Source organism: Nioella aestuarii (assembly GCF_050896395.1).
GTDB classification, from domain to species: Bacteria; Pseudomonadota; Alphaproteobacteria; order Rhodobacterales; family Rhodobacteraceae; genus Nioella; species Nioella aestuarii.
Genome location: NZ_JBPBBA010000010.1, coordinates 1 through 95,457, shown reverse-complemented (window position 1 = coordinate 95,457; position 95,457 = coordinate 1). Strand labels below are relative to the sequence as shown.

The window sequence follows — 95,457 nt, the reverse complement described above, 5'->3', positions numbered from 1 at the left end:
CTTGTGTCTCTTGTGCGCCATTCTCGGTCCTCCGTTTCCTAATCATAACGTCGGACCAGTTCAGAAGGGGCATTCCAAACTCCTCGCTCGGCTCGTCCGAGGGAACCATCGGCTCCAGTGCCATGCCGCAGATCGGGCAGGTGTACTGGACGTTGGCCGGAGCAGCCTTCTTCTGCCCGGCCGCCCGGCCCGAGGCGTAGAACCAGGGATCGGCATTGAACTTCGTCTGGCACTTCTCCGAGCAGAAATGGAAGGTCTCGCCTTGGAACTCCGCGTGTCGCCCATCCGGCTTCACCGCGACCGTCATCCCGCAGACCGGGTCCTTCGTCGTCTCTGTCCCCGCCGGAATGTCGGGCGCCGCGTGTTGGTGATCATGCTCCATGTTCTGCCAGCCTTTCAGTATTTCGTTTCAGCTTGCAGCCTCCAGCCGTTGGAAGCTCAAGCTCTTTCATTGGTGGTCGTGAGCATCTTCCGGGGCGGGATTGCGTGCGAGGAAGATCCCGACAAACAGGAACACCAGCGCCATGCCGATCGCGCCCAGGACGACGATGAGGGGGTCGGACTGCCATTTCATCGCGGCGAATGCGGCCAGCACCACGGCATCAAGCGCGATGGCCGTCAGCAACACCCAGCCCCGCGCGCCGATGTCCTCGCGCAGATGCCGGAACACGCCGAAATGGATGATCATGTCCATCACCAGATAGAAGAAGGCCCCGAGCGAGGCGATGCGGCTGAGGTCGAAGAAGACCGTGAGAAAGCCCGCGATCACGACCGTGTAGACGAGCGTGTGGTCCTTGATCGTGCCCGGCATCCCGAAATGGCTGTGCGGGATCATTTTCATGTCGGTCAGCATCGCCAGCATCCGCGAGACCGCGAACACGCTGGCGATCAGACCTGACGCCGTGGCCACCAGCGCCAGCGCCACCGTCAGGTAGAAGCCGGTCTGACCGAGGGAGGGCTGGGCCGCTTCGGCCAGCGCGTAGTCCTTCGCCGCCACGATACGGTCGAGCGGCAGGCTGGAGCCGACCGCGAAGGCCACCAGCAGATAGACGACGACGCAGATGGCAATCGACCAGATGATGGCCCGGCCCACATTGCGGTGCGGGTCGGTGACCTCTGCGCCGCTGTTGGTGATGGTCGTGAAGCCCTTGAAGGCCAGGATCGACAGCGCAACCGACGCCACGAAGCCGGTGGCGCCCATGTCTCCACCCGTCGCCTCGAACGAGATGCCGCTCGCCCAGAGGCCTGCTGCCCCGAAAAGCGCGATGCCGCCCACCTTGAGAACGGCCATGACGATGGAGAACAGCCCGACCGACCGGTTGCCCGATACGTTCACGAGCCAGGCGAAGACGATCAGCCCGACGCCGAGGATTGGCACCAGCACGCTGTCCGGATCGCCACCGAACGCCCGCAGCGTGTAGGTGCCGAAGGTGCGCGCGACGAGGCTTTCGTTGATCACCATCGACAGCGCCATCAGAAGGGCGGCGCCCGCCGCGACCGTTGTCGGGCCGTAGGCCTTCTTCAGGATCATCCCGATGCCGCCCGCAGACGGGTATGCGTTCGACATCTTGATGTAGGTGTAGGCGCTGAACGCGGTCACGATGGCGCCCACGATGAACGAGAGCGGGAAGAGCGGCCCGGCAAGCTCGGCGATCTGGCCGGTCAAGGCGAAGATGCCCGCGCCGATCATTACGCCGGTTCCCATGGCCACAGCACCCGGGAGAGTAATGCTGTTCTTCTCGTAATCGCTTTTCGTCATGGATTTTCCTTTTCAGGCTTTTGCCGCAGCGCCACCCAGAGCAGCGGCAGCCCCGTCACAAGCCCGAGTCCCAGCACCGCCCATGTCGCGCGGCCGAGGTCTCCGCTAACCGCCTCACCGCCGAAATGGGCCAGCAGGAAGCTTGCCGGTATGATCCCCGCCAGAGTTGCCAAGGCGAAACGCCAGGCGTGCAATCGGCTCAGTCCGGCCGCGTAGCTGATCATGTCGAATGACACGAAGGGCATCAGGCGGCTGGCAAGAACCGTCGCCGTCAACGCGGTCTGCGAGCCGAGAAGCCCGGCATCGACGCGATCACCGAACACCCGCCGCAAGACATCATGCCCCAGAACCCGTGCGAGACCGAAGGCGATCAGCGCCCCGAGCTCGGCGCCGATGACGACCTGCACGGTCCCCCAGAGATGTCCGTAGGCCGCTCCGGCCGCCAGTGCGATCGGCGCGCTCGGGATGGGGCTGGCCACGACCGCAAGGGTCATGAGCGTGACGATCAGGACCGGCCCCCAGAGACCGGCGCGCGCCACCAGCATTTCCAGACGCTTGGGCTCCAGAAGGCTGCGCGCCTCGGCGAATACCGAGGGCGCGACCAACCAGACGCCGAGCAGGACGATCCCGAGGATCGCGAGGCCCGCGAGAATAGCGGCACGCAGGGTCATCTCAGATTGCCGCGACGGCCTTCGCCAGAAGATCGCGCACCTTGCCCGCCACGGCCGTCAAATCGGCGTTCTCAATCGCCTGCATCGACGCCACCGGGTCGATGGCGCTGACTTCGACCCCACCCTCGACTTCGCGAAGGATGACGTTGCAGGGCAGCATCGCGCCCACACGCGGTTCGATCCCGATCGCCTGATGCGCCATCTTCGGGTTGCAGGCGCCAAGGATGCGATAGGCCGGCATCTCGACATCGAGCTTCTTCTTCATCGTCGCCTTGACGTCGATCTCGGTCAGAACGCCGAAGCCGTGATCGGCCAGCGTCTTTCGCGCCCGAGCGTCGACATCGTCGATCCCCGAGCCGGAGATCATTCGATTGATCGTGTAAGCCATTGAACTGCAATCCTTGTATTTTGGGGTTCGAAGCTGCTGACTTGGCAAATTGGCACGGAAATCGGCCTTGCGAAGCAAAATCAGAGCATTCGTTCTACCGTCAACTCGCGCGCAGCTTCGTTGCATGCTAGAATGTTTTTGCGCTGCCGTCTTGTCATGGATCATGGTCTGCGCACCGCTTTCCAGATTTATAGTTGTCCAGAGATGGCGGAATCCACTGCCATGCGAGAGGTGTGACGAGATGAAACTCCGGAATTGGGCAATTGCCCCGACTACGGCAAGTGCACTCTGCTTTGCCGCAACGTCAGTGATGGCACAGGTGGGAGAAATCCCCGGGCGCGACGGCCGCTTATATTATGGTCATGACATGATGTGGGGTGGCAGCCAATGGGGGGGCTTTGGAATGGTACTTGGACCGATCTTCATGATCCTGATCGTGGTCGGGATCGTTGCTGGGATCATCTATCTCCTGCGCCTGTTCGGCGCAGCCGGCCCCGCCGTCGGCGGCCATGCCACACATGATCGTGCCATGACGCTTTTGAAAGAGCGCTACGCCAAGGGCGAAATCGACTCGACCGAGTTCACTGAACGCAAAAAGCTGCTGGAAGAGTAATCTGAGGCGCGTCGAGCGCAGGCAATCACGGCCCACGGTCCTCGGCCTCCTGATGCAACTTGGCGCGCCAAGGAACCCTCGGCCGCCACAAATGGGTTTGCCAGCCAAGACCCCGAAAGAATAAAATGAAAAGACGCCACTTCCTGACTTCGACCTCCGCAGCGATCCTGACCGCTGGCGTCCTTTCCCAATCGTCCGTCCGGCATGCCCTCGCGCAGGGACAGACACCGCGAACGCGCCTTGCCATGCCACCGCTTCTCGATACGCGGGAGACGGGGCGAGTGGCGCTGACGGCAACGCCGGGGAGCACCGCCTTTGGCGGTGGCGCCAGCACACCCACCGCCGGATATAATCAGGGCTATCTGGGGCCGACCGTTGTGATGCAAAACGGCGATCTGGCCGCCGAAGTTCAGAATAACCTTGATGAAGCCATCACAACGCATTGGCATGGCCTTCTGGTGCCCGGAGAGCATGATGGCGGACCACAACAAGCGATAGAACCAGGTGCGTCATGGACCCCGGACCTGACCATCGCGCAGGACCCGGCAACCGTCTGGTATCATACGCACATGCACGGACGAATTCCCGAACAGGTCTATTTCGGGCTGGCCGGAGTCATCCATCTGACCGACGGGCAGGATGACGCCCGTGGCCTGCCTTCAACATATGGGATCGATGATCTGACGCTTGTTTTGCAGGATCGTCGGTTCGATCGCTCCGGACGCATGATCTATGACCCATCCATGATGGACATCATGCATGGGTTTGCCGGAAACCGGATGCTTATCAATGGTCAGGCCGGCGCGACTGCGGTCGTGCCTGAGGGGATTGTCCGCCTGCGCCTGCTCAACGGCTCGAATGCACGGATCTACACGCTGTTCATGGACGACACGCGGCCCATGCACCTGGTGGCGACGGACGGCGGCTTTCTGCCTGCTCCAGTTGCCCTGGATGCGCTGCGTCTTTCACCCGGAGAACGGGCCGAAGTGCTTGTCGATTTCTCGTCGGGTGGCGCGCCGGTGCTGATGAGCGATCCGGGCCAGGCCTATGGCGTCCTTCAGTTCGCCACCGACTCCACGCTGTCCGCACGGATAACCCACCTGCCAGACCAGTTGGACGGTGCGCCCGAGGACTTGTCCGGAGCCGAAGCCGTGACGCGGCAGGTCTCGCTCGACATGGGCATGGGGGGCATGATGATGGGCGGCGGTGGCTTTGCCATCAACGGGCGTCCCTTTGACATGCGGCGGATCGATTTCGAAGTCGCGCTCGGATCGGTCGAACGCTGGCAGATCCGCAGCACCATGGTCGCGCATCCGTTCCACGTCCACGGCGTCCGCTTTCGGGTGATTACCGAGAACGGCGGCCCCCCGCGGCCCGAGAACACCGGCTGGAAAGACACTGTGCTGGTACCTGGCGAGGCCGAGATCCTCGCCCGGTTCGACCAGCCCGCCAGCCGCGAGACACCGTTCATGTTTCACTGCCACATCCTCGAACATGAGGATGCGGGCATGATGGGGCAGTTCACTGTCACCTGACGCCTGCTCCGCATCAGCAGTCGTGGTCGACTGATGCAGTGGCTTTGTTCGGAAGATGAGTTGAGATTTATTATATTTCAATAGGTTAGTGTGGAGAAGGTTCGACGTCAGGCCCATCCCCTCCGCCACCATCACAGCAGCTGCTTCATGGCCGAAGACATCAAGACCCCGGACAGGGTCTTGGGAATGACGTTGATCTTCGCCTTGGGCGGACAGCCCCTGATCAACGACGTCAATGAGCGTGTCTTCCGAACCCTCAGATAGCAGATCGTCCACGGCCGCGTCTTCGAGATATTGATGACCCCCGCCACACTGTCCGTGCCGTCATTGCCCGACACAACGCCAAGTGGCCCGCCGAGAAAAACGGCAACCTCAGCCCAAATGCCCTGCACCGCATAGGCACGCTTGCGACTATGCCCATGACCGCCTTAGCTGGCCGTGTCCAAGGCACTGGATTCGGTGCCCAAAGCATTGAGGAAAACCATGAAGACCATCGCGGATTTGGCCCTGCAAACCCAAACTGTCTACGAACGCAACGCGGAATGCTTCGATCGGGAACGTCCGAAGGGTTTGCATGAACGACTTTGGCTGGATCGAATGGTCGAAGGGCTGAGCGAGGGCGACACGGTCCTCGACATTGGCTGTGGTGCCGGAGATCCGATCGCGGGATACTTCCTCTCGCGGGGCTTCGCAGTGACCGGGATCGACGCCTCTTCACCCATGATCGACCTGGCAAAGAGCCGCTTTCCAAGCGCTGATTGGCTGGTGCAGGACATGCGCGAAATTCGGCTTGAACGGGCCTTTCTCGCTGTGATCGCGTGGCACAGCTTCTTTCATCTCACGAAAGATGAACAGCGCGCCGTGCTCCCGAAGTTGGCTGAGCTGGTACTGCCCGGCGGCAAACTGATGCTGACAGTGGGACCAAATGAGGGCGAGGAAGTTGGACGCGTCGGTGACGATCAGGTCTACCACGCGAGCCTTTCGTTCAGCGAGTACGAGGCGATACTGAATACCAATGGATTGCGCGTCTGTGATTTCGTGGTCGAGGACCCCCGTTGCGACATGGCGACGATCCTTATGGCTGAGAGGAAGAGCTTAAAGCCGTAGTCTATGGGGACCAGTTCTTTGGCAAAGCCATGCTTGAGACAACTTCTCCTTTAATATCAAATCACTGAAATACAGAGAAGGTTGGATATCACCCTCTTCCCCTCCGCTGCAATCCCCGAAGAATGATCCGATCCCTTGCGTCCATCGTAGTCCCGATCAAAGGACTCTGGAGGGAGAGACGACATGCGTCTGTTCGCTTGTACACTTTTGGCTGCTGTCTGCGCGTCAACAGTTGCTGCGGCGGAGGAATTTCAGCCGATAAGGGACCGCGACACCTTTGTTGAGATCGTCAACGGGCGCGAGCTGAGTCTGGGGCTTTTCGGGGTGAGGCTCAGCGTCAGCGATGATGGCCGGATCGAGGGTGAAGCGATCGACTGGCCCCTGATCGGCCATTGGGAATGGAGGGACGGGTATTTCTGTCGCGAGATGGATTGGTCGGGCCGGGAAATTCCATTCAACTGCCAACTTGTCGAGATCCGCAACGCCCGCGAAATGCGTTTCACCGTCGACCGCGGAGAAGGCCGAAGCGCCACGTTTCGGATTCGCTGAGGCCCCATGCGCGGGTCCGGGCTTGGGCAGTGCTTGACACTTCCGTGTCAAAGCGGTCTTCCATAGCCTCATCCGGACATGACCCGACAGGACGCCCCAGATGATTCAGGACAACCCCGCCCTTCTCGACGCCATACGTGCGCGCTTTGCCCATGTGGACAGCTGCCCCTTTCAGGGCCCGCGCATATTCTTTGAAAATGCGGGCGGTGCGCTGACCCTGAATTCGGTGGTGCAGACCTCTGCCAAATTCGCGGCGCTTCCCGACAATCCCGGCCGCATCAATCCCGCCGGCCAGGGGCTGCAGAACGTGATCAACAAGGCCAAGGCCGACCTAGCCGTGTTCATGAATGCCCCGGGTGGTCAGTTCTTTGCGGGGGAAAGCGGCACCGAGTTGCTCTTTCGCCTGATCCGCACCGCTTGCGTGAATGCGCCTAAGGGCGCGAAGGTCATAGGCTCGTCGATTGAACACCCCGCGAGCCGCAGTGCCGCGCGCCGGTGGGCCGAGATCGCCGGGCTCGATTATCTGAACGTGCCCCATGACGACGCCACCGGCCGCGTCACGCCCGAGGACTACACCGCCCTGATGACCCCCGATGTTGCGGTGGCGACGATCCTTCATGGCTCTCCCGTTACGGGGATGGCAATGGATGTGGCAGGCATCGCGGCCGCGATCCGCGCCGTTGCGCCCGATTGCATGATCATCGTCGATGGCATCCAGCACGCTGCCCATGGGCAGCTCGACCTGACAGCCTACAACGTGGATGGCTATGCGATTTCGCCCTACAAGGTGTTTTCGCGCCATGGCTACGGCATTGCCTGGATATCGGACCGGCTGACTGCCCTGCCCCATGACATGCTGATCGACGCCCCCGCCTCCGGATGGGAGTTTGGCACCCGCGACGCGGGCAGCTTTGCCACCATGTCCGATGTCATCGACTATTTCGACTGGTTGGGCAGTGAGGTGTCCGACGCCACCGACCGACGCGACCGGATCGAAGCGGCGGGCCACGCCATCCATGACTACGAAACGCATCTTACGAACGCGATGATCAACGGCACCGGCAACCTGCCCGGTCTGCGCGACATGGATCACATCACCATTCTGGCCGGTGCTGACAACCCGGCGCGTGAGGGTCTGGTGTCGATCGTCGTCGCCGGCCATGCCTCGGAAGACGTGGTCGAGGCGCTGAACCAGCAGGGCATTCGCACCCATACACGCAAGGCCGATCACTACAGCGGCAATGTCCTGACCCCCTTGGGCCTGACCGATTGCATCCGCATTTCCCTTTGCCATTACAACACTGAAGGCGAGGTGGCCCAACTTCTGGCGGCGTTGAAGGAAATGGGGTCAGAGGCGTAGGCCTCAGCCCCTTAGCAGATCGTCCACCAATCCGGCCAGCAGCGTGTAATCGTCAAAGCCCGCGTGATGGGGCAGCTTTTCCGCGGGGGTTTTGCGATACCCTTCGGTGAACAGCAGAAACGGCACGCCGAGCCGTTCTGCGGTCTCAGCATCGACCTCGCTGTCGCCGACATAGATCCTCGGCCCGTCCCCAAGCGCATCAAAAGCGGCCTCCAACGGGGCGGGGTCGGGTTTCTTGACGATCAGGCTGTCGCCGCCAATTACGGTTTCGAAAAAGCCGTCGAGGTCCAGATGCGCCAGCACGGCGCGCGCGGGGCCAATCGGCTTGTTGGTGCACAGTCCCAGCCGGTGCCCTGCGGCGCGCAGCGCCTGCAAGGTCTCAGTGACATCAGGGTAACGGTGGGTGCGCCCCACGGCCCTGTCATAGCGCTCGATAAAAGCTGTATACATCCGCTCCTGCGCAGCTTCCGGCACATTGCGAGCCCCCCGCATCCGCGCCACGAAGACGACAGCCCCGTTGCCGACAAACCGGCGCGTATCCTGAAGGGTGATCGGGTCATATCCCTCCAACGCCAGCACCTCGTTTGCGATGGCATGAATATCAGGGGCGCTGTCGATCAGCGTTCCATCTAGATCGAAAACGATGCGGGCAGAAACCGGGGGCCTGGTCATGTCTCCGCATCTCAGACCTCGCATCGCTGGTCAATGGGGTGTGTCAGATCTCCGGCACGAAACGATAGGCTCCGTCCATCCGCTCGGCCCGGCCAATGCCGCCACCCGGCAGGTGGAAGCCAATCAGCGTCATGTCATCGGCCACGATCCGATCCAGCAGCGCCAGACGGGTTTCCGCTGCCAACGCCTGATCCTGATCCGAACCAGAGGGCAACCCCGGCGCCTCGAACCCCACGTGGTGATTGCCGATGGCGTCACCCAGGATCATCATATTGCCGACAGCAAAGGCCATATGACCCGGCGTGTGGCCGGGGGTCAGCACGGCCGTGACACCCGGTAGAACCTCGTCCCCGTGCTCGAAACGCTCCACCATATCCCCCAGGATCTCCAACCGGCGCGCCGCTCCGATGACAAAGGCCTGGCGGGCCGTGCCGATCGTGTTGACCGTCTCTGGATCACGCCAATAGTCGAGCTCTCCCGCCCCCATATAGTGACGCGCATTGTAGAACATCGCCTCGTCGAAATCGTCCAGCGCGCCCCAAAGATGATCCGGATGGGCATGGGTAAAGACCACGTCGGTCACGTCACCGGGATCGACCCCAAGCGCATCAAGCGCATCCGGCAATTCCCCGACCGATGGCTGAAAGGCCAAACCGGACCCTGCGTCGAACAACACGGTACGCCCTTGCCCGCGCAGAAGCGTCACGTTGCAGGGCGGCGTCAGCGGCTCGCCCGCGGCCAGCCCGTGCCGCGCAAGGATCGGCGCCACCTCCTCTGCCGGCATGGGGCCCAGGATGAAATCCGCCGGCAGTACCAGATTGCCGTCACTTAGCGTGTCGATCTGCCAATCCCCAAGCTGCACGGACGCATGAAGCCAGCGCGGCATCACCGCCGCCGCCCCAAGGCCCGCCACCCCCGTCATCAGCATCCGTCGCGTGATCCCGCTCATTGCACTCTCTCCCATCGACAAGGGGTCTCTGACCCTTCTTCTTTGTGAAAATATTCCAAGGGGTGCGGGGGGGGGGATCCCCACCCGCGGATCGGCGCCGTCAGGCGGCGAAATCGCTCTATGCAACCACCCGTGCCAATGCACATTGGCTCCACAAATCATGCAGCGCCTCGGCCAGCCGGTCCACTTCGGCATCGCTATGCAAGGGGGACGGCGTAAAGCGCAGGCGCTCTTCTCCCTTGGGAACCGTTGGATAGTTGATCGGCTGCACGTAGATCCCGTAGCGGTCCATAAGAATATCCGACAGCATCTTGCACTTAACCGGGTCCTTCACCATGACCGGCACAATATGGCTGGGATTGGTCTGATGCGGGATGCCCATAGCATCCAGGCGCGCCCTCAGCCGGGCCACTTGCCGCTGCTGCGCTGCCCGCAAACGCGCCCCTTCAAACCCCTTCAGCACCCGGATCGACTCCGTCGCGGCCGCCGCAATCGCGGGTGGCAGCGCGGTGGTGAAGATGAAGCCGCTGGCAAAGCTGCGGATGAAATCCACCAGTGGGGCCGATCCCGTCACATAGCCACCGACAACTCCGAATGCCTTGCCTAGCGTACCTTCGATCAGCGTGACGCGATCCATCAGCCCTTCGCGTTCGGCAATGCCGCCGCCGCGCGGGCCGTAGAGCCCGACCGCATGAACCTCATCAAGATAGGTCATCGCATTATGATTCTCCGCCACGTCGAGGATTTCGGCAATCGGTGCGATGTCGCCATCCATCGAGTAGACGCTTTCAAAGGCCACGATCTTGGGCGCATCCGGGTCCAGCGCCGACAGCCGCCGGTCCAGATCTTCTACATCATTGTGACGCCAGATCTGCTTGTCGCAGCGGGCATGACGGATGCCTTCGATCATTGAGGCATGGTTGAGACTGTCAGACAGGATCGTGCAGCCTGGCAACCGCGATCCGAGCGTTCCTAGAGACGCCCAGTTCGACACATAGCCAGAGGTGAACAGCAATGCCGACTCCTTGCCATGCAGGTCTGCCAGTTCGCGTTCCAGCTCCACATGGGCATGTGTTGTGCCCGAGATATTCCGCGTGCCCCCTGCCCCGGCGCCACAGGCTTCTATGGTCTCATGCATGGCCTGAAGCACGCGCGGATGCTGACCCATGCCCAAGTAGTCATTGCCACACCACACGGTGACCTCCTGGGCCCCCGCCCCGTGGTTCCTTGCCTGAGGAAAGTCACCGCAACGGCGTTCAAGCTCTGCGAAAATGCGATAGTTTCCATCACCCTTCAGGGCGTCAAGCTGCGCCCTGAAGAGCGTATCGTAGCGGTCAGATGTCATTGACCGGCTGCCTCTCGCGCCAGTTCATCCAGCAGGGCCATTACTGGCGCCATAGACTCTTCCGGCATCGACCGGTAGCCGATCATGACCTCGCCCTCCATGCTGGCTATGAAGATGCCATAGGGGCAATTTGCGATGTTCATCGGATCGGCTTCCATCACCTGACGCGAGATCACGGCCGAACAGAAAAGATAGATATCGGCTTCGTCGAACAGCACCACGTCGCTTCCGGTATCCTCACGCGTGCGTTCCAGCATTTCGCCCACATGGCTGGTGTAGTCGATCACAAGGCCGCGTCCGACGATGGCGCTTTCCACGCCGAAGGCCGCATCCTCAAAGCTGCCATCGAAAGGATAGGTCACGGCCTGCTGCGCGAACGCGCCGGTGGCGGTGGCCGCTGTCAGGGCGGCTGCAAGAGCAAACTGTTTCATCTTCTGATCCTTTCCGGGTTCATGAAATGGCCCCGCAGCATCCTGCCGCGAGGCCGGATAGTGCCCCCTCAGCCGAACATGTCTGAGGTGATGGAGTCGTACCAGCCAATCGATTCACGATAGGTCTCTTCCCGGACCTCCTCGCTTTCTCCGACTTGGCTGATGAATGTATCGACCGCTTCGATCCGGTCTTCGCCCGCCTGATAGGTCGCCCCCACCTTGATGCCGTCATCGGTGCCGATGAGCGACCAGCAGGTGTTCGAGAACCGCGCCGGGAACAGGCGGCTATCTGTCAGCGCATGGCGCACGGCCATCGCGGCAACCTTGGCCTGGCTGTTCGCGGCAAAGCCCGATTTCGGCATCGCCCCCTGACGGGCGGAGTCGCCCAGGACATGGATGTTTTCATCCATCACCGACTGCATCGTCGCGGGCATGACCGTGGCCCAATCGCTTTCCGTCAGGGCCGCGTTTTGCAGGATGCTGCCCGCCTGCATCGCCGGGATCACGTTGCAGACATCGACCGCCTCAACCTGTCCATCGACGACAACTTCCATGCTGTCGGGACGGACTTCCACGCTGTCGCCGCCGAAATCGGGGCCGATCCGCTCGATCATGCCAGGATAGTGCCGCGCCCACCCATCTTCGAACAGCGCCTGCTTCGAGAAGGTTTCCTTCGGATCAAGAACCAGAATCCGCGCAGTCGGATTGTTCTGGCTGAGATAATGCGCAACCATCGACACCCGCTCATACGGCCCCGGCGGGCAGCGATAGGGGTTGGGCGGCGCGACCATGGCGAAGGTGCCGCCTTCTCGCATGTTTTCCAGCTGCGCGCGCAGCAGTTCGGTCTGTGAACCGCCCTTGTATGCGTGCGGCATCCGGTTCTGCGCGGCGGTGGACCAGCCGGGCACCGCGCCATCCTTGAAGTCGATCCCGGGGCTGACAATGAGCCGGTCATAGGGAACCGACCCACCCCCCGCGAGCGCCACGGTTCGCGCGTCGCGATCAATTGCTGTGGCCCAGTCGTGGACGACATTGATCCCATAATCGGCGGCCAGCGTGCCGTAGCTGTGGCCAAGCGACTCTATGGTGCGGAAGCCGCCCAGATAGAGGTTCGAGAAGAAGCAAGTGTAGTAGTGGCGCGTTGGCTCGATCAACGTGACGTCGATCATCCCGTCGCTGTCATTGGCGATGTAGCGCGCGGCGGTTGCCCCGCCTGCCCCACCACCGATCACGACCGCACGCGGCCGGGCCTGGCCAAGAACGGCGGGGGCGGCCAATGACCCGGCCACTGCTGCTGTTGTTCCTAGAAATGAGCGTCTGTTCATAAACATGTCGAAGCCTCCCAACTTCTGCTGTCGTATCACTCACCCATTCAAGCGGGTGTTGGCCCTATTCCTCCAACAGGGCGAAATAGGCCGCCAACGAGGCGATCTCCTCGTCGGTTAGTCTTGCGGTCACCGTGGTCATCACCTGATGGTCCCGATGGCCGTCGCGGTAATCATGCAAGGCGAGAATGAATGCTTCGGGCTCCAGCCCGGTGATCACCGGGATACCCTCATCGCTGCCGCTTGCGCTGTGGCAGGCCACGCATTCGGAGGACAGGTATTCGCCGTATTCCACGTCGCCCTCGATGGCGAACACTTCGGGCGACAGCCGCCCTAGTTCCGAGGAATGAACAACCGGCGCATCACCAGTCAGATAGGCGATCACATCCATCCGGTCCTGGAGGTCCGGCACTCCACGAAAGCTCATCCTTGATCCGGGGATGTAGCCGCGCGGATCCTGCAAAAACCCGTCCAGGGTTTCCACCGTCCAGATCAACCCGCCCTCCCCCGCTTCGCGGATAGCGGGGGAATAGCGCACGCCCTCCAACGAGCCTGCAACGCGTCCCACGACGCCGAACAGATTGGGGCCGGTGCGGGACGGACCATCCGGCTCTGCCACGTGGCAGGAATTGCATTGCCGGAACAGAACCGCGCCGCGTTCCGCGTCACCCTCCTGCGCCAGGGCCACGGGGGCCCCGGCAAGGGTTGCAAGGATCGGAAGCAGGACCCTGCGCACCATCTGGCTTACTCCACCGAGCGGAGGTATTCGATGATGGCGGCACGATCCGCCTCATCTCCGACCCCACGGAAGGCCATCCGCGTGCCGCGCATATAGGCGCGCGGGTTTTCAAGGAAGGCGTGCAGCTCCTCCGGCGTCCAGATCAGCCCTTCATCGGCAGCCGCCTGCATCGGGTTGGAGTAGCGGAAGCCTTCCACCTGGCCGGCTGCGGCACCAACGATGCCCGTCAGCAATGGCCCGGTCCGGTTCTGCGCCCCCTCACCGACCTGGTGACAGCTGGAGCATTGACGGAACAGGCGTTCACCAGCTTCGGCCAATTCCATGTCGATCGCATTGGGATCTTCGGCTGGTTCCTCTGCCGCAGCTTCTTCACCCGCTTCCGCCCCACCAGCTTCGCGCGCTTCACGCGCAGCGGCGTCATCCGGGGTCACATCAAGGATGTTGGCCCGCATGGTGATTTCCACGCTTTCAGCACAATCCGTCATGCAGACCTCTCGCGCGCCCCAGAGCGGGCTTTCTTCGCGGTCATCCATGTAGAACCCGTCCACATTCGGCATTTCGATGTCGCCGAAATTCTCGTTGGACAAGACGAACTCATCATCCGTCACCACATCGTTCATGTAGAGAAGGAAGGCGGTGATCGCGTAAACCTCGTCATCACTCAGCGACTGTGCGTCGCCAAAGGGCATGGCGCGGTGCACATAGTCCCACACGGTCGAGAGATACGGCCAGTAGGAGCCGATGGTTTTCAGCGGATCTTCCGAAGCCAAAGATCCTTGCCCGCCCGCCAAAGGCGGCCAACGGCCAGCACCTTCAGCAAAGTCACCATGACAGGACGCGCAAAGCTCGAGGAACACTTCCTCTCCGTCCAGAACCGACCCCGATCCTTCTGGCAGGCCAAGCCCGTCGGGGCGAATGTCGATATCCCAGGCGGCGACCTCTTCGGGCAGCGCCTCTCGGCCCAGGCCATAGGTCTGTGCGCTTGCCGCTGCCCCAAGGGCCGTCAGCGTGGCGGCGGTCAGCAGAAACTTAAGCGATTTCGACATTTTCAACGCTCCCGTCGGCTGCCACGGCGTAGGTCTGAATGCCGTTATTGTGGTAGATGGAGTTCTCGCCCCGCACTTCGCGCAGCTCGTCCTTGGTCGGCTGCACATAGCCGGTGCTGTCATGCGCCCGGCTCTGGATGATCATCGGCGAGCCGTCCCATTCGAAATCGTAGTAGAAGCGGTGCAGCGACTTGTCCCAGCTGGGACCGTCCATGCGGGCCTCGTGCCAGTTGATGCCGCCATCCAGCGTCACATCCACGCGCGGGATGGTCCCGCGACCGGACCACGCCAGACCGGTCAGCACCATCTGGCCGGGGCCATGAGTGATGGGCTTTTGCGGGCTGGGGCTGGTGATGATCGACTTGGCGTCCATTTCCCAGGTAAAGCGGCGCGCGCGGCCATCTGCGAACAGGTCGGTGTATTTCGACGTCTCTTCCCGGTGGTGCCAGGGCTGATCACCGACCTCAAGCCGTCGCAGCCACTTCACCCACATATTGCCTTCCCAACCGGGGACGACCAGGCGCACCGGATAGCCTTGTTCGGGGCGCAGCGCTTCGCCGTTCATCTTGAAGGCAACCATGCAGTCATCCAGCGCTTTTTCCATCGGGATCGAACGCGTCATCGCCGAGGCATCGGCGCCTTCGGCCAGCAGCCATTCGCCCTCTGGCTGCACACCGGCCTCTTCCAGCAGGGTCCGCAGGCGAACACCGGTATACATGACGTTGTGGATCATGCCGTGGGTGTATTGGCAGCCATTCAGCTGCGCGCCACGCCATTCCATGCCAGAGTTCGCCGCGCATTCGAGGAAGTAGGCGCGGTTTTCACGGGGGAAGCGCATCAGGTCTTCCAGCGTGAAGACAAGCTCGCGATCCACGAGACCGTTGATCATCAGTCGATACTGGGCCGGGTCGATTTCCGCGATGCCACCGTGGTGACGCTCAAAGCAGAGGCCATTGGGGGTGATGATCCCGTCCAGTTCATGGATGGGCGTAAAGTTCACGGAAGAAATCGGATCAGCCGTCAGCCATTCCACATTGCGGCGCACCACATGCGCCTCGTGTTCCGAGGGATGGCCATAGGGCCGCGCATCGACGCCTTCGCCAAGGTATCGCGCCCAGGGCTGCACCTCGGTGATCGCCGGATCGGGCGCATCTGCCCGTGCTGCGGTTCCAGTAATGGCTGCTGCCCCGGCCACGGCGGTTCCCGCAAGGAACCCGCGCCGGGTCGTGCCGTTATTGTGGGGGCTGTCGGTCATGTCCGTCCTCCGCTCAGCTTCGTCTGTAAATCTTTTGTTGCTCATTTCATTCAGCCCCCGGTCACGATCACCGACTGGTTGGGCGGAATGTCCACGGTGCCGACGCGGCGGATATAGGCTTCGGCCACTTCCCAGATCGGCGGGCCTTCGGTGCCCTCGTTCACGCTGGCCCATCCGGCAACCGTGTAGGTCGAGGCAGGGTCGATCAGCTCACCCGTGCGCAAAAGGGTCATGTCGCTGATCCGGCTGCCCTGCGGTTGGCTGATATCGATGCGGTAGCCCATGCCACCAACGCGAACCATGTCACCGCCCTGCTGGTAATAGGGATCGGTGTTAAACAGGTTGTCGGCCACATCTTCCATGATCGTGTGGATCAACTCGCCCGTCATCTCGCTGCGATAGCAATTCGGATAGCTCATCGCCGTAGCGTTAAAGAGCTCTTCCTTGGTGATGTCCTGCCCCGCGGGGACGCTGGTGCCCCACCGGAAGCCCGGCGACAGCGCGATATCGGCGTCGCGTTCTCCCAGCATCGCCTGGCACAGCAGATCGTCCCAGGTGCCGTTGAAATTGCCGCGACGGTAAAGCGTGTTGGCGGTCTGGCCCAGAACCTCGCCCAGTTCCGCCTCGTAGGGGGCGCGTTCCGCGTCGATCAGCGCCGCCATGTCGGCATCGGGGGTGATCACGTCCGAGAATATCGGGATCAGGCGATAGCCATAGCCCTGCACCCCGCCGTCGCGCACGTCGAGGTCGAGGCGGCTGACAAACTTGCCGTGGCTGCCGGTCGCGATGACCAGAGTGCTGCCCACCACCACAGGTTCGGGCAGCGCGTCATGGGTGTGGCCGGTCAGGATCACGTCGATGCCGGGCACGCGGCTGGCCAGCTTGCGGTCCACGTCAAAGCCATTGTGGCTGAGCAGAACGACCACCTCGGCCCCTGCCCCGCGCACTTCCTCGACCATCTCGGCCACGCGCGCTTCGCGGATACCGAAGGACAGGTCCGGGAACATCCAGCCTGGGTTGGCGATCGGCATGTAGGGGAAGGCCTGCCCGATCACGGCTATGCTGACGCCGTTCTGTTCGAACATCCGGTATGGCTCATAGGCCGGTTCGTCCCACATGGAATCGAAAATGTTCGCGCCCAGGAACGGGAAGTTCATCTCGTTCTCGACGATCTCTGTCACCCGGTCGATGCCAAGGGTGAATTCCCAATGCGAGGTCATGGCGTCGACGCCAAGCGCGTTCATCGCGCGGACCATGTCGCCGCCATTTGTCCGAAGCGCGGTCAGCGAGCCTTGCCAGGTATCGCCACCATCCAGGAGCAGCGCACCGGGGCGTTCCGAGCGGATATGGTTGACCACGGTCGCAGCCCGGTCGAGACCGCCCATCCGACCGTAATTCGCCGCCAGAGCTTCGAAATCGCCGTAGCTGAGCGCATAGGCCTCGGGGCTGCCGGGTTGGATGTTGTACAGGTTCAGGAAATCCGCGCCGGTCACGTGGGGCGGCAACCCGTTCACCTCGCCCACGCCCAGATTGATCTGTGGTTCGCGGAAATAGATCGGTTTCAGCTGCGCATGGATGTCGGTGATATGGATCAGCGTGACATTGCCCACGGCCTCCATGTTCAGCAGGTCATCTTGGGTCATCAGGCGCTGTTGGGCAGCCAGGCGGCCCCACCGTCCGGTGCCAGAGGCCCCCAGAATGGCAGAAGCTGCAACCGAAGCCTGGAGGAATTCGCGGCGGGAAATCATGCGTCAGTTCCGTTTTGCAAGCATGTGGGCATTGACCCCCCGGCCAGTGGCCGGGGGCTATCTTCGTGTTTTCAAGCCCTTAGCGGGTCTTCTTGATGTCAGTTGCGGACCGAGGGGGCCTCGACCGACAGACCGTTCCCGCGCGAGGAGACGTAAAGCTCCAGCGCTGTCAGCTCATCCGAACCGCGGGCGAAACTGGTCGCACGCGTATCGTTGATGCAGCCACGCAGGCGGCGATGGATGGATCCGACACCGGCCCATTTCAGGCGGTAAACCGGAAAGCCGTTCAGTTGGCCCTGAGACAGGTGGTCTGCCCGTAACATCGTGCCATAGTTGTCTTCGTGGCAGTTGGCGCAGGACAGGTTCAGCTGGCCAAAGCGGGTGTAGTAGAGATCCCGGCCCTGTTCCCAGTATTCCTGGGCGTCGCCGTCTATCTGCACATTCATCGGCAGGCCGCGCGACTGGTACGAGATCATGGTTGTCATCGCCAGCATCGGGCCGCTTTCCCAGCCCCAGGCCTCGGCGCCCATTTGCTCGGTCCGGCAGTTGTTGACGTAGTCTTCCATCGCCCACAGCTCGCCGTCTGCATTGACACGCGGCATCTGTGTGCGGACCCCGGCCATCGACTCTGCGTCGCCGTGACAGGATGCACAGGATTCCCCGGCCTCGCCATCCACCTCGTTCCACAGGTCCAGGCCCTCGTCGACGAACAGCATTCCGGGGTTGTCAAAGTCGTCCATCTGGACGGCCTGTGTTTCTGCCGATCGGAAGACCCAACCCGAGATGATCTCGTCGACATATTCCATATGCTCGGGCGCTTCCGTCCGAGTGACGAACACCTGTCCGTCAATCACCAGTTCGGCGCTTTCGTCACCGAGAGCAGGTGCCACCATTACGGTACCGGCAAGCAGTACCGCCATCGTGGCTTTGCGTGCATTTCCTGGCATCTTGGTCCTCCCTAATATTCTGGTTTTCTGGATGCCAGCGATCAGAAGCTTTGATCGTCGGTTGCCGTGTAGACATCCCCATCATCGTCATACCACGTGAAGGTAAACGTGCCGGGTTCGGGCACGGTGGCGTCGAACTCGAAATAGGGGTTGGTCGATACAGCCGGTTCGATCGTCACGTCGATCACCATCTCGCCGTTATATTCGGCGGTGAAGCGGTTGATGATCTGGCGCGGGATCGTGTTGCCATCGCCGTCGCGGCGCTGGCCCGATTCCATCGGGTGGCTGATCAGGGTTTTAACTTCGACAGTTTCTCCGGCCTCGGAGGCATTGTCGACACGAACGCGGGGGCGTACACCTTCCATGGGTCTCTCTCCTGCTCTCTTCGCTCAGCCGCCGCAGCCGCCGATGGTGACTTTCACTTCCTGCGCAACCATCTGGTAGCTGCCATCAGCCATCTCGGCCACGGCCACCACATCCTGGGTGCCGGCAAGACGGATCCGGGTCGAGGCGCGCGAAACGGCGGCCAGCGGCCCAAAGGCGAAGGTCACAACGCCGGGGCTGGGATTGCCGGCTGCGAAAATGGTGATACGGGTGGCGCCTTCGGCCTCCACCTCTACGGGAACGGTGTTGCCGTTCTCAGCGATCTCGGGCGCGGTCAGGATGACACCGCCCTCTGCTGCTTCTGCACCGCCGGTGAAGGCAGCCATTGCATCATCAAGGGCCGTTGCCATGGCCGAGCGTGGCAGGACACCCGCCACGGCTGCGGCGCTCATCGCCGTGATCAGCGCTTGTCTGCGCGTCAGGTTCATATCTGTTTCCTCCTGGATCTCTGGTTCGTCCTGCGGGTCAGTCCTGAAGCGTCATCAGGTAGGCGACGACGTCCTCCACCTGCTGTGCCGACAGGATCGTCTGACCCACGAATTCTTCACGCGGGCGAATGAACCCCTCGTTCACGTAGAAAGCGGGCATGATCGTATCGGGGAACACGTTCTTAGAGTTCACGATAATCCCGCGAAGGTCGGCTTCGGTCCAGCGGTCGCCGACCCCGTCAAGCATCGGGCCCACCTCACCATGGAATGGCTGATCTTCCATGTCAGAGTTTTGATGACAGGCGAGGCAATTTCCAAGACGGCGCCCTGCAAACACTTCGCGGCCAGCCGCAGCATCGCCCGGTGCACCGGTCAGAGAGGCCTCGACCTCACCATATTCGCCAAACACCACGTCCGCTGGCGCAACCTCGTCCGCGAAAGTCGGAGCGGCTATCAAAAGCACGCCAGCTGCAAGAGCTGTAAGTTTCACGTCCATTCCTCCCGTTTGTATTCTTGTGGACACAATAGGGTGCTGGGACGATTCCTTGCAACAACAAATTCGAATTTATGAATTCAACGTATCGAACTCTTGCCGGCAAGCCTCACTCGATGATCCCCATTTCTGCAAGTCTTCTCGCATGATAGCGCTGGAAACCCTCGTCACCGTCATAGCCATGTTCCTGCACCCAGTTGAGCAGGTTGAAGGTGGTCCAACCGCCAAAAGCGCCTGGCATGGTGGCCACGCTTGCCTGAATGGCGGTCTGATTTTCGGGCACCTCCTCGGGCATGAACATCAGAGTCGGCGTAAACAGAATGCCCCACCGGCGGGCTATGTCGCGCTCACTCATCACCTCGCCGTCAAAGTCGGTCACCTCAAGGCTGCCATGCAGGTTGAGCCGGATCACGAAGAAGTCCTCATCCAGCATCGTCGCGATGTTTTCACGCGAAAAGACGTTCTCGTGCATCTCGTTGCAGTAGATGCAGCCGCGCTGTTCAAAGAGGATCAGCAACCGTTGGCCATTGCTATTCGCATCGCCCAGATCTTCACGAAGATCGAGAAAGGTCTCCTCGATCCATGGTTCCACATGCAGGCCGTTATCGTCGAGCTCTGCCATCACCGGCAATGCCATCGCGACACCTAAGGCCAGACCCGCAATTCCTGAAATCCACCGATTCATGCAACGTTCCTCCTGAACATGCTCATCCAATGCCCGTCCAGTCCGGGCCATAATCAATCATCCACTGCGCCACGACATTGACGGAATCCGTGGCGATCAGCACCGCGAAGAGGATCAGCAGCACGCCCATCCCCTTCTCGACCTTGCCCATGTGGCGGCGAAAGCGCTGCATCCAGCGCATGAACGGCCCCACGAAAGCCGCCGCGATGATGAAGGGCAGCGTCATCCCAAGCCCGTAAACCATCAGCAGCATCGCGCCTTTCGTTGCGGTGCCTGCATCGGCTGCCGTGAACAGGATCGCGGCCAGAACCGGACCCACGCAGGGTGTCCAGCCAAAGGCGAAGGCCAGCCCGATCACATAGGCCCCGACGATACCGCTGCCGCGTTGCACCTGATTATCGGCGCGCAGCTGGCGGTAAAGGATCCCAATCTTGATCACGCCAAGGAAATGCAGACCCATGGCAAGGATGATCGCCGCCGCAATCCAGCGCAGCACCGGCATTGCATCGCGCACCGCCTGACCGAAACTGGACGCGGCCATGCCGAGGGCCATGAAGATGGTCAGAATTCCAAGGCTGAAGGCTATCGCGGGAATAATTGCCTGACGGCTTGCACCACGGCTTTCGCGGGCGGCGGCCAGATCATCGGCACTCATCCCCGCCATATAAGACAGGTAGAACGGCACGATGGGTAGGATACAGGGTGACAGGAACGACAGTAGCCCTGCCAGGGCCGCGCCACCAAAGCTGATGTCGAACACGCGCCTGCCCTCCCCCGCACTTGCCATATTCACACATTCAAAATACATTATGTGTAAGAGGCGTCAATCATGAGTATGCCAATGACTGCCAGGATCTTTGCCACTGCGCTTGCCACCTTCGTGGGCCTGACGACATTTGCCGCCGCAGATACCGCGCTTGTCATGGTCGAACAGGATGGCTGCATTTATTGCAGCCGCTGGCACGCGGATGTGGGTGAGATCTACCCACTGACAGAATTCGCTGAAACCGCTCCTCTGCGTATCGTCGATCTCCAAGACCTGCCAGAAGACCTGACCTTTGCGGCCCGCGTCGTCTTCACACCGACATTCGTTCTGTTCGAGGGCGGACAAGAAATCGCCCGGGCCGAGGGCTATGTGGGAGATGAGCTGTTCTGGATGCAAATGGAACTGCTGTCGCGTCAGCTCACAGAGCATCGCGCAGCCGCCGTATCGCAATGAATGCCGCTCTGCCATATCCACTGATCGGCGGGCGTAGCAACCTTAGCGTGCATCTCACAAATTGCCCAATCTCCAGTCAAGCATCAGAGAAATCGCTCGCATTTTGCCTGAAAAGCTTTGTAAACGCTGGACTAATGCAGCTCAATCGGTCCATATGCCTAGCAGTCGCACCAAATGGCGCAACCGACCCGGTCAAACTGGAATGGACGACGATTTATGGGGCTCCCGGCGCAGCTAGCGGACCTTGAGGACGACGTGATGGAGCGGCTTGCCCAAAATGCAACCGAAGCTGCCCAGTTGCTCAAGGCTGTCAGCCATGAAGGCCGCCTGATGATCCTGTGTCACCTTGCCACCGGAGAGAAATCCGTTACCGAACTTGAACAGTTGCTGCATGCGCGCCAGGCTGCCGTGTCTCAGCAACTGGCGAGGTTGCGGTTGGAGGGGCTGGTGGCAACCCGCCGCGAGGGTAAGTTGATTTGGTACCGGCTGTGCGACGAACGCGCGGTGAGAATTCTTGAACTCGTCTACGAGATGTTCTGTAGTCCCGAGAAACCGGAGGCCTGACCGAAGGTGGCTCGGAGCGTTTGGGAGGACGCCTGATGCCAGAGATTTCCGACGCCGGACTTGCCGCCCTGATCGGGCTGGCGACAGGCATCATCCTTGGAATTGCTTCGCGGATCGGGCAGTTCTGTTCGCTTGCTGCGATCGAGGACGCCACTTTCGGCGGCAATGACAACCGGCTGCGCATGTGGGGTATTGCGCTTGCTGTGGCGGTCCTTGGCAGCCACCTGATGATGGCGGCGGGGCTGCTGAACCCGGAGGACGTTCATTACCTGAGCGCGTGGACCATCACCGGAGCGATTGTGGGCGGTCTTATGTTCGGGGTCGGCATGGCGCTTGCCGGCAATTGCGGCTTTGGCGCTCTGGCCCGGATCGGCGGCGGCGATTTCCGCTCGGGCGTTGTGGTGGTGACGATGGGGATTGCGGCCTATGCCACCATTTCTGGCCCGCTGGCGCAGCTGCGACTTGCCCTGTTTCCAAACCAGACGTCTGAGACACCATCAGGCATCGCCCACTTGATCGAAACCGGCACCGGCCTGCCTCCTCTGGCGACGGCGGCTATTGTCGCTGCAATCCTGACGGGGCTGGCCCTGCGCGGCACGGATTGGTCCCAGTTTCGCGTCCATGCCATCTGGGCAACGATCGTGGGCCTGACCATCGCCGGCACTTGGGGGCTGATGCAATGGCTGAATTTTCATAGTTTCGACGCGATCCCGGTCGTGGACCACACCTTCGCCGCCCCAATCGGAGAAACGATCCTCTACGCCATGACCTCTAGCGGATCCGCCCTGACCTTTGGCATCGGATCGGTCGTGGGCGTGGTTGCCGGGGCCTTTCTTGGCAACACAAGGCTTGGTCATTTCCGGTGGGAAGCGTGCGACGACGCCCGTGAACTGGGCCGTCAGCTTGTCGGCGCCTCGATGATGGGTGTCGGGGCCGTTCTTGCGGGGGGCTGTTCCATCGGACAGGGTCTATCCGCTTTCTCGGTGCTCAGCGTCTCTGCCCCGATTGCTTTGATCAGCATATACGCAGGTGCGCGCATCGGGCTGCATTTCCTGATTTATGGCCAAGGTTTCCGCAATGCGGACTAAGCGTTTCCCCGGAAACCTTTGTCATCCGGGAATAAATCCCTAAGCTCTGCCCATCCGGGGGCCTTTCGGGGAACAAGGCAGGCGCAAATGGCAATTGACTGGAACAAGGAACGCCAGAACGGCTTTGTCCTGCTGGCCATGCTGGCCTGGCTGATCGGCGCCAGCCCGCATCTGATGGGGTGGGCCCTGTCTGGGATGCCCCCCGATGCGCTGGTCTGGAACATGACCCACTATCATGTGAGCTATCAAGAGTTCGGCTTTCTGCGCCGTGGGCTTGTGGGCTCTGCCATCGCCCCGATCTTCGCGGCGCTTCCTGATGGGGGCCTGGCCGAATACGGCGTGATGATGGGGCTTGATCTTATTATCTGCCTGGGGCTGGCGCTGGCTGCCTCTCGCCTGTTCCTGCCGGTGTCCGGCGCAATTCCCGGCCAGCGTTTCTTTGCCGCCGCGGTGCTGATTGCCCCGGTTGGCATGATGCAGTTGGGCTACGACATGGCGCGGCTCGACCATGTGAATTTTGTGCTGATTGCACTCGCTGTGGCGGCGGTTCTGAAGGGGCGTGCGTGGCTGGCGGCAATCCTGGTCACGCTCGCGATGCTGGTCCATGAGGCGGTGCTGTTCTATGGCGTTCCGGTTGTCTGTGCCTTGGCTCTGCGGAGGTCGGTGATAGATGCCATCACCATCGCCCTGCCTGCCCTTGCCGCGGCTGTTGCGCTTGTGCTTTGGGGCGGGACCGAGGCTGACCTGGCCGCAGCCCTGCCACCCGAAGCCAATCTCGCCGCATCTGTCTGGAGCCGGGATTTGTTGGAACCTGCCCGTGGCTTCGCACCGCTTCACTATCTGATTGCGGCCTATGCGGCGCTGGTGCCGTTGCTGCTGCTTTATCGTCACTACCGGCAAAACGGCGCTTCACTGGACCTGCTCTTCCTTGCCCCGGTCGCTACCCTTGCGCTCTTCGTGCTTGGTGTCGACTATGGACGCTGGTCCCATTGCCTGTTCTTTGCGGTCTTGCTGATCCTGGCCGCAGCCCCAATGCTAGACCGTCAGCGCGGCGCAGACCTTGCGCCTCTGCCCGTCAAGATCGCTATTGCGCCCTGGCTTCTTCCGCTTGGACCGATCGGCATCGCCCTGCTCTACCCGTTTATCCCTTGGATCGTCTGATCTTTCCTCGGGGGCGAACTACCTTTGGAGGGGGTGCAAAGGGTGCAGCCCCACCGTCGGCACGCTGAGGGCCCCATGAAAAGGGGGCTGGAGACGGGACTTTCCCCGCCCGATACCCGCCCCATGGATCACTCGGCCAGAATAACACTCACCCGGCGGTTCTGACGGCCCTTCTTCTCGATCTTGCCAAGGGTCACTTTGCCGATCTCCCCCGTGCGCCGCACATGGGTGCCGCCGCAGGGTTGCAGGTCGATCTGGCTCTTGCCCTCTTCGCCGATCCGCACCAGCCGCACCCGGCCAGCACCCATGGGAGGCATGACCGACATCGTCTTGACCAGCCCCGGATTGGCTTCCAGTTCCGCGTCCGTGATCCAGGTCTCAGTAACTGGCAGGTCGCGGTCAATGAGGGCATTGAGCTGACCTTGAAGGATCAACTTATCGTCGGGCGCCTCTGGCATGTCGAAATCGAGCCGGCCTTTTTCGGCGGAGATGGCCCCGCCGGTAACGGGCAGCGGAATGACCACCGACAGAAGGTGCAACGCCGTGTGGACGCGCATATGGGCAAATCGCCGGTCCCAGTCGAGCCGCTGTTCCACCTTTGCACCGACGGGCGGCAGTTCGCCCGCCTCGGCGGGGACCATCACGATCTCGCCGTTCTCACCCTTTACCGTGGTGGCGATGCGCAGCCGGCCACCAGCCCAATCGAGCGTACCGCTATCTCCCGGCTGCCCTCCCCCCTGCGCATAGAAAAGTGAGCCATCCAGAACCACGCCGCCCTCGTCCGTGATCCGAACCACCGTGCCGGGTGAGGATTTGCGATAGGCGTCTTCCATGAATAGCTGCTTGGTCATCAGGGCTGCTCCTCTTGCGGGGACGTGTTCGTGCCGCCTCCGTCGTCTTCATTCTCCGCCCCGGTCAGGGCGGTTGTGGTCTTCAACGCATCGGGATTGCGGATCCAGATATCGCGCTGTGCGAAGGGGATCTCGATCTTCGCGTCTGCAAAGCGCTTGGCAATCTCGTGGTTCATGTCGCTTTTCACGCTGAGCATCCAGTTCACATCGCGCAGGATCGCCCGGATCTCGAAATTCAGGCTGTCAGCACCAAAGCCCTGGAACACGATATTGGGCGGCGGTGTCATCAACACCATCGGATGCGCCTCGGCCACCTCGCGAAGGATCGTCTCGACCTGCCGCGTATCCGTGCCATAGGCCACGCCAACCGGCACGATCACCCGCCCGGTCGCATTGTGGTGGGTCATGTTGGTGACAACACCGGAAATCAGGTCGGCATTGGGCACGATCACATCGGACCGGTCGAAGGTTTCAATCCGGGTGGAGCGGACCGAGATTTCACGGACATAGCCTGCCGTTGACCCGATCTGGATCCAGTCGCCCTCCTTGATAGGGCGTTCGACAAGCAGGATGATGCCCGAGACGAAGTTCGACACGATGGCCTGAAGACCGAAACCGATGCCAACAGACAGGGCACCGGCGACAATGGCGATAGAGCTAAGGTCGATCCCAGCTACTGTAATGGCGATCAACGCCGCCAGGAATATGCCCACGTAGCCAGTGCCGGTCACGACCGCATTACGCCCGCCCGCATCCAGTTTGGTTTTGGGCAGGACGGAATTGCGCAGGGTGCTCTGGATCAGACGGGTCGCAGTGTAGCCAATCACAAACACGATCGCGAAGCTGAGAAAGCTGCGCGGGCTGATATGGATTCCGCCAAGGTCGAACCCAAGGATCAACTGTTCCCACAGATCCAGAAGCTGCGCCTGCCGCATCCCCCAGATCAGCGCAAAGAGCGGGACCGACGCCAAGGTAAGAAGAAAGCCGATCAGCGTCGGTGTCAGGGCCTCATCCAGCCCTTCCTGCCGACCAGTCAACGCGCCATAAACGTTCGCCACCAGCCGCTGCAAAACCCCCAGAAGCGCCAGCAGAGACAGCGACAGAACCGCCGGAAACAAGAAACTGGATCCGGCGGTGAAATACCCTACCCCCGCCAGAACCGGCCCCGCAAAGCCAAGCAGCACAACCGCACGACCGATCAGCCCGAAGATGCGTGTGCGCAAGCTGGCGGGGTCTTCAACCCTGCTCTGGGCCTGAGCGTGCAGGATCAGGAACCGCCCCAAACGGGCCAGCAGCAGACCTGTCAGGATCACCACCGGGAAGAAGATCACCAGCCGTTCAGCAGGCTGGAAGCCTTCGCTTTCAGCAATCGCATCCATAAGCTGAGACACGCCCATCAACAGGCCAAGCCACCCCGCTGTGCGCCGCCCCCTGGCCAGCCGGAAATCTGGCAGGTTCAACGGCCGTGCTGCGGATTCTCTTGCTGGAAACACCTGGCGCCCGATCCAGATGGCGACCGCGACGGTAATGGCAATCTGCGGGATCGCTGCAAGGATCACGGATCCGCGCAAACCCACGAAACTGCTTTCCTCGATCGCCTGCGCAAGCGCGATCACCCCAAGCGCCGGCAACCCGTGCTGAGCCATAGACAGGAAGAACACCGATAACCGCGCAGTGGGAGAGCTTTCCTCCAGCTCCACCGGGCGGCGCATTATCCGGCCAACCCAGTGCCAGCCTCGCAGGATCAGCACAATTCCTGCCAACAGATAGAGCAGAACCAGCGGGATGTTTTCACTGAATTCCGCCTGATAGATAGGCGAGCTCCAGAGCCGCAAATTCTCTGTCGCAAGGGCATTGAGATAGGCAAAAACCGCCGAAACGGCCGCTGGCCAGTTGGCCGGATTGATCGGTGATGGCTCCAACGTCAACAACGCGCCTGCCTGCCGCGACGCCAACAGCCGGTCAATCTCACCAATCAGGCCCTGCGCGCGGCGCAATTCCGCCTCGGCCCGGCGGCCGGGCGCTTCTGCTTCGGCCAGCCGTGTGCCCAGATCGGCCCGTTGTGCTGCCAGGGCATCAGGTTCGGCACTGCCATCCTCAGGCACTGGCCCAAGCGCCTCTATCTGCGCGCGAAGTGTTGCAATACGGGCTGAGTTGGTGCCCGACGCCACGCGAAACTGTTCTCGGAATTCAACGAGTTGAGCGCGAAGCGTTTCGAAGGCGGGGTCTGATGCCCGCTCGGCATCAATCACCCCTTCCGCCCGGTCAGCGGTTTGGGTCCATAGATCGTAATCCGGCCCGACGGGTGTGTCCTGCGCCGCAGCAAGGCTGGCAAATGCAGTCAGGAAAACCAGTGCAAGGACAAAAAGCCTGCGTGCCATGTTCGCTTACTCGAACACGGACGGCAAATCGCGCGGGGCGGCATCAAGCCATGCAGGCACCGGCAAGCCCTTTTCGCGCAAGAAGCCGGGGTTGAACATCTTTGATTGATAGCGCGTGCCGTAGTCACACAGGATCGTCACGATGGTGTGCCCCGGACCCATTTCTTGCGCCATGCGCACCGCGCCCGCCATGTTGATAGCCGATGATCCACCCACGCAAAGCCCCTCTTCGGCCAGCAGGTCATAGGCCAGCGGCAATGCTTCCGCGTCCGAGATCTTATAGCTCATATCCGGGCGGAAGCCTTTCAGGTTCGCCGTTTCGCGCCCCTGCCCGATGCCCTCGGTGATCGAGCCGCCTTCGGATTTGAACTCGCCCGTCGTGTAGAAATTGTGAACGCCCGAGCCATCCGGGTCCGCAAGGCCGATCTTCACGCCCTTGGGTTGCAGCGCCATGCCAACACCCGCGATGGTTCCACCAGAGCCTACGGCACAGATGAAGCCATCGACCTCGCCGCCGGTCTGATCCCAGATCTCAGGCCCTGTTGTCTCGATATGCGCCTGACGGTTCGCCACGTTGTCGAACTGGTTGGCCCAGATTGCGCCATTTGGTTCCGTCGCGGCAAGAGCGTTGGCCAGCCGTTCCGAATAGCGCACATAGTTGTTGGGGTTCTTGTAGGGCGCTGCCGGCACCTGCACCAGCTCTGCGCCGGCCAGACGGATCATGTCCTTCTTTTCCTGGCTCTGCGTCTCGGGGATGACGATGACCGTCTTGAATCCCATGGATGCCCCCACCAGCGACAGGCCAATGCCCGTGTTCCCGGCCGTGCCTTCGACAATCGTGCCGCCCGGTTTCAGATCGCCGCGCGCGATGGCGTCGCGGATGATGAACAGCGCGGCGCGGTCCTTAACGGATTGGCCGGGGTTCATGAATTCGGCTTTGCCCAGGATCTCGCAGCCGGTGGCATCGCTCAGCCGGTTCAGACGGATCAGGGGCGTGTTGCCCACGGATGCTGCAAGATCTTTGTTGATGGTCATGTCCGATCACTCCGCGGATATCGTTCAACCGCCAAGCGCGCGGCCTCATGTGTTCAAAAGGGATAGGCGCGCACAGCGCCAAACTCAAGCAGGTAGCGGTGCAATCGGCATGTGCCTATGCGCGCAACCGGTCACGATTCAACATCAGCCATTGTACCGACATCACCATGGGCGCGTTCACCAGCTCGCCTGACTCCAGCATTTGAACCAGCTGATCATAAGGCACCAAAAGGTTCCTTATGTTTTCGCCTTCGCTTTCCAACCCGCCCACGGTCTTGCGGTCATCGGCCAGCGACGCGATGCCAACATAAGACACAAGGTACTGTGCAATGCCACCCGGTGACGGGTAGTAACCCGCAACCTTATGCAATGCGCTCAACTCGATATGCGCCTCTTCACGGGTTTCGCGATAGGCAGTGTCTTCATAGCTTTCGCCCGCATCGACAATGCCCGCCACCGGTTCCAGAAGCCACGGCTGCGGATCGCCCTGCGCATAGGCCCCGATACGCAACTGCTCGATCAGCATCACCATGTCGCGCACCGGGTCATAGGGCAGCACGGTCACAGCGTCGCCCACGTTAAAGATTGCACGGGCACCTGTGTCAGACCATTGGCCATCAAAGCGGCGGAACCGGGTTTCGTATTCTTCGACGGCAAAGAACTTTTCATAGGGGAAATCGAGCGAGGACAGCTCAATATCGTTTCGTGTCAGGGGGCTGGACACGGTTACTGGTCGCCGTCTGTTCTGCGCCATCACGTAAGACTGCGCACGGGCGCGGATGATCGGAAAGCGTGCCGCAACCTGTGACGCGGTTTCCCGGCCAAAAGCCCGCATGACCTCGGCCGCAGCGATGAGTGTCAAAGCCCCCCACCGGTCGACCCAATCCTGAAGTTGCCAATCTGCACCGGGCTGCCAAGGGGCATCTTTGGGCATGAAGACACGGGCAGGAACCGGGCCATTTGCCCCTTGCGCTGTAATCTCCACCAGATCGTAGGAAAAGGCGCCTTCGTAGAAGTTCAGCCGGGCAATGTCCTGATCTGTCAGCCCATGGGCCAGCACGCCCTCTGCCATGCTGCCCGCATCTTCGACCAGCATGGGGAAACTTTCCGCCTCGGCCCAGGCCACGCGATAGCCGGGCAATTGGGCGGGCTCTGGTGTGAGGGGCCGGCCAAGGACAACATCCAGCAGCGGCTGATGCCGCAGCGTGCCAAAGAAAAACAGCGGTGTCATTGGATCAGGTCAGCTCCAGCGGCGGTTTACAAACTCGGTTACGACCCCCGCAACCGCGCCTCCCCCGAACAAGATGATAAGCGTGGGCACCGCCGTCAAGACGGACAGCCCATAATCCATCAAAAGCTCCAACGCCGCGATGACCGCCTCACCGGGCCCGTCATAGCGCAGACGGGTGGACCTGTAGAACATCTCGAAGATGCCAAAGATCGCCACCGCCCAAAAGGCGATCATGAAAGATGTGCGCACCCCGGTGGTGATCGCCATGGAGATCCCCTCGCCCACATTGCGCCCCATGGTCATCCAGCCCTGCCCGATGCCAAGCACGGTCACGATCGGGATCAGCCAGAACCGGGGCTGGCCCGGAGGCAAGGTCTGCGCATAGGCATCCGCCGCAAAATAGCCGACAATGGCAAACAGAACGGCGGCGACGAGTTTGGCGGTAGTTGGCATGGGGTCAGCCCGGTTTGGTCACGGAAATCTGCGTCACGTCAGTATTGCCGCTGTGAAAGCTTGCAGCGCAAGAGGTGAGGTAGAAATTCCACATCCGGCGGAACCGGTCGTCAAAGCCAAGCGCTGCAACATCGTCCCACCGGTCGTTGAACGTCTCATGCCAGCGGCGCAGGGTCTGACTGTAGCTTTCCCCGAATTCATGGCTGCCGATAAAGGTAAGTCCGGCAGAGTCCACCTGCTGGCGCAGGACGGACGGACAGGGCAGCATTCCACCGGGAAAGATGTATTTCTGAATGAAATCGACACCACGCTTATAGACCTGCCAACGCGCGTCCTGCACGGTGATGATCTGCAAGGCAGCCACCGCGCCGGGCTTCAGCCGGTCACGCACTGTTGAGAAGAATACCGGCCAGTATTTCTCGCCCACCGCCTCGAACATTTCGATCGACGCAATGCCATCAAACTGGCCTTCCGTTTCTCGATAGTCCTGCATCCGGATTTCAACCCGATCCGACAGCCCCAGCCGCTCCATGCGCGCAACGGCGTAGTCGTGTTGTTCCTGGGAAATGGTCAAACCGGTGATGCGCGCGCCCCGTTCCTTGGCCGCGTATTCCGCAAAACCGCCCCAGCCGCAGCCGATTTCCAGCAGGTGATCGCCCGGTTTCACCCCGATCTTATCCGCAAGCGCCGCATATTTTGCGCGCTGCGCGGTCTCGGTGGATTCCTGCCCGGTATCGAACAGGGCCGAAGAATAGGTCATCGTATCGTCAAGCCAAAGCCCGTAGAATTCATTCCCAAGATCGTAGTGATACGAGATGTTCTTGCGGGCCTGACGCTTGGAATTGCCCTGCATCCAGAAGCGCAGCTTCTCATAGGCCCGGACCAGCGCCATGCCGAGGAATCCGTCATAGACCTCGTCATTATCTGCATGGACCGCATCCATCAGCGCCTGAAGATCCGGAGTGGACCACCCCCCTTCGAGATAGGCATCGCAGAAGCCCAGATCTCCCTCGCGGATCAGCCTGGCAAAGACATCCGGGTCATGGATCTCACAGATTCCGAGCGGTCCGGGGTTCTCCCCTTCTGCTCTGAAGATACGGCCATCTGGCAGGTGGAACTCCAACCGCCCGTTCTTCAATTTGCCTACGGTCTGGAAGACCTGCGCAAAATAGCGCGGCAGATCGGTTTCGCCGACTGTCGTCGTTTTGACACTCATGTCCCATCCCCTTGTCGCAAGCGTATCATGAACGCGAACTCGGCTTTCTGGCAAGAAAATTAACTTTTCAGTGCCTTGTACGCAGAAAGAGCCCTCTCCCGACCTTCCGACAGGCTGATCATCGGCCGTGGGTTTTCGCGGATGGTCCAGGATTTGGGGATCGCAGCCGCAAAGTCCCGCGCTCCGGCCCCGCGCAACCAGTGGTTTCTGTAGACGCCTTTTCGGTCGAACTTCTCCGCCTGCGTTTCGGGGTTGAAAATGCGGAAGAACGGGGCCGCATCGGGGCCTGACCCGGCAACCCATTGCCAACCCATCGCGTTCGAAGCCGGATCCCAGTCGGTCAATGTCTCGGCAAACCAATCTCGACCAACCCGCCAATCGACCATCAGATGCTTGGTCAGGTACGACGCGACCAACATCCGTGCCCGATTGTGCATTCGGCCAGTCACATAGAGCTCTCGCATCGCGGCATCGATGATTTCCACCCCGGTTTCGCCCCGCCGCCAACGCTCTGCGACCTCGCCGTCACCCTCTGCTGACCACGGGAATGATTCCCATTCCGGGCGCCAGCTGTCTTTCAGGATATGGGGTGAATGGAACATCAGATGGTAGGCAAATTCGCGCCAGACCAGTTCTTTCAAAAAGTGTTCCGCCCCCTTGCCGCCAGCCCCGTCCATCGCGCGCCAGCCCGCGTGCCAGCATTGGCGAGGAGAAATCTCACCGTAAGCCAGCGGCTCGGAAAGGCCAGATGTCGCATCGAGATCAAGAAAATCCCGCTCGTCCTTGTAACGGGCAACGCGGTTCTCCAAAAACGTTGTCAGCCGGTTCAGTGCCGCGGCCTCACCAAGCAGGAAATGCCGTTCAACGACCTCTGCACCCCGTTGCATTTTGGCGCCAAGGCCCCAATCCCCCAGGGGCTCGCTGTTCGGCCAGCTGTCAGGGAAAGCCAGTGATGGGGTGGCCATGGGCGACGGAACGTCCCGGTCCCTCACCGCCCGCCAGAAGGGCGTGTAGACCCGGTAGAAGCCGCCGGTTCCGGTTTCCACAGTCCAGGGCTCGAACAGAAGATGCGCATTGAAGCTTTCAACCTCGATCCCCTTCGCTTTCAGCGCTGCCTTGATCCGGCTGTCTCTGTCCTGTGCCTGCGGATCATAGAGCCGGTTCCACACCACGCGGGTCGCGCCGGTTTCTGCGATCAGCGCTTCCAGCACCTCGAGCGCGTCACCCGTGCGCAAGACAACCTGCCCACCGCGCGGGTCAAGATTTTTGCAAAAATCTTCCACCGCCCGGCCGAACCGGAACGCAGGGGCCGCACCAAGTGCACGCACGGTAGCATCCCGGATGACCACCGGAATGACCGGCCGCCCGGCAGCTGAGGCCAACGCCGGATTGTCGTGTAACCGGAAATCCCGGCGCATCCAGTAAAGGATTGGTGCTTCGCTCATATCCTGCCCCTTATTGTGCGACAGGTAGACCGTAATACAGGCCGGTCAAGCGGATCAGATAACCTGATCGAGGGCACCGATCAGCTGCTGAATTTCTCCGTGATGCGTATAATGGGTGAAGCTGAGCCGCAGCACACCCCGCTCAAGATCAACACCCATGGCGCCAAGCGGACGAACGGCGTAGAAATCGCCGCCACCGGCCATGATGCCATGCGCCGCCAGATCTGCTGCAACGCCCTCTCCTGCACGGTCCAGAGCGACCGCCACCGTCGGGGCCCGGCCTGTGGCAGAGGCCGACCCAATCAGGCGCAGAGAGTTCTTGGACGAAAGATACGCCAGCAGCGGCTCCAGCAATGATACTTCCTGTTCCCGCATCAGCTGATGGGCAAAGCGTGCCGCCCCTACGCCGCTGGATGGTCCGCCATGATGGGCAGACAGCGCCTCCATGTAGTCCGCCATTCCGGCACTGGCCGCGACCTGCGCGTGATCCGGGCCGGCCGGGGTAAAGCGTTTGTACAGAGATCCCTCGTTGAAATAATGCCCCTGGTTCGGCAGCAGCTCGCCAAGTGCGCGGCGGATCACCATGATGCCCTGATGCGGCCCATAGGTCTTGTAGGCCGAGAACAGGTAGATATCGGCGCCGAGCGCCCCCACATCCTCAAACCCATGCGGCGCGTAGCTGACGCCATCAACGCATGTAAATGCCCCTGCGGCCCTGGCCTGCGCGCAGATTGCAGCGACGTCATTCACCTCGCCGACCACGTTGGAACAATGCGGAAAGCACACCAGCCGGACTTTGCCATCAGCCAGAAGCGGGGCAAGCGCCCTGGGGTCCAGATGACCCGTTTCCGCGTCGATCTGCCATTCGCGCACCTCTATCCCTTCATGCGCCAGCCGCCGCCAGGGGCCGGAATTGGCCTCATGATCCTGATTGGTGACGACAATTGCGTCACCCTCCCCAAGATGCTGCCGAAAGGCCTGCGCAAGCACATAGGTGTTCTGCGTGGTCGAGGGGCCAAAGCTCAGCTCATCGGTGTCCACGCCCAGCATCGCCGCCAAACGGATACGCGCCTCATCCATCTCTTCGCCGCCCAGGCGGCTTGTCTCATAGGGTGCGTAAGGCTGCACCTTGCGTTCCGTGTAAAAACGGAACAGCCGATCGATCACCTGCTTGCAGGTGTAGCTTCCACCCGCATTTTCGAAGAAAGCCTGCCCCTGCAAAGAGGGTTGTGAAAAGGCGGGGAACTGCGCCCGCACCCAGTCGATATCCAGTTGGGTCATTCTTTGATCCTAGTTCCTCATTGCCACGCCCGGGGCACGCCGACCCCAGGCGGGCGTTTCCCATCCTGGCAGGTCTTCCAGCCGAGCCGGCAACCCGAACCCGGATCAGCGGCAGCCCCGTAACAAAGACGGGACGAAAAACGCCTACGACAGTCCCGTTCACAGGTCAATTGCAGACCGAAAACAGAAACCCCCGCCGGTTTCGCGACGGGGGTTCCAAGCGCTGCATCACAGCACTTTATTCGCGATAGACGCTTTCGACGCCGTTCTTTTCACGGATCGCGTCGCGCCAAATGCCCTTGATCACGGCAAAGCCCATCAACAGCATCACGAAGCTGAAGGGCAGCGCCCCGATGACCATGGCGGTCTGGATCGCCCCGAGCCCGCCGATGATCAGCAGAGCCCCAACAACCATCGCCAGGGCAGCGCCCCAGAAGATGATATGCGGGCGGCCCTTCGGCCCCTCATCACCGCCCGAGTTGATCGTGTTGACGATCAGAACAGCCGAGTCTGCCGAGGTTACGAGATAGGTCAGCAGCAGGATGACGACGATGAATGCCATGACCCATGCAAGACCAGAGGACAGCATCACATCCAGCATCGCAAACAGCTGCGACTCCGCACCTGCGCCGGTGATCGCATCGCCCGCATCGCCATTCAGCGACAGGTCGATCGCGGTGCCACCCACGATGGCGAACCAGACAAAGCACATCATCGATGGGATGATGATCGCACCCAGAACGTATTCCCGCACGGTCCGACCCCGGGAAATACGTGCCAGGAACACGCCGACGAACGGGGCAAAAGCGATCCACCAGGCCCAGTAGAAGACGGACCATCCGCCCTGCCAGCCGGACAGCTGGCTGGCCACCGATCCCTCAACGCCGTCAGAACGCCAAACGGTGAACAGCATCGACGGCAAGTTGACCAGGTAGTCAAAGATCCCGACGAACAGCGCCTGGAGGCCGAAGAACGTGGAGCCGAAGATCAGGAAGAAGGCCAGCAGGAAGAAGCTGAGCCCCATATTGATGTTCGACAGCCACTTGATGCCTTTGCCAACACCCGACAGCGCCGACAGGGTCGAGGCCCCCATGATCACCAGAAGCGCGAAGATGATCGCCGCGGTCGAGGCACTGCCATCTTCCCGCAGCAGCCAATCGCCCAGACCGATGCGGTGCACGCCCGCAACGAACTGGTTCACCCCGAAGCCGAGCGTTTGCGACACACCCAGAACTGTGGCGACAACCGCAACGATGTCGACGACATGGCCAAGGGTACCCGACAGCGACCGCCCGAAGAGCGGCACCAGGGCTGAGCGGATCGTCAACGGCAGATTGCGGCGATACGAGAAATAGGCCAGCGCCAGACCGACCAAGGCATAGCAGGCCCAGGCCCCGATACCCCAGTGCAGGAACGACCACTTATAGGCGTTGCGCACGTTTTCGGCTGATGACCCTTCGGCGCTCCCCATGATCACATCGGGGTTGGTGGCGAAATGGTAAATCGGTTCTGCCGTAGCAAAGGTCAGCATCCCGATGCCGATCCCTGCCCCGAACATCATCGAGAACCAAGAGAAGTTAGAGAATTCCGGTTTGTCTTCCGGAAGACCCAGTGTCAGCCGCCCAGAAGACGGCACGATTGCCAGCAGGATGCAGACGATGATGAAGAAGGCCACGACCCAGATGTACCAGGTTGCGAAATTTGCCAGCAGGAAGCTGTTGAGGCTGCCAAGCACGCTGGCGGCGTTGTCAGGAAATGCAACGGCCCAGATGATCAGCGCACCAACCAGGATTTTTGCGGTTACCGTAACGTCTTTGCTAAAGCCGTCGTAAAAGCCGCCCTCGGCGGTCTTGATCGGCAATTCCATCAATGGGGGCGTTTTTGCCATAGAGTTCTCCTCCCAGATATCTTGGAAAAACTTTTTACAACTGGATGGTCCCCTGTCTCCTTTGCGTGCCGTTCCCGGAGGTGTTTTTCCAAAAATGAACCGGGTCTGGTCGTCAGTCTCTCCCTTTGGCCAGCCTTAGTCCGGGGGGCTTCCGCTTCTTGTACAAAAACGGCACTTCCACACCCGGCTGCGGCGCAATTCCGCTCTTCTTGGTCACAACTAACACGTGTGTCCAGAAACCGCCAACCTTTCCTCGGGAGACGCAGGGCAAACCCTTGTCAAAGCAACAAAATATGGAGCCATGCGATCAGAGAACGCGTAGCTCCACGGTATACAAATGTGCGCAAAAGTTGTGTCAGCCGGGAAGCTCCCGTCGAAACCTGCGCGCGGTGTTTGGCGCCTCTTCGAACCCAAGCGACAGGTATGTCTGCCCTGCCACATCGTTCTCCTGCACTGCAGATACGGTCAGAAACCGGGCATTAAGCCTTGCCGCCAGCGCCTCGGACGCTCTGACAAGGGCCCGGCCAATCCCAAGCCCGCGCAGACCCTTGTGAACATACAGGTGGTGCAGATCCATGCCCCTTTCACCATGCTGCGCACGGGCCAGCGGGAACAGCATAGCGTATCCACAAAGCGCCTCGTTCACTTCGGCGACCAGCACATGCAACCAGGGCGCTTGCCCCAGACAATCGCGGGCAAGAGTTGCAGTGGTGACTGACGGGACATCCCCGTGAAAGCGCGCCAGATGGCGCACCATATCTGCCAGCGCCTCCAGATCCTGAGGCGTGACGGGTCGGATGATTGGTTTGATACTCATGCGGTCTTCTCCGGTTTGGACCACCAAAGCCGGATCACACAAAAAAACCGCCCTCGATGGCGGTCTGTCATTATCTGCACATGGGTCCGCCGCTCTATTTGAACGGGCGATAATAGACGGTCATGGCAAATGTTCTGGTCATACTTGGCTTGTGCGCGGATCGGCGCAATCGGTCAAGCCCCTCCCCTTTCTTCTTGGAAAAAATACTTGGGGGGATGCGGGGGGCAGAGCCCCCCGCGGATCGCCGCCGTCAGGCGGCGAAACCTTGTCACTCAGGCATTCACGTCAACAACAACGCGCCCACGCACGCCGCCTTTCAGGATCGACCGGCCGAGATCGGGCAGATCCGACAGGCTGGCGGGCTCGATCATTGCTTCCAGCTTGTCCATCGGCAAATCCGCCGCGATGCGCTGCCAGGCCCGTTCACGATTGGCGAAAGGCTGCATGACGCTGTCGATGCCCAGAAGGTTCACACCGCGCAGGATGAACGGGGTGATGAGCGCGCCTTCGATTGCCGCGCCGCCCGCAAGGCCGATCGCGGCAACTGAGGTTCCGTATTTCATCTGCTTCAGCACCCGGCCCAGCATCGCGCCGGCGACCGCATCGACACAGCCCGCCCATTGTTCGGCTTCCAGCGGTTTGCGGGTCACTTCGGTCAAATCCTCGCGCGCGACGATCTGGCTGGCTCCGAGCCCACGCAGATAGTCTTCCTGCTCGGGACGGCCGGTCACAGCGGCAACCTCATGGCCCAGATTGGCCAGGATCGCCGTTGCGACAGAGCCCACACCGCCCGCCGCACCAGTTACCAGAACAGGGCCGTCGCCGGGCTTCAGGCCGTGATCTTCCAGCGCCATGACAGCCAGCATCGCGGTCAAACCAGCGGTGCCCACGGCCATCGCCTGCCGGGTGCTCATGCCCTCGGGCAGCGGGACAAGGAAATCGGCGGGAACACGGGCCTTCTGAGCGTAGCCGCCCCACCGGTTCTCACCCACGCGCCAGCCGGTCAGCACGACCTTGTCACCGGGCTTGTAACGGTCATCGTCAGAGCTTTCGACGGTGCCCGCGAAGTCGATTCCCGGCACATGCGGGTAGTTACGGACCAGACCACCGCCCGGCCCTATGCACAGCCCGTCCTTGTAGTTCACGGTGGAAAAATCCACGGCAACTGTCACATTGCCATCGGGCAGATCATCCAAACCGATCTGCTCCACCGCAGCCGAGGTCTTGCCGCTCTCTTCGTCTTTTCTCACGACCAGTGCGTTAAACATCTCGTCTCCTTTTCGTTGCATTAGGATCGGCCGAAAGACGATCCAAGTGAATTCAGTTCCAGAACGCCTCGTAGACCGTGGCTGCGCGCACTCCGGCAGGAGTGATCACGTCAACCTCGGTAAAGGCGTCCCAATGGGTCATGCGGATCATACCGATGGACACGTTGGTGTTGAAATCCGGCGACCACGCGGCCGAGCTGATATTGCCCACATGTTTGTCGCCCACCATCACCGGCCAGAGCCGGTCACATGGCGGCACTGCATCGCCGTGAATCTCAACCGGCCGGATCTGCTGTACCGGGCCTTCCTTGGCCACGCGCAGAAGCGCATCACGCCCGACGCAGCCGATGGCCGTGGCTGTGTTACAGAACTTGCCAAGCCCGCATTCATGGGGCGTGTTGTCGTCGGTCATGTCATTGCCGTAGGACAGCAAGCCGCCCTCGATCCGCTCAATCAGATTGGGGCAGCCCGCGTGAACATCCAGATCCTTGCCCGCCTCCATCAGCGCATTCCAAAGCGGCATACCGATATCGCTGCCTTCAACGTAGATCTCGAACCCGCCCTGTTTCGAATAGCCAGAGCGTGCGATCACCAGATCGCGGCCCTGAAAATCGAAATGCCCGAAGCGAAAGAAGCGCACGTCACGGATCGAGTCGCCAAAGACCCGCGCCATCAGATCATCGGCTTTGGGCCCCTGCACCGCCAGGGGTGACACATCGGGTTCATCGACCAGAACATCCAGCCGGTAGCCATAGGCGATGCCCTTGACCCACAGCAGCAAATCGCTGTCGGCGATGGAGATCCACCAGCGGTCTTCGGCCAGTTTGACTGCAACCGGGTCGTTCAGCATACCGCCGGTTTCATCGACGATCGGAACGTAGAAACACTGGCCGGGCAACATGCCGCGCAGGTCGCGCGGGGTCAGCATCTGCATCAGGCGGCTGGCATCGGGGCCACGCAGCTCTACCTGGCGTTCGCAGGCCACGTCCCAGACCTGCACGGCCTCTTTGAGATGATGATAATCCTCCACGACCGAGCGGAAGACAGTGGGCAGAAGCATCCGGTTATAAACCGTGTAGCCTTTGACTCCGGCGGCCTCGACCCCCTCGGAAAAGGGCGTGCGACGCAGGCGGCGGGATGGTGCAATCAGAGCCATGACGGCAGACTCCAACAAGGGTGGGTGGGGATATGCCCGCGAGGGCCCGTTTTAAAGGGCCCCCGGGAATTGTTCGTTTGATCAGCGCCTTAGCGCGGGCCCTTCCAGTCGATCTGGCAGATCTCGGCCGAGCGGCCATCAAAGTTCCAGACACGACCGAATGCCCGCACTTTACCCTTGGAGGCGGTCGCGACAGTGATATCGGGGCCCATCCAGTATTTGGTGTTCCTGATCACGATATCTTCGTCGGGATCATTGCCGCCGACCGGGAACACGACACCCTCAATGCGGCGGCCGACCGTGATGTGGCGAGTTTTTCCGTCGGTTTCGTAGCTAACCGGTTGACGCTCCACGCCGATGACTTCGCCGACAAGCACCTTGAACAGACCCGTGGTTCCCTTGGCCTTACCCGAGAAGATGTCGACCAGCGCATTGAACTGATCGTCAGAGGCCCGTTCGTCGATGAAAAGCGCAACTTTCCAGTTGCCGCGGCTCATCATGCCCGGAATCTCGATCAACAGGCCGACATTCAGACCCGACAGGTCCGTGCCACCATAATTGCCGCTGTCGATGCGCACACCGCCCCAGGTCTGGCAGTGGCCTTCGGTCGGCGGATGCAATCCGAGAGACACCACACACGGGCAAAACACGGTACAGTTACAGTTCAGGATAAGCTCGCCTTTGATTGCCCATTCAATCGCCCCGTGGCCCGATTTCGATGAGGCCGGGTGACGGTTATCAATGCGGGCGGGCGTCTCGATACGATCGCTTGCCATTGTTTTCTCTCCTCTCTCAGATTCCTGTTATGGCGACCCATGCCGCCCCTGCCAGCAGCGCAACTCCAAGCGGCCGCGTCAGCCAGCGCCCGATATCGGGCAGTTTCTCCAACACCATCAGGACCGTGGCGAGAGCCATGAATCCCAGGTTCATCACCCCGCCAACGAAGCCAAGCAACATCAGCGCCCAACAACATCCAAGGCACACAGCGCCAAGCCTGACCCCGTTTCGGAACGCGCCTTCCTCGAAATGCTGGAGGAAAAACATCATCGGCGCACGGCACTTGGACAGGCACGCCTCCTTAAGTGGCGTGAACTGATAGGCACCGGCCACCGCCAGGAGACCAGCCGACAACGCCGCTGACGCGCTGGACCCAAACGGATCAAGAAGCCCATTTCGCAGCAGGGCAAGCTGCAAGCCAGCAGCCATCACTGAAAATCCGAGCCATATTACGAGATACCCTGCGACGAGCGCCGGAATTCGGGTCTCTGCCCCGGTATGAGAAAGATCCTCATAGGTTGCGAAAGCAGGCAGCGCCGTGGGGGCCATCATCGACGCCGACATCAGCGCCCACATCAGAGTCATCCGGACAAAGCCCGCCGCATCCGGGGTCAGGTTGCACAGGTCGGCCCAGAAATCCGCTCCATAGACACGGCCCGCCGCGCGCAGATCAGCCGGGATCGACATGGCGTAAAGCGCCGCCCATGCCGCAAGGATCAGGGCAAAAAGCGCCAGCCAGTGCGGCCCCCGCATCGCTCTGATCCGTGTTGCAAGCAAGGCTGGTCCTCCCCGACTCAGGTCTTGCGTTTTAAATGTCAGACTTTTAAATGTCTGACAAATAAAATCTCGAAAGTGACGCTACGTGAAAATCGACCCAAAGAGCAGCGCCGACCTGTCAGCGCAGATCGCCAAGGCCATCCGCGATTCCATCATCGCGGGCGATCTGATCGTCGATGAACGCCTGCCGTCCGAAGCCGAACTGGCCGAGCAGTTCGATGTATCGCGCTCCACCGTACGCGAGGCGCTGAAACGTCTGGCGGCGCAATCGCTGATCCGCACGCAGCGCGGGGCGTTTGGCGGCGCCTTCGTGAACCGGCTGTCCTATCCCGATGCCTATGGCCAGCAGATCACCACCTCGACCCTGCTCTTGTCGATGAACGATGTCAGCTTCGACACCGCCTGCGAGGCGCGCTATGCGCTGGAACGCTCCTGCGCACCGCTGTCGGCAGACCGCCGCACCGCCGATCACTTGGCCACGATGCGCGCCGAGATCTTTCGCCAGCAACAGCCGGGCCTGACGGATGAGGCTTTCTGCGCCTCTGACGTGGCCTTTCATCGGGCGCTGGTCGACGGGGCCGACAATCCGGTGCTGTCCTACCAGCTGGCCGGCGCGGTCGAAGCGATGCAGCCCCTGATGAACATGATCACCTTCACGGCCCGGTCTCGGGAAGAAATCGTCGCCCTTCATACCCGGATTGCCAACGCGATCGAAGCGCACGACGGAGCAGCCGCCAGCGACGGTCTAAGCCAGCTTGAACGCTACACCGTTGAGCTCGCCCGCTCGGTTATGGCCAAGCGGGCGAAAGAGCAGGCCGGTTAGTTCCGGTCGAAGCTGATCGAGCCGCTCCAGGGGCCATAATCCATCGTGCTCACCCCATTCCATTCCGAGCCGCGATAGCTTTGCAGCCCAGGGGCAGCAAGCACCGTCACTGTGCCGCCCGCAGCGCTGATCATGCCGGTATGCATCGCCGCGACACAGATATTGCTGTCGTTGGTATATGGGTCTGATCCCCATGCGGACCCGGTGTAGGGTCCGGCCGGGCAGCTGCATTCATGGATCTCAGCCCCTGCGGGCATGGTCCCGCAAGCGGGGATTTCCATTGACACGAGCGTGACCGTGAAACTGCGGTCATAAGACCCCCAGGTGCTGGTGGCGATGCCGTTCTGGGTGGAGCCGGGATAGCTCTGATAGCCGCCACCCGGCGTCACCAGTATCTGTCCGCCCCCTGCGCCGATCACGCCCGCATGGGCCGCAGCGACGCAGACATTGCTGTCAGCGGTATAGACATTGGTGCCCCAAACCGCCCCGGTTCCGCCGCCGGAGGCGCAGGAACAAGCGGTCGGGCTGGTGATGCCCATGGCGTTGGACGGGCACGGGGCCGATTGTGCCGACGCGGCACCGGCCATTGCGATAAATCCCGCTGTTGCAAGCGCCGTAAGCCCGGCTTTCTGATAGTTGGGTCTCATATGGCCTTCCTCCCTAAGATTTCGTTTCGAATGCGAACCAGTCTTCTTCACCTTTCGAGATCGATCAAGCGTTTCGAGGATGATTGCCGTTGAACCGCCGGCGCTGAAGACTTATCTTATGGATGTGCCCTTCGGGGGACTATGGACATAAACGCGCTCGTAATAAGCGGATCGGACCCGGGGGCGGTACCCGGCGGCTCCACCAAAATCCTTCGTTTGGGGATCATGGGGCCGAAACAGGATCGACGAACGTCTAAAGGGGTTTTGCTTTGTCTCGGCTGTCTGCCACCGTTATCGGCGAAACAAGTACAATTGCAAACGACAATCGTGCTCCGGCAATGGCTCTGGCTGCGTAAGCAGTTCGGGTCGCCGAAACTAAGCCCTTACGCCTAGCCGCGTAAGGCGGGGTTCGCAGGCACCTGGCAACAGAAGCCTGCACTTCCCCATCATTTGGCCTTGCGGGACATCGCCTGACGGATGCTTGACTCGATTGCATTGGTTGCAAGAGTGTCCAAGGAGAATTGGGGTGCCGAAATGCCTTTCGAGACACGCGACTACAGCTTGCAGCAAAAGCCCGGTGAACGCCCGCGCCCGCTTCGATGGTGGACGCCCCGGATCGACAGTGAAGTCCTGGCCGCTTTGCGGGAACCAAGGAACGGCCCCGCGCTGGTCAACTTCGCGCTTTGGTTTGCCTTGCTTGGGCTGTCGGGCTGGCTGGCCTGGCTTAGCCTTGGCAGTCACTGGGCGATCCCTGCCTTCTTGGTTTACGGAACCATCTATTCCTCTTCCGATGCCCGTTGGCATGAACTGTCGCACGGGACCGTATTTCGGACCAGATGGCTGAACACCTGGCTCTACCAGCTGTGCAGCTTTATGACCCTGCGCGAGGCATATCTTTGGCGCTATTCCCATACGCGACATCACACACATACGATCATTGTCGGCAGCGATCCGGAGATTCAGGTTACCCGGCCGGCTGATCTGCTGCGCATTGCGCTGGACTTTTTCTTCATCCCGTCAGGCATCGGTGAAATCCGGCGTATTGTTTTGCATGGCTTGTTCGGTCTGGGACCACAGGAACAAAGCTACGTCCCGGAACGGGCGGCGAAACGGCTTGTACTGAGCAGCCGGATTTACCTGACAATCTGGGCGGGCTTGCTGCTGTCTTGTGTGTATTGGATGACGCTCCTGCCGCTGCTTTTCATCATTGGGCCACGGTTTTACGCAGGATGGCTGCACCAGTTGCTGGGGCTTACCCAACATGCGGGGCTGGCGGAAAATGTGGACGATCACAGGGAAAATTGCCGCACGGTTCTGATCAACCCAGTGTTCAGGTTCCTGTACATGAACATGAACTACCATCTGGAACACCATGCCTCACCGACGGTGCCCTATCATGCTCTGCCAAGGTTTCACCGGCTGATCGCGGATCAATGCCCGCCTGCGTACCCAAGCCTCTGGGCAGTCTATCGGGAAATGATCCCGATCCTGTGGAGGCAAGCCACAAAAGATCCCGACGCACACATAAAGCGCCCTGTTCAATCCACCTGAGGCCTATCCCGCCTGGATCGCCGCCAGCGCCTCGATGAGAGGCCAGTTCCACCACAGCGCCAAAGCACCAAGGCCGCCACCCACGCCGAAGTAGATCGCATCATGCAGCGGATCCCAGGCGCGGCTGCGGGAAGCCAGCCATCCCACGACCGGATGCGCCGCCAGCATCGCCAGCCCCTGCCCCGCCAGCGCGCCAGGAAGACCGTAAAGCGTGATCCCCACCACCATGCCGACCACCACGAACACCGCACGCGTCGCGGCCAGCACAAAGAAGCGCTTGGAATCCCCCGCCGCCAGTGCCGCCTGGTCATAGGTGACACCAACAATGGCCGGGATCTGTACGACCGAGATCAGCACCACCATACCGCCCGCCGCCAGATAGCGCGGGTCGTAGAGCAGGTCGATCAACCAATGCCCCAGGAACGCGGGCACCATGACCATCCCGATCATTCCCGCCGTTGCCAACATGCGCATCCTGCGCAGGCGGAGAAAGTTCTCTCGGCTCTCGCCCGGGGGGCTTTCGCGGTAGATCGGGATCATTACCTTTCGCACCACGACCGAGCCCATCATGAAGGGAAAAGACGCCCAGAAGAAGCCGATGTTGTAGATCCCGAAATCATGGGTGCTGAGCCAGCCGCCGATCACGACCTTGTCGGCCTGACCGATGGCAAAGCCCGCGATGGTGCTGAGGAACACCCATTTGCCGAAATGGATAAGTTCCCGCGCCGCAGCAGATTCCCACCGAAAGCGATTGCGCTCGCCCGGCAGGAAAAGGTCGAACAACACCACTTGCGCGATGGCCGACAGCACGCCGGAAATCACCAGGGCCCAGACCGATTGGGTCAACCAGGCCAACAGGATTGCCACCAGCAGACCCACCACCTGCGTGCCCATATCGAGCAGCGTCACCCGCCCTGCCCGCAGATGCCGGTTCGCGGTCTCGTAGCGCGTCGGGGTGAAGCCAAGCACAAGCTGCGTCAGCGCGGCCACCGGCAGGTAGTACACAAGATCGGGTTCACCGAAATAGACCGCCATGGGCCAGGTCAGCGCGCAGGCCACCAGCCACAGGCTGACGCCCCGGATAATCTGGATAGTCCAGGCGGTGTTCAGGAAATCTCGGTCGTCGCCGCGCTTGGATTGCATGATCGCGGGGCCGACCCCCACATCGGAAAACATCGCCAGTCCCATCAGGAAGACCGAGACCATGGCCATAACACCGAAGGCTTCGGGGAACAGAAGCCGCGTCAGGATCAGGTTCGATGCCAGTCGCAGAATCTGGCTGAACCCGAATCCGAAAAGGTTCAGCCCGGCGCTGCGCATGGCGCGCGCCATCAGGCCGTCACCGGACGTCACATGCCGAAAAGCTCCTCTCATCGGCCCCGATCCCATCCCTTTGGCGCGGGCAAAATTTTGCACATGAATGCAACCAGCCCGTAAACAAGGAAGCCCGAGAGATCCTGACCTGCCAGTTTCATGATCGACCTCTCAGCCGGCGGAATGATCTCTTCATTCGTCATAAGTTCCGGGAATTTATGTGCAATTTCAGCCACACCTGCATTCTGGCGTCGGCGCACCTTTACCAGACGATAGAACCCTTCCGCCACCGGCCAGTCAAACTCGGCTGGCACCAGATGCCGTTCGGACGGGGAAAATAGCAGGCGCACATAGTAATCATCCGCGATGATGTCAGGAAATCTTGACCAGCGCGCCCGACCCAGACCATTCACGGCAAAAACACCACATCCGGGCACACCCGTCGCCATGAAGGGCAGCCGCGCCCAGAACCTCGCATAGGCCCGCGAAGTCGCCCCCTCACCTGTCACCACGATCATTCCAGATGCATAGGCTGGTTCTGGCCGGTCAAGCACGCCCGCGATTCCGGCAATGAGGCCCGGCGTCACAAGAACATCGGCATCCAGAAAAAGCCGCATCGGATAGGTTGCCATGACCTCGGCCTTGTTGAGAGCTTCGGTTTTGCCCGGCGCCGCGATATCCAACGCGCAATAGCGCCAGCCCTTTTTGGCAAAGCGCTCTGCATAGCTTTCAGCAATCTGGGCCGTTTCGTCCGTACAGCCATTTGCCGCAACAATCACCTCGGCTGAAGCAATGCCACGGCTGGCAAGAACCGCGTCAAGACATTTGCCGATGTACCCGGCCTCGTTATGGGCCGGAATGATTACCGAGATCATGCCCATCCCCTTTTGTCTTTGACCTTCAAAGCGAATTTCCGCAGGTTAGGTGCGGGCAGTGACAGGCAAGACATTCCATGACCGACAGGCGCATACTCGGCTATCTGGTGCCGCAATTCCCCGGCCAGACGCATATCTTCTTCTGGAGAGAGATTGCGGAACTGGAAAAGCGCGGCGTGACCGTCGACCTTTTGTCCACCCGGCATCCGCCTGCCGGCCTTGTGGCGCATGACTGGTCTGTCGGCGCGATGAACCGAACCACTTATCTTGGCAAGCCAGACGTGCTGGCGGGGCTGTCTGCCCTGCCCCGGCTGCCCTATGCCGATCTGCTGGCCGAGGCGCGGGCCGAGGGAAAGGCGATGGTTAAGGACATCGCGGTCTCGATCCCCGCCGCCGCACGCCTGATCCGCCATTGCCGGTCGCACGGCATAACCCATGTGCATGTGCATTCCTGCGGCCGCGCGGCGCTGATTGCGGCGATCGCCCGTCGCATGGGTGGTCCGCGCTATTCTCTGTCGCTGCATGGCCCTTTGTCCGACTATGGCCCAGGCCAGCGCTTCAAATGGCGGTATGCAGAGTTTGCGTCGATCATCACGGAAAAACTGAAGGCCGAGATGCTGGCGGAGATGCCGGATGACCTGCCCGACCGTCTCTACATCCAGCCCATGGGCGTCGATACCGACGTGCTGACCCCGGCTGGCCCCTACCGGCCCGTAGGCGCAGGTGAGCCTCTGCGGCTTTTCTCCTGCGGGCGGCTCAATATCGTCAAAGGTCATCAGGATCTGATGGCCGCTGTCCGGCTGCTGCTGGATCAGGGGCGCGACGTGCAATTGACCATCGCCGGTCAGGATGATGATGGCGGATCGGGCTATCGCAAAGTGCTGGACGCACGCATTGCCGAGCTTGGCCTTGGCGATCACGTCCGCCTGCTTGGTGCGGTCGATGCAGGCCGGGTGCGCGACGAAATCCGCGTGGCGCATCTGTTTGTTCTGGCCAGCTGGCATGAGCCGCTTGGCGTCGCCTTGATGGAGGCGATGAGCTGCGGAACCCCCACGATCGGCACAAATGCGGGCGGTGTGCCGGAATTGATACGCGACGGGGTGGATGCGGTTTTGGTACCCCCCAAAAGCCCCAAGGCGCTGGCCGAGGCCATTGCATCGCTTGCGGATGACCCGGATCGTTGCGCCACGCTGTCGGCTGCCGGGCGTCAACGCATTGTCGCGGGCTTCCACTCCGGGCGCGGGGCTGAAATGCTGATCAAAGGGGTGTGGGGTTAGGCGCGTCATCGCTTAGTCGCTTTCCAGCCCATAAAGAACCCCCGGTTCACTTTCGAACTCCGCCACCTCTACTGACACCAGCCAGATCGGCCCATCCGGTCCGTTCAGGATCATGCGGCCGTCTTCCTCGACCAGTGCATAATCGGCCGATTGCCCCGGCAACACCGCGAGATCCTGACCACCGCCGCCATGGGCGCGGTCCCCGGGCCCCAGAAACAGCCGGTCATTGCCATCGCCCGCAACAAAGATATCACGCTGCGCGGTGCCGGTCAGATCATCGCGCCCGGCGCTGCCCCATCTGTAAACACCGTGGGCAAAGGTGTCGGTGGCTCGGGTTTCCCAACCACCCGCCGTGGCGTTGTAGGCCATGAGCGTGGCCCACCGGGCCGTTGTGTCATCCAGATGGCGCAGTGCACCCCAGCTTCCCCACTGGCTTGCGGCGCTGACATCGACAGCAGCATTGAACAGCGTTCCACCACTATCGCGCCATCCCGCTAGCAGTTCTGAATATATTTCAGACATTTGAGGGGAGTAGTTGAAGTCGATCAGGAAGCGCGTCAGATCCTCGTTCCAGACATTGTCTCCAAGCCCCACCACATGGGTGCCACCCTCGTACATCACCATGGACAGGCAGTGATCGGCCGCCACATCGGCATGATAGGGCAGCCAGGTGTCGATCAACTCGCCCAGACTGCCGCGCCTTAGTACCCGTGCGGCCAGATCAAAGCGGTCATCACGATCGATCCAGCTCAGAACCTCGCCTACCCGTTCATCGCTGCCCAGTTCCGTCCCGAAATACCCTGCGACCGCGTAGGCGTCGAAGCTTTCATAGGGGGCCGGATGGCCCTCTGCCTGGGCCAGCGGTGCCTCTAGCAATGGCACTTCCAGCCCCGGCCATGAGGTCTGCGTTGCGATTACACGGATCAGACGATCTTCTTGCCCCTCAAAGACTTCAGCCCAGATATCCGCCACCTGAGCCGCGCGCAGCCCGGCATATTGCATCCATGCGTCGCCATCCGCCCCGTCCCAACGAATTGCGGCCATGTCCGCCGCCCAATGCGCTTGCGCAAACAGGAAATTCCAGACCTCGTTCGACCATTCCGCGTAAACCCGCAAATCGGGTGCCAGCCGTTCCTCCACATAGGACGCGAAGGCGCGCACATATCGGTCATCGGCCATATGGGGCAATGTGAACCACGGATCCGCGCCGATCTGATTGGCCAGCCGCACCATCACTTCAACGGGCACGCCACGGCGCACCCAGGTATAATCCGACATGCGCGGGCGATCTGTCCAGATCACCTGGGGCGATGCATTGGTGTCCATCCAGTCCATGAAGCGCACACTACGCAGATCCCGAATGCGGCTGATCCAGTCTGGGTTGAACATTTCCCCCAGTTCGTAAAGCGGGATATGTTCGGCGCGCAGCACCACGATATCGCGGATCGGATCGGCGGCATCCGTGGCTTCTATGCGCAAGGCAACCGGGCCTTCGCCGGGGGTGAAATCAAACCACGCCTCGTGATCGCCCATGTCGACATTCTCGACCCGCCCGCCAAGCCGGAACGTGCCGCGCCCGGTCCATGTGACGCGATAGCGCCCGGCAGCGCCGACAGCCTCCGGTGGCAGATCGCTCAGAATGAAGCTCTCGAGCGCCACCACCCCCTCTGGCAACCCAAGCGGCCATCCTTCCGGGGTCAAGTAGTTCGAGAGCTCAAGCTCGCTTGCGTCGATGCCGCCCCATTGTCCCTCCAGATGTCCGATCCAGGGGCGCGCAGAGCGCATAAGATTGATGAATGGCATCTGGGTGGACCATTCTGACAGCCCCGTCAGCCCCATGGCCAGCGCCGGATCGGTGAGGCCGGTTTCAGGTGTCAGGCTGGCGTGATCTTCAAACGCACTGCCCTGGATCCGAGCCCAGATGAAACCTGCGATATCGGCGTAACCCTCTCGCACGTCGGCATGGATGCTGTCGGGAAGGTCTACTGTCGCAGGCGGCTCTTCGTTGAAGATCGCCGTGTAAGTCACCAGTGCAGCAAGAAAATACAGGGTTGGTGTTCCATGCGGCGCATCATCGAGATAAAGATCGGTCGCCTCAAGGTCAGCCAACGATCCTTCGCTGAACAGCTCTGCCAGAATGGACGCCACGGGGATCAGGGTCACATCCAGTTCAGGCCGCGCTTCGCGGATCATGTCTACGTATTCAACGTACCAGTCGTGATAGTCGCCCCGGTTATAGTCATGATAGCGCGCCAGCGCCCGCGCCCGCGGGGGAAATCGATTGGAAATCAGCGCCAGATCGGACCAGCCTTCATAGATAAAGAACCGCGCGCCACGGGCCTGAAATTCGGTCCAGTCAAAGACACGCAAGGTGGCGGACAGAGGGCTATAGCCTTGCGGATTGCCCCATTCATAGGGCGCATCGGGCGGATTTGCCTGAATGAAGTTGGCGTTGTTCAGGATAATCGTGTTGAAATTCGCACGACGGAAAGCGAAGCGTTCGGAATCCCAGATCGAGGTCACGTTCTGAAAAGACCAGTTGGGCTCCGGCGGTAGTTGATCGGCAAACTGTAGCGGCGCGCCAAATGCCCCGTCTGCGGCAAATCCATGCCCGCCAGCCTGCGCGAGGATCGACAGCCAAAACGGCATCGTCGTCTCGTCGCTGCCAGAGACGTGGTTGATCAGCGAATTGCCGTAGATGAAAGCACGGATATCCTGCTGCTGCGCATGAATGGGCTGCGCGGCCAGCAGGCACAGCGCCAGAGCTCCGACAATCTTAGTCAGCCGCATGGTTCCGCTTCTCCAACATCGGTTCCGGCCGGTCATCGCGTTCTCCTAACATCCAATCGTAAATCTCTGATATCTGGTCAGCTTTCCTGCACCATGTAAACTGGCTCGCCACTCTGTCCAAGCCTGCCTGCCCTGCGCGGATCAGGGCGGGACGGTCTGCCTCCAATCGCTCCAGTTCCGCCCGAAAACCCGAGATGATCGCAGCCCTGTTTCCCATGGGCACCTTCCATCCAGTTCCCTCCGTCAGCAATTCCGCGGGTCCTGCATAGTCGACAATCAGCGAAGGAACGCCAAGGGCCATCGCCTCCAGCACCACGCCGCCACCAAATTCCCTGATCGACGGGAACGCCATGAGGTTGGACCCGGCCAACACGTCCTGAACCGCCCCATGTTCCAGCCAGCCGTGAAACGTGACAGCGCCCGTAACGCCGAGCGCTTCGGCCTGCGCTTTCAATGCAGGCGACAGGGGGCCATCTCCCACCATATCGAGCACCATCCGCCCGTCACGAAGCAGCGGCGCTGCGGCGTCCAGCAGCATATCAGGGCCCTTGTAGGGCACCATGCGCCCGATGAAACAGGCGCGCAGTGGCCCTTCCCGGCCCGGATCCGCCCGTTTGGTAAACCGCTTGGGGTCAATGGCATTCTCAGGAATGTAAAACGTCTTTGATTGCATCGAGGCAGGGATTTCGCCCTTAGTGTGGCCGGACCCGGCAATGATCGCGGCGGCGTGTTTCAGCGTCCGCCTGCGTCCCGGCAGAGCTTTGTAGACCCCGCGTATATAGCTCAGCCATTCTTTTTCCTGCCGCCGCTCGGCGTCGAATTCTTTAGGCCACGGCACGCCTCCGTTAAGCGGACCAAGCACAAAGGGCACGCCAGCACGGGCGCATTTTGCAGCCAACGCACTGGAAATGGTGGGCGAGAGCGGCGTCACCCGGTGAACGATGTCAAAGCGCCCGGCCCGGATGTCTGCCCCGAACCGCCGCCAGATCAGCCTTTCAAAATGCGGATAGGACAGGGCGTTGATCAGTTGCAGCGTGGTCCAGCCTTTACCGCCACCGCCCCGCAGCTTTTCACCGATAGCCCAAAGCGGGCGCGCGAAGGCCTCGGAATCTATGGCCGTGAAGTCCTGTCCCTCCACCAGCCCGGCCCGCAAGATTGCGTCACGATTGCGGATTTGCGTCACCAGATGCACATCGGCAACCTTTGCCAGTGCCCGGGACAAGGACCAGCCGATCAGCGGCACGCTGACCCATTCGGGGTTCGCTGACTCAGCGATAATCAGAATTCGGGGGCGGGATTGAGTCATGAGGCGCTACAACATTCTACGCAGTGAGGTGAGTGCCCTGCCGCACCGGGGCATCTGAATCGGATTGGAACATCCCGCTATAGCGGCGGGCAGAATCCCAACCGGAATCAGCGCGGCATTCGGGATCTGCGAGGCCCATATCGCATGGCCCCGTGGCGGCCTGACAAACGGACAGGTCAACAAAGCCAGCTGTATCACCGGCGAGAAAGTGGCGAGCGCTATTGTCATGCCTGTATCCGGTTGTCCTTTACGTCTGCTGCGTCATGTTTATGCCCGGTTTCCCCCCTAAAGGGGGGTATAACACGGGGTATACCCGGAACATTGGGCAGAAATATGCCCCATCTGAGGATTGAGAGCGAAAGGCAGTGTCTTGAGTGCAGGCAACGATAGACGTCTGAAAATCGCCTATCTGTGCGATTTCGATCCACGTGATGCGACGCTCTATTCGGGCGGCAATGCCCGGATGTTATCGGCGCTGGAAACCCATGCAGGCGATGTGACGGTCCTGCCACAGGATTGGGGGCTCGCCGAGCCGCTGCGCAGGGCGGTTCTGGCCGCACCGGAGGCTCTCAGCATTCGGGCCCGCTGGCGGCTACACCTGCTTTTGTCGAGGTTGATTGCGCAGCGGGTTCAAAGGGCGCTGTCCAAGGAGCAGTTTGATGTTCTGTTCGGCGCTTATTCCTTCCATTCTTTGCACCGGCTGCGTCTGCCCTATCCGATGGTGACGGCCTATAGCTCGGACGCGACGCCAACCACCTACAAGAACTCTCCAATCGGGCAGAGCTTTGGGTCATGGTTTTCGCCCTCGCGGGTGCTCGACCCTTTGATCGAAGCAGCCGAGCGGCGCACCTTCCAGGCGCTTGACCTCGCGCTCTGGCCCTCTGATTGGCTGAGCGGTGCAGTGAATGACCGCTACGGTCTGTCACCCGACCGATCTTTGACTGTTCCCTGGGGCGCGAATGTACCTGATCCCGGCGTTGCGCCACCGACGCCCCTCACCCCTGATGGGCCGGTTGAAATCCTGCTGGTCGGGCGTGACTGGACAGCAAAGGGCGGCTGGATCACCGCAGCCACGGTTGCAGCGCTGCGGGAACAGGGCGTTGATGCGCGCCTGACCGTGATCGGCTGCACCCCACCACCCGAGATCGACCGGGGCGCTATGACCGTGCATCCGCATCTGAACAAGGCCAAGCCGGAAGAGTTGCAGATCTTCGATGACTGCTTCCGCCGCGCCCATTTCTTGCTTATGCCCTCCATGGAGTCCTATGGCTTTGCCTTTTGCGAGGCGTCTGCCTACGGGCTTCCATCGCTCTGCCTTGATGTGGGCGGCGTGCCGGTCTGGAACGGACTAAACGGCCATGCCCTGCCGCTTGGCACGGATGCCGGTGCGTTTGCCGAAGTGATCTCCGGCTATCTCCAGTCTCCGGATACGCATGTCGAACTACGCAAAAGAGCAAGGGAGCTATACGAGGAGCGGTTGAACTGGGACTCCTGGGGGCAGACGGTTGCCGGGCTGCTGCGGGATGCAGTCAGCAACCTGTCCCGCGCAGCACCACGCTAAAGGTCCGACCGATAATCGCCAGATCGGTGCGTAGCGACAGCATTCGGTAGTATTCCTTGTCGTATCCCGCGCGTTCGTGGAAGCTGCTGTCATTGCGGCTGGAGGTCTGCCAGAAACCGGTTATCCCCGGACGCATGACATAATATTCCGTGCCGGGGTAGAGCGCCCGCTGATTGCACATCATGGGCCGGGGACCAACGATCGACATCTCCCCCACCAAGACGTTCCACAGCTGTGGCAGCTCATCCAGCGACGAGCGGCGCAGAAAATGGCCGAACGGGGTGATACGGGGATCATTCTTCAGTTTCTGGTGACAATCCCACTCAGCGCGCGCCGCGGGATTTTCGGACAGGTAGCTTTCCAGCACCAGATCGGCGTTTTTGACCATGGTACGTAGCTTCCACATACCAAAGACTTGACCGTTCAGCCCGATCCGTTCCTGCCGATAGAACGGTGATCCGCCTTCCCGCAAAACAAGGATAAGGGCCGAAATCATTACGATGATCGTGGCGGGCAGTGCCGCCAGAAGCACAATGGCGATATCCAGCGCTCGTTTGGCGTAACGGCGATAGACGGATCGCGAATTGTTCAGCCGGATCGGCAGAACAGCGTGGGGAGCTTCGCCTTGGCTATAGAGGCCGAAACGCTCATACATTGTACTTCACCCTCCTAAAGGGGTGCGGCCGTTTCCGGACGCGACAAACAGAGCTTCCCTGCCCCGCCCTGCGACTGATGGCGCGGATTAGAAAGTCATTCAGATTTTGGGTGCTGACAGGCGCAGATGATTAACCGGGCCCCCCCGGGATCGCGGTCAATCCATCCCCACCTTTTGGTGCTGCGTCCGGGTGGCAGCCCGGCGATGCAGCAGCCTCAAGTCATGGCTGACCAGCGCTTTCGCACAGCCACAATTTGGCATTTGTGGCACAATTTCGTCAATTTTTTTCTGACAAATTCAACCTATGCGTGCAGGTCCAAATTAGGCCAAATTGTGGCAACAGAACCCCGGAAAAGTTGAGCGTTTTCAGTGTTTCGAGCGATCATGAAAACAGGTCCGGATCGGCATTGTAGCGGTTCAAGAAACAGTGGCCATGCCTTCATACAATCTATGGTTGTTTATTCGGCTCATGCCTATCCATTTGGTCAGGTTCCCCTAAGAAATTGGAAACAGCCCATCGACAATGATGAGAGGACGGCAGAAGTCACTCTCTCGATCCAAATCGCGGCAAAATCACGGCTTGTTTCCGACCAGAAGACGCTGAAACTCGGACTAATATTTTTTAAGGTTAACGAGATACAACCGAGGGTTGCTTAATAAGGCGAAACAATGGCAAATTTAGCCCCGCTTTGTACCCAGTTTGGCACTTTCTTGCCTTAATTTGATTCGCGAATCATCGGGGAGCGCACTGGAATCACGGGGTTTTTGACCGAATTCCTCAGTAGATCCCGCCCAAAACGACAAGCACGGCCAAAGCAAAGATCTGCCTTATTCCTGCCACGAAGCCTCCCTTGTGCTTGATACGTGCAGCGCCCACCCCCATAACCAGCTTCAGACCTTCCTGAACCGGAGACATCATGCCCGAGCTTGCGCCCACCTTTGACGCATCCTTCTATCTGACAGCAGGCGCCATTATTGGCCTGTTGCTGCTGTCCGCGTTTTTCTCAGGCTCCGAAACGGCCCTGACGGCAGCCTCTCGCGGCAAGCTTCGGTCCCAGGCGGATCGCGGTTCGAAAGCCGCGGAACGCGCCTTGCATCTGACCGAAGACAGTGAACGGCTGATCGGCTCCGTCCTGCTTGGCAATAATCTGGTGAACATTCTTGCCGCCGCGCTCGCAACCTCGCTCTTTACCCGTGCGTTCGGAGAAAGCGGCGTGGCGCTGGCGACGCTGGTCATGACCCTTCTGGTTCTGATCTTTGCTGAAGTGCTGCCGAAGACTTATGCAATCACCAATGCCGAGAAAGCGGCCGCAACCGTCAGTCCGGTGATCAGTGTCGTGATCCTGGTCTTCTCACCCATCGTCGCCATGGTGCAGGTTCTGGTGCGCGCTATGCTGCGCGTGTTCGGCGTGCAGACCGATCCTGACAGCGCGGTCCTGTCAGCGCATGAGGAAATCGCCGGCGCGATCACGCTCGGCCATTCGGAAGGCGTGGTGGAAAAGGAACATCGCGATCGGCTGCTCGGGGCGCTCGACCTTGGGGAACGGACGGTCGAGGAAATCATGCTGCACCGCTCGAACATCGAAATGATCGACGCCGATGCCGATGGCGAAACGATCCTGAGCCAACTGCTGCACTCGCCCTATACCCGCCTGCCCGTCTATCGCGGTGATCCCGAGAATATCATCGGGCTGGTTCATGCAAAGGATGTGCTTCGCGCCATGGACAGGCTTGTGCGCGGGCCGGACGCATCAGAAACTGGCCTATCGGCCTTTTCTGTGACCGATGTGGCGATGAAACCCTATTTTGTGCCAGAAACCACAACGCTGGATGACCAGATGCGTCAGTTCCTGCGCCGGCACACCCATTTCGCCCTTGTGGTGGATGAATACGGCGCGCTTCAGGGGCTGATCACGCTGGAGGACATTCTGGAAGAGATCGTTGGCGAGATCACCGATGAGTTTGACGTAGAGGAAGAACTGAACCTGACGCCGGGTGCTGATGGCAGTTATCTCATCGAAGGCGCCATGACGATCCGCGATCTGAACAGAGCGACAGATTGGAACCTGCCCGATGAAGAGGCCAACACTGTGGCTGGCCTTGTGATCCATGAGGCGCAGATGATCCCGGAGGAAGGCCAGGTCTTCAGCTTCCACGGCTTCCGTTTCGAAGTGGCCGAACGCCAGCAGAACCGGCTGACCCAGTTGCGGGTGCGCAAGCTGCTGTAAGCGTGCAGGGTCTCGCCGCCTGCGGCGTCGATCCGGGAACGCCCCTCCTTAAGCCCCGTTCGGGGCCCGCGTCGGGACGTATTGCCATGGCCAGGCGGACCCGACGGCGCTCTGACCTGCAGGACCATGCGAACCGAGAGGGCGCAACGCCTCCGGCGGGAGTATTTTTGCCAAGAAGAAGAGGGTGTGTCGCTTTTTGACTTGCAGGGCCGGGCCAGCGCGGGCTGTCTGACGCAAACGGTCCACAGGGAGAGACAGCGATGAAGACGAGCACTCGGGTTTGCGTGATTGGCGGCGGGGTTGTCGGTTGTTCTGCGCTGTACCACCTGACCAAGCTTGGCTGGTCCGATGTGATGCTGGTGGAACGGTCCGAGCTGACCTCCGGATCCACCTGGCACGCGGCGGGCGGGTTTCACACGCTCAATGGCGACACCAATATGGCGGCGCTGCAAGGCTACACGATCCGGCTCTACAGTGAGCTGGAGGCGATGACCGGCATGTCCTGCGGGCTTCATCATGTGGGCGGCGTGACGCTGGCCGATACGCCCGAGCGTTTCGACATGCTCAAGGCCGAACGCGCCAAGCACCGGTTCATGGGGCTGGAGACAGAGATTCTGGGTCCGGACGAGATCAAGGCCATTGCACCGATCACCAATGTCGAGGGCGTGTTGGGTGGCCTTTACGACCCGCTTGACGGGCATCTGGACCCTTCCGGCACCACCCACGCCTATGCCAAGGCCGCCCGGATGGGGGGCGCCACGATTGAAACCCATTGCATGGTGCGCGAGACCAATCAAAGGGCCGATGGCACCTGGGACGTGGTGACAGACAAGGGCACGATCCATGCGGAGCATGTTGTGAATGCCGGCGGTCTGTGGGCTCGGGAAGTGGGTGCGATGGCGGGGGTTTACCTGCCGCTTCATCCGATGGAGCACCAATATCTGGTGACAGACGACCTGCCGGAAATCTATGAACGCGAGGTCGAGCACCCGCATGTCATGGACCCGGGTGGTGAAAGCTATCTTCGGCAGGAAGGCCGGGGCTTGTGCATCGGGTTCTATGAACAGCCCTGCAAACCCTGGGCTGTGGGTGGCACGCCTTGGGAGTTTGGCCATGAACTGCTGCCAGATGATTACGACAAGATCGAGGACAGCATCGCCTTCGCCTATCGCCGCTACCCGATCCTGGAGCGGGCGGGCGTCAAGACTGTAATCCACGGCCCCTTCACCTTCGCCCCCGACGGCAACCCGCTGGTGGGCCCCGTGCCGGGGCTGCGCAACTACTGGTCGGCCTGCGGGGTCATGGCGGGCTTCAGCCAGGGCGGCGGCGTCGGCCTGACACTGGCGCAATGGATGGTCGAGGGCGAGCCGGAACGCGATGTCTTTGCCATGGACGTGGCGCGTTTCGGGCGCTGGATCACGCCGGGCTACACCCTGCCCAAGGTGGTGGAAAACTATCAGAACCGGTTTTCCGTGGTCTATCCGAACGAGGAACTGCCCGCCGCGCGACCCTTCCGAACCACGCCCATGTACGATGTGTTCGACAGCATGGGCGCGGTCTGGGGGCAGCAATATGGGCTGGAGGTGCCCAATTACTTCGCCCAAGGGGATGAACCACGATACGAGACGCCTTCGTTCCGCCGCTCCAACGCCTTTGAGGCCACCGCGCGGGAGGTCATGGCCGTGCGCGGGGCCGTGGGCATCAACGAGGTGCAGAATTTCGGCAAATACAGCGTGACGGGGTCGGGCGCGCGCGCCTGGCTCAATCGCATCATGGCGGGCCGCATTCCGAAACCGGGCCGGATCAGCCTGACACCGATGCTGGCCCATTCCGGCCGGCTTATCGGGGATTTTACCGTGGCCTGCCTATCGGAATCGGAGTTCCGTCTGACGGCAAGCTATGGCGCGCAGGATTTTCACATGCGCTGGTTCGAGGGGCAGCTTTCGGACGACGTGAAGATCGCGAATATCTCTGATCGGTCGACCGGATTCCAGATCGCTGGCCCCCGCGCACGCGACCTGCTGGCCAAGGTGACTCGGGCGGATGTGTCAAACGCGGCGTTCCGGTTCCTTGATGTAAAGCAGCTTTCCGTCGGCATGATGCAGGCCACGGTGCAGCGGGTCAGTTACACCGGCGACCTGGGCTATGAGATCTACGTCGACGCGATGGAACAACGCGCGCTTTGGCATCTGCTCTGGGACGCAGGGCAGGAATTTGGCCTCAAGCCTTTTGGAATGCGGGCGATGATGAGCCTTCGGCTCGACAAGTTCTTCGGCTCTTGGATGCGAGAGTTTTCGCCCGATTACATGCCCGGCGAAACCGGGATGGATCGGTTTATCCAATGGGACAAGAATTTCATCGGCAAGTCCGCGGCCGACACGGAACGCGCGGAAGGCCCTGCGCGGCAACTGTGCAGTTTCATCGTGGATGCAGATGATGCCGATGTCATCGCCTATGAACCGATCTGGCTGGAGGGCACGGTGCAGGGCTTCTGCACATCTGGTGGGTATTCGCATTTCGCGGGCAAATCGGTGGCCTTCGGGTTCGTTCCGAGCGAGCGTGCGGTCGAGGGACTGGAGGTCGAGATCGAGATCCTTGGCAACATGCACAAGGCGCGGCTGGTGACGGACATGCTCTTCGACGCGGACGGCGCAAGGATGAGAGGATGAGCGGCGCGACGATCCTGCTGCTGGCCGCTGGCGCGTCCTCTCGCATGAAGGGGCGCGACAAACTGGTGGAGGATATTGCAGGCGAGCCGCTGTTGCGGATCATGGCGCGCCGGGCGGTGAAGGCCGGGCCGCTGCGCGTGACCCTTCCAGAGGGCAATGCGGAACGGGTGGCAGCCTTGAGCGGGATTGATTGCGAGATCGTGACCCTGCCCGCTGGCTGCACGCAAAGCGAGTCTTTGGCCGCCGGGGTCAAGGGGCTGTCCGGCCCTGTGCTTGTGGTGCTGGCAGATATGCCAGAGGTCACGGCACATGATATGCATCTGTTGCTGGCGCTTTCCCAACAGGCGCCCAAAGCGATTTTGCGGGCGGCAGCCAAGGATGGGACACCGGGCAATCCAGTGCTGTTTCCTGCCGATCTGCTGGCCGATCTGCAAAAAATCAAAGGAGACAAGGGCGCACGCGATCTGCTGAAAACCCATCAGGCGCGGGTGAATCTGGTCCCCCTGCCTGACCGGCGGGCGCTGACCGATCTGGACACGCCAGAGGATTGGGAGGCGTGGCGCGCCGCAACAGGCCAATAAAAAGGGGCGGCGCAAATCTGCACCGCCCCAGTTCGGGTCCGGGGAAAGGTTGTGCCCCCTCTCCCCCGTATCCCTGCTGCATTCTGTAGTTAACGAACGATCAACCGCGCCTCGTGGCCTTTCAGCACCTTGCGGGCTGCGGCATAGCTGTCGATTCCTGCGGGCTGCTGAAGCTCGGGGAAAAGAGTGTAGATCTCGTCCCGCTGGTCCTTGCCCATGCCGCCCAGGGTCTGATCACCTGGCTGGAAGCTTTCGGTCCAGGCACCGTCTGCCAGAACCACTTCGTGCTGGTCGAACATGAAGTGGATATAGGTGGTGCGCAGCGTATCCATGTAGCGGATGCCCTTGTGATCCACCAGATGCTTGGCCGCCACCAGCACTTCGCTTTCCTCGAAATACAGCTGCGTGCGGTCATTGCCGACCAGCATCCGGTGCTGTGGGCTGACCAGCATGTCGCGCTCGGGCAAACCGTTGCCAAGCGCCCCGGCCTTAATCAGGACCGGACGCAGGTTCGGTGCGCGGCGCAGTTCTGCATGGTTCAACATGCGAGAGCCGATCCAGCGAATTTCCTGGATGCCGTTGTCGCGGGTGATGATCTTATCCCCGGGTTGCAGCGCCTCAACGGCCACTTCACCACGGGGGGTTGCAATGCGGGATCCGGGGGTAAAACAAGGCACGACGTTCTCTATCTCCTCAAAGCGCATTGTGCCGGTGACGTTTGACGGGGCGTAGCCGTTGCCGTCGTAGAAGGTCACCGTACCGTTTTCTGGGTTGTCGGCATCGAGCACGACGCGCAGCGGACCGGAGCCGCGCAAATCGAGTGTGTCGTAGTCGTCGCCGGTGCCCCCACCGTCCACGTAGTCGCCAGCATTGCCGCCAAGGATCACGTCCCGGTCGGCGCCGCCGTAAATCTCGTCTTCGTCGATGCCGCCATCCAGCGTGTCGTTGCCGGCACCGCCATAGATCGTGTCGTCATCGTCCTGGCCGTAGACCACGTCATTGCCGTCACCGGCTTCGATGTAGTCGCGGCCATTGTCGGTCACTGCATCTGGGCCGATCGGATTGCCGTCTGATCCGTCATCGGTGATGTTCAGCTCATCCGGGAAGCCGGGGCCAAGCCCGCCATAGATCGTGTCGTCACCGGACTGACCGAGGATCGTGTCAGAGCCTTCGCCGCCGACGATCAGGTCATCGCCCTCGCCCGCGTCGATCGTGTCATCGTCAAAGCCGCCGTCGATCTGGTCATGGCCGCTGCCGCCGGTGATGCTGTCGGCGTCATCACCTGCAAAGATCGTGTCATTGCCCGCGCCGCCATCAATCGTGTCCATCGCGTCCGTGGGGACAGGATCGCCGGGGAACAGGCCGGGATAGCCACGGTCTGGCATGGACAGGTTGCCATCCAGACGGGTGTCGATGAAATCGTCGCCATTTCCGCCGTCGACCGATGCGTTTCCGTCTCCACCGATCAGGTGATCGTTGCCGTCACCGCCGATCAGCGTGTCGTTGCCGCCCTCACCTTTGATGGTGTCGTCACCGTCTTCACCATCGAGGTAATCGTCGCCATCATTGCCCCAGATGATGTCGTCACCGACACCGGCATGAACCGTGTCATTACCTTCGCCCGCCAACAAGACATCATCATCGGGTGCGGCGCCATCAAGAATGGCATCACCCGCGTCGATCATGTCGCCTTCAGGGTCGCCCGTGTAAGCAAGGTTGATATTGTCATCCCCAGGGGTACCGTCAACGACGCCGTCAACACTACTCGGATTCACTATTTCACCAGACATCTGTCGTCTCCTTTACGCCCTGCCCGAACGCGCGTTCTGCGCGGGTTCACGGCAAACCACTGACTTATCAATGACAACGATGGCTGGGGTGCGCGTTTGCAGCACATGGCGGGTCAAGAGTGAGACCAAAGAAACCAAGAACATCGCACATCCCCTGACGATCGGTGTCGAACACGTTCCAACCAGATTGCGATGTATGAAGAGTTCTTGGGCGGGCGCACGGTGGCCAGATCAGGGGCAGATGAACCGACAGCCTTGCAGCCACCGGCAGGGGCAAGCCTGGCAGGGCTAGTCCCTCTTTCGGGTCCGCAATACGTTGCGGCTCACATGCCACCTGCCGATCAGGTTGATCAGGCTGGTATCGTGCGGCCGCCCCCGTGGCCTTCAGACATCGCCCCCCAGTTGGGCTGACCAATGGATAGCGTGACTAGGTCGTTCCAAGAAAGCGAAAATTGTTTGAAACATGGCGGGAACTCGGCCCAAAAGGTCGAAATATGGTAAATCTGTGGTTCCATCCAGCAGGCCAGGCCCAGAGGCTGTTGCTGCGTGCGAAACAATCCTCGGGCGCAACAGAATTTTGGATGCAAGTTTAACCTATTCTAATAAAGTCAGCTTTTTCGATCACATGTTGCTGCCAGCGGGTCTAACCCAAAAGTCATGATCCTTTTTACCCACGCTATTGTAAAACATGCGGCAACAATGGATTGAACGCGATTCCGAAACGCTGTGTTAACCAAGGCAAAAGTTAGGCAGCTCCAAGCCCTGCTTGACACAATTCCAATCTCTCCAAAAGTCGCTCTTTGGTTCCAAGCCAGAACCAATGCGATTCGAATCATACGCCAAGTTCCTGTAATTGAGTGGCTTTCAGGCCGCTTATCTGCGCGTCACGTTCGAAATTGGCCATCCGAACAATGCGGCCAAACTGCCCAAATTACACCCCGGTTCATCCCTTGCGGCTGGCTGGACCAGCCCAAAAGCTGCCTCATTTGAATGGTAATCTGGACCACAGGCAGAAACCAAGAAAAGCAGAGCAGTCAGATGCCACAACCACAACCAACCCCAAAGCAGGCCCCGAATCCAAAAGGAACAGCCAAGCAAGGCACCGCCAAGAAAGAGGCACCCGTGACCTTCCACGACTGGGCCAGTATCTGATAAAGACGCGGCGTTGTTCGATGAAGGCGCCGCGCCCATGTCCACTCCGCTGACAGACATCCGCAATATCGGCCCGGCCATGGCCGAGGAATTGCAGCGCGCCGGGATACCGGATGCAGAGGCGCTGCGAGAATGCGGACCCGATGCCGCCTATGAAGCGATGCTGCGAAATGGCAGCCGCCCCCATTTCATTGCCTATTACGTGTTGCATATGGGGGTGCAGGGACGGCCATGGAATGACTGTCAGGGCACCGAGAAAGCCGCGCTTCGCAAACGCTTTGATCAGATCAAGGCCAGCTGCTTTGACCCGGATCGGTCCGATTTCGAAAAGTTCTTGGATGAGATCGGCGTGGGCGCGCGGCGCTAAGCAACAAATAGCTTTGTTAAGACGCTCGTCCTTCCCGCAAGGGGCGCTTCATCCCGCACAGATCCCACACAGAAAACGGGCCGCCCCTGTCGGAGCGACCCGTCAAAAACGATCAGGTCAAACCCTGGTTCAGCCGACCAGTTCGAGACCTGCAAAGAAATACGCAATCTCTTCCGCAGCGGTTTCCGGCGCGTCGGAACCGTGGACCGAGTTTTCCCCTTTGGACAGGGCAAAATCCTTGCGGATGGTGCCGTCAGCGGCTTCTGCCGGGTCGGTTGCGCCCATCACTTCGCGGTAGGCAGCAATGGCGTTTTCGCCTTCCAGAACCTGAACCACAACCGGCTCAGACGCCATGAACTCGCACAGTTCGCCGTAGAACGGACGTTCCTTGTGAACGGCATAGAAGACGCCAGCCTGTGCGGGGGTCAGGTGAATGCGCTTTTGCGCGATGATGCGCAGGCCAGCAGCTTCGATCTTGGCATTGATCGCGCCAGTCAGGTTGCGCTTGGTGGCATCGGGCTTGATGATCGAGAAGGTGCGTTGAACCGCCATGGGAACTCTCCGAGAAATGGGTTTGTTTGGCGCGGCTGCTAACATGCGTCGCGCTTAAAGAAAAGCCGCCAATTGACAGTCGCGCGCAGGCGGGTCACACCGCGCTCATGCTCAGAATTTCAGATATCTCTTACTCCATTGCGGGTCGCCCACTGCTCGAACACGCTTCGGCCACCATCCCCGAGGGGCATAAGGTCGGCATTGTCGGGCGCAACGGCACCGGCAAGACCACGCTCTTTCGCCTGATCCGGGGTGAACTGACGCTGGACACAGGCGAGATCACCCTGCCCTTGCGCGCCCGCATCGGTGGCGTCGCGCAAGAAGTGCCCTCGTCCGAGACCTCGCTGATCGACACGGTCCTTGCCGCCGACACGGAGCGCGCAAAGCTGATGGCCGAGGAGAGCGACGATCCAGCCCGCATCGCTGAAATTCAGACGCGGCTTGCCGATATCGATGCCTGGTCGGCAGAGGCACGCGCCGCGACCATCCTGCGCGGCCTTGGCTTCACAGCCGAGGAACAGCGTATGCCCTGTTCCGCCTTTTCCGGCGGCTGGCGGATGCGTGTGGCCCTGGCGGCGGTGCTGTTTTCGGCCCCTGACCTGCTGCTGCTCGATGAACCGACAAACTATCTGGACCTCGAAGGCGCTCTGTGGCTGGAAAGCTATCTGGCGAAATACCCTCATACAGTGCTGGTTATCAGCCACGACCGTGGCCTGCTGAATCGCGCCGTGGGGCATATCCTGCATCTGGAGGAACGGCAGCTGACGCTCTATCAGGGCGGCTATGACACCTTCGCGCAAACCCGCGCCGCCCGGATCGCCGTGGCGCAGGCGGAATCGAAAAAGCAGGAGGCGCGCCGCGCCCATCTGCAAAGCTTCGTCGACCGGTTCCGCGCCAAGGCCACAAAGGCCCGGCAGGCGCAATCGCGTCTAAAGATGCTGGAAAAGATGCAGCCCATCACCGCCCCTGCCGAACGTGCCTTCCGCAAGTTCAGCTTTCCCGAACCCGAGCAGCTGTCGCCGCCTATCGTGCAGATGGACGGGGCCGCCGTGGGCTATGACGGTGTGCCGGTTCTGAAGCGGCTGAACCTGCGCATCGATCAGGACGATCGCATTGCACTGCTTGGCCGCAATGGCGAGGGCAAGTCGACCCTGTCGAAATTGCTGGCCGACAAACTGCCGGTGCTGGAGGGTCGGATCACCAAGTCTTCCAAGCTGCGGGTAGGATATTTCGCGCAGCATCAGGTGGATGAGTTGCATATCGACGAAACGCCGCTTCAGCACTTGCGCAGAATGCGGCCCGAGGAGGCCCCGGCGAAGCTGCGGGCGCGGTTGGCGGGGTTCGGGCTGGGTGCCGATCAGGCGGAAACCGTGGTTGGCAAGCTGTCGGGTGGTCAAAAGGCGCGGCTGTCGCTGCTGCTGGCGACACTGGATGCGCCGCATATGCTGATCCTGGATGAACCGACCAACCACCTTGATATCGAAAGCCGAGAAGCGTTGGTCGAGGCGCTGACCGCCTATACCGGCGCGGTGATCCTGGTCAGCCACGACATGCATTTGCTGGAGTTGACCGCCGACCGGCTATGGCTGGTCAAGGATGGCAGCGTCACCCCTTATGAGGATGATCTGGCCGCCTATCGCAAGATGCTGCTGGCGGGCGACGCGCCCATCAAGGTGAAGCCCGAAGTCGCAAAGCCCAAGCGCCACTCTCGCGATGCGATGCTGGAGCTGCGCGCCGAGGTCCGCAAATGCGAAGAACGGGTGGAGAAGCTGAACGCCATGCGCGACAAGCTGGCCGCCAAACTGGCGGACCCTGACCTGTATGAGCCCGGCAAGGCCGGGGAGATCGAGGTGTGGCAGAAGAAATATGCCGAGGTCATGGAAGGGCTCGACCGGGCCGAGGCCATGTGGATGAAAGCCCTGGAACGACAGGAGGAGGCAGACGCGCTATGATGTTGTCGGACGCCATTACCGCCTTCGTGGCTCTGTTCGTCGTGATCGACCCGATCGGCCTGTCCCCGATGTTCATCGCCATTACAAGTGGCATGGGCACCCGCGCCCGGCGAGCAATCGCAATCCGGTCCTGCATCGTTGCCTTCGTATTGCTGACGATTTTCGGACTGGCCGGTGAGGCGGTTCTGAACTTCCTCGGCATCTCGCTGGCAGCGTTCCGCATTGCGGGCGGGCTTCTGCTGTTTCTGACCGCGCTCGACATGCTGTTCGAGCGGCGCAAGCAGCGCCGACAGGGGCAGGCCGATGCGCCCCATGCCGAGGATCCGTCCGTCTTTCCGCTGGCCATGCCGCTGATTGCCGGACCGGGGGCGATTGCCACGATGATCCTGCTGACCGGATCTGCCGGATCTGCAACCGGCGTCGCGATGGTCCATGGGGTCATGCTGGCCGTCATTCTGGTCGTGTTCTTGCTGTTCCTTCTGGCCGGGCCGATGGAAAAGATGCTGGGGCCAGTGGGCATCAATGTCGTGACGCGGTTGCTGGGAATGTTGCTGGCGGCGCTGTCTGTCCAATTCGTGATCGACGGCATTCGAGATCTACAGGTGTTTTAGCCGGTCCGCTGTCCTATATTGGCATCAACCGACATGATCCGATTGACCCGATGAAAGACACTGACATTGCCTCGATCATCTATCTCAGCCTGTTGGCGATTGCGCTGACGGGCTCGATCATCTCGGCCAATCGCCATCAGATCGGCAAGGTTGCACGCTATGCGGTGGTCTGGGGGTTTCTGATCGTGGGCGGGTTTGTTGCCGTGGGTGTTTGGCCCGAACTGCGCAATAACGTGCTGCCGCAACAATCGGTGGTGACAGGAACGGGTGAAATCACTGTGCCGCGCAGTTTCGATGGCCACTATTACCTAACGTTAGAGATCAACGGTGCCCCGATCCGCTTCGTGGTGGATACCGGGGCAACGGATATGGTGCTGACCCCGCAGGACGCCGCCCGCGCCGGGCTGAACACGGCCAACCTGCGCTATACGAGTCGCGCCATGACCGCCAATGGCATGGTGCAAACCGCGCCGGTGCGGCTCGACCTGGTCGAGATCGGCCCGATTTCCGACCGCCGCGTGCCCGCCGTGGTCAATGGCTCCCCTATGCAGGAAAGCCTGCTCGGCATGAGCTACCTGAACCTCTTTGACCGGATCGCCATCGAGAACGGACAGATGGTTCTGACACGTTAGGCACGAAGCAGTCGTACCCTATTGCAGTCTGACATGAATTTTACGCGGGTGGCGTTCGATGCAGTGCGGGCATCGAGGTCAACTATCTGAACTGTAGTCGAAATATCAAAGTGTCCACCGGTTCCGACACAACCCAGAGACCATCAAATGAAACGGTCTTGCTGATCAAATCGCCTACAGGATCGTACGAAGCCGTTGTTTGATCGTTTTGTTGCTGTCTTTGGATTTCACCGACTCGATCAGGCCCAACAAAGCACCCGTGAAGAGCCAGCTCATCGGTGTAAGGGTCGCATTGGGCACCATGTCGACCGTGTTGATGGCAAGGATCAGCGCGGCACCAGAAATCCAATGGGGCAATTCGGAATTTTCACCAGGAATGTCCAAGTTACCGGTGTCAGCAGCTGGCGTGCCCGTGGCGTTCTTCGGCCCTCGACGCGTGCGGGTTAGCCCGTATCTGCTCAAAAGGAAAATCGGCAATAGCAGTAGTCCGAACTCTGCGATGAAACCGACCCAACCATAGACACCAATAGTGATCACCCAACGTCCATCCGTTGTGGTCAGCACCTCTCCGTTGCGCTCGTTGTAAAGGTGGTTCCGGCCCCATGAGCCCCACCCAAACACCGGCCGCTCCATTGCGCGATCGATCAGAACGGTTTCGTTATCCAGCCGGAACCGCAGGGAATTCGCACGATCTTCATCCACGCTTTCAGCCCAGGTGAGGATTCTTTCCTCTGGCACAAGATGAAGGCTTTTCAGGGTTGGATAGGCCAGGACAACGCAGGCAAGCAGCATCGCAATCCTGAGCTGCATCCGAACTCCGAGGAATATCAGCACCGGGACAAACATCAAACCATACAGGATTGATGCCATGGATTTACACAAGATCAGCAGCACACCCAGATACCCGGTACACGCCCACCACAACACAGCCCATCTGGTTCGACTGCTTCGGGCAAGGGATGTCATGGCCAGCAAAGCGGTGAGAACCAGGAAAGCAGCCCACAGTCCATGATAGAGAAAAACAATCGGGCGGAACCCGTCGCCCCTCATCATTTGCGCGAACGAATGCTGGAAATACCCGTAGATCCAGATGTTCAACTGGGGAGACAAGCGCACCTCCAGCAGCAACGGCAGCGAATACACCAAGCCGGCGATTGCCATTGCCCACATCAAGTCCCTGATATCCTCCTCGCTGTGAAAAAAGTTACGCGCCAGCAGCAGCGGCGCGACCAGCAAAGCCTGATTGATGCATTGCGCGATGCCAGATCGAAACCGCAGTGCGGGCAAGGTGAAACTTCCGAACTGAACCGTGTCCATATTCGTCAGAACAGTGCCCATCGGGCTGAAGATGAAGACCAGCACCAGCACCTTGGCTACGGGTTGCGTCGGGAGAAACGTCATCTGGTCGCGATACAACGCCAGGCACGCAATGATCGCTACAAGGCTTGGAATCGTGTCTTTTGTCAGGGGGGGGATAAGCGGAATGGTAAAACCGGCCGGCTGCGGAGGAAGAAAGAGGTACCCCAGAATGAGGACCGACAGCAGCGCACGCCTTGGGTGCAGTCTGCCAAAGAGCCAGACCGATATGATCGGAAAGATCAATAGCACAAGGGTGGTCACTGCGTTTGGCATGCCTGTCGTCCGGTCGTCCTGCTAGCTCTGCTTCGTTTTTCTTGTCATCCGGAACCCGTCTTTTTGGGAACGAGCACAAGGTATTTACACTCGAGATGCGGCAGAATTATGCCATGCGCGCAACTTGGGTAAGAATGCCCCTACCAACTGATCGCCAATGCAGTGCCGGTCTTTCCCATCACTTGAGCAGTCATTGCCGGAGGGCAAGGGTGGCGCGACCCGCCCTGTTCGGCAAAGCAACGCTTCACCATCTCGTGGATTGACAACACACGAATGATCGCAAGGTGAGTCCCACGATACTTTCGTGACCCGGCAAGCCATTATTGCAACTTGTTTTATTGGCTTTTCTGGTCAAAACTCCCTGCAAAGATCCGGCATCGACATGGTCGGATGAAGCCGAAAGAGCTGGTCAGGATACAGGTTTGAGAGACTCCCAAGAGACGGCGCAATGACGCCCGGTTCATCGCACAAAAGCGCTTCAGGGCGGCTTGCCGATCCCGTGCTCTGGCAGAGACTGCTTGTCGGCTTTTCACTTCTCGCGCTTGCGCTTCAGATCGTGCTCGTTGCGCGGGGCTGGACCTTTTACCAGTATGATTTCCGAGCCTATTACTCTGGACCCTACCTGTATTCCATTGGCGAGGATCCGTATTCCGTCGAAGCGCATCTTACGTGGGCGTCCTCCGAAGGGCTGCATGACCATCCGCTTGCCTTCGTCTACTCTCCCTTGCTGTTGCGGCTGTTCTCGCCGCTTGCCCTATTGCCCTATCCCGTCGCTTTTGGAGTTTGGCTTGCGCTTCAGGTTATCGCGCTGACCTATATTTGTGTCGCAACAGTCCGTGCGCTTGGCGTTCCTGCGCATTGGGCGGTTCCCTGTATTGCCTTCGGGCTGAACGGGACCTGCGCCGCAGTGTTGCGATCTGGGCAAGTGACGCTGATCATGCTGGCTTTGCTTCTCGCCTCGGTCGCCCTTCTCAAACGCAACCGAACGCAAGCAGCCCTGCTCGCATCAGGAATGGCAGCAACGCTCAAGATCTGGATATTGCCGCTGCTCCTGATTGCCATGGTTCCTTTTTCAACGCGCAGAGTGCTGCTCTTGATCATCGCAATCTGTGCGGTCGTCGGTTTGACACTGTCCGGAACGTTGTTCGCGCCCGACCTGCAAAGCCGCTATCAGGACATTATCGGCGGGATGGTACAGTTCGACCGGACACCAGGAAGCCCATACAACCAGTCCATTCTGAACATTCTCTCCTATTTCGCAGAGGCCGGGGCGTTTTCAGCCAGTTCTTTGGGCGCGGTGTATGTGACGTTCAGCCTTGTGGCCGTGCTCTTGACCGCCACGGTCTGCGTTCCTCTTGCGCTTGCGAACATCTCGCCGTCGCGGCTTTATCCGCTTATGTTCAGCATCGCCTGCCTGCTCTTGCTGATGATCGTCCCACGCGCGGTTCATTATCAGTGGACGATTGCCCTGCCCGCAGCGTCCTTCGTCCTTTTCAACATCAGAAGCGGCATTCCCAAATTGGTTCTTCTTTGCATGTTCATGATCCCCCCCTTGTATATCAACCGATATGTCTTCGGCATCTCGACCGATGACCGGCTCGAAAGCCTTGTTTTGCTGCCTTGGGGGTTCTGGAGCTATCTGAACGTGCTGCTTCTTTGGATTGCGGCCCTCGGAATCGCCCGGCGTGAGAGGGTAGCCGCGCCTTAGATTCTCCGATCGCGTAGAACCAAGTAAGCGCAGGCGTGTCGGGCTGGACTGCACCGCTGGCCTAAACACCGCCACCCTATGCTTGACCCGCCAAGCAATGTTCGCCTGCACCATGATCCAGACCGCGCTCCAGCGGCTGGATAGGGAACCGCATTGTTGCGATGCGCCCGGGATTCAGGAAGGCCCTGTCCGCGTTCCTTGAATGTCGGGCAGGTGCCAGATCTGATCATCGAGCGGCTATTCGCGGTGTTTGCCGCCTGACTTGGGCGTCCCCTGCCATCAGGCTTGTGCGCGTTGACCCGATATTGCAGCGCGTGGTACCGAGTTGAGAACCGGATTTTTGATGAGCATTCCATGTAAGGGGCGCTGTATTGCTTGAGATTGTTAGTTCAACTTCTACAAACCTTGAGCATCTCACGGCTGTGCAAGTAAAATGGTCCGGCGTGCATATCGGCGGCGGCATTTATCTCAGCGCCAACCATTCGCCAAGCCCGGGCGGGTCCAGCACCGCCACGCCGCAGCGTGGCCTGACGGGCGAGGCGGAAACCCACGACACCACCGAGTACGACTTTACCCTGCCCTTTGGCGGGGAACCCTGGTCGACCTACCGCGAAGATCTCGACGGAAACGGATCGCTCGAAACCGTAATGGCGGGGTTCGATATCAGCCTTCATGCGGGCGATCAGCTGGTCTCGACCAGTGCCTTTTACAACGGGCCTGCGGCCCCCATGATCATCGCCAACGACCCCGATGATCTGTCGGGAACCGCTGTGATCGTTGGCTACCCCGAAGCAGGAAACTCGCTGAACGGGTTGGCGAACACTCTGCACCAGACATCCGGCACGTTGGCCGCCGACGGACATACCGAACAGGTGGTCGGGGGCGATCAGGGCGGATACTACACGATTGAAGGCGCCGAAGCGGTCGGCGGTATGAGCGGCGGCGGCACCTTCCTGACCTTTGACCCGGATGGCGACGGAACCTTCAACTCTTACCTGATCGGTGTCGTGGTGCGCGGCGGAACCTATACCAACCCGGGCGGTGTAGTGACCGGCCACTACACTGAATCCGCCAGCCTGTCGCCTCACTATTCTGAAATGGCAGCTGCCATTGAATCCCTGACCGGCGCCGATGCAAGAACGGCCGATGACTTTGCCCGTATGGTTCTGATGTCGGCGCAAAGCAATGGCTCGGCGCTGACGACTGTCACCGGCCAGTTCTTTCACGAGGATATCTATGGCGGCGTGAATGACGATACGCTGCTAGGTGCCGGGGGCAACGATCAGATTTTCGGGCGTGACGGGGCGGATACCGTCAATGGCGGCGATGGTGACGACACCCTGTCGGGCGGCACCGGCGGCGACCGTTTTCTCGGGTTTGGTGGGGGATCGACGGACCGCATCCTCGATTTCAATGCGGCGGAAGGGGATATCGTCGACCTGAATTCGATCTTCAGCAATTTTGCCGAGCTTTTGTCTGCCGCAACGGAACAGGGCGACGGATCTTTGCTGATTGCATTGCCTGCGGGCGCTGGTGGCGGGTCGCTGGTGATCGAGGGCACCAGCCTGTCTGACTTGACCACTACTAACACCAATCTCGTGTGCTTTTGCGCAGGCACCGAGATTGCGACGCCAAATGGTGCTGCCTGTGTTGAAACCCTGTCCATCGGTGATCTGGTTTTCACGGCACAGGGCGACAGCGTGCCAGTCAAATGGATCGGTCGCCAGACCGTGTCTACCTTGTTTGGTCCCGCCGAACGGCTGATGCCGGTGCGGTTGGCCGCCGGATCTTTGGGCGATGGCCTGCCGCATAGCGATCTGACCGTGACCGCTGATCACGGGATGCTGGTGGGGGGCGTCATCTGCCACGCCGGGGCACTTTTGAATGGAATCACCATCACCCGCGTGCCCTTGGCTGAAATGGGCGAGAGCTACACGGTCTATCACGTTGAGACCAAAGCCCACGAGATCATCCTTGCGAACGGCGCACCCGCTGAAACCTTCATCGACAACGTCAGCCGCCGGGTCTTCGACAACTACGGGGAATTCAAAGCGCTCTATGGCGATGTGCCCGAGATGGAAGAGCTGCCCTACCCCCGCGCGATGTCCGCTCGGCAGGTTCCTGGCTCAATCCTTGTCAAACTGGGTTCCACCCAAAAGGCCGCCAAGTCGGATCGGTACAAACTGCTCGCATGAACTCGTGAGGGGTAACGGCTAAACTTACCTTGACCAGCCCCCAGTCTACGCCCACTACTGACGTTAACTTTGGTTAATATTTCCTTGACCAAGGTGAATGGGGGAAAGCCGATGCCAACGATTGAAACCTACACTTATGCCTATGTACTCGGAACAACAGCACCGGATGCAACCACCGTGTATCCAGTGCCTGATGGCCCGGGCTCGGTAACTGTGGAGGACAGTGAGGATAGCACTGCGGATGGCTTTACGGCAGTGGGCGACAATGCTCTGCTGAACAGCCCCTTACTTGTGCCATTTCCTGTGACAGCCCAACTTTACGGGTTCACAAGCAGCGGAGATCCGGTTTTTTTCGAACCACTTACTGGAAACTGTGCCATCGTTTCCAACAATCCAAGCCTGACAGGAAATATCGGATTCACCACCACCGGCACCTATGCTTATTGCTTCGCCGAAGGCACTGAAATCATGACGGATGCGGGGGGCAAACCCGTCGAGCAACTGAAAATTGGCCATATGGTTACCACGGCCGATGGAACGCTCGCTCCCGTCAAATGGATCGGTCGCCAGACCGTCTCCACCCGCTTCGGCCCCGCCGAACGGCTGATGCCGGTGCGCTTTGCTGCCGGATCTCTGGGCGACGGTTTGCCTCATAGCGACCTGACCGTCACTGCAGATCACGGGATGCTGGTGGATGGTGTGATCTGCCATGCGGGCGCGCTGGTAAACGGGACGACGATCACGCGGGTGCCTCTGGCGGAAATGGGCGAGACCTACACGGTCTATCATATCGAGACCGAGGAACACGAGATCATCCTCGCAAACGGTGCCCCTGCCGAGACGTTCATAGATAATGTGAGCCGCCGCGTGTTTGACAACTATGCCGAGTTCGAGGCCCTCTATGGCGACGTGCCGGAGATGGAGGAACTGCCCTACCCTCGCGCCATGTCCGCGCGGCAGGTGCCCGGCCACATACGGGCTCGGCTGGCGGCCCCCAAGGTCGCCTGACGCGCAAGGCCGGGGGCGGGTCAGCCGCTTTCGGCCTTCTTTTCCCATTTGCCGCCCTCTTCGGACCAGTATTGCGCCGCGCAGCCTGCGCCTGTCAGCGCTTTCCACTGGGTGCGGGCATGGGCCACGGCATCGCCATTGCCGCCATCAAAGAGGATGCAGACCCGGTCGAGGCGCTGCACCTCGTCGGGGCTGATCTCGGCCCCCTCCACGCTCATCAGGCAGGCAGCGCCGTTGGGGATATCTGCCCCGCTGCAAAGCAATACCGGCTGATCGGCATCATGCGGCCCGCCCGCGCGGCCATGGGGCAGGAAGCCCTCTTCCGGGCGCAGCCAAAGCAACTCATCCAGACGATCGAGAAACCCCTCTGTCCGGCCCCTGACCACCACCCGCCATCCAGCCTGAAGCGACTTGCCGATCAAAGTCTGCAAGGTCGCCTCTGCGCTGGACCGGGTCAGGTGGTAGAAATAGGCCGCGCCCATCAGTGGTTACTCCGCCTCGTAGCCATCGCGGATCATCCGGTCGAGCGCCATGACCCCCCAGCCGGTCGCCCCTTTGGGCGCAAGGGCTGTGTCCGCCTTGACGCTGGCCACACCCGCAATATCGAGGTGAATCCACGGCGTATCGTCCTTGACGAACCGTTGCAGGAACTGCGCCGCAGTGATCGAGCCAGCAGGCCGTCCACCCACATTCTTCATGTCCGCGACATGAGATTTCAGCATCTTGTCGTAAGCCGCGCCAAGCGGCATCCGCCATGCGCCCTCACCTTCCGCAGCCGCCGCCTTGAGGAAGCTGTTGCAGAACACGTCGTCATTGGAAAAAACGCCGGCGTTTTCATGACCCAATCCGATGATGATTGCTCCGGTCAAAGTGGCCAGATCCACCATGCCCGTTGGCTGGAACCGGTCCTGCGCGTACCACATGACATCGCACAGCACGAGCCGTCCCTCGGCATCGGTATTGATCACCTCGATCGTGTCGCCTTTCATGGACCGCACCACGTCGCCCGGCCGCTGCGCCCGCCCGTCAGGCATGTTTTCCACCAGACCGACGATCCCCACCACATTGGCCTTGGCTTTCCGCAGGGCCAGCGTGCGCATGACGCCGGACACGACGCCTGCGCCGCCCATATCCATGGTCATCTCTTCCATGCCGCCCGCTGGTTTCAGGCTGATGCCGCCGGTATCAAAGACCACACCCTTGCCGATCAGCGCCAGCGGGGCCTCATCCCCGCCCCCATTCCACTGCATGACAACGACCTTCGAGGGGCTTTCAGACCCCTGCCCCACGGCCAGCAAGGCCCGCATACCGAGCTTTTCCAGTTCCGCTTCGTCGAGGATTTCGACCTCCAGCCCCAGATCGGCCATGGCCGCAAGACGTGCGGCGAAATCCTCGGTAGTCAGCACGTTCGATGGCTCACTCACCAGATCGCGGGTGAAAAAGACACCCTCGGCCACGGCGGTCATGGGCGCGGCTTCAGCGGCAATCTCGTCGGGTTTGTTAACTTGGATCACCGCACCCTCGCCGGCAGGGGTGTCGCCCGTCTTGTGATCGGTAAATTCATAGGCCCGCATCGCCAGTCCGAAGGACAGGTCGGCGGCCCGGTGGAACGCCCCCGCAGCCACGGTCAGTGCCGCTTTACCTTTGGCCTTCGCCAGTTCCGCTCCTGCGCGGCGCGCGTCCTCAACCGTGGTCCGACGGGGCAGTTTTACGACCAGCAACGCCTCTGCCGTCAGCCCGACGGGAAATCCGAGGGACACGCAATCGCCTGTCTTCGCCTTGTCCCAGGAATCGGACTCTGCCAGCCGGGCCAGCGCCCCCTTGGTCAGCCGGTTCACCCGCCGCGCAGAAGGATCGAGCTTGCCATCCGGCGTGACGATCACCGCCAGCTTGCCCTCGGCGGCGGACAGCGCATCGAGGTCGGTTTCTACAAAGGAAATGGCAATGGGCGTGGTCATGTGGGAACCTCTGGAATTGGATGTTGTGGCAACACTAGGACTAGTAGGCGAGCTTGACCAGATATGCCTGTCCTTGTGGCAGTGATTGGATTAAGACCTTAGTCACTGGGGTTGTTAAGAGCTTGTTTTCGGGGGGCATAACTTGGGGCGCTATGACCGGTATATCCTGTCACAGCTTCTGGCGCTGTTCAGCTTTTTCAGCCTTGTGCTGGTGTCTGTCTATTGGATCAACAGTGCCGTCGGGTTGTTTGATCGCCTGATTGGCGACGGCCAGTCCCTTCGGGTTTTCCTAGAGTTTTCCGCGCTTTCGCTGCCGCAGATAATCTTTCTGGTGCTGCCGGTTTCGGCATTTGTGGCGGCGATATACGTCACCAACCGGATGATTTCGGAAAGCGAGATGGTCGTCATGCAAACCGCAGGCTGTTCTGCCCTGCGACTACTGCGCCCGGTCTGGGTCTTCGGAATCGTCCTTGCCCTGCTGTTGGCGATTCTGGCGCATGTGCTCGTTCCGGCGGCGCGCGGTCGCCTGATAGAACGGTCGGTCGAGATCTCGCAGGATATGACAGGCAGGCTGTTGCGCGAGGGGCAGTTTCTGCACCCGACCGCCGGATTGACGGTCTATATCCGCGAAATCACCGAGCTTGGCGAATTTCGGGATGTGTTCCTTCAAGATCGCTCTTCTCCCGATGTTGAAACAACCTATACCGCGCGGCGGGCGATACTTGTGTCTTCTAACGCCGGACCGCGCCTTGTGATGTTCGAAGGTGTTGCACAGACCCTGCAGACCGAAGGCCATCGGCTGACGATCGTCGAGTTTGACGATTTCACCTACGATATCGCCGGACTGATCCAATCGCCCGGCACCCGTTCCCGCCACATCAGAGAGCTTTCAACCGCAGAGTTGCTATTCTCCCCACGCGTTTTCGCCGAAGCTCAGGGCTTTACCCTCGCGGCCTTTCGTTTTGCCGGTCATGACCGCATCGCTCGACCGTTCTTTGCCCTCTTCGTACCGGTGATTGCCGCTGCAACGCTGATGTTGGGGGCCTTTTCAAGGTTTGGAATCTGGCCACAGATCCTGCTGGCGATCGCCCTGATCGTTCCGCTGCAGATGACCTGGAATGCCGCTGAAAGCGTAGGGTCCCGTCAAGAAGGGATGGCCTGGCTTGCCTATTTGCAGCCGTCTCTTGCGGCCATGACGGCGGCGGTGATGATCTATCTTGCGCTGCGCGGTCACAGGCGCCCCCGACGGCGAGAGGTTGCAGCATGATCCTGCACTTCTATATCGCGCGGCGCTTCCTGCGGTCCTTCATGATCGTGCTGGCGGTTTTCGTGGCCATTTTGCTGCCAATTGATCTAGCCGAGCAACTAAGGGCGATTGGCCACACGGATGCCGGTCTGACAGCGGCCTTCAACCTTGCGCTTCTCAACTTGCCTGGGTCGCTTTACCGGATGCTGCCGCTTTTTGTCATCCTGGCCACGCTGGTGCTGTTCCTGTCTCTCGCACGCACGTCGGAACTGGTGGTGATCCGCGGGTCCGGTCGCTCCGCCCTACGATCGGCCATGTCGCCCGTGATTGTCGCCATTGGGATCGGCGTGCTCGGCCTGTTGGTGATCAACCCGCTTGTGGCGGCAACCGAACGGCAGTTTGAAACCTCGATGTCGCGGTATCAGACCGGTGAAAACCGGACTCTGTCGGTCTCTGGCGAGGGGCTGTGGCTTCGACAGGGCAGCCAGTTCGGTCAGACCGTTATCCGCGCAAACCGCTCCAATTCCGATGGAACCTCGCTTTTTAGCGCTAGCTTTTTTGTCTTCGACCCGGAAGGGCAAGTGCAAAGCAGGATCGACGCGGATGCGGCCGTTCTGACCGACAACGCCTGGTTGTTGACGGATGTGAAAGTCTGGCCGCTTGGCCAGGCAAACCCGGAGGCTGAAGCAACGCTCCACGAAAGCTTCACCTTGCCCTCGACCCTGACACGCGATCAGATCCGTGACAGTTTCGGTCATCCTTCGACCGTGCCGATCTATGAATTGCCCGGCTTTATCGCGCAGTTGCGCGAAGCGGGCTTTGCAGCGCTGCAACACCGGGCCTGGTTCATGGCCGAACTGGCAAATCCACTACTGCTTGCCGCGATGGTTCTGATTGGCGCGAGCTTCACAATGAGGCATACCCGTTTTGGGAAGACGGGGATGATGGTGTTGTTCGCACTGCTTTTGGGATTCGGAGTCTATTTCCTGCGCAATTTTGCGTTGGTTCTGGGGGAAACCGGCCAACTGCCGGTGGCGGTTGCCGCATGGACGCCCCCCTTGGCCGCAATTCTGCTGTCCCTGGGCTTTCTGTTGCATACGGAGGACGGGTGATGCGGATTTTCTCGCTCGTCCTGTCCCTTCTCGTGCTGGCATGTCCGCTTGCTGCACAAACGCGCGACATTCCTGCGACGTTGATTGCAGACAATATCAGCTTTTACAGGGGCAATTCCTCGGTCTCGGCCAACGGCAATGTGGAGATTTTCTATCAAGGGTCACGGCTGCGCGCCGGACGGATCCTGTATGACGGCACCACGGACCGGGTGAGTGTCGAAGGCCCGATTATTCTGACCGAGGACAATGGTCGAAGCGTCGTTTTCGCAGATTTTGCCGAGCTTTCGACCGACCTGCAAAACGGCGTGCTGCAATCGGCCAGGCTGGTGCTGGACCGGCAATTGCAGATTGCCGCAACCCAGATCAATCGCGTCGACGGACGCTATACGCAAATGTATCAGACCGTCGCCTCCTCGTGCGAGGTATGCGCAGCCAACCCGGTGCCGCTGTGGCAGATCCGGGCCCGGCGTATTGTGCACGATCAGGAAGCGCGGCAGTTGTTTTTCGAAGACGCCCAATTCAGGGCCCTTGGGGTTCCGATTGCCTGGTTCCCGCGCTTGCGGTTGCCCGATCCCACGCTGGAACGGTCTTCTGGTTTCTTGACCCCCACGGTCCGCGCGTCCAACCAGTTGGGCTTTGGGGTTCATATGCCCTATTTCGTCGAACTGGGCGATCATGCGGACCTGACCATCACCCCCTATATCACCGCAGGTGACAGCCAGACGCTTGAAGCCCGCATTCGACGGGCGTTCCGAAACGGATTTGTCGAGATGAACGGCGCGGTCAGTTGGGATGATCTGACGGCTGACTCGATGCGTTCTTACGTATTTGCCGAGGGCTGGTTCAACCTGCCTCGCGATTTCCGGCTGGAGTTTGCGTATGAAACCGTCTCTGACCCGGACTATTTGCTAACCTACGGCTATAGCGAAGAGGACAGTCTGAATTCCGGCCTGTCCATCAGCCGCGCCGAGCGCAATGAGTATATCGAGTTCTCGTTCGACCGGTTTCGGTCTTTGCGCGAGGGTGACGACAACGTTACTCTGCCAACCCTGATGACCGATGCCGAGGTGACGGAGCGGTTCAGTCCCTACGGTCTTGGGGGAATTGCCACGGTGGGGATGTCCACCCATAGTCATTCCCGGCGGTCGAGCGCCGATGTGATCGGGCGCGATGTCGCAAGACTTAGCTTCGAAGCGAACTGGCGGCGCGACTGGATTCTTCCCGCAGGCCTTCTGGCTGCAGTGGAGACGCAGTGGCAAGGCGACGTCTACAACGTCAACCAGGACTCCAACTACGATGACACCATCACCCGCACGACGCCCTATCTAGCGGCAGAGCTGCGCTGGCCAATGGCGCGTGCAGGAGGCAATGGGGTGACGCATCTGCTGGAGCCGGTTCTTCAGTATGTCTGGGCGCCGGAAACGCAGCCGAACCTGCCCAATGAGGATGGTGCGGTTGTGGAATTTGACGAAGGCAATCTGTTCTCCCTGAACCGCTTTCCAGGGGCCGATGGTCAGGAGCTTGGGCCGCATCTGGCCTATGGTCTGACCTATACGCGCGACGACCCCCTGGGCTGGTCCCTGGGCGTTACCGTCGGGCAGGTGATCCGGGACCGCAGCTATGGACAATTCACCCAAGGCTCCGGCCTCGATGGCACGCATTCCGACTTTATGCTGTCCACCAGCCTAAGCTTTGGCAATTCACTCACCATGATGAACCGCGCCCTGTTCAGCGAGTCCTTCAACATCAGCTCCAATGAATTCGCCCTGATGTGGCAGGAAGACCAGTTCGATGTTGCCTCGTCCCTCACTTGGTTGGAAGCAGATCCATCGGAAGGACGCCCGCAAAACATGGCGGAATGGGCCTTTGACGCCAGCTATGACTTCGACAATGCCTGGGCGGCCGCCGTCGATTGGCGCTATGATTTCGAGGCCAATGAACCCACACGGGCGGGCCTGAGCCTCACCTATGCGACCGAATGCGTGGACGTGGAGTTTTCCCTCTCGCGTCGCTTCACGACCTCGGCTACCTTGCCATCAGCCACTGACATAGGGCTGACTGTGGCCCTGAACGGCTTTGGTGCGTCCCGCGACGGGCGCAGTTATGATCGAAGCTGCCACAGATGACCGGAACGCCGGACGAAAGAATGACGGATATGACAATGACGACCCGAGCAGACAGCCCCCAATTCACTGGCCCCCTGAAAGCCCTGGCCGCAGCGCTTGCCATCTCCTTTGCCGCGCTTACACCCGCCATTGCGCAAAGCCCCTTTTCCGCTGCCGTGACCGTGAACGACCGGATCGTGACGTATTACGAGATTTCACAGCGCGCCCAGTTTCTTGAGGCACTGAACGCCCCCGGGGATCTGCTGGAAGAGGCGCGTGAAACCCTGATCAACGAACGTCTCCAGCAGGAAGTCGGCGAACGTTTTGGTCTTTTGGCCAGCCCCGATGACCTGGAACAAGGGATGGCCGAGTTTGCGGGCCGCGCCAATATGAACACAGAGGCGTTCCTGGGGGCGCTCCAGAACGAAGGGATCGCGCCGGAAACCTTCCGCGATTTCGTCGCCGCCGGGATCACATGGCGCAATATCGTCCGCGCCCGTTTCGGTCCCCGTGCCCAGGTTTCCGAAGATGAAATCGACCGCGCCCTGACCCTGTCGGCCTCCGATGGCGGTGCTCAGATCAATATCGCCGAGCTCGTGGTGCCGATTACCCCGGAAAACGAAGACCAGATCCGCACCGACATCGCCCGGCTGGCCGAAGAGCTTGATGGCTCTATCGGGGCCTTCTCGGAAGCCGCTCGTGCCTATTCCGCCGCCGCAACAGGACGCCAGGGGGGCGGGCTTGGGTGGCGCCCGCTTTCGACCATCCCGCCGCAGCTGCGTGCCTTGCTCCTGCCGATGAATGTGGGGGACGTGACGGACCCCGTGCCGCTTGGACCCGCCATCGCAATCTTCCAGCTGCGCGGGCTGGACGAGACTGGCTTTGTCTCGCCGGAAGTTACGGCCGTGGAATATGCACAGGTTCTGATCCCCGGCGGTCAAAGCGAAGAGGCGTTGGTGGAGGCGCGGGCATTGCGCGATGAGATCGACACATGTGACGACCTTTATGGCGTGCGTCCGGGCGGTTTCGAGATCACCGCGCTGCCTATCGAGGATGTGCCCGGCGACATTTCGCTGGAACTTGCACGCCTGGACGCCAATGAGGTTTCTTTCGGCCTGACCCGCGCCAATGGCACGCAAATGCTGTTTCTGATGCTGTGCGGCCGCTCAACCGAGTTGCCGGAAGGCGGGCGCGAGGAAGTGCGGCAGGCGCTGTTCCAGCAGCGGCTGGAGAGCTATGCGCAGGGCTATCTGGCGGAACTGCGTGCCGATGCGATCATCGACGAAAACCCATGACATCGCGTCTTTTGCCCCCCGTTGCCGTCAGCTGCGGGGAGCCATCTGGGATCGGCCCGGAGATCATCGTCAAAGCGCGATCGGCCCTGGGGGCGGACTTGCCCCTATTTGCCATTGGTGATCCGCGTCATTTCGTCGACCACGGCCCGATAGAGCTGATCTCGACACCGGCAGATGCGCCATTTGTGTCCTCTGGCGTTCTTCCCCTGCTCGTCCATGAATTCGCAAGCGACGCCCCGGCTGGCCTTCCAGACCCGGCGAATGCGCAAGGAGTGATCGACGTGATCGCCAAAGGCGTATCCCTGGTGACGTCCGGCGACGCCTCGGCGCTTTGTACCGCGCCCATTCACAAGAAGGCGTTGAAGGACGGGGCTGGATTTGCCTTTCCCGGTCATACAGAGTTTCTGGCCCATCTTGCGGGCGTGGGGCGCGTGGTGATGATGCTGGCTTGTGACGCCTTGCGGGTGGTGCCAGTGACCATTCATATCCCGCTGGCGGAGGTCCCCGTTGCCCTGACACCGGAGCTGCTGGCCGAGACGATCCGCATCACTCACGCAGCGCTGATACAGGATTTCGGGCTGAATGCACCGCGCCTGTCGGTGGCCGGCCTTAACCCACATGCGGGCGAAGGCGGCGCAATGGGGGTGGAGGAGATAGCGGTGATCACCCCGGTTCTGGACATGCTGCGCGCCGAAGGTCTGGCGATCTCGGGCCCGGCATCTGCTGACACGATGTTCCACGCTGGCGCTCGGAAAGGCTATGACGCAGCGATTGCGATGTATCACGATCAGGCGCTGATACCCATCAAGACGCTGGATTTCGCAGGTGGAGTGAATGTCACGCTTGGCCTGCCCTTCATCCGAACATCACCCGATCATGGCACCGCATTTGATATTGCAGGCCAGGGTATCGCGGACCCAAGCAGCATGATCGCTGCGCTGCGCTTGGCCCGCGATATGGCCCATACCCGTGCGGGAGCCGCACTATGATCGACGTCAGAGAGCGCGCAGCCCCTATCCTATCGCGCCTGCCCCGAGATGGTTTTGCCAAGCGGAAAACGGCGCGCGTGCGCGTTAACCTTAATGGAGTGTTGCATGGCGACGATTGACGGACTGCCGCCACTGCGCGAGGTGATTGCAACGCATGGGTTAAGTGCCCGCAAGGCGCTTGGGCAGAACTTTCTGCTGGATCTGAACCTGACGGCGAAAATCGCCCGCGCTGCCGGGGATCTGACCGGTTGTGATGTGCTGGAAGTGGGGCCCGGCCCCGGCGGCCTGACCCGCGGTTTGCTGGCCGAGGGGGCGCGGCGGGTGGTGGCGATCGAGAAAGACGCGCGCTGTTTGCCTGCTTTGGCCGAGATTTCGGCAGCCTATCCCGGTCAGCTCGATGTGCTGAACGAGGATGCGCTTGAGGTCGATTGGGCGGCGCATTTGACACCTCCGATCAAGGTCGTCGCCAATCTGCCCTATAATGTGGGCACCGAATTGCTGGTGCGCTGGCTGACGCCGAAGACCTGGCCTCCGCAATGGCAAAGCCTGACCCTGATGTTCCAGCGCGAAGTCGCGGAACGGATCGTGGCGCAACCGGGCGGCAAGGCATATGGGCGGCTGGCGGTTCTGGCGCAATGGCGGTGCAATGCAAAGATCGCACTGACCCTGCCACCCGAAGCCTTCACCCCGCCCCCAAAGGTGCGCTCCGCCGTCGTGCATATTGAAGCGTTGCCCGAACCGCGCTTTGCTGCTGACCCGAAGGTGTTGGAACGCGTTGTCGCCGCCGGGTTCAACCAGCGGCGCAAGATGCTGCGGGCGGCGTTGAAGAGGATTGCCCCAGATATCGAGGATCGAATCCTCGCGGCGGGGCTCAAACCCACCGACCGGGCCGAGCAGGTCCCGATTGAGGGGTTCTGTGCGCTCGCCCGCCAGGTGGCGGCGGGCTGAGGCTTATTCGGCGGCCTGCGGGCCTTCTTCTGGCGAATTGGGCGCGTCGCCCTGATTTTCTGCCGGGGCTTCCGCTGCTTTCTTGGGGGCACGGCGCGCGCGTGGGCGCTTGGGCTTCGGGGCGCTTTCCGGGGTTGTCACAAGACCGCTGTCACCCGATGCGGGCACGTCGATGACGTCCCCAAAGGACTTTTGTTCCGGCCGGCTTTCGGATTTCTCTGCCGTTTCCGTGACCACAGGCTGATCCTGGGTCGGGGCGTCATCCTCTCGCGCCTGACGTGCTTCGCGGGCCTGCTGCTGATGCGCTTGTTGCGCTTCCTGCTCGGCGCGGCGGGCATCCTGTTCACGCTGCGCTTCCCCCAACATGCGAGCGTAATGCTCAGCGTGTTGCTGGAAATTCTCTGCGGCAACCCGGTCATTGGCCAACTGCGCGTCGCGCGTCAGCTGATTGTATTTGTCAATAATCTGCTGCGGGGTTCCACGCACCTTCCCCTCGGGGCCGGAGCTGTCGAATACGCGATTAACGATATTGCCCATCGAGCGGTTGTTATTGTTGCGATTGCCCTTGGACCGCGAACGGTTTTTTTGTGATCTCATGTGTCTGTATCTGTTCCAGTTGCCCTGGTGTCATTGGGATGCGGGGCATGCGATGGTCAGGCAATCGGGCCTGTCCGTTTAGACGTTGCAGCTTGCCCCTGCTGTTGCGGTAATCCCTGCTGTCGCCGTCTCGTTTGAGGGTGAACCGCGGGGGCATGGCCTGATGTCCATTCCGCATCCGCTATTCTTGAATAAGCATGGGTTCCCCGGCAAAACAAGGGCAAACTGCCGTTAATGTGGTGTTTTCCGTCCAGACCGGCGGAAATATCGCGCAATCTGGCACCAACCGGGCCCGATCAGGCGGGTTTTCTTCCCATTACCACGCGGTCCCGGCCATCGAGGTCGGGACAGACACGCACATCTTCAAGCCCTGCCGCGCGGAACATGTCGCTCACGGCCGCCCCTTGGGTCGGGCCAATCTCGACCATCAGCCAGCCGCCAGGTGTCAGGTGATCAAGGATGCGCGCGGTAATGGCACGATAGGCACTGAGGCCATCGGCCTCGTCGGTCAAGGCAACCCGCGGCTCGTGGTCCCGCACCTCTGGGGAAAGGCCCGCCATCTCATCCAACGCGATGTAGGGCGGGTTCGAGACGATGAGGTCATAGCGCCCGCCAACGGGTTCGTACCAGCGGCCGTGTTCCAGATGCATTCTGTCGGCAACCCCAAGTGCTCGGGCATTTTCCTCGGCCTTGGCGAGCGCCGGGCCGGAGATATCGGTACCTGTCCCGGTAGCATCAAGTCGCTCAGCCAGAAGGGTCAGAAGAATTGCCCCTGACCCGGTGCCCAGATCCAGTACTTCGCGAAACGGGACTTCAAGCGCAGCTTGAACCAGAATCTCTGTTTCCGGGCGCGGGTCGAGCACATCGGGGCTGACACTGAACCAACGGCCGAAGAATTCACGGCCCTGGATGACATGCGACAAGGGCACACGGGCCTCTCGCTCCAACATCATGTTGTAGAAAAAGAACTCTGCCTCTTCAGTGAGCGGATCGCCCAGATGCAACGTCAGACGCCCACGCTCGATCCCCGTGGCTTTCGCCAAAAGCCAGCGGGCATCGCGGGCGGCACCATCGATGCCTGCAGAGGTCAATCGTAAGGTGGCTTCTGCCAGAGCCTCTCGAATTAGGGTCATTGATCCATCTCCGCCAGCATCCGCGCCTGATCGTCCGAAATCAGCGCGTCGATCAGCTCATCCAGGTCGCCCTGCATCACCTGGTCGAGCTTGTAGAGTGTCAGGTTGATGCGGTGATCGGTGACACGCCCTTGCGGGAAATTGTAGGTGCGGATGCGTTCCGACCGGTCGCCAGAGCCGACTTGCGCCTTGCGGTCGGCGGCGCGTTCATCGGCTACCTTTTGGCGTTCCATGTCGAACAGCCGCGCGCGCAGGACCGACATGGCGATCTCTCGGTTGCGGTGCTGCGATTTCTCGGAGCTTGTGACGACGATGCCTGATGGCAGGTGCGTGATCCGCACTGCGGAATCCGTGGTATTGACGTGCTGCCCCCCTGCCCCGCTGGCGCGCATCGTGTCGATCCGTATGTCGCTGGCGGGAATGTCGATATCGACCTCTTCGGCCTCTGGCAGCACGGCGACAGTGGCTGCCGAGGTGTGGATGCGCCCGCCCGATTCCGTGGTGGGCACGCGCTGCACCCGATGCACGCCGGATTCGTATTTCAGCCGGGCGAAGACGCCCTCGCCGGTGACATGGGCGACGACCTCCTTGATGCCGCCAAGCTCGGTCAGCTGTTGCTCGATAATCTCCAGCTTCCAGCCGCGCGCATCGGCATAGCGTTCATACATGCGCAACAGGTCGCCGGCGAACAACGCGGCCTCATCACCGCCGGTACCGGGGCGGATTTCCACCATCGCAGGGCGGGCATCGGCGGCATCCTTGGGCAACAGCGCCAGTTGCAGAGCTTTCTCTGCTTTCAGCAACGCAATTCGCAACTGCGGCAGTTCTTCCTCCGCCAGCTCGGCCATATCAGGATCGTCCAGCATGGCCTCGGCCTCAGCGATATCGCTCATGATCTGGCGATAGGCCGCGATCTGGTCCACCACGGGCTTGAGGTCCGAATACTCCCGACTGATCGTGGCGATCTCATCGGCTGCAGGACCGGCATTGAGACGCGCTTCGAGAAACTCGAACCGTTCGGTGATCTGGGTCAGGCGATCTGCTGGCAACATGACAGGCGGTGTGGCGCGGGGCGCGCGCCCCGTCAAGGGGTTAGCGCTGCCTCCAAACGGGCAATCCAGCGTGTTACTCGCGCCTCGTTGACACCGCCATCGCTATAGCCAAAGCGCGAGCGCGAGAAAATCTCGATCCGCGTCCCCTCACCTGTCGGGCTCAGCCGGATCGAAATGGCATCTGGAAATCCCATGATCCTGCTGCGCTGCACATAGGTGACAAAGCCGTCTTCAGCCGTTCCCGCAAGCCGCGTGACGCGCGGGGCCGAGGCGAGCATGGTTTCCAGTGCGGCACCCACTGTCTGAGGCGACGCCAGTAGAACCACCGCCGGGCGATCTCCGCCCTCATCGCGCATTATGAACGCGTTTGGGGTGCTGGGACGCTCGGCCGTGGACGGGTCCACATGCCAGCGCCCGGCCTGCATCGGGGCAAGACGGATGTAGAGCAGCAAAGCTGCCAGAGAAAGGAGCAGGGCCAGGAAGACAAATCGCATGAGGAAAAGATGGATCAGCCGGCCAAATTTTCAATCCTTACGCCGCGTGAATGCGCGCTGCTTTCTGCGTTCTTGCCAGCGTTTGGAGTGAACAGGCTTCACAGCGTCACATCACCTGTGCCTTGAGGGAAGTATCCCGCAAGTGTGATCTCTCGTTAAGGTTAACTGGTTTAGGGCGCGGCCAGTTCCCGGGATGGCAATCGCCCTTGGCTTGCCGGATGCCTCGGGCCTGCGGATACCAGATCCGCTATAGAAACGCCGCCGTCGAGCCAGCAATAACACATTCTTCATCGGTTGGCAGGACAAGGACAGGCACCCGCCCCGCATCAATGCGGGTGGCGTTGGCAGAGTTCGCTGCGCTGTCCACTTCCAGCCCCAGAAAGCCAAGGTTTTCCAGCGCGCGCGCACGCACGGGGGCCGCGTTTTCACCAACGCCGCCTGTGAAGATCAGTGCGTCAATCCCACCCAGAACCGCCGCCATGGCGCCAATTTCCCGCGCAAGGCGGTTGCAGTAATAGGCAATGGCCTCTTTCGCCTCAGGTGCCTCCGAGGCCAGCAGCTCGCGCATATCGTGGCTGATCCCCGACAGGCCAAGCATCCCGCTTTCCTTGTAGAGAAGATGGGTCAGTTCCTCATACCCCATGCCCTCTTCTTTCATAAGATAGAGCAATACGCCGGGATCAACCTGACCGGGCCGCGTGCCCATGCAGAGCCCTTCGAGCGCGGAAAACCCCATGGTGGAGGAGATGGAGCGCCCGTTCTCCAGCCCGCAGAGCGAGGCCCCGTTGCCCAGATGCGCAACGATCACCCGGCCCTTGGCCATATGGGGATGATCACGTGCCATCACGCCTGCAATGTAGTCATAACTTAGCCCGTGGAACCCGTAGCGCCGGACGCCCGCGTCATAATAGCGGCGCGGAAGGGCGAAGAGGTCATTCACCTTAGGGTGGCCGCGATGAAAGGCGGTGTCGAAGGCGCCGACCTGAAGCGCCTCGGGGAAGGCCGCACGGGCGGCGTGCACGGCGGCCAGATTGTGCGGCTGGTGAAGCGGTGCGAGCGGCTTCAGCGTCTCGAGATGGTCCAGCAAAGGACCGTCCAGCACGCGGGGGCCATCGATATCGGGGCCGCCATGAACGATGCGATGCCCGACACCCAGAACCGCGCGCCCGTCCAGCAGCGGGGCTAGCGCCTCAAGGATCGCGCCCACACCGGCAACGTGATCGGTGCGACCCAGATCACGAGTGGTTTTCTCGCCCCCCGCGGGCCGCAGGATCAGCCGGGCAGAGGCCCCGAGCGCATCGACCATGCCTGCGGCCTCGAGCACCGGATCCGCCCCGGCCCCATAGGCTGCAAACTTGATCGAGGAGGAGCCAGCGTTCAACGTCAGGATCACGCCGGTCATCGCAGGCTCTCCGCGTAAAGTGCCGCCACCGCGCAGGAGGCAAGCCGCGCCTTGTCGTCATCGGCACGGGAATTCAAGATCACCGGCACCTGCGCACCCATCACCACACCCGCAGCCTCTGCATGGGCGAGGAATGTCAGCTCCTTGGCGATCATGTTGCCCGCTTCAAGGTTCGGGGCCAGCAGGATATCGGCATGTCCCGCCACCAGCCCGGTGATTCCCTTGGTGCGCGCAGCCTCCAGGTCGATGGCGTTGTCCATCGCAAGCGGTCCATCAACCAGGCCGCCAGTGATCTGGCCCCGGTCGGCCATCTTGGACAGGATCGCCGCGTCGAGCGTCGAAGGGATCGAGGGCGTCACGGTTTCGACGGCCGACAGCACCCCCACTTTGGGCTGCGCGATGCCGAGCGAGAGCGCAAGGTCGATGGCGTTCTGGCAGATCGAGACCTTACACTCGAGATCGGGGACGATGTTGATTGCGGCGTCGGTGACAAAAAGCAGATGATCAAGCCCCGGCACATCCATCACGAAGACATGGGACAGGCGGCGGTTGGTGCGCAGCCCACCCTCTTTCTTCAAGATCGCGTGCAAGAGCTGATCGGTATGAAGGTGCCCTTTCATCAAAGCCCGCGCTCGGCCCTCATGAACAAGCGCAACGGCGCGCAAGGCAGCGGCGCGGTTGTCGGGGATGTCAACGATTTCGATGCCCGAGATATCGGCACCCAATTCTTCCGCCGCAGCCGCAATCTTTTTTGCACTGCCCACGAAGATGGGGTCGATCAGCGTATGCGCACGCGCCAGCAGCGCACCGTTCAACGCATCGGGTTTCTCGGGGGCGACAACGGCGGTGGCAAGTGCAGGCAGGGGCGCGGCCAGTTCAAGGAGTCGGTCGAAATGCTGGTGACGCTGTACTGTCAGCGCCGGCACTTCCATATCTTCGAAGCTCATCTGCCGGTCGGGCGCGATCACCTCGGCCATCCCCTCACAGATACGCAGCCCGTCCTCGCGTTCGACCCATGTTTCAAACCGCACCAAGTTGCCAGGCAGCTTCCCGGCCACCCGCACTTTTGCCACCAGCGTCTCGCCCGCATGGGCGCGGTCGAGGAACGTCAGTGTCTGACGCTTGTATAGCGTCCCCGGCCCCGGCAGCTGGTTGCCAAGCACCGAGGAAATCAGCGCCCCAACCCACATGCCGGGCGCCACCGCCTCGGGAACGCCATCACCATCGCCGTCCTCGCGTGGCAGATGCATCGGGTTATGGTTGCCGCTGGAATTGGCGAATACATACAGGTCATCGACCGTGACCAGCCGGGGGGAGGCAGCCTCCATGCCCACATCGAGCGACTCGTAAGGGGTGTTGGAGAACGTGGTCACGGGGCTGACCTCCGGGCAGATGCGCCAGCAGGGAGGGGGACCCCGCGACTCAGGCGCGTTTCGGTATTATCCGGGCTATGAAACACCGGTATGACAGGAAGCGACAGGGCCAGTCTCAGGCCCCCACTGGGGCCAGTTTAACGCCTTCTGCCTCTAACGCAGCACGCACGGCACGCGCGATCTGCAGGGCGGTTTCGTTGTCACCGTGCAGGCAGATCGTATCAACGCGTGAGGGGATGACCTTGCCCGATTCCGCGATGATCGCCCCGGCCTTGACCATATCGACCATGCGTTTTGCCGCTCGATCCGCATCGTGGATTACCGCACCGGGCAGGCTGCGATCGACCAGCGTCGCATCATCGTTATAGGCGCGGTCGGCAAAGATCTCTCCGGCATAGTTGGCCCCGAGCGCCTTCACCGCCGGTTCCTGTGCGGTGGAAGCCAGGACGAAAATAATGACGTCGGGATCGACCGACAAAGCCGCCTCATAGCAGGCGCGCGCCATGTCCTCGTCCTCGGAGCACATGTTGGACAGCGCCCCGTGCAGCTTGAAATGGCGTACCTCGGCCCCAAGCGCCCTGGCCATTCCCCGGATGGCTCCGAACTGGTAGCGGATCGCGTTTTGCAGATCCTCGCGGCCCATATGCATCCGCCTGCGTCCAAAACCCTGAAGATCGGGAAAGCCCGGATGCGCGCCAATGCCGACACCGTTTTCCTGCGCCACCCGGATCGTCTGCGCCATCACGGACGGATCGCCCGCATGAAACCCGCACGCCACATTGGCAGAGGTCACGACCTTGAGCACCTCGGCATCATTGCCCATTGGCCAAGGGCCAAAGCTTTCGCCCATATCGGCGTTCAGATCGACGCGGATGCTCATGGCTCAGGTCTCCTTTTCGTGGGCGTCGTGATGTGCGGAAATCACGCCGCCAACCAGTTGATAGGATAGCAGATCTGGGATGTCAGCGGGGTGGCGCACCCTTGGCTGAACGCGGGAAGAAAGCGATTTCAGATACTTATCTACTGAACTTCGCGCTGTCAGAGCCTCCTCCAACGTCACGAAGCGAAAGCGGATCGGACTGCCCGGCGCGGCCTGCGCGACCTTGGGCAGATCGGCGCTGATCACCGTTGCGATCCTTGGATACCCGCCCATGGACTGGCATTCATTGAGCAGCACGAAGGGCGATCCATCGCCGATCACCTGCACATCGCCGGGCACAATGATCTCGGACAGAATCGCCAGATGCGCATCCGAGGAAAAGCCGGGGCCGTCCTGCCCCATCCGCGCGCCCATGCGGCTGGCGCGGGCGTCCTTGACGAAGGCCGTTTCTTCCAGCCGTGCCAGTGTCTCCGGGGCGAACTGGCTGGTCTGGACAGACGGCAGAATGCGAATCTCGCCGCCCGAAAAGCGGTCATCTGACCCGATCATCATCCCACCCGTGCTTGGTGCCGGTGCGCAAACCAGGCGGTCCCCTGTCTGTAACCGCCGGCCAATCCCGCCTGAGATATGGGCCGATCGCGCGCCCAGAATCTCCGGCGCATCAAGACCCGCAATACTGAGATAGCCGTAGCTGCCCTTCAACGCGCCACCGATTTTCAAGGTGGCCCCACGCGGCAACAGGTGACTGCCCGCCCATTGCACCCGTGCGCCGTCAATATCCGCAGTCATCGGCGCGCCTGTAAGAGCAATCAGCAGGTCCGCGTCCTCGGCCCTGAAGGTGCCCCCTGCCCCGGCCATTTCGATGGCCAACGCCCCACCCGGATCAGCGCCCAAAAGCGCCGCCCCTTCAGCCACTGCCAGAGGGTCCATCGCCCCGCCGCGCGACAAGCCTTTTGAAAGCAGTCCCGGTCGGCCCGCATCCTGCAATGACAGGCCAGGCCCGGCAGAAAGTATCTCCAGCACGCCGGTCATGGCAGGGCCTCGCAACTGGCCACCATTCGGCCCGCGTCCACCTCGGCCCAGGCATCCTCGAACGCGGCAGCGCTGACAGGGTGAAAGAGAATTTCGTCGCCTGCGGTCAGCGGAAATGGGTGCTCTGCCTGCTGGCCGAATACGTCAATCGCCGCCCGACCAATCCAGCGCCAACCCGTTTGCGTGCCGACAGGAAACAAGACCAGCTGACGGATCGCCAAGGCAAGCCCGCCTGCGGGAACATGCGGATTCAGCTCTGTTTTTCGGGGAATATCAAAGGCATCAGGCAATTGCCCAAGATAGGGCATTCCGGGCGAAAACCCGATGGTCAGCACCCGGACAGGTGTTTCGGAAATCTGCGTCACCGCGGCTTCCGGTGATAGCCCGGCCAGATCGGCGGCTTCCTCCAACTGCGGGCCATGTTCTCCTCCGAACACCGTTGGCACCCGCCACAGCTTGCGCCCATGGGGCAAGGTTTCTGCATACCAGTCACGCGCATTCAGCAAGGTCAAAAGAGCCGCCTCAAGCGCTTCATGGCTCAACCGAACCGGGTCAAAGCGCAAGAAGACAGACTTCAAAGAGGTCGCGCTTTCCTCCACACCGCCCCATGCGGCCTCATCGACAGCCGCCCGAAACGCCAGCGTCGCGGCATTTACGGACATCGACAGGCGGTCTCCGAACTCGACCAGCATGCCAGCCTCACCCATCCGGTGAAGTCGGGGAAACCCGCCCTGCTGTTCTGCCGTGATCATCCGTCCCCCGTCTGTCGCAATCCGATCGCATGGTGCGTCCCCTACCGGACGGTTGCAAGGCCAAGGGACCAGTTTTTCGCCCCATCAGCCAACATCTACATCAAGATGGATTCCCCCCTTGTGCCCGGCCTCGCAATTTCATATCGAAAGCCCGTGCCGGTCTAGCTCAGCTGGTAGAGCGTCTGATTTGTAATCAGGGGGTCGGGGGTTCGAGTCCCTCGACCGGCACCATAAAAAAGCAGAAATACATTAAAAATCAATATATTAGTCAATTTAAAAATATTTTCATCCACCCCTTAAACCACCCCGTGAGTCTTCTTCACTCTTTGCCAGCGAAGCTTTTGCGCCTCTGCAATCCTAGCTCGGCCCTCAACTGTCTTCGGCCCAGTCGATAGCCCTCCATGCATGCGGCACCTCTGTTTGCCCCTCACTGCCTTAGCTTGGCAGGGGGCACCTTTCCGGGTTTTGGCGCCGCCACCCGAGACCTTCCGCAAGGCCCGGGATTTTGCGGCCTGTCTCGGTCTCACGCCCCGCCAACATTCGACGGGCGGCAAACAAAGGCTCGGGGCCACGACGAAGATGGGCGAGCGGTCCCTCAGGTGCCTGCTGATCATCGGCGCCAACAGCGTCATCATCAAGCGGCACACCCATGCTGCGGCCCAGCCAGGCACGTGGCTGGGCGGGATGCTGTCACGCAAGCCACCGATGCTGGTGCGAGTGGCGCTGGCGAACAAGATGGCGCGGATCGTCTGGGCCCTGATGGCCCGTGGTGGCGTCTACCAATCTCCGGCCGCGGCGACATAAGCAAGCCGTAGGTCGCGAGGACGTCGGAGCGGAAGAGGGCAAGGAGCAGTTTGGCGTAACAGTCGTGAGACGGGATCGGGAGAACCAGTGTGCAACAGAGTGCAATCGAGCACGCGGCCTTGATCTGGACCCGACCTTCGAACACCATACGGGCCCGCGGTATCTGGAACGCCGCATCATGAGGCCGGATACATGTCAGCACCCGATGACGCGCCAAGATCAGCTCTGAAGATACCTCTTGCGCAAGGGGCGGTTATACATGTTGCACAAATCGGCTGATAGCCGATGCTCCCCTTTCCCCGGACAGAGTCATCCCACGGGTTTCGTGATGGGTATGCCGAGCGCGGTATAGCCGTTGAGTACGGCGATGCGGACCTGGAGCTCTGCGACCTGACGGTCGAAGTCCCGCGCCATGAGCCGCTGGCCCAGCAGTTTCACACAATGCATCTTCGTCTCGACGCGGCTTCGTCGGTGATATCCGCTCCATAGTCGCCAGAGGGCGCGGCCCAGGTATTTCGACGCCCGCAGGGCTTCGTTTCGGGCCATGGCTCCGGCGGTGACGGTCTTCCACGGCTTCGCATTCTTGCGGGGCGGAATGACAGCGTGTAAGCCGACCAGTTCGTGGTCTTGTACTTCGTAGGGGCCCAACTGCTCATGTCTACCAGCTATCATGCTGGATTCATGTAGTGAATCCCCTACCGATTTGTGCAAGGCCTCACCGATCCCCAAACGACTGAATATTCCATACCTGCTCTTTTGAGGGTTCCATCTGCTTGAGGTAGAACCGCTCCAACTGCTCCACTGATGTTCCCGCGTTCTCCGCCAACCAGTAGATATTCACCTTCCCCTTGGACTTCCGCAAGCGAACCTGTAGCGCGTAGTGGCGCAGCGAGTATGGAGAACGGGTGTTGCCGTCCTTGTCCGTCTTCAGTCCTGCCTCGTCCAAGAAGTGGTTGAAGATGCGCCGGTAAGCGGGTCAGCGAGATTGCGGCAGCACTGGGCGTGTCGCGGATGACCGTCTATCGGGCGCTAGATGCTTAGTCAGTGCACGCGGCGTCCGTATCTAGTCGGTTTTGCGCTGCTTCCAGAACTTCAGGTTCGAACCTGTCTGGATATCGAAGAACGAGTGCTTCAGCACTCAGGTCAAGCATCCCACGTTCGTGAAGTAGATGATAACCGTCAGACGGTTGCGTTGAAAGCGTCAGGTCTCGCAATGTCTTTTCCACCCCGACCCGACCGATCTTTTGGCGGGTCCTGCTGAGTCTGATCGTTTTGCCTCGCTCAAGACTGAGTTCGTGTTCGAGTGCCGAAATACTCTTCCAGAAGTCCAACACGATGGGATCGTTCGGATCATCAACGTCTTTCGACGCGCGAACCTCGATCAGGCGGCGTCTCGCGGCATCTTCGACTTCTTGGGCACCTTCGCGTTCGGCGTTCGCGATCCAGTTTCGCAGTTTGGTCTCGTCTTCGCAGATTGCGATGACTTCTAGGATCTTCTGATACTTCGACATTACGCCACCTCCTCGCCGCGAGCATAACGAGATGCCCTTGCGAAGATGTTGTCCGCGCTGCTGATCTTCACATTGCCTTGTTGAAGAGCGTAACCGTTGCCCTCCATGATCTGCCGAACCATGTGCCCCATCATCTGTTTGATGCGGTCTTTCCTGATGCGTTCACCGAAGCGTTGAAGCAGCAGCGGCGAAAGCGGTTCTATCGCTGGTCTCGAAAGGAAAGTTGCGGTTTCCATACGAATGACGTTGTCGGGTTGGGTCAGAAAGTCCCAGATTTCTTGCCCACCCTCGTTCTCAAACGTGGATTTGTAACGCTCTTGCCGATAATCCATATTGCACCTCGATCAAATATGACGCGTCAAATATGACGCGTGATAAAGGCGCTGTCAATGGCGCTATCTGGTTGGGCGCATTGAGGACATGGCGTTGGCGAGATTGAACAGATCACCGATCCCCAAAAGATTGAATATTCCACACTTGCTCTTTTGAGGGGGCCTTGATGATGTGACCGCCCCCGACGGCATCAATGTGCCAAGGTGGGTCTGCGATGATCCACAAAGGAGGACGGTCATGTCGGAGATTATCACGGTCGGGCTCGACCTGGCGAAGAATGTGTTTCAGGTCCACGGGGCAGATGCAGCGGGCGGCGGTCACATCATCAAAGCCACTTGTCGCGCGAATGTGGCACACTGGAAACGGTTACTGGTCGCAAGAACCAGACGTTACCGATATCGAACAGTGCAAAAACAAGGCGGAAACAGGCATGAAACTCACATTGAACCAAGCGGCCAAGGAGTGTGGCCGCGCAAAGTCGACACTCTCAAAAGCCATAAAATCAGGGAAGTTAAGCGCAGAACGCGGGGACAAGGGCGCGTTTCTGATCGATCCCGCCGAACTTTATCGAGCGTTTCCAAAATCCAGTAACGACGACCAGACGTCACCGATGAGAAACACTGAAAACGAACAGGGAAACAGAGACTTAGAACGCGAAGTTGAGGCGTTCCGTCAACAGATCGACACGGCCAATCTCGAACGAGAACGCGAACGGGCGCAACTGTCCGAAACGATCACCGATCTACGCTCCCGTCTCGACCGTGAAAGCGAAGAACGGCGGGCGCTCACGGCCATGATCACGGATCAACGGGCAGGGCACGGGGCCAAGCGCGGGGGGTTCCTCGGGCTGTTTGGGCGATCTGGATGAGCGGTCAGATGCCCGATCCGAAACGCGTGTTCCTTGACCGGAATATCCTGTCATTGAGCATTGTGATAGAACCTGCGGTACAACAGCAGACTATAAAATGGGGTGGTCAAAGCCACACATCGGATATCCATGGCTACCGACGAAAACCATTGCAGGGTAATTGGATGGACGATGAAGTCGCATGTTTGCCAACCATCGCATCATTGGCAACAAATGGTTTTCTAAGGTTGTTTGTCGCCCAAGAGGTCGCGTTTGAGGGTCTCAAAGCGAATGTTGTCGGCAGAGGCACAAAGGGTGATTTGTTCAGGGGCGTGGACATTGCTCGGTGCGAGAGTCCGATTGATAGATCATACTTCAAAAGCCAAACGATCGATCAGGTGGCTGATAGCAGGGAACTGATCGAGTTTTGCCAAACCCTGATGAAACTCGATGTGGCAAAGATTAAGGCCGTCCCAAAGTTTTGGGATCGGTTTCCAGCACAGATGCAGAAGAATTTTGGCAATCTCGATAGGCTAAAATTGTTGCTTGATGCGCTCCCCCACAAGCCTCATTGGCCAGACGCTTTCCATCTATGGAGTGCCGATGTCTGACGTCAGCGCCTATGGGACAGATTTGAGGTTTTCGTAACGGAGGTTTTCTGGTTCATCGCAGCCAATATGG

91 protein-coding genes, 1 tRNA gene, 1 other RNA gene and 3 pseudogenes are annotated in these 95,457 nt (G+C 60.6%); 36 read left to right on the top strand and 60 right to left on the bottom strand.

The annotated features are described in order from the left end of the window. The 4 genes from ACROHD_RS08535 to ACROHD_RS08520 form a co-directional block, all read right to left on the bottom strand. A partial coding sequence (locus ACROHD_RS08535; protein WP_432677193.1) for a YHS domain-containing protein occupies positions 1-382 on the bottom strand: 382 nt, incomplete at its 3' end. A gap of 66 nt (positions 383-448) precedes the next feature. Beyond that, positions 449-1,759: an APC family permease gene (locus ACROHD_RS08530; protein ID WP_432677192.1), complete on the bottom strand. Its 1,311-nt coding sequence runs from the start codon at positions 1,757-1,759 to the stop codon at positions 449-451. After that, positions 1,756-2,430 (bottom strand): TVP38/TMEM64 family protein, encoded by a 675-nt coding sequence (locus ACROHD_RS08525; protein WP_432677191.1) that lies wholly within the window; start codon positions 2,428-2,430, stop codon positions 1,756-1,758. Before ACROHD_RS08525 ends, ACROHD_RS08530 begins: the two co-directional genes overlap by 4 nt. Position 2,431: 1 nt before the next feature. Further along, on the bottom strand, positions 2,432-2,818 hold the full coding sequence (locus tag ACROHD_RS08520; RefSeq protein ID WP_432677190.1) for a DUF302 domain-containing protein: 387 nt from the start codon (positions 2,816-2,818) through the stop codon (positions 2,432-2,434). Between the two features lie 310 nt (positions 2,819-3,128). On the opposite strand from ACROHD_RS08520, the gene ACROHD_RS08515 reads away from it, so the two are divergent. Beyond that, a complete protein-coding gene (locus ACROHD_RS08515; protein WP_432677188.1) occupies positions 3,129-3,431 on the top strand; it encodes an SHOCT domain-containing protein in 303 nt (100 codons plus the stop codon). Between the two features lie 125 nt (positions 3,432-3,556). Further along, positions 3,557-4,966 (top strand): multicopper oxidase domain-containing protein, encoded by a 1,410-nt coding sequence (locus tag ACROHD_RS08510; protein ID WP_432677187.1) that lies wholly within the window; start codon positions 3,557-3,559, stop codon positions 4,964-4,966. A 131-nt stretch (positions 4,967-5,097) separates the two neighbouring features. Here ACROHD_RS08510 and ACROHD_RS08505 read toward each other — a convergent pair whose 3' ends face one another. Continuing rightward, positions 5,098-5,358 carry a hypothetical protein gene (locus tag ACROHD_RS08505; RefSeq protein ID WP_432677186.1) on the bottom strand — a complete coding sequence of 87 codons (261 nt, stop codon included), beginning with the start codon at positions 5,356-5,358 and terminating at the stop codon, positions 5,098-5,100. A gap of 91 nt (positions 5,359-5,449) precedes the next feature. Here ACROHD_RS08505 and ACROHD_RS08500 point away from each other — a divergent pair, with 91 nt between their 5' ends. The 3 genes from ACROHD_RS08500 (at position 5,450) to ACROHD_RS08490 (ending at position 7,982) form a co-directional block, all read left to right on the top strand. Next, entirely contained in the window at positions 5,450-6,073 is a 624-nt protein-coding gene (locus ACROHD_RS08500; RefSeq protein ID WP_432677184.1) for a class I SAM-dependent methyltransferase, read from the top strand. Between the two features lie 183 nt (positions 6,074-6,256). Next, complete coding sequence (locus tag ACROHD_RS08495; protein ID WP_432677182.1) at positions 6,257-6,622, top strand: dihydrodipicolinate reductase; 366 nt, start codon at positions 6,257-6,259, stop codon at positions 6,620-6,622. A 100-nt stretch (positions 6,623-6,722) separates the two neighbouring features. After that, entirely contained in the window at positions 6,723-7,982 is a 1,260-nt protein-coding gene (locus ACROHD_RS08490) for an aminotransferase class V-fold PLP-dependent enzyme (RefSeq protein ID WP_432677181.1), read from the top strand. Between the two features lie 3 nt (positions 7,983-7,985). On the opposite strand, the gene gph is transcribed toward ACROHD_RS08490, so the two are convergent. From gph to ACROHD_RS08415, 15 genes are all read right to left on the bottom strand, one after another. Then, on the bottom strand, positions 7,986-8,654 hold the full coding sequence (gene gph / locus ACROHD_RS08485; protein WP_432677179.1) for a phosphoglycolate phosphatase: 669 nt from the start codon (positions 8,652-8,654) through the stop codon (positions 7,986-7,988). A gap of 43 nt (positions 8,655-8,697) precedes the next feature. Beyond that, the gene (locus ACROHD_RS08480) at positions 8,698-9,603 is read right to left on the bottom strand and encodes an MBL fold metallo-hydrolase (protein ID WP_432677178.1); all 906 of its coding nucleotides are present in this window, start codon (positions 9,601-9,603) and stop codon (positions 8,698-8,700) included. Positions 9,604-9,721: 118 nt separating this feature from the next. Continuing rightward, the gene (gene hemA / locus ACROHD_RS08475; RefSeq protein ID WP_432677177.1) at positions 9,722-10,948 is read right to left on the bottom strand and encodes a 5-aminolevulinate synthase; all 1,227 of its coding nucleotides are present in this window, start codon (positions 10,946-10,948) and stop codon (positions 9,722-9,724) included. Further along, positions 10,945-11,379: a DUF302 domain-containing protein gene (locus tag ACROHD_RS08470; protein ID WP_432677176.1), complete on the bottom strand. Its 435-nt coding sequence runs from the start codon at positions 11,377-11,379 to the stop codon at positions 10,945-10,947. Before ACROHD_RS08470 ends, hemA begins: the two co-directional genes overlap by 4 nt. A 68-nt stretch (positions 11,380-11,447) precedes the next feature. After that, positions 11,448-12,710, bottom strand: a complete 1,263-nt coding sequence (locus ACROHD_RS08465) for an FCSD flavin-binding domain-containing protein (RefSeq protein WP_432677175.1) — start codon at positions 12,708-12,710, stop codon at positions 11,448-11,450. Positions 12,711-12,768: 58 nt separating this feature from the next. Next, positions 12,769-13,443: a c-type cytochrome gene (locus tag ACROHD_RS08460; RefSeq protein ID WP_432677174.1), complete on the bottom strand. Its 675-nt coding sequence runs from the start codon at positions 13,441-13,443 to the stop codon at positions 12,769-12,771. Between the two features lie 5 nt (positions 13,444-13,448). Next, complete coding sequence (locus ACROHD_RS08455; protein ID WP_432677173.1) at positions 13,449-14,489, bottom strand: c-type cytochrome; 1,041 nt, start codon at positions 14,487-14,489, stop codon at positions 13,449-13,451. Then, the gene (soxC, locus tag ACROHD_RS08450; protein WP_432677171.1) at positions 14,473-15,744 is read right to left on the bottom strand and encodes a sulfite dehydrogenase; all 1,272 of its coding nucleotides are present in this window, start codon (positions 15,742-15,744) and stop codon (positions 14,473-14,475) included. The genes ACROHD_RS08455 and soxC overlap by 17 nt, the downstream gene beginning before the upstream one ends. Positions 15,745-15,794: 50 nt before the next feature. Then, entirely contained in the window at positions 15,795-17,492 is a 1,698-nt protein-coding gene (gene soxB, locus ACROHD_RS08445) for a thiosulfohydrolase SoxB (RefSeq protein ID WP_432677170.1), read from the bottom strand. A 98-nt stretch (positions 17,493-17,590) separates the two neighbouring features. Then, positions 17,591-18,439, bottom strand: coding sequence for a sulfur oxidation c-type cytochrome SoxA (soxA, locus tag ACROHD_RS08440; protein ID WP_432677168.1), 849 nt, complete (start codon positions 18,437-18,439; stop codon positions 17,591-17,593). A gap of 41 nt (positions 18,440-18,480) precedes the next feature. After that, positions 18,481-18,804: a thiosulfate oxidation carrier complex protein SoxZ gene (gene soxZ / locus ACROHD_RS08435; RefSeq protein WP_432677167.1), complete on the bottom strand. Its 324-nt coding sequence runs from the start codon at positions 18,802-18,804 to the stop codon at positions 18,481-18,483. 24 nt (positions 18,805-18,828) lie between these two features. Next, positions 18,829-19,251, bottom strand: a complete 423-nt coding sequence (soxY, locus tag ACROHD_RS08430) for a thiosulfate oxidation carrier protein SoxY (RefSeq protein ID WP_432677165.1) — start codon at positions 19,249-19,251, stop codon at positions 18,829-18,831. A 37-nt stretch (positions 19,252-19,288) separates the two neighbouring features. Beyond that, positions 19,289-19,747 carry a sulfur oxidation c-type cytochrome SoxX gene (soxX, locus tag ACROHD_RS08425; RefSeq protein WP_432677164.1) on the bottom strand — a complete coding sequence of 153 codons (459 nt, stop codon included), beginning with the start codon at positions 19,745-19,747 and terminating at the stop codon, positions 19,289-19,291. Positions 19,748-19,853: 106 nt separating this feature from the next. Then, entirely contained in the window at positions 19,854-20,429 is a 576-nt protein-coding gene (locus ACROHD_RS08420) for a thioredoxin family protein (protein WP_432677163.1), read from the bottom strand. Positions 20,430-20,451: 22 nt separating this feature from the next. Next, positions 20,452-21,189: a cytochrome c biogenesis CcdA family protein gene (locus ACROHD_RS08415; protein WP_432677197.1), complete on the bottom strand. Its 738-nt coding sequence runs from the start codon at positions 21,187-21,189 to the stop codon at positions 20,452-20,454. Positions 21,190-21,270: 81 nt separating this feature from the next. Between ACROHD_RS08415 and ACROHD_RS08410 the strand changes: the two genes are divergently transcribed. From ACROHD_RS08410 to ACROHD_RS08395, 4 genes are all read left to right on the top strand, one after another. Then, positions 21,271-21,648, top strand: coding sequence for a thioredoxin fold domain-containing protein (locus ACROHD_RS08410; protein ID WP_432677161.1), 378 nt, complete (start codon positions 21,271-21,273; stop codon positions 21,646-21,648). Positions 21,649-21,864: 216 nt separating this feature from the next. Beyond that, complete coding sequence (locus ACROHD_RS08405; protein WP_432677196.1) at positions 21,865-22,212, top strand: metalloregulator ArsR/SmtB family transcription factor; 348 nt, start codon at positions 21,865-21,867, stop codon at positions 22,210-22,212. Positions 22,213-22,247: 35 nt separating this feature from the next. Next, positions 22,248-23,300, top strand: coding sequence for a YeeE/YedE family protein (locus tag ACROHD_RS08400; RefSeq protein ID WP_432677159.1), 1,053 nt, complete (start codon positions 22,248-22,250; stop codon positions 23,298-23,300). A gap of 87 nt (positions 23,301-23,387) precedes the next feature. Then, a complete protein-coding gene (locus ACROHD_RS08395; RefSeq protein ID WP_432677158.1) occupies positions 23,388-24,461 on the top strand; it encodes a hypothetical protein in 1,074 nt (357 codons plus the stop codon). A gap of 128 nt (positions 24,462-24,589) precedes the next feature. Here the strand turns inward: ACROHD_RS08395 and ACROHD_RS08390 are convergent, their stop codons facing one another. The 14 genes from ACROHD_RS08390 to ACROHD_RS08325 all read right to left on the bottom strand — a co-directional run bounded on the left by ACROHD_RS08390 (position 24,590) and on the right by ACROHD_RS08325 (position 41,013). Then, a complete protein-coding gene (locus tag ACROHD_RS08390) occupies positions 24,590-25,312 on the bottom strand; it encodes an alanyl-tRNA editing protein (RefSeq protein WP_432677157.1) in 723 nt (240 codons plus the stop codon). After that, positions 25,312-27,693: a DUF3772 domain-containing protein gene (locus ACROHD_RS08385; protein ID WP_432677156.1), complete on the bottom strand. Its 2,382-nt coding sequence runs from the start codon at positions 27,691-27,693 to the stop codon at positions 25,312-25,314. The genes ACROHD_RS08390 and ACROHD_RS08385 overlap by 1 nt, the downstream gene beginning before the upstream one ends. Before the next feature lie 6 nt (positions 27,694-27,699). Then, entirely contained in the window at positions 27,700-28,728 is a 1,029-nt protein-coding gene (locus ACROHD_RS08380) for a cysteine synthase A (RefSeq protein WP_432677155.1), read from the bottom strand. Positions 28,729-28,843: 115 nt separating this feature from the next. Beyond that, positions 28,844-29,959 carry a gamma-glutamylcyclotransferase gene (locus tag ACROHD_RS08375; RefSeq protein ID WP_432677153.1) on the bottom strand — a complete coding sequence of 372 codons (1,116 nt, stop codon included), beginning with the start codon at positions 29,957-29,959 and terminating at the stop codon, positions 28,844-28,846. A 9-nt stretch (positions 29,960-29,968) separates the two neighbouring features. Next, positions 29,969-30,412: a TrgA family protein gene (locus ACROHD_RS08370; protein WP_432677151.1), complete on the bottom strand. Its 444-nt coding sequence runs from the start codon at positions 30,410-30,412 to the stop codon at positions 29,969-29,971. A 4-nt stretch (positions 30,413-30,416) separates the two neighbouring features. Further along, the gene (locus ACROHD_RS08365) at positions 30,417-31,628 is read right to left on the bottom strand and encodes a class I SAM-dependent methyltransferase (protein WP_432677150.1); all 1,212 of its coding nucleotides are present in this window, start codon (positions 31,626-31,628) and stop codon (positions 30,417-30,419) included. Between the two features lie 59 nt (positions 31,629-31,687). Continuing rightward, a complete protein-coding gene (locus ACROHD_RS08360; RefSeq protein WP_432677149.1) occupies positions 31,688-33,073 on the bottom strand; it encodes a cryptochrome/photolyase family protein in 1,386 nt (461 codons plus the stop codon). A 54-nt stretch (positions 33,074-33,127) separates the two neighbouring features. Next, complete coding sequence (locus tag ACROHD_RS08355) at positions 33,128-34,354, bottom strand: aminotransferase class V-fold PLP-dependent enzyme (protein ID WP_432677148.1); 1,227 nt, start codon at positions 34,352-34,354, stop codon at positions 33,128-33,130. A 238-nt stretch (positions 34,355-34,592) separates the two neighbouring features. Further along, positions 34,593-36,242 carry a BCCT family transporter gene (locus tag ACROHD_RS08350; RefSeq protein WP_432677147.1) on the bottom strand — a complete coding sequence of 550 codons (1,650 nt, stop codon included), beginning with the start codon at positions 36,240-36,242 and terminating at the stop codon, positions 34,593-34,595. Between the two features lie 355 nt (positions 36,243-36,597). After that, positions 36,598-37,059 (bottom strand): GNAT family N-acetyltransferase, encoded by a 462-nt coding sequence (locus ACROHD_RS08345; protein ID WP_432677146.1) that lies wholly within the window; start codon positions 37,057-37,059, stop codon positions 36,598-36,600. 272 nt (positions 37,060-37,331) lie between these two features. Further along, positions 37,332-38,327, bottom strand: a complete 996-nt coding sequence (acuI, locus tag ACROHD_RS08340) for an acryloyl-CoA reductase (RefSeq protein WP_432677144.1) — start codon at positions 38,325-38,327, stop codon at positions 37,332-37,334. A gap of 52 nt (positions 38,328-38,379) precedes the next feature. Beyond that, positions 38,380-39,483, bottom strand: coding sequence for a dimethylsulfoniopropionate demethylase (locus ACROHD_RS08335; RefSeq protein WP_432677143.1), 1,104 nt, complete (start codon positions 39,481-39,483; stop codon positions 38,380-38,382). 89 nt (positions 39,484-39,572) lie between these two features. Next, positions 39,573-40,259 (bottom strand): DUF1326 domain-containing protein, encoded by a 687-nt coding sequence (locus ACROHD_RS08330; RefSeq protein ID WP_432677141.1) that lies wholly within the window; start codon positions 40,257-40,259, stop codon positions 39,573-39,575. Between the two features lie 16 nt (positions 40,260-40,275). Then, entirely contained in the window at positions 40,276-41,013 is a 738-nt protein-coding gene (locus ACROHD_RS08325) for a DUF2182 domain-containing protein (protein ID WP_432677139.1), read from the bottom strand. 109 nt (positions 41,014-41,122) lie between these two features. Between ACROHD_RS08325 and ACROHD_RS08320 the strand changes: the two genes are divergently transcribed. After that, positions 41,123-41,860, top strand: coding sequence for a FadR/GntR family transcriptional regulator (locus tag ACROHD_RS08320; RefSeq protein ID WP_432677137.1), 738 nt, complete (start codon positions 41,123-41,125; stop codon positions 41,858-41,860). On the opposite strand, the gene ACROHD_RS08315 is transcribed toward ACROHD_RS08320, so the two are convergent. Then, complete coding sequence (locus ACROHD_RS08315) at positions 41,857-42,507, bottom strand: LCCL domain-containing protein (RefSeq protein ID WP_432677135.1); 651 nt, start codon at positions 42,505-42,507, stop codon at positions 41,857-41,859. The genes ACROHD_RS08320 and ACROHD_RS08315 overlap by 4 nt on opposite strands. A gap of 85 nt (positions 42,508-42,592) precedes the next feature. Between ACROHD_RS08315 and ssrA the strand changes: the two genes are divergently transcribed. Continuing rightward, positions 42,593-42,947: a transfer-messenger RNA gene (gene ssrA / locus ACROHD_RS08310) on the top strand. Between the two features lie 94 nt (positions 42,948-43,041). Beyond that, on the top strand, positions 43,042-44,058 hold the full coding sequence (locus ACROHD_RS08305; protein ID WP_432677133.1) for a fatty acid desaturase: 1,017 nt from the start codon (positions 43,042-43,044) through the stop codon (positions 44,056-44,058). 3 nt (positions 44,059-44,061) lie between these two features. Here ACROHD_RS08305 and ACROHD_RS08300 read toward each other — a convergent pair whose 3' ends face one another. Continuing rightward, a complete protein-coding gene (locus ACROHD_RS08300; RefSeq protein ID WP_432677131.1) occupies positions 44,062-45,432 on the bottom strand; it encodes an oligosaccharide flippase family protein in 1,371 nt (456 codons plus the stop codon). Continuing rightward, complete coding sequence (locus ACROHD_RS08295) at positions 45,429-46,247, bottom strand: glycosyltransferase family 2 protein (RefSeq protein ID WP_432677130.1); 819 nt, start codon at positions 46,245-46,247, stop codon at positions 45,429-45,431. Before ACROHD_RS08295 ends, ACROHD_RS08300 begins: the two co-directional genes overlap by 4 nt. A 77-nt stretch (positions 46,248-46,324) precedes the next feature. On the opposite strand from ACROHD_RS08295, the gene epsE reads away from it, so the two are divergent. After that, a complete protein-coding gene (gene epsE, locus ACROHD_RS08290) occupies positions 46,325-47,524 on the top strand; it encodes an exopolysaccharide biosynthesis GT4 family glycosyltransferase EpsE (protein ID WP_432677129.1) in 1,200 nt (399 codons plus the stop codon). A 12-nt stretch (positions 47,525-47,536) separates the two neighbouring features. Here epsE and ACROHD_RS08285 read toward each other — a convergent pair whose 3' ends face one another. Together ACROHD_RS08285 and ACROHD_RS08280 are read right to left on the bottom strand one after the other, a co-directional pair. Then, positions 47,537-50,314 (bottom strand): calcium-binding protein, encoded by a 2,778-nt coding sequence (locus ACROHD_RS08285; RefSeq protein WP_432677128.1) that lies wholly within the window; start codon positions 50,312-50,314, stop codon positions 47,537-47,539. Further along, positions 50,301-51,620, bottom strand: coding sequence for a glycosyltransferase family 4 protein (locus ACROHD_RS08280; RefSeq protein WP_432677127.1), 1,320 nt, complete (start codon positions 51,618-51,620; stop codon positions 50,301-50,303). The genes ACROHD_RS08285 and ACROHD_RS08280 overlap by 14 nt, the downstream gene beginning before the upstream one ends. Positions 51,621-51,990: 370 nt before the next feature. Between ACROHD_RS08280 and ACROHD_RS08275 the strand changes: the two genes are divergently transcribed. After that, on the top strand, positions 51,991-53,181 hold the full coding sequence (locus ACROHD_RS08275) for a glycosyltransferase family 4 protein (RefSeq protein ID WP_432677126.1): 1,191 nt from the start codon (positions 51,991-51,993) through the stop codon (positions 53,179-53,181). Here the strand turns inward: ACROHD_RS08275 and ACROHD_RS08270 are convergent. Beyond that, positions 53,150-53,836, bottom strand: coding sequence for a sugar transferase (locus ACROHD_RS08270; RefSeq protein ID WP_432677125.1), 687 nt, complete (start codon positions 53,834-53,836; stop codon positions 53,150-53,152). The genes ACROHD_RS08275 and ACROHD_RS08270 overlap by 32 nt on opposite strands. A gap of 778 nt (positions 53,837-54,614) precedes the next feature. Next, on the bottom strand, positions 54,615-54,755 hold the full coding sequence (locus tag ACROHD_RS08265; RefSeq protein WP_432677124.1) for a hypothetical protein: 141 nt from the start codon (positions 54,753-54,755) through the stop codon (positions 54,615-54,617). On the opposite strand from ACROHD_RS08265, the gene ACROHD_RS08260 reads away from it, so the two are divergent. From ACROHD_RS08260 to ACROHD_RS08250, 3 genes are all read left to right on the top strand, one after another. Then, the gene (locus tag ACROHD_RS08260) at positions 54,754-56,064 is read left to right on the top strand and encodes an HlyC/CorC family transporter (protein WP_432677122.1); all 1,311 of its coding nucleotides are present in this window, start codon (positions 54,754-54,756) and stop codon (positions 56,062-56,064) included. The two genes, ACROHD_RS08265 and ACROHD_RS08260, sit on opposite strands and share 2 nt — an antisense overlap. A gap of 260 nt (positions 56,065-56,324) precedes the next feature. Beyond that, positions 56,325-58,733 (top strand): GcvT family protein, encoded by a 2,409-nt coding sequence (locus ACROHD_RS08255; RefSeq protein WP_432677120.1) that lies wholly within the window; start codon positions 56,325-56,327, stop codon positions 58,731-58,733. Further along, positions 58,730-59,314: a nucleotidyltransferase family protein gene (locus tag ACROHD_RS08250; protein WP_432677119.1), complete on the top strand. Its 585-nt coding sequence runs from the start codon at positions 58,730-58,732 to the stop codon at positions 59,312-59,314. Before ACROHD_RS08255 ends, ACROHD_RS08250 begins: the two co-directional genes overlap by 4 nt. 89 nt (positions 59,315-59,403) lie before the next feature. Here ACROHD_RS08250 and ACROHD_RS08245 read toward each other — a convergent pair whose 3' ends face one another. After that, on the bottom strand, positions 59,404-61,104 hold the full coding sequence (locus ACROHD_RS08245) for a Hint domain-containing protein (RefSeq protein WP_432677117.1): 1,701 nt from the start codon (positions 61,102-61,104) through the stop codon (positions 59,404-59,406). A gap of 1,189 nt (positions 61,105-62,293) precedes the next feature. Here ACROHD_RS08245 and ACROHD_RS08240 point away from each other — a divergent pair. Next, positions 62,294-62,623, top strand: a complete 330-nt coding sequence (locus ACROHD_RS08240) for a TfoX/Sxy family DNA transformation protein (RefSeq protein WP_432677115.1) — start codon at positions 62,294-62,296, stop codon at positions 62,621-62,623. A 129-nt stretch (positions 62,624-62,752) separates the two neighbouring features. Here ACROHD_RS08240 and ndk read toward each other — a convergent pair whose 3' ends face one another. Further along, complete coding sequence (ndk, locus tag ACROHD_RS08235; protein ID WP_071689676.1) at positions 62,753-63,175, bottom strand: nucleoside-diphosphate kinase; 423 nt, start codon at positions 63,173-63,175, stop codon at positions 62,753-62,755. A 107-nt stretch (positions 63,176-63,282) separates the two neighbouring features. Between ndk and ACROHD_RS08230 the strand changes: the two genes are divergently transcribed. Genes ACROHD_RS08230 through ACROHD_RS08220 form a run of 3 tightly spaced genes read left to right on the top strand, consistent with a single transcriptional unit; the run spans position 63,283 to position 66,370 of the window. Then, on the top strand, positions 63,283-65,127 hold the full coding sequence (locus ACROHD_RS08230) for an ABC-F family ATP-binding cassette domain-containing protein (RefSeq protein WP_432677114.1): 1,845 nt from the start codon (positions 63,283-63,285) through the stop codon (positions 65,125-65,127). After that, positions 65,124-65,738, top strand: a complete 615-nt coding sequence (locus tag ACROHD_RS08225) for a MarC family protein (protein WP_432677112.1) — start codon at positions 65,124-65,126, stop codon at positions 65,736-65,738. The genes ACROHD_RS08230 and ACROHD_RS08225 overlap by 4 nt, the downstream gene beginning before the upstream one ends. Before the next feature lie 50 nt (positions 65,739-65,788). Beyond that, positions 65,789-66,370 (top strand): retropepsin-like aspartic protease family protein, encoded by a 582-nt coding sequence (locus tag ACROHD_RS08220; RefSeq protein WP_432677110.1) that lies wholly within the window; start codon positions 65,789-65,791, stop codon positions 66,368-66,370. Between the two features lie 174 nt (positions 66,371-66,544). Here ACROHD_RS08220 and ACROHD_RS08215 read toward each other — a convergent pair whose 3' ends face one another. After that, positions 66,545-67,990, bottom strand: a complete 1,446-nt coding sequence (locus ACROHD_RS08215; RefSeq protein ID WP_432677109.1) for a hypothetical protein — start codon at positions 67,988-67,990, stop codon at positions 66,545-66,547. A 460-nt stretch (positions 67,991-68,450) separates the two neighbouring features. On the opposite strand from ACROHD_RS08215, the gene ACROHD_RS08210 reads away from it, so the two are divergent. From ACROHD_RS08210 to ACROHD_RS08200, 3 genes are all read left to right on the top strand, one after another. After that, positions 68,451-69,710 (top strand): glycosyltransferase family 87 protein, encoded by a 1,260-nt coding sequence (locus ACROHD_RS08210; RefSeq protein WP_432677108.1) that lies wholly within the window; start codon positions 68,451-68,453, stop codon positions 69,708-69,710. Between the two features lie 422 nt (positions 69,711-70,132). Continuing rightward, on the top strand, positions 70,133-71,905 hold the full coding sequence (locus ACROHD_RS08205; RefSeq protein WP_432677107.1) for a Hint domain-containing protein: 1,773 nt from the start codon (positions 70,133-70,135) through the stop codon (positions 71,903-71,905). 111 nt (positions 71,906-72,016) lie between these two features. After that, positions 72,017-72,913 carry a Hint domain-containing protein gene (locus ACROHD_RS08200; RefSeq protein WP_432677105.1) on the top strand — a complete coding sequence of 299 codons (897 nt, stop codon included), beginning with the start codon at positions 72,017-72,019 and terminating at the stop codon, positions 72,911-72,913. A 20-nt stretch (positions 72,914-72,933) separates the two neighbouring features. On the opposite strand, the gene ACROHD_RS08195 is transcribed toward ACROHD_RS08200, so the two are convergent. Together ACROHD_RS08195 and ACROHD_RS08190 are read right to left on the bottom strand one after the other, a co-directional pair. Next, complete coding sequence (locus ACROHD_RS08195; protein ID WP_432677104.1) at positions 72,934-73,395, bottom strand: DNA polymerase III subunit chi; 462 nt, start codon at positions 73,393-73,395, stop codon at positions 72,934-72,936. 6 nt (positions 73,396-73,401) lie between these two features. Next, a complete protein-coding gene (locus tag ACROHD_RS08190; protein WP_432677103.1) occupies positions 73,402-74,871 on the bottom strand; it encodes a leucyl aminopeptidase in 1,470 nt (489 codons plus the stop codon). A gap of 142 nt (positions 74,872-75,013) precedes the next feature. On the opposite strand from ACROHD_RS08190, the gene lptF reads away from it, so the two are divergent. The 6 genes from lptF (at position 75,014) to rsmA (ending at position 82,566) form a co-directional block, all read left to right on the top strand. Beyond that, positions 75,014-76,138 (top strand): LPS export ABC transporter permease LptF, encoded by a 1,125-nt coding sequence (lptF, locus tag ACROHD_RS08185; protein WP_432677102.1) that lies wholly within the window; start codon positions 75,014-75,016, stop codon positions 76,136-76,138. After that, a complete protein-coding gene (gene lptG, locus ACROHD_RS08180) occupies positions 76,135-77,229 on the top strand; it encodes an LPS export ABC transporter permease LptG (protein ID WP_432677100.1) in 1,095 nt (364 codons plus the stop codon). Before lptF ends, lptG begins: the two co-directional genes overlap by 4 nt. Next, positions 77,229-79,355 (top strand): LPS-assembly protein LptD, encoded by a 2,127-nt coding sequence (locus ACROHD_RS08175; RefSeq protein ID WP_432677099.1) that lies wholly within the window; start codon positions 77,229-77,231, stop codon positions 79,353-79,355. Before lptG ends, ACROHD_RS08175 begins: the two co-directional genes overlap by 1 nt. A 35-nt stretch (positions 79,356-79,390) precedes the next feature. Further along, a complete protein-coding gene (locus ACROHD_RS08170) occupies positions 79,391-80,629 on the top strand; it encodes a peptidylprolyl isomerase (protein ID WP_432677097.1) in 1,239 nt (412 codons plus the stop codon). Continuing rightward, entirely contained in the window at positions 80,626-81,618 is a 993-nt protein-coding gene (pdxA, locus tag ACROHD_RS08165; protein WP_432677095.1) for a 4-hydroxythreonine-4-phosphate dehydrogenase PdxA, read from the top strand. The genes ACROHD_RS08170 and pdxA overlap by 4 nt, the downstream gene beginning before the upstream one ends. Before the next feature lie 105 nt (positions 81,619-81,723). Next, the gene (gene rsmA / locus ACROHD_RS08160) at positions 81,724-82,566 is read left to right on the top strand and encodes a 16S rRNA (adenine(1518)-N(6)/adenine(1519)-N(6))-dimethyltransferase RsmA (protein ID WP_432677094.1); all 843 of its coding nucleotides are present in this window, start codon (positions 81,724-81,726) and stop codon (positions 82,564-82,566) included. A gap of 3 nt (positions 82,567-82,569) precedes the next feature. On the opposite strand, the gene ACROHD_RS08155 is transcribed toward rsmA, so the two are convergent. The 9 genes from ACROHD_RS08155 to ACROHD_RS08115 all read right to left on the bottom strand — a co-directional run bounded on the left by ACROHD_RS08155 (position 82,570) and on the right by ACROHD_RS08115 (position 91,281). After that, positions 82,570-83,163, bottom strand: coding sequence for a DUF4167 domain-containing protein (locus ACROHD_RS08155; RefSeq protein WP_432677093.1), 594 nt, complete (start codon positions 83,161-83,163; stop codon positions 82,570-82,572). Positions 83,164-83,459: 296 nt separating this feature from the next. Continuing rightward, positions 83,460-84,296, bottom strand: a complete 837-nt coding sequence (prmC, locus tag ACROHD_RS08150) for a peptide chain release factor N(5)-glutamine methyltransferase (RefSeq protein ID WP_432677091.1) — start codon at positions 84,294-84,296, stop codon at positions 83,460-83,462. Further along, positions 84,293-85,348: a peptide chain release factor 1 gene (gene prfA / locus ACROHD_RS08145; protein WP_432677089.1), complete on the bottom strand. Its 1,056-nt coding sequence runs from the start codon at positions 85,346-85,348 to the stop codon at positions 84,293-84,295. Before prfA ends, prmC begins: the two co-directional genes overlap by 4 nt. Before the next feature lie 32 nt (positions 85,349-85,380). Continuing rightward, entirely contained in the window at positions 85,381-85,842 is a 462-nt protein-coding gene (locus ACROHD_RS08140; protein ID WP_432677087.1) for a DUF1499 domain-containing protein, read from the bottom strand. Positions 85,843-86,089: 247 nt separating this feature from the next. Continuing rightward, positions 86,090-87,244, bottom strand: coding sequence for an acetate/propionate family kinase (locus tag ACROHD_RS08135; protein ID WP_432677085.1), 1,155 nt, complete (start codon positions 87,242-87,244; stop codon positions 86,090-86,092). Further along, positions 87,241-88,617: a bifunctional enoyl-CoA hydratase/phosphate acetyltransferase gene (locus tag ACROHD_RS08130; protein ID WP_432677083.1), complete on the bottom strand. Its 1,377-nt coding sequence runs from the start codon at positions 88,615-88,617 to the stop codon at positions 87,241-87,243. The genes ACROHD_RS08135 and ACROHD_RS08130 overlap by 4 nt, the downstream gene beginning before the upstream one ends. 115 nt (positions 88,618-88,732) lie before the next feature. Further along, entirely contained in the window at positions 88,733-89,497 is a 765-nt protein-coding gene (locus ACROHD_RS08125) for a LamB/YcsF family protein (RefSeq protein WP_432677081.1), read from the bottom strand. A gap of 3 nt (positions 89,498-89,500) precedes the next feature. Further along, entirely contained in the window at positions 89,501-90,529 is a 1,029-nt protein-coding gene (locus ACROHD_RS08120; protein WP_432677080.1) for a 5-oxoprolinase subunit C family protein, read from the bottom strand. Beyond that, positions 90,526-91,281: a 5-oxoprolinase subunit B family protein gene (locus tag ACROHD_RS08115; RefSeq protein ID WP_432677078.1), complete on the bottom strand. Its 756-nt coding sequence runs from the start codon at positions 91,279-91,281 to the stop codon at positions 90,526-90,528. The genes ACROHD_RS08120 and ACROHD_RS08115 overlap by 4 nt, the downstream gene beginning before the upstream one ends. Before the next feature lie 155 nt (positions 91,282-91,436). Here ACROHD_RS08115 and ACROHD_RS08110 point away from each other — a divergent pair. Next, positions 91,437-91,512 (top strand) — tRNA-Thr (locus ACROHD_RS08110). Between the two features lie 65 nt (positions 91,513-91,577). Here ACROHD_RS08110 and ACROHD_RS08105 read toward each other — a convergent pair. Then, positions 91,578-91,712 (bottom strand): HGGxSTG domain-containing protein, encoded by a 135-nt coding sequence (locus tag ACROHD_RS08105; protein WP_432677076.1) that lies wholly within the window; start codon positions 91,710-91,712, stop codon positions 91,578-91,580. Positions 91,713-91,743: 31 nt separating this feature from the next. Between ACROHD_RS08105 and ACROHD_RS08100 the strand changes: the two are divergent. Continuing rightward, positions 91,744-92,085: pseudogene (locus ACROHD_RS08100) on the top strand (transposase); the annotation flags it as partial. Positions 92,086-92,394: 309 nt separating this feature from the next. On the opposite strand, the pseudogene ACROHD_RS08095 reads toward ACROHD_RS08100, so the two are convergent. Together ACROHD_RS08095 and ACROHD_RS08090 are read right to left on the bottom strand one after the other, a co-directional pair. Next, positions 92,395-92,697 (bottom strand): annotated as a pseudogene (locus ACROHD_RS08095) (transposase); the annotation flags it as partial. A gap of 103 nt (positions 92,698-92,800) precedes the next feature. After that, positions 92,801-93,031, bottom strand: a complete 231-nt coding sequence (locus ACROHD_RS08090; RefSeq protein ID WP_432677074.1) for a hypothetical protein — start codon at positions 93,029-93,031, stop codon at positions 92,801-92,803. 38 nt (positions 93,032-93,069) lie between these two features. Here ACROHD_RS08090 and ACROHD_RS08085 point away from each other — a divergent pair, with 38 nt between their 5' ends. Next, positions 93,070-93,126: a hypothetical protein gene (locus tag ACROHD_RS08085; RefSeq protein ID WP_432677194.1), complete on the top strand. Its 57-nt coding sequence runs from the start codon at positions 93,070-93,072 to the stop codon at positions 93,124-93,126. Here the strand turns inward: ACROHD_RS08085 and ACROHD_RS08080 are convergent. Beyond that, entirely contained in the window at positions 93,123-93,596 is a 474-nt protein-coding gene (locus tag ACROHD_RS08080; RefSeq protein WP_432677073.1) for a hypothetical protein, read from the bottom strand. The genes ACROHD_RS08085 and ACROHD_RS08080 overlap by 4 nt on opposite strands. Further along, entirely contained in the window at positions 93,596-93,928 is a 333-nt protein-coding gene (locus ACROHD_RS08075) for a hypothetical protein (RefSeq protein WP_432677071.1), read from the bottom strand. The genes ACROHD_RS08080 and ACROHD_RS08075 overlap by 1 nt, the downstream gene beginning before the upstream one ends. A 238-nt stretch (positions 93,929-94,166) precedes the next feature. On the opposite strand from ACROHD_RS08075, the pseudogene ACROHD_RS08070 reads away from it, so the two are divergent. The 3 genes and pseudogenes from ACROHD_RS08070 to ACROHD_RS08060 form a co-directional block, all read left to right on the top strand. Beyond that, positions 94,167-94,280 (top strand): annotated as a pseudogene (locus tag ACROHD_RS08070) (IS110 family transposase); the annotation flags it as partial. 79 nt (positions 94,281-94,359) lie between these two features. After that, on the top strand, positions 94,360-94,797 hold the full coding sequence (locus ACROHD_RS08065; RefSeq protein ID WP_432677198.1) for a MerR family transcriptional regulator: 438 nt from the start codon (positions 94,360-94,362) through the stop codon (positions 94,795-94,797). An 8-nt stretch (positions 94,798-94,805) separates the two neighbouring features. After that, complete coding sequence (locus ACROHD_RS08060; protein ID WP_432677070.1) at positions 94,806-95,387, top strand: hypothetical protein; 582 nt, start codon at positions 94,806-94,808, stop codon at positions 95,385-95,387. Positions 95,388-95,457 lie beyond the last annotated feature (70 nt).

What these genes read in the sequence shown, in the direction of transcription:
- ACROHD_RS08335 (WP_432677143.1), bottom strand. Translation starts at nt 39,483, where the DNA reads ATGGCTCTGATTGCACCATCCCGCCGCCTGCGTCGCACGCCCTTTTCC.
- soxY (WP_432677165.1), bottom strand. Translation starts at nt 19,251, where the DNA reads ATGAACCTGACGCGCAGACAAGCGCTGATCACGGCGATGAGCGCCGCA.
- ACROHD_RS08270 (WP_432677125.1), bottom strand. Translation starts at nt 53,836, where the DNA reads ATGTATGAGCGTTTCGGCCTCTATAGCCAAGGCGAAGCTCCCCACGCT.
- ACROHD_RS08480 (WP_432677178.1), bottom strand. Translation starts at nt 9,603, where the DNA reads ATGAGCGGGATCACGCGACGGATGCTGATGACGGGGGTGGCGGGCCTT.
- ACROHD_RS08500 (WP_432677184.1), top strand. Translation starts at nt 5,450, where the DNA reads ATGAAGACCATCGCGGATTTGGCCCTGCAAACCCAAACTGTCTACGAA.
- ACROHD_RS08075 (WP_432677071.1), bottom strand. Translation starts at nt 93,928, where the DNA reads ATGGATTATCGGCAAGAGCGTTACAAATCCACGTTTGAGAACGAGGGT.
- ACROHD_RS08265 (WP_432677124.1), bottom strand. Translation starts at nt 54,755, where the DNA reads ATGATGTCTCCGGTTCAGGAAGGTCTGAAGCTGGTTATGGGGGTGGGC.
- ACROHD_RS08370 (WP_432677151.1), bottom strand. Translation starts at nt 30,412, where the DNA reads ATGCCAACTACCGCCAAACTCGTCGCCGCCGTTCTGTTTGCCATTGTC.
- epsE (WP_432677129.1), top strand. Translation starts at nt 46,325, where the DNA reads ATGACCGACAGGCGCATACTCGGCTATCTGGTGCCGCAATTCCCCGGC.
- ACROHD_RS08355 (WP_432677148.1), bottom strand. Translation starts at nt 34,354, where the DNA reads ATGACCCAACTGGATATCGACTGGGTGCGGGCGCAGTTCCCCGCCTTT.
- ACROHD_RS08210 (WP_432677108.1), top strand. Translation starts at nt 68,451, where the DNA reads ATGACGCCCGGTTCATCGCACAAAAGCGCTTCAGGGCGGCTTGCCGAT.
- ACROHD_RS08510 (WP_432677187.1), top strand. Translation starts at nt 3,557, where the DNA reads ATGAAAAGACGCCACTTCCTGACTTCGACCTCCGCAGCGATCCTGACC.
- ACROHD_RS08260 (WP_432677122.1), top strand. Translation starts at nt 54,754, where the DNA reads ATGCCCGAGCTTGCGCCCACCTTTGACGCATCCTTCTATCTGACAGCA.
- ACROHD_RS08295 (WP_432677130.1), bottom strand. Translation starts at nt 46,247, where the DNA reads ATGATCTCGGTAATCATTCCGGCCCATAACGAGGCCGGGTACATCGGC.
- ACROHD_RS08490 (WP_432677181.1), top strand. Translation starts at nt 6,723, where the DNA reads ATGATTCAGGACAACCCCGCCCTTCTCGACGCCATACGTGCGCGCTTT.
- ACROHD_RS08250 (WP_432677119.1), top strand. Translation starts at nt 58,730, where the DNA reads ATGAGCGGCGCGACGATCCTGCTGCTGGCCGCTGGCGCGTCCTCTCGC.
- ACROHD_RS08315 (WP_432677135.1), bottom strand. Translation starts at nt 42,507, where the DNA reads ATGAGACCCAACTATCAGAAAGCCGGGCTTACGGCGCTTGCAACAGCG.
- ACROHD_RS08420 (WP_432677163.1), bottom strand. Translation starts at nt 20,429, where the DNA reads ATGAATCGGTGGATTTCAGGAATTGCGGGTCTGGCCTTAGGTGTCGCG.
- ACROHD_RS08190 (WP_432677103.1), bottom strand. Translation starts at nt 74,871, where the DNA reads ATGACCACGCCCATTGCCATTTCCTTTGTAGAAACCGACCTCGATGCG.
- prmC (WP_432677091.1), bottom strand. Translation starts at nt 84,296, where the DNA reads ATGACCCTAATTCGAGAGGCTCTGGCAGAAGCCACCTTACGATTGACC.
- ACROHD_RS08285 (WP_432677128.1), bottom strand. Translation starts at nt 50,314, where the DNA reads ATGCGGCTGACTAAGATTGTCGGAGCTCTGGCGCTGTGCCTGCTGGCC.
- ACROHD_RS08525 (WP_432677191.1), bottom strand. Translation starts at nt 2,430, where the DNA reads ATGACCCTGCGTGCCGCTATTCTCGCGGGCCTCGCGATCCTCGGGATC.
- ACROHD_RS08080 (WP_432677073.1), bottom strand. Translation starts at nt 93,596, where the DNA reads ATGTCGAAGTATCAGAAGATCCTAGAAGTCATCGCAATCTGCGAAGAC.
- ACROHD_RS08300 (WP_432677131.1), bottom strand. Translation starts at nt 45,432, where the DNA reads ATGAGAGGAGCTTTTCGGCATGTGACGTCCGGTGACGGCCTGATGGCG.
- prfA (WP_432677089.1), bottom strand. Translation starts at nt 85,348, where the DNA reads ATGTTGCCAGCAGATCGCCTGACCCAGATCACCGAACGGTTCGAGTTT.
- ACROHD_RS08245 (WP_432677117.1), bottom strand. Translation starts at nt 61,104, where the DNA reads ATGTCTGGTGAAATAGTGAATCCGAGTAGTGTTGACGGCGTCGTTGAC.
- ACROHD_RS08195 (WP_432677104.1), bottom strand. Translation starts at nt 73,395, where the DNA reads ATGGGCGCGGCCTATTTCTACCACCTGACCCGGTCCAGCGCAGAGGCG.
- soxA (WP_432677168.1), bottom strand. Translation starts at nt 18,439, where the DNA reads ATGCCAGGAAATGCACGCAAAGCCACGATGGCGGTACTGCTTGCCGGT.
- ACROHD_RS08170 (WP_432677097.1), top strand. Translation starts at nt 79,391, where the DNA reads ATGACGACCCGAGCAGACAGCCCCCAATTCACTGGCCCCCTGAAAGCC.
- ACROHD_RS08515 (WP_432677188.1), top strand. Translation starts at nt 3,129, where the DNA reads ATGGCACAGGTGGGAGAAATCCCCGGGCGCGACGGCCGCTTATATTAT.
- ACROHD_RS08065 (WP_432677198.1), top strand. Translation starts at nt 94,360, where the DNA reads ATGAAACTCACATTGAACCAAGCGGCCAAGGAGTGTGGCCGCGCAAAG.
- ACROHD_RS08230 (WP_432677114.1), top strand. Translation starts at nt 63,283, where the DNA reads ATGCTCAGAATTTCAGATATCTCTTACTCCATTGCGGGTCGCCCACTG.
- gph (WP_432677179.1), bottom strand. Translation starts at nt 8,654, where the DNA reads ATGACCAGGCCCCCGGTTTCTGCCCGCATCGTTTTCGATCTAGATGGA.
- soxZ (WP_432677167.1), bottom strand. Translation starts at nt 18,804, where the DNA reads ATGGAAGGTGTACGCCCCCGCGTTCGTGTCGACAATGCCTCCGAGGCC.
- acuI (WP_432677144.1), bottom strand. Translation starts at nt 38,327, where the DNA reads ATGTTTAACGCACTGGTCGTGAGAAAAGACGAAGAGAGCGGCAAGACC.
- ACROHD_RS08380 (WP_432677155.1), bottom strand. Translation starts at nt 28,728, where the DNA reads ATGACCATCAACAAAGATCTTGCAGCATCCGTGGGCAACACGCCCCTG.
- ACROHD_RS08240 (WP_432677115.1), top strand. Translation starts at nt 62,294, where the DNA reads ATGTCCACTCCGCTGACAGACATCCGCAATATCGGCCCGGCCATGGCC.
- ndk (WP_071689676.1), bottom strand. Translation starts at nt 63,175, where the DNA reads ATGGCGGTTCAACGCACCTTCTCGATCATCAAGCCCGATGCCACCAAG.
- ACROHD_RS08345 (WP_432677146.1), bottom strand. Translation starts at nt 37,059, where the DNA reads ATGAGTATCAAACCAATCATCCGACCCGTCACGCCTCAGGATCTGGAG.
- ACROHD_RS08305 (WP_432677133.1), top strand. Translation starts at nt 43,042, where the DNA reads ATGCCTTTCGAGACACGCGACTACAGCTTGCAGCAAAAGCCCGGTGAA.
- ACROHD_RS08405 (WP_432677196.1), top strand. Translation starts at nt 21,865, where the DNA reads ATGGGGCTCCCGGCGCAGCTAGCGGACCTTGAGGACGACGTGATGGAG.
- ACROHD_RS08060 (WP_432677070.1), top strand. Translation starts at nt 94,806, where the DNA reads ATGCCCGATCCGAAACGCGTGTTCCTTGACCGGAATATCCTGTCATTG.
- ACROHD_RS08400 (WP_432677159.1), top strand. Translation starts at nt 22,248, where the DNA reads ATGCCAGAGATTTCCGACGCCGGACTTGCCGCCCTGATCGGGCTGGCG.
- ACROHD_RS08255 (WP_432677120.1), top strand. Translation starts at nt 56,325, where the DNA reads ATGAAGACGAGCACTCGGGTTTGCGTGATTGGCGGCGGGGTTGTCGGT.
- rsmA (WP_432677094.1), top strand. Translation starts at nt 81,724, where the DNA reads ATGGCGACGATTGACGGACTGCCGCCACTGCGCGAGGTGATTGCAACG.
- ACROHD_RS08220 (WP_432677110.1), top strand. Translation starts at nt 65,789, where the DNA reads ATGAAAGACACTGACATTGCCTCGATCATCTATCTCAGCCTGTTGGCG.
- ACROHD_RS08530 (WP_432677192.1), bottom strand. Translation starts at nt 1,759, where the DNA reads ATGACGAAAAGCGATTACGAGAAGAACAGCATTACTCTCCCGGGTGCT.
- ACROHD_RS08125 (WP_432677081.1), bottom strand. Translation starts at nt 89,497, where the DNA reads ATGAGCATCCGCGTCGATCTGAACGCCGATATGGGCGAAAGCTTTGGC.
- ACROHD_RS08325 (WP_432677139.1), bottom strand. Translation starts at nt 41,013, where the DNA reads ATGCGGGGGCCGCACTGGCTGGCGCTTTTTGCCCTGATCCTTGCGGCA.
- ACROHD_RS08280 (WP_432677127.1), bottom strand. Translation starts at nt 51,620, where the DNA reads ATGACTCAATCCCGCCCCCGAATTCTGATTATCGCTGAGTCAGCGAAC.
- lptG (WP_432677100.1), top strand. Translation starts at nt 76,135, where the DNA reads ATGATCCTGCACTTCTATATCGCGCGGCGCTTCCTGCGGTCCTTCATG.
- ACROHD_RS08375 (WP_432677153.1), bottom strand. Translation starts at nt 29,959, where the DNA reads ATGACACCGCTGTTTTTCTTTGGCACGCTGCGGCATCAGCCGCTGCTG.
- soxB (WP_432677170.1), bottom strand. Translation starts at nt 17,492, where the DNA reads ATGATTTCCCGCCGCGAATTCCTCCAGGCTTCGGTTGCAGCTTCTGCC.
- ACROHD_RS08350 (WP_432677147.1), bottom strand. Translation starts at nt 36,242, where the DNA reads ATGGCAAAAACGCCCCCATTGATGGAATTGCCGATCAAGACCGCCGAG.
- ACROHD_RS08120 (WP_432677080.1), bottom strand. Translation starts at nt 90,529, where the DNA reads ATGACCGGCGTGCTGGAGATACTTTCTGCCGGGCCTGGCCTGTCATTG.
- ACROHD_RS08410 (WP_432677161.1), top strand. Translation starts at nt 21,271, where the DNA reads ATGACTGCCAGGATCTTTGCCACTGCGCTTGCCACCTTCGTGGGCCTG.
- ACROHD_RS08155 (WP_432677093.1), bottom strand. Translation starts at nt 83,163, where the DNA reads ATGAGATCACAAAAAAACCGTTCGCGGTCCAAGGGCAATCGCAACAAT.
- ACROHD_RS08470 (WP_432677176.1), bottom strand. Translation starts at nt 11,379, where the DNA reads ATGAAACAGTTTGCTCTTGCAGCCGCCCTGACAGCGGCCACCGCCACC.
- ACROHD_RS08140 (WP_432677087.1), bottom strand. Translation starts at nt 85,842, where the DNA reads ATGCGATTTGTCTTCCTGGCCCTGCTCCTTTCTCTGGCAGCTTTGCTG.
- ACROHD_RS08115 (WP_432677078.1), bottom strand. Translation starts at nt 91,281, where the DNA reads ATGATCACGGCAGAACAGCAGGGCGGGTTTCCCCGACTTCACCGGATG.
- ACROHD_RS08385 (WP_432677156.1), bottom strand. Translation starts at nt 27,693, where the DNA reads ATGGCACGCAGGCTTTTTGTCCTTGCACTGGTTTTCCTGACTGCATTT.
- ACROHD_RS08330 (WP_432677141.1), bottom strand. Translation starts at nt 40,259, where the DNA reads ATGGCAAGCGATCGTATCGAGACGCCCGCCCGCATTGATAACCGTCAC.
- ACROHD_RS08520 (WP_432677190.1), bottom strand. Translation starts at nt 2,818, where the DNA reads ATGGCTTACACGATCAATCGAATGATCTCCGGCTCGGGGATCGACGAT.
- ACROHD_RS08365 (WP_432677150.1), bottom strand. Translation starts at nt 31,628, where the DNA reads ATGAGTGTCAAAACGACGACAGTCGGCGAAACCGATCTGCCGCGCTAT.
- ACROHD_RS08390 (WP_432677157.1), bottom strand. Translation starts at nt 25,312, where the DNA reads ATGACCAAGCAGCTATTCATGGAAGACGCCTATCGCAAATCCTCACCC.
- ACROHD_RS08135 (WP_432677085.1), bottom strand. Translation starts at nt 87,244, where the DNA reads ATGACCGGCGTGATCCTGACGTTGAACGCTGGCTCCTCCTCGATCAAG.
- ACROHD_RS08495 (WP_432677182.1), top strand. Translation starts at nt 6,257, where the DNA reads ATGCGTCTGTTCGCTTGTACACTTTTGGCTGCTGTCTGCGCGTCAACA.
- ACROHD_RS08465 (WP_432677175.1), bottom strand. Translation starts at nt 12,710, where the DNA reads ATGTTTATGAACAGACGCTCATTTCTAGGAACAACAGCAGCAGTGGCC.
- ACROHD_RS08225 (WP_432677112.1), top strand. Translation starts at nt 65,124, where the DNA reads ATGATGTTGTCGGACGCCATTACCGCCTTCGTGGCTCTGTTCGTCGTG.
- ACROHD_RS08460 (WP_432677174.1), bottom strand. Translation starts at nt 13,443, where the DNA reads ATGGTGCGCAGGGTCCTGCTTCCGATCCTTGCAACCCTTGCCGGGGCC.
- soxC (WP_432677171.1), bottom strand. Translation starts at nt 15,744, where the DNA reads ATGACCGACAGCCCCCACAATAACGGCACGACCCGGCGCGGGTTCCTT.
- ACROHD_RS08360 (WP_432677149.1), bottom strand. Translation starts at nt 33,073, where the DNA reads ATGAGCGAAGCACCAATCCTTTACTGGATGCGCCGGGATTTCCGGTTA.
- soxX (WP_432677164.1), bottom strand. Translation starts at nt 19,747, where the DNA reads ATGGACGTGAAACTTACAGCTCTTGCAGCTGGCGTGCTTTTGATAGCC.
- ACROHD_RS08175 (WP_432677099.1), top strand. Translation starts at nt 77,229, where the DNA reads ATGCGGATTTTCTCGCTCGTCCTGTCCCTTCTCGTGCTGGCATGTCCG.
- hemA (WP_432677177.1), bottom strand. Translation starts at nt 10,948, where the DNA reads ATGACATCTGACCGCTACGATACGCTCTTCAGGGCGCAGCTTGACGCC.
- ACROHD_RS08395 (WP_432677158.1), top strand. Translation starts at nt 23,388, where the DNA reads ATGGCAATTGACTGGAACAAGGAACGCCAGAACGGCTTTGTCCTGCTG.
- pdxA (WP_432677095.1), top strand. Translation starts at nt 80,626, where the DNA reads ATGACATCGCGTCTTTTGCCCCCCGTTGCCGTCAGCTGCGGGGAGCCA.
- ACROHD_RS08455 (WP_432677173.1), bottom strand. Translation starts at nt 14,489, where the DNA reads ATGTCGAAATCGCTTAAGTTTCTGCTGACCGCCGCCACGCTGACGGCC.
- ACROHD_RS08200 (WP_432677105.1), top strand. Translation starts at nt 72,017, where the DNA reads ATGCCAACGATTGAAACCTACACTTATGCCTATGTACTCGGAACAACA.